87 protein-coding genes and 7 pseudogenes (1 of these 94 running past the window's edge) are annotated in these 115,343 nt (G+C 61.2%); 46 read left to right on the top strand and 48 right to left on the bottom strand.

The window, feature by feature from the left end; genetic code table 11:
• Window positions 1–927 carry the 5' portion of an NAD-dependent succinate-semialdehyde dehydrogenase gene (locus E5E96_RS00475; protein WP_171281317.1) on the bottom strand. It extends 537 nt beyond the left edge of the window, so only the first 927 of its 1,464 coding nucleotides appear in the window; the start codon lies at window positions 925–927; its stop codon lies beyond the left edge, outside the window.
• A gap of 310 nt (window positions 928–1,237) precedes the next feature.
• Here E5E96_RS00475 and puuR point away from each other — a divergent pair, with 310 nt between their 5' ends.
• Window positions 1,238–1,849 (top strand): HTH-type transcriptional regulator PuuR, encoded by a 612-nt coding sequence (gene puuR, locus E5E96_RS00470; protein WP_011706798.1) that lies wholly within the window; start codon window positions 1,238–1,240, stop codon window positions 1,847–1,849.
• Between the two features lie 51 nt (window positions 1,850–1,900).
• Window positions 1,901–3,178: an FAD-binding oxidoreductase gene (locus E5E96_RS00465; RefSeq protein WP_171281316.1), complete on the top strand. Its 1,278-nt coding sequence runs from the start codon at window positions 1,901–1,903 to the stop codon at window positions 3,176–3,178.
• Between the two features lie 95 nt (window positions 3,179–3,273).
• Here E5E96_RS00465 and E5E96_RS00460 read toward each other — a convergent pair whose 3' ends face one another.
• Together E5E96_RS00460 and E5E96_RS00455 are read right to left on the bottom strand one after the other, a co-directional pair.
• Window positions 3,274–3,753: a hypothetical protein gene (locus E5E96_RS00460; protein WP_045789332.1), complete on the bottom strand. Its 480-nt coding sequence runs from the start codon at window positions 3,751–3,753 to the stop codon at window positions 3,274–3,276.
• Window positions 3,750–4,454: a winged helix-turn-helix domain-containing protein gene (locus tag E5E96_RS00455; protein WP_171281315.1), complete on the bottom strand. Its 705-nt coding sequence runs from the start codon at window positions 4,452–4,454 to the stop codon at window positions 3,750–3,752. Before E5E96_RS00455 ends, E5E96_RS00460 begins: the two co-directional genes overlap by 4 nt.
• Before the next feature lie 957 nt (window positions 4,455–5,411).
• On the opposite strand from E5E96_RS00455, the gene E5E96_RS00450 reads away from it, so the two are divergent.
• A complete protein-coding gene (locus E5E96_RS00450) occupies window positions 5,412–5,753 on the top strand; it encodes a DUF805 domain-containing protein (protein WP_011706795.1) in 342 nt (113 codons plus the stop codon).
• A gap of 69 nt (window positions 5,754–5,822) precedes the next feature.
• Here E5E96_RS00450 and E5E96_RS00445 read toward each other — a convergent pair whose 3' ends face one another.
• Complete coding sequence (locus E5E96_RS00445) at window positions 5,823–6,323, bottom strand: SRPBCC domain-containing protein (RefSeq protein ID WP_011706794.1); 501 nt, start codon at window positions 6,321–6,323, stop codon at window positions 5,823–5,825.
• 186 nt (window positions 6,324–6,509) lie between these two features.
• Between E5E96_RS00445 and E5E96_RS00440 the strand changes: the two genes are divergently transcribed.
• Together E5E96_RS00440 and E5E96_RS00435 are read left to right on the top strand one after the other, a co-directional pair.
• Window positions 6,510–6,932 (top strand): GNAT family N-acetyltransferase, encoded by a 423-nt coding sequence (locus E5E96_RS00440; protein WP_171281314.1) that lies wholly within the window; start codon window positions 6,510–6,512, stop codon window positions 6,930–6,932.
• A 416-nt stretch (window positions 6,933–7,348) separates the two neighbouring features.
• Window positions 7,349–7,759, top strand: a complete 411-nt coding sequence (locus E5E96_RS00435; protein WP_017410727.1) for an H-NS family nucleoid-associated regulatory protein — start codon at window positions 7,349–7,351, stop codon at window positions 7,757–7,759.
• A gap of 579 nt (window positions 7,760–8,338) precedes the next feature.
• Here the strand turns inward: E5E96_RS00435 and E5E96_RS00425 are convergent.
• From E5E96_RS00425 to nadK, 9 genes and pseudogenes are all read right to left on the bottom strand, one after another.
• Window positions 8,339–9,445: a 3-deoxy-7-phosphoheptulonate synthase gene (locus E5E96_RS00425; RefSeq protein ID WP_171281312.1), complete on the bottom strand. Its 1,107-nt coding sequence runs from the start codon at window positions 9,443–9,445 to the stop codon at window positions 8,339–8,341.
• Window positions 9,446–9,704: 259 nt separating this feature from the next.
• On the bottom strand, window positions 9,705–10,511 hold the full coding sequence (locus tag E5E96_RS00420; protein WP_042065747.1) for a siderophore-interacting protein: 807 nt from the start codon (window positions 10,509–10,511) through the stop codon (window positions 9,705–9,707).
• Window positions 10,512–10,683: 172 nt separating this feature from the next.
• The gene (locus E5E96_RS00415) at window positions 10,684–12,057 is read right to left on the bottom strand and encodes an efflux transporter outer membrane subunit (protein ID WP_171281311.1); all 1,374 of its coding nucleotides are present in this window, start codon (window positions 12,055–12,057) and stop codon (window positions 10,684–10,686) included.
• Entirely contained in the window at window positions 12,054–13,997 is a 1,944-nt protein-coding gene (locus tag E5E96_RS00410; protein ID WP_171281310.1) for a MacB family efflux pump subunit, read from the bottom strand. Before E5E96_RS00410 ends, E5E96_RS00415 begins: the two co-directional genes overlap by 4 nt.
• On the bottom strand, window positions 13,994–15,157 hold the full coding sequence (gene macA, locus E5E96_RS00405; RefSeq protein WP_171281309.1) for a macrolide transporter subunit MacA: 1,164 nt from the start codon (window positions 15,155–15,157) through the stop codon (window positions 13,994–13,996). The genes E5E96_RS00410 and macA overlap by 4 nt, the downstream gene beginning before the upstream one ends.
• 215 nt (window positions 15,158–15,372) lie before the next feature.
• Window positions 15,373–15,813 (bottom strand): universal stress protein, encoded by a 441-nt coding sequence (locus E5E96_RS00400; protein WP_171281308.1) that lies wholly within the window; start codon window positions 15,811–15,813, stop codon window positions 15,373–15,375.
• 361 nt (window positions 15,814–16,174) lie between these two features.
• Window positions 16,175–17,068, bottom strand: a complete 894-nt coding sequence (locus E5E96_RS00395; protein WP_043121541.1) for a DHHA2 domain-containing protein — start codon at window positions 17,066–17,068, stop codon at window positions 16,175–16,177.
• Between the two features lie 590 nt (window positions 17,069–17,658).
• Window positions 17,659–19,322 (bottom strand): annotated as a pseudogene (gene recN / locus E5E96_RS00390) (DNA repair protein RecN).
• 111 nt (window positions 19,323–19,433) lie between these two features.
• Entirely contained in the window at window positions 19,434–20,318 is an 885-nt protein-coding gene (nadK, locus tag E5E96_RS00385) for an NAD(+) kinase (protein ID WP_005303013.1), read from the bottom strand.
• Window positions 20,319–20,587: 269 nt separating this feature from the next.
• Here nadK and grpE point away from each other — a divergent pair, with 269 nt between their 5' ends.
• The 3 genes from grpE to dnaJ all read left to right on the top strand — a co-directional run bounded on the left by grpE (window position 20,588) and on the right by dnaJ (window position 24,651).
• Complete coding sequence (gene grpE / locus E5E96_RS00380) at window positions 20,588–21,163, top strand: nucleotide exchange factor GrpE (RefSeq protein ID WP_011706782.1); 576 nt, start codon at window positions 20,588–20,590, stop codon at window positions 21,161–21,163.
• A gap of 303 nt (window positions 21,164–21,466) precedes the next feature.
• Window positions 21,467–23,395, top strand: a complete 1,929-nt coding sequence (dnaK, locus tag E5E96_RS00375) for a molecular chaperone DnaK (protein ID WP_011706781.1) — start codon at window positions 21,467–21,469, stop codon at window positions 23,393–23,395.
• Between the two features lie 113 nt (window positions 23,396–23,508).
• Window positions 23,509–24,651, top strand: coding sequence for a molecular chaperone DnaJ (gene dnaJ, locus E5E96_RS00370; protein ID WP_011706780.1), 1,143 nt, complete (start codon window positions 23,509–23,511; stop codon window positions 24,649–24,651).
• A gap of 62 nt (window positions 24,652–24,713) precedes the next feature.
• Here the strand turns inward: dnaJ and E5E96_RS00365 are convergent, their stop codons facing one another.
• The 3 genes from E5E96_RS00365 to E5E96_RS00355 form a co-directional block, all read right to left on the bottom strand.
• Window positions 24,714–25,442 (bottom strand): MgtC/SapB family protein, encoded by a 729-nt coding sequence (locus E5E96_RS00365; protein WP_024945078.1) that lies wholly within the window; start codon window positions 25,440–25,442, stop codon window positions 24,714–24,716.
• A 204-nt stretch (window positions 25,443–25,646) separates the two neighbouring features.
• Complete coding sequence (locus E5E96_RS00360) at window positions 25,647–26,021, bottom strand: hypothetical protein (protein ID WP_171281307.1); 375 nt, start codon at window positions 26,019–26,021, stop codon at window positions 25,647–25,649.
• Window positions 26,022–26,437: 416 nt separating this feature from the next.
• Complete coding sequence (locus E5E96_RS00355) at window positions 26,438–26,623, bottom strand: DUF2892 domain-containing protein (RefSeq protein WP_171281306.1); 186 nt, start codon at window positions 26,621–26,623, stop codon at window positions 26,438–26,440.
• Between the two features lie 88 nt (window positions 26,624–26,711).
• Between E5E96_RS00355 and E5E96_RS00350 the strand changes: the two genes are divergently transcribed.
• From E5E96_RS00350 to E5E96_RS00330, 5 genes and pseudogenes are all read left to right on the top strand, one after another.
• On the top strand, window positions 26,712–27,029 hold the full coding sequence (locus E5E96_RS00350) for a helix-turn-helix transcriptional regulator (RefSeq protein WP_011706771.1): 318 nt from the start codon (window positions 26,712–26,714) through the stop codon (window positions 27,027–27,029).
• Window positions 27,026–27,439 (top strand): YeeE/YedE family protein, encoded by a 414-nt coding sequence (locus E5E96_RS00345; protein WP_171281305.1) that lies wholly within the window; start codon window positions 27,026–27,028, stop codon window positions 27,437–27,439. The genes E5E96_RS00350 and E5E96_RS00345 overlap by 4 nt, the downstream gene beginning before the upstream one ends.
• 13 nt (window positions 27,440–27,452) lie before the next feature.
• Window positions 27,453–27,899: a YeeE/YedE family protein gene (locus tag E5E96_RS00340; protein WP_171281304.1), complete on the top strand. Its 447-nt coding sequence runs from the start codon at window positions 27,453–27,455 to the stop codon at window positions 27,897–27,899.
• Between the two features lie 36 nt (window positions 27,900–27,935).
• On the top strand, window positions 27,936–28,973 hold the full coding sequence (locus E5E96_RS00335) for an efflux RND transporter periplasmic adaptor subunit (RefSeq protein WP_171281303.1): 1,038 nt from the start codon (window positions 27,936–27,938) through the stop codon (window positions 28,971–28,973).
• Window positions 28,966–32,162, top strand: a pseudogene (locus E5E96_RS00330) (efflux RND transporter permease subunit). The gene E5E96_RS00335 and the pseudogene E5E96_RS00330 overlap by 8 nt, the downstream one beginning before the upstream one ends.
• A gap of 52 nt (window positions 32,163–32,214) precedes the next feature.
• On the opposite strand, the gene E5E96_RS00325 reads toward E5E96_RS00330, so the two are convergent.
• The gene (locus tag E5E96_RS00325; protein ID WP_171281302.1) at window positions 32,215–34,644 is read right to left on the bottom strand and encodes a diguanylate cyclase; all 2,430 of its coding nucleotides are present in this window, start codon (window positions 34,642–34,644) and stop codon (window positions 32,215–32,217) included.
• Between the two features lie 445 nt (window positions 34,645–35,089).
• Between E5E96_RS00325 and E5E96_RS00320 the strand changes: the two genes are divergently transcribed.
• The 3 genes and pseudogenes from E5E96_RS00320 (at window position 35,090) to E5E96_RS00310 (ending at window position 39,004) form a co-directional block, all read left to right on the top strand.
• Window positions 35,090–36,106: a lipoate--protein ligase A gene (locus tag E5E96_RS00320; protein ID WP_171281301.1), complete on the top strand. Its 1,017-nt coding sequence runs from the start codon at window positions 35,090–35,092 to the stop codon at window positions 36,104–36,106.
• 188 nt (window positions 36,107–36,294) lie between these two features.
• Window positions 36,295–37,988 (top strand): annotated as a pseudogene (locus E5E96_RS00315) (aspartate aminotransferase family protein).
• 227 nt (window positions 37,989–38,215) lie between these two features.
• Entirely contained in the window at window positions 38,216–39,004 is a 789-nt protein-coding gene (locus E5E96_RS00310; RefSeq protein WP_171281300.1) for a hypothetical protein, read from the top strand.
• 103 nt (window positions 39,005–39,107) lie between these two features.
• Here the strand turns inward: E5E96_RS00310 and E5E96_RS00305 are convergent, their stop codons facing one another.
• From E5E96_RS00305 to E5E96_RS00265, 9 genes and pseudogenes are all read right to left on the bottom strand, one after another.
• Complete coding sequence (locus E5E96_RS00305; RefSeq protein WP_171281299.1) at window positions 39,108–39,470, bottom strand: copper-binding protein; 363 nt, start codon at window positions 39,468–39,470, stop codon at window positions 39,108–39,110.
• A gap of 58 nt (window positions 39,471–39,528) precedes the next feature.
• On the bottom strand, window positions 39,529–42,657 hold the full coding sequence (locus E5E96_RS00300) for an efflux RND transporter permease subunit (protein WP_171281298.1): 3,129 nt from the start codon (window positions 42,655–42,657) through the stop codon (window positions 39,529–39,531).
• Window positions 42,658–42,730: 73 nt separating this feature from the next.
• Window positions 42,731–44,248, bottom strand: a complete 1,518-nt coding sequence (locus E5E96_RS00295) for an efflux RND transporter periplasmic adaptor subunit (protein ID WP_171281297.1) — start codon at window positions 44,246–44,248, stop codon at window positions 42,731–42,733.
• A 283-nt stretch (window positions 44,249–44,531) separates the two neighbouring features.
• Window positions 44,532–44,969: a hypothetical protein gene (locus tag E5E96_RS00290; protein ID WP_171281296.1), complete on the bottom strand. Its 438-nt coding sequence runs from the start codon at window positions 44,967–44,969 to the stop codon at window positions 44,532–44,534.
• A 182-nt stretch (window positions 44,970–45,151) separates the two neighbouring features.
• Window positions 45,152–48,279: pseudogene (locus tag E5E96_RS00285) on the bottom strand (efflux RND transporter permease subunit).
• Window positions 48,280–48,288: 9 nt separating this feature from the next.
• Complete coding sequence (locus E5E96_RS00280) at window positions 48,289–49,488, bottom strand: efflux RND transporter periplasmic adaptor subunit (RefSeq protein ID WP_011706757.1); 1,200 nt, start codon at window positions 49,486–49,488, stop codon at window positions 48,289–48,291.
• Between the two features lie 338 nt (window positions 49,489–49,826).
• Window positions 49,827–50,633: an exodeoxyribonuclease III gene (xthA, locus tag E5E96_RS00275; protein ID WP_171281295.1), complete on the bottom strand. Its 807-nt coding sequence runs from the start codon at window positions 50,631–50,633 to the stop codon at window positions 49,827–49,829.
• Window positions 50,634–50,744: 111 nt separating this feature from the next.
• The gene (locus E5E96_RS00270; RefSeq protein WP_171281294.1) at window positions 50,745–51,707 is read right to left on the bottom strand and encodes an ion channel; all 963 of its coding nucleotides are present in this window, start codon (window positions 51,705–51,707) and stop codon (window positions 50,745–50,747) included.
• A gap of 54 nt (window positions 51,708–51,761) precedes the next feature.
• Entirely contained in the window at window positions 51,762–53,408 is a 1,647-nt protein-coding gene (locus E5E96_RS00265; RefSeq protein ID WP_024945060.1) for a tetratricopeptide repeat-containing response regulator, read from the bottom strand.
• A gap of 325 nt (window positions 53,409–53,733) precedes the next feature.
• Between E5E96_RS00265 and E5E96_RS00260 the strand changes: the two are divergent.
• A pseudogene (locus E5E96_RS00260) lies at window positions 53,734–54,938 on the top strand (MDR family MFS transporter).
• A 153-nt stretch (window positions 54,939–55,091) separates the two neighbouring features.
• Here the strand turns inward: E5E96_RS00260 and E5E96_RS00255 are convergent.
• Window positions 55,092–56,132, bottom strand: coding sequence for an FAD:protein FMN transferase (locus E5E96_RS00255; RefSeq protein WP_171281293.1), 1,041 nt, complete (start codon window positions 56,130–56,132; stop codon window positions 55,092–55,094).
• Between the two features lie 329 nt (window positions 56,133–56,461).
• Here E5E96_RS00255 and azu point away from each other — a divergent pair, with 329 nt between their 5' ends.
• Entirely contained in the window at window positions 56,462–56,902 is a 441-nt protein-coding gene (gene azu, locus E5E96_RS00250) for an azurin (protein ID WP_016351438.1), read from the top strand.
• Between the two features lie 191 nt (window positions 56,903–57,093).
• Window positions 57,094–57,297 (top strand): hypothetical protein, encoded by a 204-nt coding sequence (locus E5E96_RS00245; RefSeq protein WP_124252375.1) that lies wholly within the window; start codon window positions 57,094–57,096, stop codon window positions 57,295–57,297.
• 25 nt (window positions 57,298–57,322) lie between these two features.
• Here the strand turns inward: E5E96_RS00245 and E5E96_RS00240 are convergent, their stop codons facing one another.
• On the bottom strand, window positions 57,323–57,880 hold the full coding sequence (locus E5E96_RS00240) for a HutD family protein (RefSeq protein ID WP_024945057.1): 558 nt from the start codon (window positions 57,878–57,880) through the stop codon (window positions 57,323–57,325).
• Between the two features lie 282 nt (window positions 57,881–58,162).
• Here E5E96_RS00240 and E5E96_RS00235 point away from each other — a divergent pair, with 282 nt between their 5' ends.
• Entirely contained in the window at window positions 58,163–59,131 is a 969-nt protein-coding gene (locus tag E5E96_RS00235; RefSeq protein WP_016351435.1) for a nucleoside hydrolase, read from the top strand.
• A 122-nt stretch (window positions 59,132–59,253) separates the two neighbouring features.
• A complete protein-coding gene (locus tag E5E96_RS00230) occupies window positions 59,254–59,589 on the top strand; it encodes a DUF3634 family protein (RefSeq protein WP_017410690.1) in 336 nt (111 codons plus the stop codon).
• Window positions 59,590–59,651: 62 nt separating this feature from the next.
• On the opposite strand, the gene E5E96_RS00225 is transcribed toward E5E96_RS00230, so the two are convergent.
• A complete protein-coding gene (locus E5E96_RS00225; RefSeq protein WP_171281292.1) occupies window positions 59,652–60,851 on the bottom strand; it encodes a cytochrome c in 1,200 nt (399 codons plus the stop codon).
• A complete protein-coding gene (locus E5E96_RS00220; protein WP_171281291.1) occupies window positions 60,848–62,773 on the bottom strand; it encodes an FAD/NAD(P)-binding protein in 1,926 nt (641 codons plus the stop codon). The genes E5E96_RS00225 and E5E96_RS00220 overlap by 4 nt, the downstream gene beginning before the upstream one ends.
• 608 nt (window positions 62,774–63,381) lie before the next feature.
• Here E5E96_RS00220 and cyoA point away from each other — a divergent pair.
• The 6 genes from cyoA to E5E96_RS00190 all read left to right on the top strand — a co-directional run bounded on the left by cyoA (window position 63,382) and on the right by E5E96_RS00190 (window position 69,832).
• Window positions 63,382–64,452 carry a cytochrome o ubiquinol oxidase subunit II gene (cyoA, locus tag E5E96_RS00215; RefSeq protein WP_171281290.1) on the top strand — a complete coding sequence of 357 codons (1,071 nt, stop codon included), beginning with the start codon at window positions 63,382–63,384 and terminating at the stop codon, window positions 64,450–64,452.
• Complete coding sequence (gene cyoB / locus E5E96_RS00210; RefSeq protein WP_016351430.1) at window positions 64,452–66,428, top strand: cytochrome o ubiquinol oxidase subunit I; 1,977 nt, start codon at window positions 64,452–64,454, stop codon at window positions 66,426–66,428. The genes cyoA and cyoB overlap by 1 nt, the downstream gene beginning before the upstream one ends.
• Before the next feature lie 4 nt (window positions 66,429–66,432).
• A complete protein-coding gene (locus tag E5E96_RS00205) occupies window positions 66,433–67,044 on the top strand; it encodes a cytochrome o ubiquinol oxidase subunit III (protein WP_016351429.1) in 612 nt (203 codons plus the stop codon).
• Window positions 67,044–67,373, top strand: coding sequence for a cytochrome o ubiquinol oxidase subunit IV (locus tag E5E96_RS00200; RefSeq protein ID WP_005302933.1), 330 nt, complete (start codon window positions 67,044–67,046; stop codon window positions 67,371–67,373). The genes E5E96_RS00205 and E5E96_RS00200 overlap by 1 nt, the downstream gene beginning before the upstream one ends.
• Window positions 67,374–67,384: 11 nt before the next feature.
• On the top strand, window positions 67,385–68,281 hold the full coding sequence (gene cyoE / locus E5E96_RS00195) for a heme o synthase (RefSeq protein ID WP_005302932.1): 897 nt from the start codon (window positions 67,385–67,387) through the stop codon (window positions 68,279–68,281).
• Between the two features lie 189 nt (window positions 68,282–68,470).
• On the top strand, window positions 68,471–69,832 hold the full coding sequence (locus tag E5E96_RS00190; RefSeq protein ID WP_065016959.1) for an MFS transporter: 1,362 nt from the start codon (window positions 68,471–68,473) through the stop codon (window positions 69,830–69,832).
• Window positions 69,833–69,920: 88 nt separating this feature from the next.
• Here the strand turns inward: E5E96_RS00190 and E5E96_RS00185 are convergent, their stop codons facing one another.
• A complete protein-coding gene (locus tag E5E96_RS00185; RefSeq protein ID WP_171281289.1) occupies window positions 69,921–71,603 on the bottom strand; it encodes an alpha/beta hydrolase in 1,683 nt (560 codons plus the stop codon).
• A gap of 76 nt (window positions 71,604–71,679) precedes the next feature.
• Between E5E96_RS00185 and E5E96_RS00180 the strand changes: the two genes are divergently transcribed.
• Together E5E96_RS00180 and E5E96_RS00175 are read left to right on the top strand one after the other, a co-directional pair.
• Window positions 71,680–71,892: a hypothetical protein gene (locus E5E96_RS00180; RefSeq protein ID WP_253264689.1), complete on the top strand. Its 213-nt coding sequence runs from the start codon at window positions 71,680–71,682 to the stop codon at window positions 71,890–71,892.
• A 130-nt stretch (window positions 71,893–72,022) separates the two neighbouring features.
• Entirely contained in the window at window positions 72,023–72,379 is a 357-nt protein-coding gene (locus E5E96_RS00175) for a DUF805 domain-containing protein (protein WP_065476693.1), read from the top strand.
• 56 nt (window positions 72,380–72,435) lie between these two features.
• On the opposite strand, the gene E5E96_RS00170 is transcribed toward E5E96_RS00175, so the two are convergent.
• Window positions 72,436–73,539, bottom strand: a complete 1,104-nt coding sequence (locus E5E96_RS00170) for a YdcF family protein (protein WP_171281288.1) — start codon at window positions 73,537–73,539, stop codon at window positions 72,436–72,438.
• 206 nt (window positions 73,540–73,745) lie between these two features.
• Window positions 73,746–81,164, bottom strand: coding sequence for a retention module-containing protein (locus E5E96_RS00165; protein ID WP_171281287.1), 7,419 nt, complete (start codon window positions 81,162–81,164; stop codon window positions 73,746–73,748).
• Window positions 81,165–82,218: 1,054 nt separating this feature from the next.
• Here E5E96_RS00165 and E5E96_RS00160 point away from each other — a divergent pair.
• Window positions 82,219–83,430, top strand: a complete 1,212-nt coding sequence (locus tag E5E96_RS00160; protein WP_171281286.1) for a NupC/NupG family nucleoside CNT transporter — start codon at window positions 82,219–82,221, stop codon at window positions 83,428–83,430.
• Between the two features lie 182 nt (window positions 83,431–83,612).
• Complete coding sequence (locus E5E96_RS00155; protein ID WP_016351391.1) at window positions 83,613–84,056, top strand: inhibitor of vertebrate lysozyme family protein; 444 nt, start codon at window positions 83,613–83,615, stop codon at window positions 84,054–84,056.
• 69 nt (window positions 84,057–84,125) lie between these two features.
• Here the strand turns inward: E5E96_RS00155 and E5E96_RS00150 are convergent, their stop codons facing one another.
• Window positions 84,126–84,668 carry a beta/gamma crystallin-related protein gene (locus E5E96_RS00150; protein WP_171281285.1) on the bottom strand — a complete coding sequence of 181 codons (543 nt, stop codon included), beginning with the start codon at window positions 84,666–84,668 and terminating at the stop codon, window positions 84,126–84,128.
• 197 nt (window positions 84,669–84,865) lie between these two features.
• The gene (locus tag E5E96_RS00145; protein WP_005302916.1) at window positions 84,866–85,108 is read right to left on the bottom strand and encodes a DUF3297 family protein; all 243 of its coding nucleotides are present in this window, start codon (window positions 85,106–85,108) and stop codon (window positions 84,866–84,868) included.
• A gap of 141 nt (window positions 85,109–85,249) precedes the next feature.
• Between E5E96_RS00145 and E5E96_RS00140 the strand changes: the two genes are divergently transcribed.
• Window positions 85,250–85,792, top strand: coding sequence for a metal-dependent hydrolase (locus E5E96_RS00140; protein ID WP_171281284.1), 543 nt, complete (start codon window positions 85,250–85,252; stop codon window positions 85,790–85,792).
• On the opposite strand, the gene E5E96_RS00135 is transcribed toward E5E96_RS00140, so the two are convergent.
• The 10 genes from E5E96_RS00135 to E5E96_RS00090 all read right to left on the bottom strand — a co-directional run bounded on the left by E5E96_RS00135 (window position 85,779) and on the right by E5E96_RS00090 (window position 96,543).
• The gene (locus E5E96_RS00135; RefSeq protein ID WP_253264688.1) at window positions 85,779–86,174 is read right to left on the bottom strand and encodes a hypothetical protein; all 396 of its coding nucleotides are present in this window, start codon (window positions 86,172–86,174) and stop codon (window positions 85,779–85,781) included. The two genes, E5E96_RS00140 and E5E96_RS00135, sit on opposite strands and share 14 nt — an antisense overlap.
• A 218-nt stretch (window positions 86,175–86,392) precedes the next feature.
• Entirely contained in the window at window positions 86,393–86,899 is a 507-nt protein-coding gene (locus E5E96_RS00130) for a hypothetical protein (protein WP_171281283.1), read from the bottom strand.
• Between the two features lie 19 nt (window positions 86,900–86,918).
• Complete coding sequence (locus E5E96_RS22445) at window positions 86,919–87,623, bottom strand: potassium channel family protein (protein WP_041203154.1); 705 nt, start codon at window positions 87,621–87,623, stop codon at window positions 86,919–86,921.
• A gap of 243 nt (window positions 87,624–87,866) precedes the next feature.
• Entirely contained in the window at window positions 87,867–89,051 is a 1,185-nt protein-coding gene (locus tag E5E96_RS00120; protein ID WP_253264722.1) for an RES family NAD+ phosphorylase, read from the bottom strand.
• A gap of 668 nt (window positions 89,052–89,719) precedes the next feature.
• A complete protein-coding gene (gene trpA, locus E5E96_RS00115; RefSeq protein WP_005350211.1) occupies window positions 89,720–90,526 on the bottom strand; it encodes a tryptophan synthase subunit alpha in 807 nt (268 codons plus the stop codon).
• Entirely contained in the window at window positions 90,523–91,716 is a 1,194-nt protein-coding gene (gene trpB, locus E5E96_RS00110; protein ID WP_017410364.1) for a tryptophan synthase subunit beta, read from the bottom strand. Before trpB ends, trpA begins: the two co-directional genes overlap by 4 nt.
• Window positions 91,717–91,796: 80 nt before the next feature.
• The gene (trpCF, locus tag E5E96_RS00105) at window positions 91,797–93,293 is read right to left on the bottom strand and encodes a bifunctional indole-3-glycerol-phosphate synthase TrpC/phosphoribosylanthranilate isomerase TrpF (protein ID WP_171281281.1); all 1,497 of its coding nucleotides are present in this window, start codon (window positions 93,291–93,293) and stop codon (window positions 91,797–91,799) included.
• Window positions 93,293–94,306 (bottom strand): anthranilate phosphoribosyltransferase, encoded by a 1,014-nt coding sequence (gene trpD, locus E5E96_RS00100; RefSeq protein WP_024944101.1) that lies wholly within the window; start codon window positions 94,304–94,306, stop codon window positions 93,293–93,295. The genes trpCF and trpD overlap by 1 nt, the downstream gene beginning before the upstream one ends.
• 10 nt (window positions 94,307–94,316) lie before the next feature.
• Complete coding sequence (locus E5E96_RS00095; RefSeq protein WP_016351382.1) at window positions 94,317–94,916, bottom strand: aminodeoxychorismate/anthranilate synthase component II; 600 nt, start codon at window positions 94,914–94,916, stop codon at window positions 94,317–94,319.
• Window positions 94,909–96,543: an anthranilate synthase component 1 gene (locus E5E96_RS00090; protein ID WP_171281280.1), complete on the bottom strand. Its 1,635-nt coding sequence runs from the start codon at window positions 96,541–96,543 to the stop codon at window positions 94,909–94,911. The genes E5E96_RS00095 and E5E96_RS00090 overlap by 8 nt, the downstream gene beginning before the upstream one ends.
• A gap of 437 nt (window positions 96,544–96,980) precedes the next feature.
• Here E5E96_RS00090 and E5E96_RS00085 point away from each other — a divergent pair, with 437 nt between their 5' ends.
• The 7 genes from E5E96_RS00085 (at window position 96,981) to E5E96_RS00055 (ending at window position 102,593) form a co-directional block, all read left to right on the top strand.
• Complete coding sequence (locus E5E96_RS00085) at window positions 96,981–97,862, top strand: PHP domain-containing protein (protein ID WP_171281279.1); 882 nt, start codon at window positions 96,981–96,983, stop codon at window positions 97,860–97,862.
• A 102-nt stretch (window positions 97,863–97,964) separates the two neighbouring features.
• Complete coding sequence (locus E5E96_RS00080; RefSeq protein WP_016351379.1) at window positions 97,965–98,585, top strand: L-threonylcarbamoyladenylate synthase; 621 nt, start codon at window positions 97,965–97,967, stop codon at window positions 98,583–98,585.
• Entirely contained in the window at window positions 98,578–99,489 is a 912-nt protein-coding gene (locus E5E96_RS00075) for a ScpA family protein (protein ID WP_171281278.1), read from the top strand. Before E5E96_RS00080 ends, E5E96_RS00075 begins: the two co-directional genes overlap by 8 nt.
• Before the next feature lie 35 nt (window positions 99,490–99,524).
• Window positions 99,525–100,121: an SMC-Scp complex subunit ScpB gene (scpB, locus tag E5E96_RS00070; RefSeq protein WP_016351377.1), complete on the top strand. Its 597-nt coding sequence runs from the start codon at window positions 99,525–99,527 to the stop codon at window positions 100,119–100,121.
• Complete coding sequence (gene rluB, locus E5E96_RS00065; RefSeq protein WP_011706718.1) at window positions 100,114–101,037, top strand: 23S rRNA pseudouridine(2605) synthase RluB; 924 nt, start codon at window positions 100,114–100,116, stop codon at window positions 101,035–101,037. Before scpB ends, rluB begins: the two co-directional genes overlap by 8 nt.
• Before the next feature lie 200 nt (window positions 101,038–101,237).
• On the top strand, window positions 101,238–102,110 hold the full coding sequence (tesB, locus tag E5E96_RS00060; RefSeq protein WP_011706717.1) for an acyl-CoA thioesterase II: 873 nt from the start codon (window positions 101,238–101,240) through the stop codon (window positions 102,108–102,110).
• A gap of 114 nt (window positions 102,111–102,224) precedes the next feature.
• The gene (locus E5E96_RS00055; protein WP_171281277.1) at window positions 102,225–102,593 is read left to right on the top strand and encodes a glyoxalase superfamily protein; all 369 of its coding nucleotides are present in this window, start codon (window positions 102,225–102,227) and stop codon (window positions 102,591–102,593) included.
• A gap of 48 nt (window positions 102,594–102,641) precedes the next feature.
• Here E5E96_RS00055 and E5E96_RS00050 read toward each other — a convergent pair whose 3' ends face one another.
• From E5E96_RS00050 to E5E96_RS00040, 3 genes are all read right to left on the bottom strand, one after another.
• Window positions 102,642–103,820, bottom strand: a complete 1,179-nt coding sequence (locus E5E96_RS00050) for a dicarboxylate/amino acid:cation symporter (protein ID WP_043121647.1) — start codon at window positions 103,818–103,820, stop codon at window positions 102,642–102,644.
• Window positions 103,821–104,015: 195 nt separating this feature from the next.
• Window positions 104,016–104,609 carry a bifunctional 2-polyprenyl-6-hydroxyphenol methylase/3-demethylubiquinol 3-O-methyltransferase UbiG gene (locus E5E96_RS00045; RefSeq protein ID WP_171281276.1) on the bottom strand — a complete coding sequence of 198 codons (594 nt, stop codon included), beginning with the start codon at window positions 104,607–104,609 and terminating at the stop codon, window positions 104,016–104,018.
• A 150-nt stretch (window positions 104,610–104,759) separates the two neighbouring features.
• A complete protein-coding gene (locus E5E96_RS00040) occupies window positions 104,760–105,401 on the bottom strand; it encodes a TetR family transcriptional regulator (protein WP_171281275.1) in 642 nt (213 codons plus the stop codon).
• A 143-nt stretch (window positions 105,402–105,544) separates the two neighbouring features.
• Between E5E96_RS00040 and E5E96_RS00035 the strand changes: the two genes are divergently transcribed.
• The 7 genes and pseudogenes from E5E96_RS00035 (at window position 105,545) to E5E96_RS00005 (ending at window position 115,343) form a co-directional block, all read left to right on the top strand.
• Window positions 105,545–106,738 carry an efflux RND transporter periplasmic adaptor subunit gene (locus tag E5E96_RS00035; RefSeq protein WP_029299706.1) on the top strand — a complete coding sequence of 398 codons (1,194 nt, stop codon included), beginning with the start codon at window positions 105,545–105,547 and terminating at the stop codon, window positions 106,736–106,738.
• Between the two features lie 17 nt (window positions 106,739–106,755).
• Window positions 106,756–109,903 (top strand): annotated as a pseudogene (locus E5E96_RS00030) (efflux RND transporter permease subunit).
• Window positions 109,896–111,311: an efflux transporter outer membrane subunit gene (locus E5E96_RS00025; RefSeq protein WP_171281274.1), complete on the top strand. Its 1,416-nt coding sequence runs from the start codon at window positions 109,896–109,898 to the stop codon at window positions 111,309–111,311. The pseudogene E5E96_RS00030 and the gene E5E96_RS00025 overlap by 8 nt, the downstream one beginning before the upstream one ends.
• 691 nt (window positions 111,312–112,002) lie before the next feature.
• Window positions 112,003–113,088: a dTDP-glucose 4,6-dehydratase gene (gene rfbB / locus E5E96_RS00020; RefSeq protein ID WP_171281273.1), complete on the top strand. Its 1,086-nt coding sequence runs from the start codon at window positions 112,003–112,005 to the stop codon at window positions 113,086–113,088.
• A complete protein-coding gene (rfbA, locus tag E5E96_RS00015) occupies window positions 113,088–113,951 on the top strand; it encodes a glucose-1-phosphate thymidylyltransferase RfbA (protein ID WP_017410381.1) in 864 nt (287 codons plus the stop codon). The genes rfbB and rfbA overlap by 1 nt, the downstream gene beginning before the upstream one ends.
• An 11-nt stretch (window positions 113,952–113,962) precedes the next feature.
• Window positions 113,963–114,513 (top strand): annotated as a pseudogene (gene rfbC / locus E5E96_RS00010) (dTDP-4-dehydrorhamnose 3,5-epimerase).
• A 2-nt stretch (window positions 114,514–114,515) separates the two neighbouring features.
• Entirely contained in the window at window positions 114,516–115,343 is an 828-nt protein-coding gene (locus E5E96_RS00005; protein ID WP_171281272.1) for an NAD(P)-dependent oxidoreductase, read from the top strand.

Below are 115,343 nucleotides of genomic sequence, written 5' to 3'. Positions count from 1 at the left end.
GGCGAAGGCGTCGTAGATGCCGGCTTGCACCAGGATACGGTTGGCGCAGACGCAGGTCTGGCCGGCGTTGCGGTATTTGGAGGCGAGCGCGCCGGCGATGGCGGAGTCGAGATCGGCGTCGTCAAACACGATGAAGGGGGCGTTGCCGCCAAGCTCCAGCGACAGCTTCTTCATGGTGTCGGCGCACTGGCGCATCAACAGCTTGCCGATGCGGGTGGAGCCGGTGAAGGAGAGCTTGCGCACCGTCTTGTTGTTGCACAGCTCGTTGCCCACCGCCGCAGCCTGATGGCTGGTGACGATGTTGATGACCCCGGCCGGGATGCCCGCCTGCTCTGCCAGCGCCGCCAGCGCCAGCGCGCACAGCGGCGTCTCGGCGGCTGGCTTGATGACGATGGTGCAACCGGCGGCCAGCGCCGGGCCAGCCTTGCGGGTGATCATGGCGATGGGGAAGTTCCAGGGGGTGATGGCGGCGACCACCCCGACCGGCTGCTTGATGGTGGCCAGCCGGCGATCGCTGGAGAAACCCGGAATGGTGCGGCCGTAGGCGCGTTTGCCCTCTTCCGCGAACCACTGGATGAAGCTGGCGCCATAGGCCACTTCCCCCTTGGCCTCGGCCAGCGGCTTGCCCTGCTCGCAGGTCATGATGCGGGCCAGCTCCTCCTGGTTGGCCATGATGAGCTCGAACCAGGCGTAGAGCCGGTTGCTGCGCTCCTTGGCGGTGAGCGCGGCCCAGCCGGGCTGGGCTGCGTGGGCGGCGGCGATGGCGCGGCGGGTGTCGCCTTCGTCCATGTCGGGCACTTGGGTAATGACCTGACCGGTGGCCGGGTTGTGCACCTCGAACCGGTGTCCGCCGCCGGCTTCACACCAGCGGCCATCTATATAGGCAAGGGATTTGATCAGGGAGAGTGCAGGTTGTGATGCTGACATAGATAGCAAGCCTCGATTGTGGGTCAGGGGGCCGGCTCATCCTGTGCCGCCACCGTATAGAATAATAAGCACAGGAAGACCATAAATTGAGCTGAAATGTTTTTCAAGTGTTAAATATATTTGAGTAAACTGTGTCTCGCATGCTAGAAATGGAGCTGTTGGAGCGATTTTACCGGTTTTTGCGGTGCAGGGTGTGCAAAATAATGAACGGTATGCACTGTGCAGGATAACAAACAGGCCGGTTGGATTGACTCGCTATTTTAACCGGGTGCCCAGCTGGCACCTGACAGGCACACAGGGAGGTGGCCGAATGCAGCAACCACAGGGCGAGACGCGCTGGCAGTCCATGACCGACAACCCCATGACGGACAAGGGCGTGGCGCAGAGCATGGGCGAGCGTCTGGCGGCGACCCGCCGGCGGCTCGGGCTCTCCCAGCGACGGGTCGCCGAGCTGAGCGGGCTGACCCATGGCGCCATCTGCATGATAGAGCAGGACAAGGTGAGCCCCTCGGTGGCCTCTTTGCAAAAACTGCTCAGTGTCTATGAGCTGCCGCTGTCGCGCTTCTTCGCGGAAGAGGAGGGCGGTACGCCGAGCGTGGTGATCAAGGCCGAGCAGCTGATCGAGCTGGGCAGCCAGGGGGTCTCGATGAAGCTGGTGCACAACGGCAACAACCGCCGCCAGCTCGGCTTCATGCTGGAGACTTACGCCCCCGGTACCGACACCGGCGGCCAGGTCACGCATCTGGGGGAGGAGGTGGGCACCGTGCTGGAGGGATCTGTGATCCTGACGGTGGCGGGCCAGGCCTATCCACTCAGCGCCGGGGACAGCTACGTGATCGACACGGGCGAGCCCCACAGTTTCAGCAATCCGTCGGGGCAGGTCTGCCGCATCGTCAGCGCCCACACCCCGGCCAACTTCTAGTGCCGAGACATCGTCTCGTTTGGGAAAAGAACCGGTAAGGAAACAGGGATCATGACCGAACATGTAAACAGTTACTACGCAGCCAGTGCCAACAAACACGCGCCCTATCCGACGTTGACCGAACAGCTGGAGTGCGACGTCTGTGTCATCGGGGCGGGTTATACCGGCCTCTCCAGCGCGCTGCACCTGGTGGAAAATGGCTATTCGGTGGTGGTGCTGGAGGCGGCCCGGGTGGGCTTTGGCGCCAGCGGTCGCAACGGCGGCCAGATCGTCAACTCCTACAGCCGTGACATCGACACCATAGAAGCGAACTGCCCGCCGGATCAGGCCAGGCTGCTCGGTTCCATGCTGTTTGAGGGGGGCCAAATCATCCGCGAGCGGATCAAGCGCTACAACATCCAGTGCGATCTGCAGGAGGGCGGTGTCTTTGCCGCCGAGACCGAGAAGCAGCTGCATGAGCTCAAGGCGCAGCAGGCGCGCTGGGAGAAGTGGGGCAATGACAAGCTGGAGCTGCTCGATGCCGATGGCGTGCGCGAGGTGGTGGCGAGCGATCGCTACGTCGGCGCCCTGCTCGACAAGAGCGGCGGCCACATCCACCCCCTCAACCTGGCGCTGGGGGAGGCGGAGGCCATCCGCTTGCAGGGGGGCAAGATCTTTGAGCAGTCTGCCGTCATCAGCATCACCCCGGGCACGCCTGCGCTGGTCAAGACCGCCAAGGGGGCAGTGAAGGCGCGCTTCGTGGTGGTGGCCGGCAACGCCTATCTCGGCAATCTGGTGCCTGAGCTCGCCGGCAAGAGCATGCCCTGCGGCACCCAGGTGATCGCCACCGAGGTGTTGGGGGAGGAGCGGGCCCGCTCGCTGCTGCCGCAAAACTACTGTCTGGAGGATTGCAACTACCTGCTCGACTACTACCGTACCTCCGGTGATCACCGGCTGATCTATGGCGGTGGCGTGGTCTATGGGGCGCGGGATCCGGCGGACATCGAGCGGCTGATCATCCCCAAGATGCTGAAAACCTTCCCGCAGCTGGCGGACGTCAAGGTGGAGTACACCTGGACCGGCAACTTCCTGCTCACCCTGTCGCGCTTGCCGCAGTTTGGCCGTATCGGCTCCAACATCTACTACATGCAGGGCTATAGCGGCCATGGCGTCACCTGTACCCATCTGGCGGGCAAGCTGCTCTCCGAGGTGCTGAGCGGTCAGGCGGAGCGTTTCGATGCCTTTGCCAAGCTGCCGCACTACCCCTTCCCGGGTGGCCGTCTGTTCCGGATCCCTTTCACCGCCGCCGGCGCCGCCTGGTATACCCTGCGCGATCGACTGGGGGTGTGATTGCCAGGCAGTCCATAGCAACAACAAGGCCACCCCTGGGTGGCCTTGTTGTTTTGCGGCTAAGTTGCCTGTGAGCACAGGCTGCGAGTCAGTGGTTACTGCGCCCGTAGCGGGGTGGCCGGCCAGAACCTGTGGTAGAAGTCGAGCCAGCCCTCGAAGTGGCCCTGCAATAGCTCGGGGTGGGGCGAGTGCTGGAAGATGGCGATCTGCTCTGGCGTGATCATCTGCCAACCGTAGTTGAGGGGCATGCTGAAGGTGCCCTCCACCTGATTGATGTCACTCAGCGCCGATTGCTTGTCGGGCCGCTCGATGAGGGTGCGATCCGTCACCAGAAAGATGAGCTGGTTGCCGAGCACCGCCTGATAGGCGCTCACCATCCACTTCGCCTTGGTGTAACGGTCGCGTTCGATGACGGTGAACTTCCCCGCCCGGCAGACGGCGTAGTAATCCGCCTCCTTGGAGGAGAGGTGCATCTCGTAGTTGCAGCCCAGGCTGTTGATGAGCACCAGGCCCGCCAGCACCATGCCGGTGGCGCTGAGCCCGAAGAGCAGGCGGATCAGAGCGGCGCGTCTCATGGCTTCTTCTCCTCGAATTTGGCCTGATCTTCCCCGACCATCAGCCAGATCTCGCCGGCAGCCGGAGTGGGCAGATGGGATGCCGCTTTCTGGGTTCGGCAGAGTGTGCCCTGACCGACCGGTTCGCAGCGCACCGAGACCCAGGTCGCGCTCAGGTAGAGACCGGTGAGCAGCAGCAAGGCGAGAAACAGCCCCATCACCCCGAGTAGCAGCCGTTGTTGCCAGCGTGGCAAAGGGATGGGCACGGCATCCCGGGAAGCGGCAGCGGGCACGGCGGCGACAGGCTCGCCCGTCCCCGGCAACGGCGCTGGGTCGGCAGCAGGTTCGCTCAGGGAGGGTGTGCTGGCTGTGGGGATGACCTGCATGGCGGCGGGCGACAACATCAACAGATAGCCCTGGCGGGGCAAGGTGCGGATCACCGCCTCCTGCTCCGGGGTATCCAGATAGCGGCGCAAGTTGGCAATGGCCACGGGCAGGGAGCTGGCGCTCACCGGTCGTCCGTCCCAACCGATGGCGAGCAGGGTCTCCTTGCTGTGCAGGCTGCCGGCATGGGTCAGGAAGAAGTGCAGCAGTCGCGCCTCCGCGGCAGACACGCGCACGCTGGTTGGGTTCCCATCCTGGGAGCGGGTCAGGGTGAGCTGTTTCGAATCCAGAACAAAGCGACCGAAGGCATGCAGGTGAGGGGCGTGATCCGGATCCATGGCGCGGTGATCGTCTCGCAGATGATGTTGCTTATTAATAGGTAGAGAGTGAAATCTGACGGGGGCGCCACCCCTTGTCAAGGGATAGATGGGAGTCGCAGAGGCTGGCTCCCCACGAGTGTGATAGGCAGGGGGCGGGCACCGGATGAACAGCTGCTCGCTCCGTGGCAGGATGGTGCCGCGTAACGGGCGACATGCATGCAGAACAAGGCGCCAGCACCACTGAAGCGACACGCGAAGAAGGTGCCAGACGGTAAAAGAGGCGTGTTTGCCATGCTCGCTTTGCCAACAATCGACCAGCTGAAATACATATTCAGCCAGTGTGGCAGTAGTTTCAGTTTCTCGTTCACCATTTAATTCATTGCGATTGAATGCACTGTTGTCGTCATCATTTATTTTATTTTTATGATAATGGTCAGAGTAATAGTCGAGGGCGCCGGCAGCCCCGAATCAGTGGCGCCAACAAGAGCATTATGACTCTTTATATTCTGGCAGCTGGTGCTGGGAAGGCTTGATGAGATCATCAATACCAAATGTGTACGCATATTTAAATCCTGTGAGCCAGGAGGGGTTATAACCTGATGTTGTGGCCTGCAGAGTAACTGCCCGGTCCAGTCGAACGCCAACGAAAGATCATTGTTAAAAACTATTAAAGTGCATAAAATCAATAAGTTATAAACATGTTGTTCCATTGCAGCACCAAGTCTGGCGGTGCTGCCGTGTCAGGCGTTGCTGGCCAGCCGGCTGAGGGCAGTGGAGGGCTGGTGCAGTATTGGTAACCAGTGTGCAATGCGAGGTTGCCCGTTAATAGTTTTTAATAATGTTTATTGTATTGCCGGATAGCAGCTCATCAATATATTTTCAAGTGACTCGTTTTGACTCGAATATTGAACAATAACGGCAAGAGAAGATTACCCTTCAACCCATCAGCTATCTGGCAATGCCAAGAGGTAAATTATGAACTGGTATTTCAATGCGTTTAAAAACTATTTCAATTTCAGCGGGCGGGCATCCCGCCAGGAATATTTCATGTTCCTGCTGATCAATACCGTGATATGTGTTGCCCTGTCGCTGGCGTTCAACGCCCCTGAGCAGCTCAATTATCCCTTGGGTGTATATGGCTTGCTGACGCTGATCCCGACCGTGGCGCTGGGGGTGCGCCGCTTGCACGACACCAATCGCACCGGCTGGTATCTGCTGGTGGGGGCCATTCCGGTGTTGGGTTTCCTGATCCTGCTCTTCTTCAAGCTGCAAAAAGGCTCGACTCTGCCCAACCGCTACGGTGCCGCCCTGCTGTGAGCCCGTCTGCACCGACCTTGCATAAAGAAGAACACCGCCAGCTGGCGGTGTTCTTCTTTATATGGGCTCTTATTGAGCCAGGGATTTCAGTTGCTGCTTGTCCGGCGGGTTGTTCCAGTCGATGGGGCCGTGGGTGAAGCGGTATTGCAGGCGGGGCAGGCTGGTTTCCAGCCACTCTTCGCGAAAATAGGCGTAGCCCTGATCCCAGTCCGGGTCGTTGGCCCAGCCGGTTTGCAGGAAGTAGAGCCGGGTGCCCTGGCCTTCCGGCACGAACCGCAGGCTGACCTGGGTCTTCTGCAGGCGGATGTGGGGCAGGGAGGGCGGGAAATTCCAGCTGAAGCTGAGCAGGTCGTGGGGCATGACGGCCATCACCCGGCAACCTTCGCTGCCACGTTCACCCAGCGGGGCATCGGGTCTGAAATAGATTTCGAAGGGACCATTCGGTTCGGGCACCATCAGGCACTCCGGCGCCAGAAAACTGCGCAGGCCACTCTCAGTTGTCCAGGCGCGCCAGACATCGTCGATATGGGCCGGAACAAAGATGTTGCCTTCTATCTGCTTGTTATCCATAAATCAGCGAGCCTCAAACCATCCATACATGGGACTCAGGCAGTATAGTCCCATGGCTTATGAAATGGACAGAGGTGTGTCACACCCCTGCCATCGCCGAGAGACTATTATGCCCGTGCGATTTGACATGGTGCCTGTGTTCCATCGAGAGTGGGGTCAGGCAGTCACAATGACAAGGACGCTTTGATGATCAGAGTCATGCAAGAGACGGATATTCCCCAGCTGGCGCAGCTGTTTCTTAAAGGGCGGCGGCAGACGTTTCACTGGGTCGATCCCGCTCATTTTAGGCTGGAAGATTTTGACGAGCAGACCCGGGGCGAGCAGATCTGGGTAGCCGAGCAGGGGGGAGCGCCTTGCGGGTTTGTCTCCATCTGGGGAGATGAAAGCTTCGTTCACCACCTGTATGTCTCGGCCGACTGGCATGGGCAGGGGGTGGGGCGGGCCCTGCTGAGTCACGGGTTGGCCTCTTTTCAAAAGCCCGTCTCGCTCAAGGTGGCGACCCACAACACGGCGGCGCTGGCCTTTTATCATCGACTGGGGTGGCAGAATACGGCAGAAACCGGCCACTGCGAGATCACCGGCCCCTGGCGGCGGTTGATCCTGGAATAGGGCGTCAGTGCCCTGCGACTGATCAGATCATGGTTGCAGAGCTGCATTGCCGGCAGTAACGAGCGGACGCTGCCGGTAATATATAGTGTCAATCGTCTACCTTGAGTCTCATGTGGGTGAGTCAGGTTTTAACAACTGTGGCCAATTGTAAAAATAGCGGTCGCAACTGTGATGGAAAATATAACGAGGCACATCTGCGCTATTTGCCATACCCGGTATGGGGAATTGCATGGCAAAAGATGAGCTGGTGTGACGTAATGGGTAATGGCTGAATAAAGTCAGCGGTATATTCAGCCGCACTTTTTTGTTAAGAAAGTGACAGCGGCTATAAAATCATTATGTTGTCATCAAACAGCCGTGCTATTCTCAAGCTGTGTTATCCCTGTGACAAACAAAAATAATTCTGTGAGGAAGTAATGAACGAGTTTCTGAAAGTTCTGCTGAACATTCGCAGCCTGCGCGCTGCCATCCGTGAATTGCCGTTTGAACAGCTGCAAGAAGCAAAAGAAAAGTTCGAGCTGGTATATAACGAGCGTGCCGAGTCTGTTGAACAAGAGCGTGCCGAACAGGAAGAGCGTCAGCGCAAGCTGAGCGAGTTCACTGAAATGCTGCAGCAGGCCGGTATCGATCCCCGTGAGCTGCTGAACAGCGCCGCCGCCCCGGCTGCCGCTGCTGGTGCGACCAAGAGCAAGCGCGCCCCGCGTCCTGCCAAGTACAAGTACCAGGAAGATGGCCAGGAGAAAACCTGGACCGGTCAGGGCCGCATGCCGAAAGCCATTGCCGAACAAGTGGCACTGGGCAAGGATCTGAATGATTTCCTGATCTGATCCACGGGATCAGTCATGAATGATGCCGCCCATGAGGCGGCATTATTATTTGTGCTCATCAAAAATATCTTCTGTCAATTCCCCAACTGCCCTGATACGACCTTGCTGTGTCGCATTCAGATCGGTGCTCTGCACGTCAATTGGTCGCCCCATGATGGAATGATTAATTGGAAATGGTCGTACCGATGGCTCCCTGTGCACGCTTTTGTTGTCACGTGATTATCGAAATGTCAGCCATATCTGGACTCATATAGCCCGTCAGGTATTAGTGGCTGGCGATGCGGCAATGGAAAAAGCATTAAGTCAGTCGTAGGGCGTGTCTCTTTTTGCTCCATAACCCGCCGGATTTTACTGCGTGGTTATCCACCCTGACCGGGGGAGACTGCTGGTCTGCGGCCTGCAGTGGGTAATACCTGAGCCAACATATTATTAATTCCAGCCGGATCCGAATGTCAGCGTACTTTGCATGGAAAAAGAGTGAGCTGGTCATTTAATCGGTAGACCAGAGCGGTCGACAGGGCAGGAATATCGGCAAAATAATAAGGCTCCCGTTGTGAGAGCCTTATTGCTGATGGTCGTTCAACTTGCCAGCTGGGCATGCCAGCGGGCGATGTCCGGTTGTGCCCGACCAGGATGCTGGCGCCGTGTCTCGACGGCCTCTGCCAGCATGGCGAGCAGGGTCTGGGTATCGTCCCAGCACAGGCAGGCATCGGTAACCGACTGGCCATACACCAGCTCGGCCAGTGGCGCCGGTTTCTGGCTGCCCCCCTGCAGGAAGCTCTCGACCATGACGGCGGCGATGGCGTCGCTGCCTTCCCCCAGCTGGCGGCAGAGCTCTCCTGCCACCCGGATCTGGTTCTTGTGCAGTTTCTGGCTGTTGCCGTGGCTGCAATCCACCATCAACCGGGGCGTGAGCCCCTGCCGTGCCAGTCGCTCGGCCGCCTCTTCCACGTCGCTCTGGTGATAATTGGGGCGGGTGCCGCCACGCAAGATGATGTGGCCGGCCGGGTTGCCCTCACTCTTGATCACCACCATGCCGCCCTGGCTGCCGGGGGCGGTAAACAGGTGGGACGCTTCGCTGGCCTGGATGGCATCGATGGCCACCCGGATGTTGCCATCGGTACCATTCTTGAAACCGATGGGGCAAGGCAGGGCTGAGGCCAGCTGCCGGTGCACTTGTGACTCCGTGGTCCGGGCGCCGATCGCCCCCCAGCTGATGAGATCGGCCAGGTAGAGGAAGCTGGTGGTATCGAGAAACTCGGTGGCGGTGGCCAGCCCCAGTCGGTTGATGTCGAGCAGCAGCTGGCGTGCCAGCTGCAGGCCATGACCTATGTCGTTGCTGCCGTCCAGATGGGGATCGAACACCAGCCCCTTCCAGCCCACCGTGGTGCGGGGCTTCTCGAAATAGGTGCGCATCACGATCTGCAGCCGATCCCGATAGTCGTGGGCCAGCACCGCCAGCCGCCGGGCGTAATCGAGGGCGGCGAGGGGATCGTGAATGGAGCAGGGACCGATGACCACCAGCAGGCGATCGTCTTCCCCGCTCAGGATCTTGCGAACCTGCTGACGGTGCTGATCGATCCGGGTTGCCAGGTCGGCGGGACAGGGGTGAAGTGCCAACAGGTCGGCAGGAGTGGGGAGAGCCTCCACCGCGAAGGCGCGCATTACCGAGTTCAAGACTGCCATCTGGATTACCTTGCTGTGCAAATGGAGTGAATGACGTGCACTCCACACCGGGACCCGGGCGAGGGAGCTGCAATGGGGCGTCATCACCTGTTATTATTGAGAGTGATTATCATTATCTTGTTGTCGGCCACAAATGCAAGCACAACCGAGCGGCATACCAGAATGGGGGGGAGAACAGGCGGGTGGCATTGCACCAATGGCAATCGAGCCCATGGCCGGCAGACCATGAGCTTGATATTTCAGGGGGAAATCAGCTGATTCAGCTGTCCATCACGTCGTGACGCGCGTGGTGATAGGCCTCTTCATCCTTACCGTGGCGCCAGTAAGGCACGGCGTAGACCCGGGTGCGATCCACCTCGAGCGTGCGCCGCACGTGGCGGCGCATGGGGACCACCAATCCCTCTTCTCCGCCGAACCAGAAGTAGCTCTGTTGCTCTTCCAGCGGCAGGGCGGTGAAGTACTCCACCAGCGGCGCCGTCTCTTCGGGGGAGCCGACAAACCAGCGCAGGGTTACCCCGGCGGGCAGCGACAGATCCTGCACATCTTCCTGATAGGGCACCAGCAGGGCGATGTGGCCGCGGGCATCGGCGGGCATCACCTCGGCCATGGCGCTGATGGCGGGCAGGGCGGTGAGATCCCCCACCATGTAGTAGTGGCTGGCAGGCTGCAGCATGGGGTCCGGACCACCGGGGCCCGAGATGGCCAGCAGGTCGCCTGGCTTGACCTCGTTGGCAAAGCGGCTGGCAGGGCCGCCATCGCCGTGCAGGGCGAAGTCGATATCCAGCTCCAGCGCCTCGCGGCGAAATGCGCGAATGGTGAAGGTACGCATGATGGGGCGCTGGCTCGGATCTTCCCAGCGCGGCCCCTGCGGGGTGGGGGTGGGCAGTACGGCGTGGGCCTGGCCCGGCTGGGGCAGCATGATCTTGATATGGGCGCCGCCACAGGTGAAGGGGTAGTCAGCGAGCTCCGGGCTGGTCAGGCAGATCCGGCGCAGGTGCGGGCTCACATCCTGAATGTGCTTGACCGTGAGCAGACGGGGACGATTGACCGGGGCGGACTGGGACATGGGTATACTCCTGACTGATAATGGCGCCCATTCTTCATTAAATGAAAATTATTATCAATTGCTTTGTGTGCCAGCGGTCAGACCCTGGTCGAGGGGACAAGGCACACAAGGGGAAAGAATAAGGGAGAGGCCTGATGCCCTTGCGCGGTGCGAGGGCATCAGGCAAGGCGGGTCAGCTGCGATCGCTCCCCCCCAGCGCCTTGTAGATCCTGGCCATGGTGTTGAGCTGCTCCTTCTGCTGGCCGAGCAGGGCGAGCTCGGCATCCCACAACCGGTTCTGCTCATCCAGCCAGGGCTGTACCCCGGTGGCACCAGCCTGGTAGCGGGCTCTGGCCAGCCGCTCCGCCTCCTTGGCAAAGTCCAGCTGCTCAGCCAGGTAGCTCAGGCGCTGCTCGCCGTGGTGGCGGGCGGCCAGACCATCTTCCACCTCCACCAGTGCGCTGTAGAGCTGCTTGCGAAACTCCGCTTCGGCTATCTGGTAATCGAGCCTGGAGCCCGCGATGGCGAGCCGGGTCTTGTTGTACTCGAGGAAGGGCAGCGCCAGCGTGGCGCCCAGGGTACCCACCGGGTTTTGCAGCACCTGGGTCAGGGTGTCCGAGCTGCTGCTGGCCCCGCCGGTCAGGCTCAGGGTGGGGTAGAAACCTGTGCGGATCTCGTCCCCCTTCGCCAGGGTCTTGCGCAGGCGCAGCTCGGCGGCGCGCACGTCGGGGCGCCACGCCAGCACATCGGCCGGAATGCCGACCGCCAGCGTGGGGATGGGGGCCGTCGGCAGCGCCTTGGGTTCGAACGCCAGCGGGCCGCTACTGCGGCCGAGCAACAGCCGCAGGGCATTGCGGGCCTGCTCCTGCTGCATCAGGAGCGAGCTGAGCTCCGCCTGCTTGCCGGCTTTTTGCTGGCTGGCCTGCACCAGGTCGAGCCGGGTCACGGCGCCGGCCCGGTACTTGGCCTGGGTCAGCTGCTCGGCACGCTCATAGTTGGCGAGCTGCTGCTGGCCGAGGGTGATGGCCGAGCCGAGATAGGCCAGTTGCCAGTACTGCTCCAGCGCCTTGCCGATCAGCATCAGGCGGGTGGCCGCCAGATCCTGGGCGGAGGCCTCGGCCTCCCAGCTCGCCTGATCCCGCACCGAGGCGAGCCGGCCCCACAGATCCACCTCGTAGCCGAGGGTCAGGGAGGGACCCATGCTGCCGCTGGCCTTGCCGCTGTTCAGGTCCTTGGTGCCATTGCCGCTGATGCCGGCATTGACCGAGGGGGTCAGGTTGGTATCGGCCAGATCGGCGCCGAGCAGGGCACTGCGCAGACGCAGGCCGGCTACCTGCATGTCCGGGTTGGCGGCCAGCACGGCCTCGATCAGCCGATCCAGCTCGGGGTCGTGGAAGCCTTGCCACCAGGGGCCGGCCTGCTGTTGGGTGAGGCCGTCGTCCGGCTGTTGCCAGTGGTCGGCCAGCGCCAGATCCTGCCGCTGATAGCTGCTCTGCTGGCTGCAGGCACTGAGACCGAGTGCCAGGGTGAGGCAGAGCCCCAGTTTGGATAAGTGGTACATCGTCATTCCCTCGCCAGCGCCTCGACCGGGTCGAGCCGGGCAGCATTGCGGGCGGGCAGATAGCCAAACAGGATCCCGATGAGCGAGGAACAGCCAAACGCCATCAGGATGGAAAAGAGCGAGAAGTGCATCTGGATGCTCTCCACGAACAGGGAGAAGAGCAGGCCGATGAAGAGGGAGACGCCGACCCCGAGCATGCCGCCCAGCAGGCTCACCATCACCGCCTCGATCAGAAACTGCTGCAGTATGTCCGACTGGCGGGCACCGACCGCGATGCGGATGCCGATCTCGCGGGTACGCTCCACCACCGACACCAGCATGATGTTCATCACCCCGACACCGCCGACGATAAGGGAGATCACCGCGATGGCGGAGACCAGCAGCGTCATGGTGGCGGTGGTCTTCTCCACCGACTTGATGATGCTGTCGCTGCTGAAGGTGAAGAAGTCCTTCACCCCGTGGCGCTGGGTCAGCAGCTCGATGGCGGCCTGTTCGGCCAGCGCCGGTTGCACCCCGTCCTTGACCCGGATGGTGAGCTGGCTGAAGTGGTTCTGGGAGATGAGACGGCTCATCACGGCGCTGTAGGGCAGCCAGACGTTCACCGACTGGCTGCTGCGGCCAAATCCGGTCTCCTCTTCCACCACGCCGATGATGCGCACCGGCAGGGTGCCGACCAGCACCACCTGACCGACGGGATCCTGCTTGCCGAGCAGGCTCTCGATGGTCTTGCCGTCCACCACCGCCACCGCCGCCCGGTTCTGGATGTCGCGCTCGTCGAACAACCGGCCGTTGGTGAGCTTCATCCCCTTGACCCGGAAGAAGTCGTTGCCGACCCCCACTATGCTGCCGCTGCTGGTCTTGTTGCGATAACGCAGCTGGCCGGGGGCGGCTATCTGGGGACTGGCCCCTTCCAGGTAGGGCTGACCGAGCAGGGCGTCGAGATCCCGCTTGTTGAGGGTCTGGATGCTGGCTGCCTTCTCGTCCCCCCAATCCTTGCCGGGGAAGATGTCGATGGTGTTGGTGCCCATGGCGTTGATCTGATCGATCACCTTGGCGCGGGCCCCCTGGCCGAGCGCCACCACGCTCACCACGGCGGCGATGCCGATGATGATGCCAAGCATGGTGAGGAAGGTGCGCATGCGGTGGGCCAGCATGGCATGCAGCGCCATGCGCGCCGCTTCCCGGTAGCGATCCCAGTCGTGGCCTGCCCCTTCCTTGCCGGCAGGGGCGGCGGTCGGGGTCACGGGGACGGCCGCCGGCTTGCGGCCGCTGTCCTCCTGCACCCGGCCATCTTTCAGGGTGATGATCCGGTCGGCGTGGCTGGCCACCTCCATGTCGTGGGTCACCAGTATGATGGTGTGGCCCTGGGCGTGGAGCTCCTTGAGAATGGCCATCACTTCCTTGCCGCTCTGGCTGTCGAGGGCCCCGGTCGGTTCGTCCGCCAGGATCACCTCGCCGCCGTTGGCCAGCGCCCGGGCGATACTGACCCGCTGCTGCTGGCCGCCGGAGAGCTGGCTCGGGGTGTGATGACTGCGATCGCTGAGCCCCAGTCGCGTGAGCAGCGCCTGGGAGCGGGCCTGGCGCTCGGCCCGTGGCATACCGGCATAGACGGCCGGGATCTCCACGTTGGCGGCGGCATTGAGGTGCGGCAGCAGGTGGTAGCGCTGAAAGATGAAGCCGAAGTGGTGGCAGCGCAGCCGGGCGAGGGAGAGGGCATCCAGGGTCGCGGTATCCTGGCCGCGGAACAGGTACTGGCCGCTGCTCGGCCGATCGAGGCAGCCCAGCAGGTTCATCAGGGTCGATTTGCCGGAGCCGGAGGCGCCGACGATGGCGATCATCTCCCCCGCCTCGATGGTGAGGTCGAGCGGATGGAGTACGGTCACTTCCTGCTCCCCGCTCTGATAGCGGCGCTCGATCCCCTTGAGCTGGATCAGCGGCTCGCTCACAACATGATCTCCATGTCATTGTTGCTGGCCGGCTTGCCCTGGCCCAGGGTGACCTTCTCCTGCTCGTTCAGGCCGCTGACCACTTCGATCTTGATGTCGTCCTTCATGCCGGTCTTGATGCGGCGGGTCTCCTTCTGATCGTCCTCCTTGAGCAGGGTGACCTCGTACTCGTTCTCCCCGAGCTTCTTGCCAAGGGCGGTCTGCGGAATGGTCAGCACCTGCTTGCGTTCGCCGAGCACTATGGTGACCTGGGTGGTCATGGCGACCCGCAGGGTGTGATCCGGGTTTGGCACATCGAACAGGGCGTAGTAGTAGACGGCGGCGTTGCTGGTGGCCGTGGTGCTGGTGGCCTGCTCGTTGATGTTGGTGGGAGCCAGCTCGACGGTGCGCAGGGTGCCGTGGTAGCGGGTATCCGGGTCTCCCATCAGGGTGAAGTAGACCGGCATGCCGGCCTTGACCCGGGTGACGTCCGCTTCCGAGATCTGCGCCTTGACCGTCATGGTCTCCAGGTTGGCGAGCTTGAGCAGGGTCGGCACCGTCTGGCTGGCAGCCAGAGTCTGGCCCTGACGGGTCACAATGCTGACGACGGTGCCATCCATGGGGGCCTGAATGCGGTTGTAGCCGAGCTCGGTCTTGGTGCGCTCCACCTTGATCTGGGCATTCTCGACCTCGGCCTGGGCGCTCTGCAGCTCGGCTTTGGTCACGGCCAGCAGGGCTTCGGCGCTCTCCAGATCGGCGCGCGAGCTCGCTTCCTGCCTGAACATCTGCTGCTGACGGCGCCAGCTCAGCTCATTCTGCTTGAGCTGGGCCTGCTTGATCTTGAGCTGGGCGCGGCGGCTGGCGAGATCCGCCTCGGCAGTTTTGAGGTTGTTCTGGGCGATCAGCGGGTCGATTTCGGCCAGCAAATCCCCCTGCTTGACCTTCTGGCCCGCCTCCACCGCGAGATAGGTGACCTGGCCGGAGACCTGGGCACCGACGTCCACCTGCTCGATGGCCTGCAGTACCCCGCTGGCCAGCACGGTCTGCTCCACGTCCTGACGGGTCACCTGGGCGGTCAGCACCGGCTCGGGCGCCTTGCTCGGCCAGATCAGCCAGCCGATGGCGAGCAGGGAGACGAGGGCGAGCAGGGCAATTTTTCTCTGCTGGGGAGTTATGTTCATGTTTCACCTGAAAGAAGCGAACGAAGGCGTGCAAGGGCAATATCCTGCAGCAAACGAGGCTTAAAAAACAGCGATGAATATGTAAGGAAACATGTAGATAGCCTTGTCATTAGGCCGGGGCAATGAGGAAGGCAAGCAGGGGATGGCGGGGTAAAAAGGACCCCGCAAGAGAGGTGGCAACAGGGTGCCCACCTCGCGGGTGGGCACCCCGGTCATCAACCGACGGCTTTGAGCTGCTCGCTGTAGGGCTCGTGGCAGATCTGGATGTCGATCGGCAGTTTGTAGATGAGCAGGCGGGCCAGGGAGCCTTCCATCCAGTGGTGGCGGCTGCCGACCAGCAGCAGATCGGTCGGATGGGCGGCCAGCCAGCGTTTCAGGTCGGGCACCACGTCGTCGACCACCAGACACTGATAATCCACCGGGTGCTGCAGGGTGGTGATGAGTTCGCTGATGATGGCCTTGGCATCCAGCGTGCCCTGGGCGCTGCGCTCCTCTTCCGACAGCGACAGGCTCTTGCGGCGCATCTTGCTGCTGTGGGTCAGGTGCAACAGGGTCAGCTCGCTCCCCATGGCTTGTGCCAATTGACTCGCTTTGGCCAGCGTCTCCTGCTCGTAATCCTTGCCTTCCAGCAACAGCACAATATTGGTTGAGGTCATAAGCAGTTCTCCCTTGGCATGGCGCGGGTCACCCGGGACAAACGGCCTGTCCCATACCACTGTGTGCCCGCTATGTGTCGCATAGCACGAACCTGGCTCTCTGTGCGGCAGGTGTCACCTCGTGTCGGTGATGCATCGCCAGGCCATGTTCGTTTACATCATCATAACAGACTGAGTTGAATGGAAAATGAAGGAAAACCGGGTTTTGGCGGGAAAATGGGGGACGAGGCGGTAAAAGTGTGAGCAAAGCATGAGTTGCCTGGCCGGGAAGCGCCATGAATAGGCCGGTGAGGCAGAGGGTGAAGGGGACTGAAAAGAGGAGTGGGCGGCGAGCCGGCAGAGGCCGGCTCGCCGCCTGGGGTCAGATCTGCTCGCCGGAGAGATAGCGGGTCAGCCAGGGCAGCCCCTCTTTCTTGCGGCTGACGGCGCCAACCAGATGCGTCGGCTGCTCGGGCAGAATGCCGTTGCTGGCGAAGTAGAGCTGGCTGCCCCCTTTGGCCAGGTCGGTCAGCATCAACACATAGGCATCCAGCTCATCCTGCATCAGTCGCGCTTGCATGGCTTGTTCCAGCTCGGCCTGGCGGCTGTGTAGCTGGGCGGGATCCATCACGCAGATCTGGCTGACATAGAGCTGATAGCCGGCGATCTGGTAGGCCTTCTCGTCGGCGGCAAGCAGCTCGGTCATGGGGGCGTCACCGAGCTGAGTGCGGCGTTCCAGCAGGGTCTGGGCAAAGGGCTCCAGCGCCAGATCGGCCAGCGGCAGCAGGGCATGGACGGCGGCGCGGTCGCGGGCCGTGGTGGTGGGCGAGGTGAGGCTGAAGGTATCGCTGATGATGGCCCCCAGCAGCAGGCGAGCCTGGGCGCGGGAGAGGGTGTCATAGCCCATCAGCTCCAGCAGCACGGTGGCGCTGCACCCGACGGCCCGGATCCAGGCATCGAGCGGGCCCCGGGTGATGAGGGTACCGATGCGATGGTGATCGATGAGACCCTGCACGTCCGCCTCGGCCAGCCCTTCGGGGCCCTGCTCCAGCTCGCTGAAATCCACCAGGAACACCTCCTTGTTGGCCACGCTGCCCTGCAGCAGAGGCGGGGCGGCAACGCCGGCAGTTTCCAGAATGAAGCGGGTCTCGGCGATGGGCTCACCGAGGGCATAGGCCTGGGCCGCCCGACCCTGCCGAGTGAGCCAGTCGGCGGCAACCAGAGCGGTACAGATACTGTCGCTGTCGGGATTCTTGTGACCAAACACGTGGAGCATGGTGCCATTCCTGCGGTTGATGACGTACCTGAGGCAAGATCAGGTATGCGGGGCAAATGGGAAAACAGGGGCTGGCCCCCGCTCTGGTTTCACTCTATGCGCCGTCCCCGCTCATGGCAACCGGCGCAGGCCGCTCTGCTGCGGGCGAAATCCTGTGGTCAAAGGGGCGCCCACTCCTGCTGCTGAATCGTCTGGGGGCAGGACAGGGAGACAGACCAGGGTAGCAGATTAGGGCTGGGAGGGAGGCAAGACCGGACAGGGAGACAAGCGGAAGGAGATAGCCGCGTGGTAAGCGCCGGTGGGCTCGTCCATGGCCGCAAGGTTCACGCCGCAGGAGTTGGAGAGGAGACGCGGGCAAGCAAAGAGATAAGGCCGTGGCTCGGGTTGGTTAGCGACAAGGATGCACCAACCCCAGCCCGACCAGGCAGGCCGTGACCATGCAAACCGCCGGGGGGGACCCTTCAGGATGCGGCAACGGCGGCATGGTGATGATGCTCCAGTAGCCGCAAACCGCCGTCACCAGCAGGCGAGGTTACGTGGGGCACCTGATGCTCACCGTGGACCCCGCATGCAGATGGCTGACCTGTATCTCAGCAGGCCAGCAGTTCGCGGGCGTTGGCCAGGGTATTGTCGGTGATCTGATCCCCCCCAGCAGGCGGGCCAGCTCGTTGAGACGGGCCCCTTGATCCAGCGCCTGCATCTGGGTTTCCGTGGTCTTGCCGTCGGTGTGCTTGCTGACCACCATGTGCTGATGGCCCTTGCCAGCGACTTGTGGCAGGTGGGTGACCACCATCACCTGGGTGGATTCACCCAGCTGGCGCAGCAGGCGCCCCACCACGGCGGCGGTCGGGCCGCTGATGCCCACGTCTACTTCGTCGAAGATCAGGGTGGGGGTGGAGACCTTGCGGGCGCTGATGACCACGATGGCCAGGCTGATGCGCGACAGTTCACCGCCGGAGGCTACCTTGCCGAGCGGCTGGATCGGCTGACCAGGGTTGGTGGTGACCATGAACTCCACCCGATCGATGCCAAGGGGCGAGAGGCTGCTCTGGGCATCGGGGCGTACCTCGATGGCGAAGCGGCCATCCGGCATCGCCAGTTCGTGCATGCTGGCGCTCACCTTGGCGCCAAGCTCCTCGGCGTAGCGCTGGCGACTCTGGCTCAGGGCCTCGGCGGCTTGCACAAAGGCCAGGCGGGCCTCGGCCAATTCGTCTTCCATCCCCTCCAGGCGCTCCTCGTCGGAGTGGAGGCGGGCGAGATCCGAGGCCAGCTCCTGGTGGTGCAGAGCCAGCTCGGCCGGTTTGACGTGGTGCTTGCGGGCCAGATTGATGGCCTTGGAGAGGCGGGCCTCCAGCTCGTTGAAACGCTCGGGATCCAGCTCCAGCCGGTCCAGATAATTGCGCAGTTCGCTGTGGCTCTCCTGTACCCCGATCAGCGCCTCGTTGAGCATGCCGAGCACGTCGCCAAGCCGGCTATCCATGGCGACCAAGCTCTCGGCCCGATCAACGACGGTCTGCAGCAGGCCGGCGATGGTGGTCTCCTCGTTGTCATAGAGCAGGTCGAGACAGGCGCCGCACTCCTGCATCAGCTCGGTGCCGTTGGCCAGCCGCTGGTGCTCCTCTTCAATCTCTTCAAACTCCCCCGGTTGCAGGGCGAACTCGTCCAGCTCCTGCACCTGATATTCGATGAGCTGGCGACGGGCCTCCCGCTGCTGCTGCTCGGCCTTGAGCCGGTTGAGTTCGTTCTGCAGCTGGCGCCACTGCTGGTAGTGGCGACGCACCTCATCGAGCAGCAGATGGTGGCCGGCGTAGCCATCGAGCAGGGCGAGCTGGTAGTCGGGTTTGAGCAACATCTGGTGGGCATGCTGACCATGGACGTTGACCAGCAGCTGGCCCAGGTTTTTGAGCTGGGTGAGGGGGACGGGCACGCCGTTGATGTAGCTGCGCGAGCGCCCCTCGGCGGAGATGACCCGCCGCACGATGCACTCCCCTTCGTTTTCCAGCTCGTTGGTGGCGAGCCAGGCGCGGGCGGCCGGGTTGCCGTCCAGCAGGAAGCGGGCGCTGACCTCGCTCTTGTCGCTGTCCGGTCGTACCATGCCGGCCTCGGCCCGTTCCCCCAGGCACAGGCCCAGGGCGTCGATGGCGATGGATTTACCGGCCCCGGTCTCACCCGTGATGCAGGTCATACCCGGTTGCAGATCGAGTTCGAGAAACTTGACGATGGCGAAGTTGTTGACGGTCAGCTGGGTCAGCATGGTCTCATCCTGTATGGGCCAACATTACTGTGTATGCATCCAGTATATACTGGTTTTCCATACAGTAAAGAGTCGACCCGCAACAGGATGCGCAGGAACGTCAAGCGTGGGTCAGAACAGCTTGCTGCCCCAGCCGAGCTTGTTGCGCAGCACGTGGAAGTAGCTGTAGTCGAGCGGATGCACCAGATGCAGCTTGTGGCTGCTCTTCTTGATGAGGATCTCGTCCCCCGGGTGGACCGCCAGGGTCACCTGACCGTCGCAGCTCACCTGCATGGCGTCGTCCTGATTGTCCGGTGAGACCAGCAGCCGTACTTCGCTGTCGGCGTCCAGCACGATGGGGCGGCTGCTCAGGGTGTGCGGGAACATGGGCACCAGCGTGATGGCATTGAGCTTGGGGGTGAGGATGGCGCCCCCCGCCGACAATGAGTAGGCGGTGGAGCCGGTGGGGGTGGCCACTATGATGCCGTCCGAGCGCTGGCTGTACATGAAGCTGCCATCGATGTAGACCTCGAACTCGATCATGTGGGCAATCTTGCCCGGGTGCAGCACCGCCTCGTTGACCGCCAGATTGTTGGACTTGCGCTCGCCGTGGCGATAGACCGCCGCCTCCAGCAGGAAGCGGTGCTCGCTCTTGTAGTGGCCGCACAGCACCTGCTCCAGCGGCAGCAGGTAATCCTGCGGCGAGAGATCGGTCAGAAAACCGAGGTTGCCCCGGTTCACCCCAATCACCGCCACGTCGAAGCGCGACAGCACCCGCGCGGCCCCCAGCATGTTGCCGTCACCACCGACCACGATGGCGAGATCCGCCTGCTGGCCCAGCTGCACCAGGTCCATCACGTTCTCGTCCATGATGCCGAGGGCATGGGCCACCCGGCTCTCCACCAGTACCCGAAAACCGCGGGTGGTCAGGTATTGATGCAGGCCGGTCAGGGTCTGGTTGGCCCCTTCGTGGTGGGGTTTGCCAATCAGGGCGATGGTTTTGAACGGAGAATCCATAGTCTGTCGGGTCTGGGATGAGTATTGGGGGGAGTATACCGCGCTTTGGGGGGGATTTGTCTGCCACCGGCTGGTCCGGCCGCAGCGAATGCGGGGAAAAAGCCCCAAATTGCCCGCCGCTGCACGCTCTTGGCGATAATGGCGCCTTTTTCCCCTTGAAAGCCGGGGATCCATCCCCATAATAGCGCCAACATAGTCGGCCCATTGCCGTCCGGTCGCTCAACCGGGTGGTCGGGCCCTCAATAAGTAACCCCGGAATTGGAGATGTCATGAACCACGAAGAACAAAAGGTTGAAGCGATGGAGCAAGTGGAAGCCCAGCCAGTCGAGCCGACCGATGTAGACAGTGAAGTGACAGCCGAGCAGGCCCGCATTGCCGAGCTTGAGGCACAACTGGATGCTGCCCAGCAAGCCTCCCTCGAGGAGCGCGAGCGTGCCATTCGTGCCGTCGCCGAGATGGAAAACCTGCGTCGCCGTGCGGCCCAGGACGTGGAGAAGGCCCACAAGTTCGCGCTGGAGAAGTTTGCCGCCGAGCTGCTGCCGGTACTGGACAACCTGGAGCGTGCCATCGAGCTGGCCGACAAGGAAAACGAGGCGCTCAAGCCGATGATCGAAGGGGTCGAGCTGACCCTCAAATCCATGCAGAGCTCGGTCGGCAAGTTCGGCCTCAATCCGCTGGACCCGCTCAATCAGCCGTTCGACCCCAATGCCCATCAGGCGATGAGCATGATCGAGAACGCCGAGCTTGCCCCCAACACCGTCATTGCGGTGATGCAGAAGGGTTACGAGCTCAACGGCCGCGTCATTCGTCCGGCCATGGTGATGGTTTCCAAGGCCCCGGCCTGAGCCCCATCGCTGTGCTGAGCCCGCCGCTCGGCGGGCTTTTTATTGGCAAGTGCCCCGGCCGCGTGGTCGCCGGGGGCACAGATAACCGGTCTTCATCCTGCCAATGGCAATGAATGAAGGCAGGTTTTTTCAGGGCGGGGCTTGAAGCGGCGGCTTGCGACCCCATATAGGGTGCAAGGCCACGGCGGCACAAAAAATTTGATGCCGGGAGCTTGAAAGCCAGATTGGCAGCCCCCACCTAGCCGTTAACGCATTAAGGCGAGCCCCTCGCCAGTTTATTCAAAGTATTTGGAGATTCGTCAAATGGGTAAAATCATCGGTATTGACCTGGGTACTACCAACTCCTGCGTCGCTATTCTGGATGGCGACCATGCTCGCGTGATCGAGAACGCGGAAGGTGACCGTACTACTCCGTCCATCATTGCCTATGCCGATGACGGCGAAATCCTGGTTGGTCAGCCGGCCAAGCGCCAAGCCATCACCAACCCGAAGAACACGCTGTTCGCTATCAAGCGTCTGATCGGCCGTCGTTTCGAAGATGACGAAGTACAGCGCGATCTGGAGATCATGCCGTACGCCATCGCCAAGGCCGACAACGGTGACGCCTGGGTAGAAGTCAAAGGCAAGAAAATGGCACCGCCGCAGATCTCTGCCGAAGTGCTCAAAAAAATGAAGAAGACCGCCGAAGATTATCTGGGCGAGCCGGTGACCGAAGCGGTCATCACAGTGCCGGCCTACTTCAACGATGCCCAGCGTCAGGCTACCAAGGATGCCGGTCGCATCGCCGGTCTGGATGTAAAACGCATCATCAACGAACCGACTGCCGCGGCTTTCGCCTACGGCGTGAACAAGGTTAAGGGCGAGCGCAAGGTTGCCGTGTATGACCTGGGTGGCGGTACTTTCGACATCTCCATCATCGAGATCGACGAAGTCGAAGGCGAGACCACCTTCGAAGTACTGGCGACCAACGGTAACACCCACCTGGGTGGTGAAGACTTCGACAACCGCGTCATCAACTACCTGGTTGAAGAGTTCAAGCGCGAGCAGGGCATCGACCTGCGCAAGGATCAACTGGCCCTGCAACGTCTGAAAGACGCAGCCGAAAAAGCCAAGATCGAGCTCTCTTCCGCTCAGCAGACCGACGTGAACCTGCCGTACATCACTGCAGATGCCACCGGTCCGAAGCACATGAACATCAAGGTGACCCGCGCCAAGCTGGAATCCCTGGTGGAAGACATGGTGAAAGACTCCTTGGAGCCGGTCCGTGTCGCCCTGAAAGACTCCGGTCTGGCCGTTGGCGAGATCGACGACGTCATCCTGGTAGGCGGTCAGACCCGCATGCCGATGGTGCAGAAGGCCGTTGCCGACTTCTTCGGCAAAGAGCCGCGCAAAGACGTCAACCCGGACGAAGCCGTGGCCATGGGTGCTGCCATCCAGGGTGCCGTACTGTCTGGTGACAAGACCGACGTACTGCTGCTGGACGTGACCCCGCTCTCCCTGGGTATCGAAACCATGGGCAGCGTGATGACTGCGTTGATCGAGAAGAACACCACCATCCCGACCAAGAAGTCCCAGGTGTTCTCCACTGCCGAAGACAACCAGTCTGCCGTGACCATTCACGTGCTGCAGGGTGAGCGCAAGCGCGCCAGCGACAACAAGTCTCTGGGCCAGTTCAACCTGGAAGGCATCCGTCCGGCACCGCGTGGTCTGCCGCAGATCGAAGTGACCTTCGACATCGACGCCAACGGCATCCTGCACGTCTCCGCCAAAGACAAGGAGACCAACAAGGAGCAGAAGATCACCATCCAGGCCTCCTCTGGTCTGTCTGATGACGAGATCGAACGCATGGTACGCGAAGCCGAAGCCAACGCGGCCGAGGACAAGAAGTTCGAAGAGCTGGTGCAGACCCGCAACCAGGCTGATGGTCTGGTCCACTCCGTTCGCAAGCAGATCACCGAAGCCGGTGAAGCCCTGCCTGCCGACGACAAGACCAAGATCGAAGCTGCGCTGAGCGAGCTGGAAAGCGCCATCAAGGGTGACGACAAGGCTGCCATCGAAGCCAAACAGCAGGCTCTGCTGGAAGCGTCCCAGAAGCTGATGGAAATTGCCCAGCAGCAGGCTCAGGCACAAGGTGCCGCCGGTGCTGATGCCGGTCAGTCCTCTTCTTCCGCCAAGGCTGACGACGACGTGGTCGACGCCGAGTTCGAAGAAGTGAAAGACGACAAGAAGTAAGCCCGACCCAGATGGGCGAAGCAGGCTTCGCCCATCGGCTTAGTCAATGAATTTACGGGCGTTGGGTGACCAACGCCCGTCTGCGTAACTGCTGATATAGCAACAGGATAAGTATGTCGAAGCGCGATTTCTACGAAGTGCTCGGGGTATCCAAGGATGCCGACGAACGCGAGATCAAGAAGGCGTACAAGCGTCTGGCCATGAAGTATCACCCTGACCGCAACCAGGGCGATGCCGGGGCCGAAGAGAAGTTCAAAGAGGTCAAGGAAGCCTACGAGATCCTGACCGATGCCAATCTGCGTGCCCGCTATGACCAGTACGGTCACGCCGGCGTAGATCAGAGCCAGGGTGGCGGTGGCCACGGCGGCTTTGGCGGCGGCGCCGATTTCGGCGACATCTTCGGCGACGTGTTTGGCGATATTTTTGGTGGCAGCCGTGGTGGCGGCCGTCGTGGCCCGGCCCGTGGCTCCGACCTGCGCTACACCATGGAGCTGACGCTGGAAGAGGCGGTACGCGGGGTCTCCAAGGAGATCAAGGTGCCGACCCTGGTCCACTGTGAAGTCTGTAACGGCTCCGGTGCCCACACCGGCAGCTCGGCCCAGACCTGCCCGACCTGCCACGGCTCCGGCCAGGTGCAGATGCGTCAGGGCTTCTTCGCGGTGCAGCAGGCCTGTCCTCACTGCCACGGTCGCGGCAAGATCATCAAGGATCCGTGCCGCAAGTGCCATGGCGAGGGGCGCTACCAGAAGACCAAGACCCTGTCGGTCAAGATCCCGGCTGGCGTCGACACTGGCGATCGCATCCGTCTCTCCGGCGAAGGGGAAGCGGGGGAAGCCGGTGCACCGGCGGGCGATCTGTACGTACAGGTACACGTCAAGGAGCACGAAATCTTCGTGCGTGACGGCAACAACCTCTACTGCGAAGTGCCCATCAGCTTTACCGCGGCAGCCCTGGGTGGCGAGATCGAAGTGCCGACCCTGGATGGCCGGGTCAAGCTCAAGGTCACCCCGGAAACCCAAACCGGCAAGATGTTCCGCATGCGGGGCAAGGGCGTGAAGTCCGTGCGCTCCGGCCAGGTGGGGGATCTGATGTGCAAGGTGGTGGTGGAGACCCCGGTCAAGCTGACCGAGTCCCAGAAAGAGCTGCTGCGCCAGCTGGACGAGTCCTTCAGCGGCGCCGCCGCCAAGACCCACAAGCCGAAATCGGAAGGCTTCTTCGAAGGGGTGAAACGCTTCTTCGACGATCTGACCAGCTGATTTTCGCGACCCAGATAAAAAGAGCCGGCCCTGCGCCGGCTCTTTTTTTTGGTTTTTTTCTGTTAATCCGTAGTACTGGCGCGCCAGAACACCTGCTTGATGTGGGGGTGGATGCCGAGCTTCACCATCAGGGCGTCGAGCTCGTCTCCATCGATGGAGGTGGCCAGCAGCACTGCCGAAATTTCCAGATCCCGTTCGCCGAAGGGCTCGATGTCGAGCTCGCTCAACGGGTAGTTGGCCTGCTCCAGCATCTCTTCCAGCCAGTGCAGTACCTCCTTCTGGTACTCGCGCTGGGTGAGGGCTGTCACCCGGTAGGTTACCTCGGTGTCGGTGTTGTCCACCGGGCGGCGGTTGATCTGGTTGACCAGCGGGCGCAGCAGGGTGTTGGCGGCCAGCACGAACAGGGCGCCGAGGATCGCCTCCATGGCCAGTCCGGCCCCGCTGGCAGCGCCAACTGCCGCCACGCCCCACAGAGTGGCCGCGGTGTTGATGCCGCGGATGTTGCCGGATTCACGCATGATGACGCCGGCGCCGAGAAAGCCGATACCGGAGACGATGTAGGCCACCACGTGTACCACCCCATAGGTGCCGCCGTGCAGGTCATAGATGCGCTGGGCCAGGTTGACGAACAGGGCCGCGCCCACCGCCACCAGCACGTTGGTGCGCAGGCCCGCGGTGCGCTGGCGGTACTGGCGCTCCAGCCCCACCAGGCTGCCCAGCACGAAGGCCAGCAGCAGGCTGGCCAGGGTGTCGAGCAGAGAGATCATGTCGAATTGCTGCCACATTCTCATGGCGTACTCCTTCTGTTGCAGATGGCCTTTCTGAAGGCGGGCGAGGGGACGGTACCCCCGCCAACGGCCCCGTGCGTGCAGGCCATGAGTTGACGAGAAAAAACGCACTAGGCGCCCGACCCGTCCATCTAGGATGGCGGGCAGGGCGGTGAAACGGATTGAAAGGGGCCAGCATGGCTGGCCCCGGATATCAGTCGTGCACGATCAATTGAGCACGAGTTCGGGGTCGCGGCGGGGATGCAGCTCCCAGCGAACCGGGTGATGTACCCCCACCTGATGCACGAACTGCACCAGATAGCGACGCTGGGGTGGGGTGCAGTGCAGGTTGAGCACCAGCTCCCGCCCGCCGCTGCGACCGGGTCGCAGGGACTGCAGGGGTTGCAGGCCCGCCGGTTGCAGGGTGTGGTTCACCAGATCCAGCACCTGCTCCATGTCGGCCCGATCCTCGCAACGGATCTGCAGCCGGTAGTGGTGCTGGCGTCGTTTGCCGCGCAGCCAGAGCGGCAGCAAGCCGCGGCCCAGTCTGCTCAGCAGGGGGTGAGTCCGGTTGGATACGGGCAGAGTTGAAATAAAACGCATAGCAGCCTCCTTGTGGGAAGCAGAAACTATGCAGGCAAGGTGTCATGGCAAAGCCAGGTCACCTGACGTCAAGTGTAAAAAAGAGAAGAGGGGAGTGGATTTCCGCTTCTCGCAGGGCTGCGAGCATGCGGCAGAAGAAGACCTGCGGCTAGCTCGCGACCCGGGTACCGACGACGAGGGTCGGTCTACAACTGTCACTTGATGAGTTGCCCACTGATGGTCTCCGCTGTTGATTGACGGCCTGATGGTACTCATCCAGAGCGGTGAGGTAAAGCCTCATCACCCTTTCAGCAACATTTAGATACAAGTTTGTCAATAATCGGGGCCGGCTGGCTACCGCCAGGACGATGAAAGTGCGGTGAGCACCCTCACTGCCCTCGTTCCACCTTCTGCTCTCCCCCTCATTGCCCATCACGCTATTTCAGCCCCAGCAGTTTGAGGAGCATTGCGGCCGGACAGAAGCCGGTGAAGGCGCTCTGGATCAGATTGACCCCGACAAAGACGCTCAGCCAGACAAAACCCGGATGAACCCAGGTGGTAAGGATCAGCGAGAGCAGCAACATGCAGCCCGCGACGACTCTGACTCCGTTATCTACCGTCATGACCTTCTCCTTAGTTAATTTAGATATTGCTAATTTAGTGTCGCTTTATACAATAGAACCAAATATCAGCAATTGCTAATTTACTCCCATGAGCCAATTCGACGAGATGAACAGACACGCGACAGCTGCCGCCTCCCTGCTCAAGGCGCTGGCTCATCCCGAGCGGCTGCTGGTGCTCTGCCAGCTGGTGGAGGGGGAGAAGGGGGTCGGGGAGTTGCTGGCTCACAGCCAGCTCGGCCAGTCGGCCTTCTCCCAGCAACTGTCGGTATTGAAGCGCCAGGGCCTTATCCGCTCGCGCAAGGTCTCCCAGCAGATCTACTACTCGCTGGTGAGCGAGGCGGCCGTCGATGTGCTGGCGGCGCTGCAAACCCATTTTTGTCACTCAGAAAATAAGGAATCTCGATGATGGAAAGCCAATGGCTGCTCTCTCTGGGCGGCGGCATGCTGGTGGGGCTCGCGGCCCTGATCCTGATGCTGTTCAACGGCCGGGTGGCCGGGATCAGCGGCATTCTGGCCGGTGCGCTGCAACACAGGGCACCCTGGCGGCTGCTCTTCTTGCTGGGACTGGGGGCGGGGGCCTGGCTGGCGCTGAGCCTGGGGTGGGTCAGCATGCCCGCATTCAGCACCCTGCCCGGTTGGCCACTGGTGCTGCTGGCCGGGCTGCTGGTCGGCATCGGCACCCGCCTTGGCAATGGTTGCACCAGCGGCCACGGCATCTGCGGCATGGGGCGGCTTTCAGTGCGATCCACCGTCGCCACTCTCACCTTCATGGCGGCTGGGTTCATCACCGTCTTTCTCACCCACCACGTTTTATAACAGGTTGATCATCATGGCATTGTTGACAAGTTTGTTTGCGGGTCTGCTGTTTGGTCTGGGTCTTGCCATCTCTGGCATGATAGATCCGGCCCGGGTCATCGGGTTTCTCGACCTGGCGGGTCACTGGGATCCCAGCCTGGCGTTCGTGATGGGCGGGGCACTGTTGGCGTTCATGCCGGGTTACTTCCTGCTGGTCAAACCGCTCAAGCGCAGCCTGCTGGGGGAACCCATGGCCAGCGTGCCGGCTCCCAAACTGGATCGCCGCCTCGTCGGGGGCTCTGCCTTGTTCGGCATTGGCTGGGGGTTGGCGGGGATCTGCCCGGGGCCTGCCTTGAGTCTCATTTCCAGCGGCCAGCCCATGATAATGTTGTTTATAGCGGCCATGGTGGCCGGGATTTTGCTTGTTGATCGGGTTTGGGTGAAGGTGCGGGAGAAGCGCTGCCACCCCCGCTCGGCCTGAACGGATTGCCCCTGGTGTCGGGGAAGGAGGAATATCATGGAACAGATCCGCTTGCTGGGGGCCACTATGCTGGCCGTGGTCTCCGTTCTTGTCTCTCCGATAACATCGTCTGCAGAGGTGAATGGTGATGCAACCCTGACCCTTGCCCCTCTTCAGGTGACCGACTGGCTCACCCTGGATGGCACCGTCAGTGCCATCCATCAGGGGACGGTAGCGGCCCAGACCAGCGGTCGGGTCTCCCGCATGCTGGTGGATGTGAACGATGAGGTGGTGGCCGGGCAACCCCTGCTGGAGATCAGCGGCAAGGAGCAGTTTGCCGCTGTCACGGGGGCCCAGGCGCGACTGGCGCGGGCACAGGCCCAGCAGGTGGAGGCAGAGCGCCAGCTTGCCCGCTTTCAGGCGCTGATCGCCAAAGGGGTGATCACCCGCGCCCAGCTCGACAGTGCCCAGGCGACTGACCGGGCCGCCCGCGCCGAGGTGAACGCCGCCGATGCTGCCCTCACTCAGGCCCGCGAGGCCTACGGCTATACCCGCATTCTGGCCCCTTACGCCGGAGTGGTGACCAAGCGGCTGGTGGAGCTGGGGGAGACGGTGGCTCCCGGCACGCCGCTGCTCTCCGGTTTCTCTCTTGATGCGCTGCGGGTGGAAGTAGAGCTGCCCCAATCTGCGCTCGCCCTCGCCAGTCAGCCTGCGGATGTGCAGGTGCTGCTGCCGGACGGCAACACCGTTACCCCCCTCAAACTGACCCGCTTCAACTATGCCGACAGCCAGAGCCACGCCTTCAGGCTGCGCCTCGACCTGCCGCCGCAAACTGCGGGGGTATTGCCCGGCATGTGGCTCAAGGTGCAGCTCAAGCAGGGCGAGCGCCAGCAGTTGCAGGTACCGGAGCAGGCCCTGCTCAGGCAGGGTGAGTTCAGCGGTCTCTACCTCAAACAGGGGGATGGCTGGGCGCTGACGCCGGTGCGGGTGGGTCACTGTCAGGGGGCGCAGTGCGACATTCTGGCGGGCGTCCAGAGTGGCGATCAGGTAGCGGCGGATGGCTGGGCTCGCCAGCAGGCGGTGGCCCATGAGTAACGATGTTGACGGCAATAAAGGGAAGCTGGGGCCAGCTGGCCGACTGGCGGCGCTGTTTCAGGGCTCGGCCATCACCCCGCTGCTGGCGCTGGTGGGGCTCTTGCTCGGTCTGTTTGCGGTGCTGGTGACCCCCAAGGAGGAGGAGCCGCAGATCGATGTCACCTTCGCCGATGTCTATATCCCCTTCCCGGGCGCCACGCCGGCAGAGGTGGAGTATCTCGTCACCACCCCTGCCGAGCAGGTGGTCTCCCAGATCAAGGGGGTCGATACCCTCTACTCGTTCTCTCGCCCTGATGGTGCCCTGCTGGTAGTGGTGTTCAAGGTGGGGGTGAGTCGCGAACAGGCCATCGTCGATCTCAACAACCAGCTCGACTCCAACCGCGACTGGCTGCCACAGGGGATCGGGGTCGGTCAGCCACTGGTGAAGCCCCGGGGGATCGACGATGTCCCCATCGTCAGTCTCACCTTATGGAGCAAAGAGTGGCAAAAACAGCTAGGTGCCGCCGAGCTGACCCGGGTTGCCCACGAGCTGGAGACCGAACTCAAGCGACTGCCCGGTACCCGCGATATCTACAGCCTGGGAGGCCAGCGTGCCGTGCTGCGGGTGATGCCGGATCCGGCGGCTCTCAGCGCCCACGGCATCAGCTGGGGCGAGCTGAACCAGCGGCTTGCCGCCGCCAATCAGGTGGGCAGCGAGCAGGCCGTGGTGCAGGACAACCGGGAGATCAAGGTGCAGGTGGGGCAGTTTCTGCAAAGTGAACAAGAAGCCCGCGAGCTGGTGGTGGGGCTGCACGACGGCAAGCCGGTCTATCTGGGAGATTTGGCCAGGGTCTCTCTGGGTCAGGAGACCCCGACCAAGCGCAGCTGGATGGGGCAGGGGGATCGCAGTTATCCGGCGGTGACGCTGGCCATCGGCAAGCAGCCGGGCCAGAACGCGGTCGAGGTGGCCAAGCGGGTGGAAGCGCGGGTCGAGAGCCTCAAGAATCGACTCATCCCTGCTGGCGTCGAGGTGACGGTGACCCGTGACTACGGCGTCACCGCCGAGACCAAATCCAACACCCTGATCGGCAAGCTGATTTTTGCTACCACGGCGGTGGTGGTGCTGGTGCTGGTGAGCATGGGCTGGCGCGAGGCGCTGGTGGTGGGCGTTGCCATCGTCATCACCCTGGCGCTGACCCTCTTTGCCAGCTGGGCCTGGGGCTTTACCCTCAACCGGGTGTCGCTGTTCGCGCTGATCTTCTCCATCGGGATCTTGGTGGATGACGCCATCGTGGTGGTGGAGAACATCCACCGCCATCGCGGCCTGGGCAAGGGGCACTCAAGGAGCTTATTCCGGGGGCGGTGGATGAAGTGGGGGGGCCAACCATACTGGCGACCCTGACTGTCATCGCGGCCCTGCTGCCGATGGCCTTTGTCAGCGGTCTGATGGGCCCTTACATGAGCCCCATCCCCATCAATGCCAGCATGGGGATGCTGATCTCCCTGCTGGTGGCCTTTATCTTCTCCCCCTGGCTGGCGAGCCACCTGCTCAAGAGCGAGGGACATGTCGCCCACGGTGAGGCCAGGGCCGGCCTCTTCCAGCGGCTGATGACCCCTTTCCTGATGGGCGCTGGTGCCAGCAGGGCCAGGAGCAAGCTCTGGCTGGCCATCCTGTTGCTGGTCGCGGGCGCGGCCGCCATGCCCATGGTGCAGTGGGTGGTGCTCAAGATGCTCCCCTTCGACAACAAGTCGGAATTCCAGCTGGTGCTCGACATGCCGGAGGGGGCGACCCTGGAGCAGACCGAGCGCACCCTGCTGGCGGTCGGGAGGGAGCTTGCCAGGGTGCCGGAGGTGAAGGATTACCAGATCTACGCCGGCACCGCGGCCCCCATCAACTTCAACGGCCTGGTGCGTCACTACTTTATTCGCAGCGGCGCCAACGTGGGGGATATTCAGGTCAATCTGGTAGACAAGCATGAGCGCCATCGCAGCAGCCACCAGATTGCCCAGTCGGTGCGGGCACCACTGCAGGCCATCGCCAGCGCGGCGGGGGGCAACCTGAAAGTCGTCGAGGTGCCGCCCGGCCCGCCGGTCTGGTCACCCATCGTCGCGGAAGTGTATGGCCCGACTCAGGCCACTCGCGAAGCGGCTGCGCGCGCCGTACAGGCCCGTTTTGTGGCCACGCCGGATCTGGTGGACGTGGATATCTATCTGACCGACCCGCAGCCCAAGTGGCGGCTGGTGGTGGATCGCAGCAAGGCGGCCCTGCTCGGGGTCGATCTCGGCGACCTTGTGAGCACCCTCAATGGCGGGGTGGGTTATCAGGATGCCAGCTGGCTGCAGGGGAATGGAGCCAAGTATCCGGTGCCGATCCGCATCGAACTGGCCCCCGGTGACAAGCGGGATCTGGCCGGCGTGCTGGCCCTCAAGGTGCGCAGCCAGAGCGGCCAGCTGGTGCGGGTATCCGAGTTGGTGAGCCGCCGCGATGAGGTGGCCCCCAGCTATATCATGCACAAGAACATGCAGCCCATGGTGATGGTGGTGGCCGACATGGGCGGCCACACCGACAGCCCGCTCTACGGCATGTTTAGCGCTGGCGCCGATATCGACCTGCCCCAATATTACGTGCAGCAGCCCGACAAGCTGGGAGAGGTGGCGCTGTTGTGGGACGGGGAGTGGAAGATAACCTACGAGACCTTCCGCGACATGGGGATTGCCTACGGGGTGGGGATGATCCTCATCTACCTGCTGGTGGTGGCCCAGTTCCGCTCCTATCTGGTGCCGCTCATCATCATGGCGCCCATTCCGCTCACCCTCATCGGGGTGATGCCGGGCCACGCCCTGCTGGGGGCCCAGTTTACCGCCACCTCGATGATCGGGATGATCGCCCTGGCCGGGATCATAGTGCGCAACAGCATCCTGCTGGTGGACTTTATCGAACAGCAGCGGGCGAGTGGCGTGGCGTTCGAGCAGGCGGTGATTGCGGCGGCGCAGGTGCGGGCCAAACCCATCCTGCTGACGGCGCTGGCGGCGATGATCGGGGCCCTGTTCATCCTCGATGATCCCATCTTCAACGGGCTGGCCATCAGCCTGATCTTCGGGATCCTGGTCTCCACCCTGCTCACCCTGGTGGTGATCCCGCTGCTCTACTACAGCCTGATGTCGCGCCGTGAAGTCGCGATCACGGCAAACGAGCCGGACGCACAATGACAGAAGGGCCATCTCGGTGGCCCTTCTCGTTTCACACGTTCAGGTGGCTGGGTCAGCGTCCTTTCATCAGCGGGAAGTAGCGCCGGTCGGCCTGGCTCATGTGGCCGACAACCAGCTCCTGAATGATGAAGTTGAGCAACTCGTCGTTGCCCAGGGTGCCCGCTCTGGCGGCGGTCATCAGCTGGCTGGCTTTTTGCAGCAACAGCTGGTGGTCTTGCTGGTGGCTGGCCAGCTCCGGATAGCCGAGTTCGGCCAGCATCTGCTCTTCAAAGGCGAAGTGGTGGCGGGCCACGTCGAACAGACTCTCCATGCACTCCAGGAACAGGGCCGGGTGTTCCTGGTGATCCTTCATGTGTTCCAGCAGCCGGTTGGTCAACACGAACAGCTGACGATGTTCGGCATCGATGCGGGGATGGCCGCATTCGTGGCTGCTCTGCCACACCAGCGAGCCCTGCTCCGGATCCAGCCCGGCGGTGAACAGACAGACCCGGCCCCGCCCTCTGCCCTTGGCCTGATACATGGCCTGATCGGCGTGGTGCATCAGGGTCTTGGGGTCGGTGCCGTGCTCCGGATAGAGCGCCACCCCTATGCTGCTGGAGATGCGCAGCTCCTGCTCCTCGTCGATGCGAAACGGATGGCGCAGGCTCTGGTGCAGATGGTCGGCCACCGCCAGCGCCTCGTCCCCGGTGTCGGGCAGCAGGATCACGAATTCGTCTCCTCCCAGCCGTGCCACCAGATCCCGCTCCCGCACGCAGTGGCGCATCCGTTCGGCCACCATGTTGAGCAGCACGTCGCCGGTCTCGTGGCCGAAGGTGTCGTTGATCGGCTTGAAGTGGTCGAGATCGATGAACAGCAGGGCCAGCTGCGCTTCGCCCTCCATGGCTTCCTTCAACCGCTGCTGCAGCAGTCGGCGGTTGGGCAGGTTGGTGAGGGGATCGTAGAAGGCGAGCCGGCGCATCATCTCCTCGCGGGCGGCCCGCTCGGTGATGTCACGGGTCACCCCCAGGATCGCCTCCGGTTCCCCCTGCTCGTTGCCATGCAGGGTGGTGACCGTTTCGGTGGCCACCAGATGTCCCTCTTTGTGACGCAGCTGGGTACGAATGACGCAGCGGGTCTGCTCGTGGTCGCCGCGTTGCCAGGCGGCGAGGGAACCGCTCAGCTCGGCGCGCAGCTGCTTTCTGGATGTCTCCGGAATAAGCTGCCTGATGGGGAGGGTCAGCACGTCGATCGCCTCGTAACCGCTGAGCGGCAGGATGGCCGGGCTGACGTAGCGAAAGCGCAGGGTGGCGGTGTCCATGGTCCAGATGACGTCGGCGCTGTTCTCCGCCACGAAGCGGTAGTGCTGCTCGCTCTGGGCCAGCTCGCGGGTGAGCCGCTGGCGGTCGCGCGCCTCCTGGCGCAGGCGCAGGTAGAGGTAGCAGAAGATGCCGAGCAGGGTCAGCAGGGAGAAGGTCACCAGCATGGCCACCGCCACGCTCTTGTCGAGCAGTTGGCGCTGCTGGCGGATCCGCTCCCGATCCGGGTTGTAGAGGAAGTGCTCGAGGTCTGGCAGGGCCGAGAGCAGGCCGGCCTCGAGGTAGCTTCTGGCGATCTGCTGCCAGCGCTCCGGCTGCATGTAACCGGGCTCGACCAGATCTGGCTGCATCAGCTCCCGGGTGGCACTGGCTTCGAACTCCAGTTGCTCGCGGCCATAACCGCTCGGGTACTGCTCCATGATCCAGTTGATCATTTCGGCCGGATTTTCCATGGCGTAGCGCCACCCCTTGAGGCTCGCCTGCTGAAAGGCATAGACCCGCTCCGGCCGGTTGTTCAGCTCGCGTTCCGAGGTGAACAGGTTGTCACCGTAGAAATCGAAGTCGATGCTGCGGGGGGAGAACACCCGGTAGGGGATCCCTATCCTGGCCAGATAGAAGGGCTCGGTGGTGCTGTAGGCACTGATGGCGTCCACCTGGCCGGCGAGCAGCGCCTTCAGCCCCTGTTCATAAGGCAGCTTGCTCCAGCTGCCCGGCGGGGCATGGCGATTGAGGTAGATCTGCAGCTCCTGGGAACCGGGCTCCAGCATCAGCCGTTTGCCCGCCAGATCCGCCGGTTGGCGAATGTCGGGCCGCTCCAGGGTGAGCAGCACCAGCGGGGAATGCTGCAGCATGGAGGCCAGCACCACGACCTGCTGGCCACTGGCGCGCGCCAGCAGCAGATCGCTGCCGCTGACCCCGTACTGGGCATTGCCCGACATCACCTCGTTGACCACATTGGTGCCGGTGACGGCGGGTCGCAAGGTGACATCCAGCCCGGCATCTCGATAGAAGCCTCTGGCCTGGGCCGCGTAATAACCGGCAAACTGGAACTGATGTTGCCAGGGCAGTTGCACCACTATCTTGTCCACCGCCTTGGATGGCAGGGAGAAAAGGGTGCAAAACATCGCTGAACCAAGCATGGGCAGATACCGGAGCAGGCGATGAAGGGAGGAATTTACGACACTCATACTCATTCCTCTCGGGAGACGGGGGTCAGTCCTAGAGTCAAACAATTCCTTGTTGCCCGCAAGGGGGCGAAAGGGCGCTGGAATGGGGGATGCGTAACAGAAAAAAAGATTTCTGTGTCACTCATCACATTTGGCTTTCCTGCTCGGTATTTTTGGCAATTATGCGAATAATTACGGAGCCATATGACCAATAAAAACGGTCGCATTTTAATCGTATTTGCCAGCCGTTTACCTCAATATCAGTGAGTGATTACTTAATTTTCAGCGCAATGCGTCAGCCTGTGTCGCCGTATCAACGGATACATTTATGTTGCTGTCAGATTGTGTCGATCTTTCATTTATTGCGTTATCAGTCAGTAACGAGCCGAAACAGGCAGAAGGGGGCCGGATCCTGTCGACCCCCGGTGTTATGATAGCGACTCTTCCATCCCGATGAGGCCTTCTCATGTCCCGATTGCGTCTGTTGCTGTCCGACTCTCACGACCCCCTGTTCAACCTGGCGGTGGAGGAGTGCATCTTCCGTCAGATGGATCCGAACCAGCGGGTGCTGTTCCTGTGGCGCAACGCCAATACCGTGGTGATCGGCCGGGCCCAGAACCCCTGGAAGGAGTGCAACACCCGCCGCATGGAGGAGGACGGGGTGACGCTCGCCAGGCGCAGCAGCGGCGGCGGCGCCGTGTTTCACGACCTTGGCAACAGCTGCTTCACCTTCATGGCGGGCAAGCCGGAGTATGACAAGAGCATCTCCACCGCCATCGTGCTGGACGCGCTCAAGCGGCTCGGGGTCGAGGCCTTTGCCTCCGGGCGCAACGATCTGCTGGTGGCGACTCAGGACGGTGAGCGCAAGGTGTCGGGCTCGGCCTATCGGGAGACCCATGATCGCGGTTTTCACCACGGCACCCTGCTGCTGGACGCCGACCTCGGCCGGCTCGCCAACTACCTCAATCCCGACCCCAAGAAGCTGGCGGCCAAGGGCATCAGCTCGGTGCGCAGCCGGGTGGCCAACCTCTGCGAGCTGCTGCCGGGCATCGATCACCAACAGGTGAGCGAGGCGCTGCAGGAGGCCTTCTTCAGCCATTACGGCGAGCGGGTGCAGCCCGAGCATATCTCCCCTGAGCAGATGCCCGATCTGCCGGGCTTTGCCGACACCTTCGCCCGCCAGCGCAGCTGGGAGTGGAACTTCGGCCATGCGCCTGCGTTCAGCCATCAGCTGGACGAGCGCTTCGGCTGGGGCGGGGTGGAGCTGCATTTTGACGTGGAGAAGGGGGTGATCGGGCGGGCGCAGATCTTCAGCGACAGCCTGGATCCGGCGCCGCTCGATGCGCTGGCCGCGCGGCTGCCCGGCACGGCCTACCGCGCCGATGCCCTCGACGACCTGCTGCGCCAGTGGCGCAGCGAGTTTATGGCCCGGGAGAGCGAGCTGGAGGAGCTCTCTCGCTGGTTGCTGGCGGCGCTGCGCTGACGTTTTTCTCGCCGATGGGGCGGGTGGATCACAAAATCAAAAGAGGCGCCCGAAAGGCGCCTTTTTGCCAGCCACCGTCCGCCCTCATGCATGACAAAAAGTAGGGGAGGCCATTAGATATTGTCGCTGTTTCAAACGGCGACCCGGGGGTATAAGGACTGCACATTTGCTGTACTAATGGTATAAAAATGAGTGACTTGGTCTATTTGAAAGATGAAGGCGTCAACGCCATCCACCCCGAATTCGAACATCGTTTTGCCACAGTCAAAGCCAACTTCTTCTCGCGCAACCCCGATCTCTGGCCGGTCTTCCGTGAACCCGGTTTTGCCACCCTCAACGAGTTTCGCGCCCGTGGCCTGGCCCCGGCGGCGCGGCTCAATGCCTGGCCCGATGGCCGCGCCCGCCTCGCCGACTTGTGCGAGACCATGCCGGTGCCAGCCACCATGCGTACCCCGGGCGAGCCCATGGCCGAGCTGCTGTTTGCCGGCGCGTTGTCCAAAGACTGGGAGAACCCCTCCAGCGTCGAGAACGTCATCACCATGTCGGCGGATCCCGCCATTTACGGCGCCCAGATGGGCATTCTGGCCAACCCCAACCTGGTCTACTCCGAATATGCCGGGGTGGCCGAGGAGCTGGAGAAGAAGGTGGTGCGCCAGATAGCACTGCTGGCAGGTTACGATCCGGCCCGCGCCACCGGCATCTTCACCCAGGGGGGACCTTTTGTAACCTCTACGGCTACCTGCTCGGCATCCGCAAGAGCCTGCCACAGGCCAAGCACAAGGGGCTCGGTCACTATCAGGACTACCGCATCATCAACTCCCAGGGCGGTCACTACTCCAACATCACCAACCTCTCCCTGCTCGGGGTCGACATCGAGAACAAGACCATCCGCATCCAGGTTGGCGAGAACAACGATATCGATCTCGACCACCTGGAGCGTACCCTGACCGCCTGCTTTGCTCTCAAGCACGTGGTGCCCACCATCATGCTCACCATGGGCACCACCGACACCTTCGGGGTGGACCAGGTGAAACCCGTGGTCGAGCTGCGGGATCGCCTCTGCGAGCGGTTCGAGGTGGCGGTCAAGCCTCACATCCACGTCGACGCCGCCATCGGCTGGTCGATGATCTTCTTCCTGGACTACGACTTTGCCGCCAACCCGCTCGCCATCAACAGCGCCACCCTGGCGGGGATCGAGCGCAACGTGAGCCGCTTCGCCGAGCTCAAATACGCCGACTCCTTCACCGTCGACTTCCAGAAGTGGGGCTATGTGCCCTACACCTCCAGCCTGGTGATGATCAAGGAGCAGGATGATCTCAAGGCGATGGAGAACGACCCGGAGAACTTCTCCTACTTTGAGCGGGACATTCAGGGCCAGACCCACCTGCAGTCCACCATCGAGTGCTCCCGCGGGGCGAGTGGCCTGTTCGGTGCCTATGCGGCGCTCAACTACCTGGGGGTGGAGGGCTATCGCACCGTGCTGGCCCACTGCCTGCAAAACGCCAACTACTTCCGCTTCCGGCTAAGCCAACTCGGCAACGTCAAGCTGGTGGCCCAAGAGAACCAGGGGCCGAGCGTGGGCTTCAAGATCTACAACCCCGAGTGGGTGCAGGACCCCGACGCCGAGTTCGCCTTCGAGCTGGCGCGCAGCCCGGATGCAGCCTACAAGGCGCGCTTGCAGCGCAACACCGACTACCACCGCAGCCTGTTTACCGGGCGCGGCAAGGTGGGGCTCTACACCAACTGGGTGGAGGCCATCGCTCACTCCGATTATGACGCCCGCGGCAAGTACTCCTACATTGCCGGGGAGAAGGCGGTCTTCATGAACCCGGCCTGCGGCCGCGAACAGATCGACGCCTTTATCGACCATATCCGCGGTTGATGGTGCAGCAGTAAGAGGGCGCAGGCGGGTTTCCTCCTGCGCCCTGCTTTTTTATACGCCAAGCAATTGAATCAAAAGGGCTTGCTTGCGAATGGCCCGGGAAGTGTGAGGCGCTGCACGTTCCTCCCCTCTGTCTCCCTTTCTGACTTTTATCCCTCTGTTTTTTCCGTACGGTATGGACTCCAACGGGTTGATTTTCAGCCGTGGACATCAACAAAGGAGTCGTTATGGACAAGCACAGACGCAGAGTCACCCTGGGGCTGTTGAGTACCCCCCTGGTCGCTACCCTCGCCGGCTGCAACAGCAGCAATGACAGCCAGGGGAGTGCGGCGGATTTTCGCACCACCCTGACCGACCGGCTGAGCGCCGAGCTGCACGACGAGCAGACGGCCCGCCAGCTGGCCCCCTTCATCGAGGAGGCCTGCTTCAACATGACCCCGTCCCGGGTCGCCATCGACCAGGCCCACTGCGTCATCGCCTTTGCCTTTGGCAATCGCCCCAACGCCTCGGGCAACCCGAATGAACTGGCCGAGCCCGGCCCCATGAACGAGGCGCTGGCCGCCTGCTGCGCGGCCCTCTATCGGCAAAAGCCGGTGCCCATGTACGTGCAGTGGGAGATCGCCCGCTTCCTCGACTCGACCCGCTATCCCGATATCCCGGCCCGGGATGTCATCTCCATCGAGCCTTACTGGGATGATGAGGGCAAGCTGGTCTACCTCAGCACGGACGGGGTGGTGGAGGCCATCGTCAGGGATTATGCCGGCGGAGAGGCCGCCGCCCTCGGCACGGCGGCCGTCATCGGTCACCGTGACCATGTCAAACGCTGCATCATCACCTGCCGTGCCCGCAAAGTGGCGAGCCATGCCCCGGAGGGGATCGAACTGCCCGTCTGGTATGACGAGCAATCCGATCAACCCTGGACCCGTCGCCGCGACCTCTATGTATTGCAGGACATGTCTGTTCAGCTGCTCGGGATAGCTCAGGCGAATATCGCTCAGGCTTATCCGAACGGCTGAGGAGGCCGCTCGGCAGATAGTGCAGTAGCGGATGGTGCAGTAGATGGCGCAGTAAAAGAAAACGGCGGGATGATCCCGCCGTCTTTTATTGCAATGACTCCGCTTACTGTTTCTGGATGGCGGTCACGGTGAGCTTGCCGGCCGGGTTCTCGGCGTGAAAAAGCACCGCATCCCCCACCTTCAGATCCTGGAGCAGGGCCGGATCGGCCACCCGAAAGACCATGGTCATCGCCGGCATCTTGAGGTTGTCGATCGCCTCGTGCTTGATGCCGACCTTGCCGTTGGCCGCGTCGATGCGGCTGATGACCCCCTGGGTCATCGCCATCTCGCCCATCTCGTTCATGCCTTCCATCTGGCTCATCTGGCCCATGTCGTGGCCGGCATGGTTCATCATCTCCTCGGCCTGCAGGCTGGTGTGGGTGGCAAGGCCAAGCAGCAGGGTCAGGGTCAGCGTCTTGTAGTTCATGGTGTTTCCTCGTCGTTGATTCAGATTCTTGGTTGTCAAAAAGGGCGCTGCCACCGGGTTAGCCGGCGGGTTGGTGCTCGGTCGCGCCCAGGTGCCGGCTGCGCCACAGGTAGTAGGCGGCGGGCAGCACCAGCAGGGTCAGCACCAGCGCGCTCACCATGCCGCCAATCATGGGGGCGGCGATGCGCTGCATCACCTCGGAGCCGGTGCCGTGGCTCCACATGATGGGCAACAGGCCGGCGATGATGGTCACCACCGTCATCATCTTGGGGCGCAGGCGCAGGGCGGCCCCGTGGATCACCGCTCGGTGCAGCCCCGCCTGGTCCGGCTTGCCGCTGGCCACGAGGTCATCCCAGGCGTGGTTGAGGTAGACCAGCATCAGGACGCCGGTCTCCACCGCCACCCCCGCCAGGGCAATAAAGCCAACACCTACGGCGACTGACAGGTTGAAGTCCAGCAACCAGAGGGTCCAGATCCCGCCCACCACCGCCAGCGGCAAGGTGGTGAGAATGAGCAGCACCTCCTGGAAGCGGCGAAACGCCAGATAGAGCAGCAGCACGATAATGGCGACCGTGAGCGGCACCACGTAGGCGAGGCGCGCCTTGGCCCGCTCCATGTATTCGAATTGACCGGACCAGGTGAGGGCGTAGCCCGCCGGCAGCACCAGCTGCTTGTCCACCTCGGCCTTGGCCTCTGCCACAAAAGAGCCGATGTCGCGGCCGCGAATGTCGACGTAGACCCAGCCGTTGAGGCGCGCGTTTTCACTGCGCAGCATGGGCGCCTCGTCGCTGATGTAGACCCGCGCCACGTCCGCCAGCGCGATGCGGGCGCCGCTCGGGGTCACCAGCGGCAGCAGCTCGAGGCTGGCCACCGAGTCGCGATAGCTCTGGGGGTAGCGCAGGTTGATGGGGTAGCGCTCGCGCCCCTCGATGGTCTGGCCCACCTCCATGCCGCCCACCGCGGTGGCGAGCACCGCCTGCACGTCGGCAATGTTGAGGCCGTAACGGGCCGCCTTGAGTCGGTCGATGTCCACCTTCACATAGCGGCCACCGGCCACCCGCTCGGCGTAGACCGATGAGGCGCCCTCCACCTTGCCGACGATCTGTTCCAGCTGTTGGCCGAGCTGCTGGATCACCTTGAGATCCGGCCCCGCTATCTTGATGCCGACCGGGGTCTTGATGCCGGTGGCCAGCATGTCGATGCGGGTCTTGATGGGGGGCACCCAGGCGTTGGTGAGGCCGGGGAAGCGGATAAGGGAATCCAGCTCTTCTTTCAGCTTCTCCGGGGTCATGCCGGGGCGCCACTGATCGCGGGGTTTGAGCTGGATGCTGGTCTCCATCATCACCAGATCGGCGGGGTCGGTGGCCGATTCGGCGCGCCCCGCCTTGCCGAACACGTTTTGCACCTCGGGCACGGTGCGAATGAGCTTGTCGGTCTGTTGCAAAATCTCCCGCGCCTTGCCCACCGAGATATTGGCCGCGGTGGTGGGCATGTACATGATGTCCCCCTCGTCCAGCGGCGGAATGAACTCGGAGCCCAGATACTTGAGCGGCCAGAAGCCCGCCACCGTCACCACGGCGGCGATGGCCAGGGTAGTTTTCGGACGAGCCAGCACGGCCTTGAGCAGCGGCACATAGCCCTGGCTTAGCCAGCGGTTGAGGGGGTTGGCCTGCTCCGCCAGCACCTTGCCACGGATGAAGTAGCCCATGATCACCGGCACCAGCGTGATGGCGAGCCCGGCCGCCGCCGCCATGGCGTAGGTCTTGGTATAGGCGAGCGGGTGGAACATCCGCCCCTCCTGCGCCTCCAGCGCAAATACCGGCAGGAAGCTGATGGTGATGATCAGCAGGGAGAAGAAGATGGCGGGGCCCACCTCGATGCTCGCCTCGGTGATGATGCGCCAGCGGTTCTTGTCGGTGAGCGCCTCCCGCTCCATGTGCTTGTGGACGTTCTCGATCATCACGATGGCGCCATCCACCATGGCGCCGATGGCGATGGCGATACCGCCCAGCGACATGATGTTGGCGTTGATCCCCTGCAGGTGCATCACGATAAAGGCGGTCAGGATGGCGATGGGCAAGGAGATAACCACCACCAGTGACGAGCGCAGGTGGAACAGGAAGGCGAGGCAGACCAGCACCACCACCGCGAACTCCTCCACCAGCTTGCCGGAGAGGTTGTCGATGGCGCGCTGGATAAGGTCGGATCGGTCGTAGACGGTGACCACCTCGACCCCCTCTGGCAGGCTGCTTTTCAGCTCCGCCAGCCGCGCCTTGACCCCGTCGATGGTGTGCTGGGCATTCTCGCCGTAGCGCATGACGATGATGCCGCCCACCACTTCCCCTTCACCGTTGAGCTCGGCCAGGCCGCGCCGGCTCTGGGGGCCGGTGACCACATCCGCCACGTCACCCAGCAGCAGCGGGGCGCCGCGCACAGTGGTACCGAGCGGGATCTGCTTCAGATCCTCCACGCTTTTGAGGTAGCCGTTGGAGCGCACCATGTACTCCGCTTCCGCCATCTCGATGACGGAGGCACCGGTCTCCTGATTGCCCTGCTTGATGGCTGTCTCGATAAGGGAGAGCGGGATGCCGTAGGCGCGCAGCTTGTCCGGATCGACCCGCACCTGATACTGGCGCACCATGCCGCCAACGGTGGCAACCTCGGAGACCCCCTCCACCGTCTGCAACTCGTACTTGAGGAACCAGTTTTGCAGTGAGGTGAGCTGGCTGAGGTCATGCTTGCCGGTTCTGTCCACCAGCGCGTACTGGTAGACCCAGCCCACCCCGGTGGCATCGGGGCCGAGCTGGGGACGGGCGGAGGCGGGCAGGTTGGGCGCAACCTGGCTCAAATACTCCAGCACCCGGGCGCGGGCCCAGTAGAGGTCGGTGTTGTCGTCAAACAGCACGTAGACGAAGGAGTCGCCGAAGAAGGAGTAGCCGCGCACCGTGGTGGCGCCCGGCACCGCCAGCATGGCGGTGGTGAGCGGGTAGGTCACTTGATCCTCCACCACCTGCGGTGCCTGGCCCGGATAGGCCGTCTTGATGATCACCTGGACGTCGGAGAGATCCGGCAGGGCGTCCACCGGGGTCTGTTTGACCGACCAGAGCCCCCAGGCGGTGAGCATGACAGTGAGCAGCAGCACCAGAAAGCGGTTGCCCACGGACCAGCGAATAATCGAGGGGATCATGATTGGACTCCTTGCTCATTTGGTGCAGAGAGCCGAGAGCGGTTGCCTGTCAGGCAACAAATGATGGCAGGGATCATGACTTGGCTCCCATATCGTGCTGGCTATGGTCCATGCCTTCCATCTTGTCCATCTCATCTGCCGCAGGCTTGGTGGCATCGCCGCTTGCTGGCGCTTGCTCCTGATGGATGGTGGTGATGCGGTACTCATCCCCCTCCTGCATCACCTGCAGATGGAGGGTTTGCCCCTCGGCCAGCTTGCTCATATCGACCCCGTCGGCGACGGTGAACTCCATCTCCATGGCGGGCCACTGCCACTCGGGGATGGGCTGGTGGGAGACCATCAGGGTGCGACTGGCCAGATCGATGCTTTCAACTTCGCCCTGGGTCCACACCTGGGCAGGGCGCACCGCCGTCATGCGCTGGAAGTCCGAATCGATGGCCGATTCGGAGTCGAGTAGAAACTGGGCCGAGCTGACGATGTTATCCCCAGCCTCTACCCCTGCCTTGATGGCGACCTTGTCGCCAAACTGGGGGCCCAGGGTGACGGCCACCGACTTGAAGCTGCCATCCCCCAGCGCCAGCACCAGCCGATCCTGACTGCCGGTGCGGATCACCGCTTCGCTCGGTACCACCAGCCGGGGTTCGCCTTGCCCGGTGCGAATGCTCACCTTGGCGAACATATTGGGTTTCAGGAACTCGTCCGGGTTGGCGAAGCGCAGCCGCACCTTGAGGGTGCGGGTGGCGGCATCCAGGGTCGGGTAGAGGTAATCGACCCGGCCCTGCCAGCTGCGGCCGGGGGCGTAGTCCAGGGTCATGGTGACCGGATCGCCCACCTTCAGCTGGGCCGCCTGGCGCTCGAACACCTCGGCGCTCACCCACACCTGCTTGAGGGTACTGATGTTGAAGAGCGCCGCGGCAGGCTCCACATACTGGCCTTCGCGCACCTTCAGCTCGGAGACATAGCCGCTGCTGGGGGCATAGATGCGCACCGTCTCCTGCACCTGGCGGCTGCGCTTGAGGGCCGCTATCTGATCGGCCGGCACCTGCAGGGACTTGAGCTTGCCCTCGGCGGCGCGCAGCAGCAGGGGGTTGGCGGTGTTGAGCGCGAGCAGATACTCGTGCTGGGCGTTGACGAGATCCGGGGCATAGAGCTCGTAGATCAGGCTCCCCTTGCTCACCTGCTGCCCCTCGCTCTTGATGGCGAGGGTGCGGATCCAGCCTGCCATGCGGGCGTTGACCGCCTCCAGCCGGTCCTCGTCATAACCGACGTAGCCCACCGTCTCGATCTGCTGGTGGATGGGGAGCTTCTCTACCTTGGCGAGCCGCACCCCCAGGTTCTGCTGGATCTCGGGGCTGATGGTGACTGTGCCCGGCGAGCCGCCCTGTTTTTCCTCATAGACGGGGATGAAGTCCATCCCCATGTTGTCCTTGGCGGGGCCATCGCGCTTGTCGCGCGGATCCATGGGGTTGACCCAGTAGAGCGGCGTCTTCTCTTTGGCTGCAGTGCCAGTTGTGGTCTGTTTGGCGGCCCAGTAGCCGCCACCGGCGCCGAGGGCCAGCAGCAGGGCGGACATCAACAGTGTCTTGTTCATGACAAGCCTCCGGCGCGCGGGAGGCGAAGGGAGGGCGGGCACGGCCGCGCGCAGGCAGACCGGGTAACGGGGGTGGATGACATGGTATCTCTTCTCTTCTGTCAGGCCGCCGGTGTGGTGGTGTGCGCGGGCAGGGCATCACCACGAGGCGGCAAACGGGGCGCAGCTGTGTCAGCGCGCACGGCTCCCTGCGAGCGGGCCGGTTTGGCCAGGGCGCAGGGTCAGGCAAGGCGGCAGAAAACGGGCAAGCCGAGGCTTGCTGTTGCCGCGAGAGAAGATCTTTCTAGTGGCGCAGCACCGACAACATCAGGTGTCGGCGCGGCCAGGAGGGAGGGTGGGTGCCGCGGGATCGCAGGAAGGGATCCCGCAACCAGTTGTCCAGCACGTTGCTTGCCGTCCCGAGGGGCAGCAGCAACAGCGGCAGAGCGAGCAGGGTCAGCAGGGCGGCCAGCAGCGGCAGGCCGGGAGTGCCGGTCGAGGTGAGCCCGCCGTGCATCTGGCACTCCTGGCTGGCGGCATCTTGGGCTCCCGCATCCGGGCTGGCCCCGTGGCAGGAGAGCCCCTGCATGGCGCTGTCGCTCATGGCCTGATTGCCGTGAGTCATGGCGGCGTTGAGGGCATCCACCCCGTGCCAGCCGATGCAGAGGGTGAGATTGCAGACGAGCATCAGCCCCAGCAACAGCCGGGCAATGCGTTCGATGGGCAATCTCGCTACGAGCATGGGGAAAATCCTGACAATGACTGGGGGCACTGTAAACCTTACCTTGAGAGCAAGGTCAAGGTATGTGGGCAACGGGATGGCGGCTGCGTGATCCCGCTCGCGGCTCGGGCCCGGATGCTGGGTGTTGGCCCGCCTGGCGGATAAAAAAAAGCCCCCGTATGGCGGGGGCTGTGACACACGACTTACGACTTGGGTTGCGCCGTCTTGCCGCCGGCGCGCTCCGAGCGCCGCATGATGAGGCGGAAGAACAGCGGGATGAAGAAGATGGCGATGAAGGTCGCCGCCAGCATGCCGCCGATGACCGGCCAGCCGAGGGCATGACGGCTCGCCGCCCCGGCGCCGCTGGAGGTGACCAGCGGCACACAGCCGAGGATGAAGGCGAGCGAGGTCATGACGATGGGGCGAAAACGCAGCCGCGCCGCCTCCAGTGCCGACTCGATGAGGCTCATTCCCTCTTCGTGCTTCATCACCGCGAACTCCACGATCAGGATGGCGTTCTTGGCCGCCAGCCCGACGAGGGTCACCAGTCCTATCTGGAAGTAGACGTTGTTGGTCAGACCCACCAGCCAGGTGGCCAGCAGGGCGCCGAACAGGGCGAACGGGACGGCGGTGATCACCGCAAACGGCAGGCTCCAGCGTTCGTATTGGGCCGCCAGGATGAGGAAGATCATCACGATGCCGAAGCCGAACGCGGTGCCCGCACTGCCGGCGGCCGCCTTCTCCTGATAGGCGGAGCCGGTCCACTCCAGCTTGGCGTCGTTGCCGAGGGACTCGTCGGCCACGGCTTCCAGCGCGGCGATGGCCTGGCCGGAGCTGTAGCCCGGCGCCGGCTGCGCCATGATCTTGGCCGCCTGGAAGATGTTGAAGCGCTCCACCAGTTCGGGGCCGGTGGCATCACGCACCGTCACCAGGCTGCTGAGCGGGATCATCTCCCCCTTGTCGGAGCGCACATAGACGTTGCGGATGTCGCTCTTCTTGGCGCGGTAGTCCGCCTCGGACTGCAACTGCACCCGATAGGTGCGGCCGAACTGGTTGAAGTCGTTGACATAGACCTGGCCGAAGGTGGCCTGCATGGTGTCGAACACGGCGTTGATGGGCAGCCCCAGCGCCTTGGCCTTCTCGCGATCCAGGTCGAGATAGACCTGGGGTACGTTGGCGCGATAGGTGCTGGTCACGCTGGCGAACTCGGGGCGCTGCTTGGCCGCCTCGAGGAAGCGCTGCACCTCGGCCGAGAAGGCCTGGGCATTGCCGGTGCTGCGGTTTTGCAGGTAGGCCTCCAGCCCGCCGGTGGTGGACATGCCGGTGATGGGGGCGGGTTGAAGGAGGCGACGAAGCCGTCCGCCAGCCCCATCAGGCTCATGCCCTGGAAGGTCTTGGCCAGGGAGAAGGAGTCCTGCCCGGCACCTTGCCGCTCGCTCCAGTCCTTGAGGGTGATGAAGCTGATACCGCTGTTGCTGATGATGGCGTTGGAGAGGATGTCAAAGCCCGAGAAGGTGATGACGTCCTTCACGTTGGGGTTGGCCATCGCCATCTGGTCGAAGTCGTTCGCCACCGCCTGGGTGCGGGTGAGGGAGGCCGCATCCGGCAGCATGACGGCGGAGAGCAGGTAGCCCTGATCTTCGTTCGGCACCAGCTCGCCCGGCACCTTCATCAGCAGGCCGTAGATGGAGACCAGGATGAAGGCGATGATGGTGAACGCCACCCCGACCCGGCGGTTGAGGAAGGCGACCCCGCGCACGTAACGGCGGGTGAGGCCATCGAAGGCGTTGTTGAACCAGACGAAGAAGCGAGCCGGCTTGTGGTGGCCCTCTTTGAGCAACACGGCGCAGAGGGCCGGCGACAGGGTCAGCGCCACCAGACCGGAGATGGCCACCGACACCGCCACCGTGATGGCGAACTGCTTGTACATGACCCCGGTCATGCCGCCCATGAAGGCGACCGGCAGGAACACGGCGCAGAGCACCAGCACGATGGCGACCACCGGGCCGGAGACCTCCTGCATGGCGAGGATGGCCGCCTCTTTGGGCGAGCACTTCTTCTCCTGCATGATCCGCTCGACGTTCTCCAGCACCACGATGGCGTCATCCACCACGATACCGATGGCGAGCACCATGCCGAACAGGGTCAGCAGGTTGATGGAGAAACCCAGCACCAGCATGCCGGCGAAGGTCCCGATGAGCGATACCGGCACCGCGATACAGGGGATCAGGGTGGCGCGGAAGTTCTGCAGGAACAGATAGACTACCACGAACACCAGCACGATCGCCTCGAACAGGGTGTGTACCACCTCTTCGATGGAGATCTTCACGAACTCGGTGGTGTCGTAGGGGATCTGGTATTCGATGTCCTGCGGGAAGCGCTCCTTGAGGCGCAGCATGGTGGCGTGCACCTGATCGGCCACCGCCACGGCGTTGGCGCCCGGTTGCAGATAGGTGGCGATACCGATGGCCGGCTTGCCGTTGGCCTTGGCCAGCAGGTCGTAGTCCTTGCCGCCGAGCTCGACCCTGGCCACGTCCTTGACCCGGATCTTCGAGCCGTCCGGCATGGAGCGGATGATGATGTTCTGGAACTCGCGTACATCCTCCAGCCGTCCCTTGGTCTGCACCGTGTAGGTGAAGTCGATGGGGGCCGTGGTGGGCTGGGCGCCGATCTTGCCGGCCGCAAACTGGGTGTTCTGCTCGCGGATGGCGCCGATCACGTCGCTCGGGGTGAGCTCGAGCTGGGCCAGCCGATCCGGTCTGAGCCAGATGCGCATGGCGTAGTCGGTGCCGCCGAACAGGGTGGTATCGCCGACCCCGGGAATCCGCTTGAGCTCGTCGATGATGTTGAGCAGGGCGTAGTTCGACAGGTAGGTGGTATCGAAGGTGCCGTCAGGCGATTGCAGGGTGACCACCTGCAGGATCGAGGTCGATTTCTTCTTGACCGTCACCCCCTGCTTCTTCACCTCTTCCGGCAGCTGGGCCATGGCGGCCGAGACCCGGTTGTTGACGTTGATGGTGGCCTGATCCGGATCGGTGCCGATCTCGAAGTAGACGTTGAGGTTCATCTGGCCGTTGGAGGCCGACCCCGACTGCATGTAGAGCATCCGCTCCACGCCGTTGATCTGCTGTTCGAGCGGTGCAGCCACGGTCTGGGAGATCACCTCGGGGGTGGCGCCCGGATAGAAGGCGGTCACCGACACCACCGGCGGGGTGATCTGCGGGTACTGCTCGATGGGGAGCGATCGCATCGCCGCCAACCCGCCCAGCACTATGATGATCGAAATCACGCTGGCGAAGATGGGGCGTTCGATGAAGAACTTGGAAAACATACGAACTCCTTACTTGGCCGCGTTCTGGCCGACCATCTTGGTGGTGATCGCCTTCATCTCTTCGGCAGAGACGGGCTTGACCACGGCGCCGGGACGGGCCTTCATCAGCCCCTCGACGATGTAGCGCTCACCGGGCTCGAGGCCGCTGTCGATCAGCACGCCGCTGTCGACCACGGAACCCAGCTTGACCGGGCGGGGCACCACCTTGTTCTCTTTGTCCACCACCATCACCATGCGGTCGGCCTGGGACTGGACGATGGCGCGCGGCGGCACCAGGATGGCATTTTTGCGGGTGCCCAGATCGATGGTCATGCGCACGAACTGGCCCGGCAGCAGCACGCCGTCCTTGTTGTCGAAGATGGCGCGGGCCCGGATGGTGCCGGTCTGCGGGTCGACCCGGCTGTCGGAGAAGTTGAGCTTGCCCGCCTCGGGATAGACGGAGCCGTCCGCCAGCCGGATGTGGGTGCGCCAGTTGGTGGCATCCTTGGCCTCAATCAATCCCTTTTTCACCGAGTTCTCGAAGTTGAGGCGATCCTGCTCCGAGTAGGAGAAGTTGACGTAGAGGGGATCGAACTGGGTGATGGTGGTGAGCAGGCCATTTTCGCCACTGGTGGAGATGAGGCTGCCCTCGGACTGGGAGCTCTTGCTCGCCATGCCGTTGATGGGGGCGGTGACCTGGGTGTAGCTGAGGTTGAGTTCGGCCTCTTTCACCTTGGCCTGGGCGGCCTGATGGCTGGCGATGGCCGCCTCGTAGTTGGCGATGGTGTCGTCATAGTCCTTGCGGCTCACCACCTGGCGCTTGAACAGCGGGATGATGCGATCCCGGTCGGCGCGGGCCTTGTTGAGGCGGGCCTGCTCCTGGGCCAGGGTGCCCTTGGCCTGTTCCAGCGCCACCTTGTAGGGCTCGGGGTCGATCAGGAACAGCGCCTGACCGGCGGTGACCGGCTGTCCCTCGATGTAGGTGCGCTTGAGCAGGATACCGCTCACCCGGGAACGCACGTCAATTTCGCGAAAACCGGCGGTCTCGCCCACCATCTCGGTGGTCATCGGCACGTCGGTCAGCTTGACCTCGGCCACCACCACGGGCACGGGCGGCAGTGCCTGGGCTCCGGTGGCCGGCTCATCACCACAGGCGGTCAGTGCGCTGGCCAGTGCCAGGGCGATACAGCCGCGCTTGAACATCTCTTCCCTGACGTATTGCACCTTCATCATCACACTCCTGTGGGATGGTGCGCGATTGCCGCGCCCAGCCTTTTTCTTCATGAACATGGTTAACTGCATGGTTACAAATTTAACTCATTGGATTACTGACAGTTTTCTAATGATAGAGCACGAATATTGAACCCAGGCTGCTCGACACTGAAAGTTGTCGGTGTCGATCGCGCCGTGGCGGAGGGGGCCGCGACAATTTGTGTCAGTCTGGCAGACCCTGCATCGTGACCTTGCTGGGGAGCAGGAGACCCGGAGGGAATTATAAGAAGGAAAAAGCGGGGGAAGTGGGGGCTTGGTCACAGAGGGGGCTTCAAATGCCCCCTCTGTTGTCGTTATCAGGCGAAGCAGGCCCAGATGGGGGCGTGATCCGAAGGCTTGTCGATGCCGCGCAGCTCGTAGTCGATGCCGGTCTCGGTCACGGTGTCCTTGAGGGCGTCGGAAGCCATGATGAGGTCGATGCGCAGGCCCCGGTTCTCGTCAAAGCCCCTGGAGCGGTAGTCAAACCAGGAGAAGCGCTCGCACTCGGTGGGGTTAGCGGCGCGGAAGGTGTCGGTCAGGCCGAATCCTTTCAGGCGCTCCATCCATTCGCGCTCGATGGGCAGGAAGGAGCACTTGCCATCCCGCAGCCAGCGCTTGCGGTTCGCTTCGCCGATGCCGATGTCGAGATCGGTGGGGGAGATATTCATATCCCCGATCAGCACCAGCTGATCGCCCGGGGTGTGGTGGGTCTCCAGATAGTGCTGCAGATCCTCGTAGAACTTCTGCTTGGCCGGGAACTTGGTCTCGTGATCCTGGCTTTCACCCTGCGGGAAGTAGCCGTTCATCACCTTGATGAGGGAGTCGTCTTCGCGCTCGAAGGTGGCCATGATCATCCGGCGCTGGGCCTCTTCATCGTCGGTGGGGAAGCCTTTCTCCACCTTGACCGGCTTCTGCTTGCTCATGATGGCCACCCCGTAGTGGGCCTTCTGGCCGTGAAACTCTACGTGATAGCCCATGGCCTCCACGTCGGCCAGCGGGAAGGCCTCGTCGTGTACTTTGATCTCCTGCAGGCCGATCACATCCGGCTGATGCTTGTCGATGATGGCTTGCAGCTGGTGCAGGCGGGCGCGCAGGCCATTGATATTGAAAGAGATGATCTTCATGTCCGGGATGCTCATGTCATTTTTATAAGTGGCTATTGGACTAGGAATCCGCCGTGGATGCAAGTGAAGGCGAGGGGCCACATCCGGGGCGGTCCGCCCGCCACAGCGGGCTCAGCGGGTCATCTTCTTGACGAACACCACCACAAACAGCGCCAGCGTGAAGCTGCCGGTGAAGGCCTCGAAGGCGGCGAAGAGCCTTGAGAGGCCGATGGGGGTGAAGTCGCCATAACCCAGGGTGGTGAAGGTCACCACGCTGTAGTAGAGGCACTCCAGCAGAAAGATGGCGTTCTGCTCAACAGGAGCGCCGGGCCGGTAGATGAGGTGGTTGCCGTTGAAGCTCAGGCCAAAGAAGAAGTAGAAGATGCTGCAGATGAAGATGAGCAGCAGAGAGAAGAGTACCACCCGCATGGGGGCCTCGCCGTAGCCGCAGAACAGATCGACGATCCAGGAGGTGAAGCGCTGGGTCGACCAGAACGGCAGCTGCAGCCTACGCATGGTGAGCTCCTGCTGGATGTAGCGGCCGGACATGGTGAAGATGCCCTGCGCTTCCGAGGCCTTGCGCAGATCGCGATAGGTCTCTTCGGCCTCCTTCAGCCAGATGCGGGCCTGCACCGGGTCGCGCTCCTTGCGGCCGCGCCGCTCCTGCATCAGCCGCTTGCCGGTATCCAGGTTGTCGAGGCGGGTGTTGTGCCAGCGAATGCCGAGCAGGTTGACGTCGTCGAAGGTGGCGCAGTGCAGGTTCGCTTCGCTGAGATCCGCCTTCATCAGGCTGCCGCCCTTGATGCGAATGCCGTAGAGGTGGGCCCCCTGCAGATTGGCACGGTAGAGGTTGCACTGCTCCAGCAGGAACCCCTGCGGGGCCCCTTTTTTCACCAGGTTGAGGCCCGCCAGATTGGCGCGGGCCAGCTGCAAGCCGTGGCACAGCCCACCCTGCTGGATGTAATGCTCCAGCTCGCGGGCGGTGTGGGGATCCTGATGATTGGCATGGGGATCGTGCCAGCGGCACAGATCATGGTCTCCCGCCTCTTCGCTGCAGTGGCGACCGTCCGCCACCAGATATCGACACATGGCCATCGCCACTCTCCTCCCTTTGCCGAGTCAGTATCAGCATAGGCGAGCGGGCCCTGGTCAGCTGAGCTGGGTAAACTCCTGACGCAGCTTGCGAAAACGATCCTGCTGGGCCGGATTGAGGGGGATGCCGTCCAGCACCTCCAGGGTCTCCTTGCACTCGGCGCCAAACTCCGGGCTCTTGCGGTTTTTCTGCATCAGCTGCAGCAGCACCTGGATCTTGTTGAGGGCGGCGCCGGTATTGGCCGGGGCCCGGCGCAGCGCTTCGCGAAAGTGGCCGAGCGCCTGCTCCAGCTCGCCGCTCTGATAGGCCTTGATGCCCAGTTCGTTGAGCTGCTGATAGCGCTGGCGACGCTCAAGCACTGTCTTGTCGTCGCGGGTGGCCTGGATGCAGGTGGTGAGCAGCCGATCCTCGTCTTCGGCCAGCAGCGCTTGCAGGCTCTCGGCATATTCGAATTCGCCGAGCTGATAGAGGGCGAGGATGGTCTCGCCCAGCAGGCTGGGGGGCATGGTGGCCGGCTGATCGAGCCAGTTCTGGTTGGCGCGGTAGAGCATCTTCTTGCCCTTGAGCAGCTCGCCGAGGGCGATCTGCACCCGGGCCTGGCAGATCTGCTCGAACACCGGGTAGTTGAACTCCGACATCATCAGCGAATCGCGGATGCGCGACAGGGCCGAGTTGACCTGCTTTTGCAGGTTGGCGATGTGGTAGATGTCGTTGCTGTTGAGAGCGTAGAGGGTCAGCGACTGGATATAGGCCCCCAGGTAGTGGGGGGTGCGATGAATGGAGTTGCGCGACAGGTCGATGAGGGAGAGCAGCACGTCCTTGGCCTGGGCGTAGTCGTGGCGCAGCAGGCACACCTCCGCCAGCCGGCGGGAGAGCTGCACCGACTGGGGTGAGATGTCGACCGCCCGCTTGAGCTCCTGCTGGGCCTGTTCGTCATTGCCGAGCGCGAGCTGGGACTCTGCCAGCCAGAGATGGGCCTCCACCATCAGCGGGGTGTTCTTGAGGGTGGCCTGCAGGTGGCTCACCGCCTCTTCGTTCAGCCCCAGGGTGTGGCACGCCTTGCCCAGCGTCAGCCGGGCCCAGCTGTTCTCCTGACCGGCCAGCAGCTGGCGCATCAGGCTGCGGGCCTCCTTGGCCTGGCCCAGCTTGAGCTGGGTGTCGGCCTGCAGACAGCGACAGAAGTTGGCAAAGCGCGGCACCGCGTCGGCCCGCTCGGCGCAGGCGGCGAGCAGGGTGGGCAAGTCCTCTTTGGCAAGGGCGCTGAACACGCTCTCCAGCGCCTGACGGCGGGCGAGGGCGCGTTTGAGGCGAAACGAAAACTGCTCCTGGGAGAAGGGCTTCATCAGGTATTCGTCGGGCTCGGCCTCCAGCGCGCTCAGCACCATGGCGCGGGAGCTGTCGCCGCTCACCATGATCACCACGCTCTGGGGCGGAATGAGCTTCTGATCCCGCAGGCTCTCCAGCAGCTGGCGGCCGTTCTCGCCGACCCCCAGCTCGTAATCGAGCAGGTAGATGTCAAAGGTCTCTTTCTGGCAGCGCCGTCTCGCCTCTTCGGCCGAGTTGGCATAGGTGATGCGGCTGATGCCGATGTTGATCAGCATCGCCTTCATCATCACCTGAAAGGAGCGCTGTTCGTTGACCAGCAGGATGCGCTTCGGTTTGGGTGGGGCTTTTTTCTCTGGTTCGGATTCCGGTGTCTGCATCTGTCTGGTCAGGGCGCTACGGGCGGATAACAGAAGTGTGCCACCAAAGCGCGCAGACAGGCAATTGAACATGGGGCGCCGCCGCGGTTTTTCCGCCAAGCCCCGCCATTCATGGCTTCTGCCGGACCAAATAGGAGGTGAACTGGGGGAGGGTAGGTGGCGAACTCCTGCCTGACCGGGACGGTGAAGCCGCCCACCGACCGACGCTGAGATCGCCCCTTCGGGCGGTTTTTTTCAGGGCGGGGATTGTGCGCTCAGGTGTCTTTTGATACCACTGAATGCTTTCCCCTGCGGATCAGCTGCCATTGCGCGACAAGGAGTTCCCATGCGCCTGCCCCCCTTTCCACCGCTGGTCTGGATCGTGATCCTGGGCACCTTCATGGTGCGCACCAGTTTCTTCATGGTCTGGCCCTTTCTCTCGATCCTGCTCTACCGGGAGTATGATCTCTCGGCGTCCGGCATCGGGATGCTGCTGGGCGGCGCGGCCGTGCTCTCCTGCCTCATCGGCTTCTACGTCGGCTGGCTCTCCGACCGGCTTGGCCGGCGCACCATACTGCTGCTCGGCTGCGTCCTGTCGTGCGGCGCCTACCTGCTGCTCGGGTTTGGCCACTCCCTCTGGCTCATCGCCCTCGGGGTGTTTGGCTCTGGTCTCTCCTACGCCTTCATCGACACGCCGGGCAAGGCGCTGATGGGGGATCTGCTGCCCGAGAAGGCGCAGCGGGAGCTGGCTCAACACCTGCGCTACTTCCTGCTCAACGTGGGGGCGGGGGTGGGACCGCTCATCGGCGTCATGGTGGGGCTCGGTGCGCGCCAGGAGACCTTCGTGGTGACGGCCGCCAGCTATGGCCTGCTCGGCATCGCCTTCCTGCTCGGTTTTCGCCGCGAGTGCGCTGGCCGGCCGGATGCGGGCCTCACCCTGGGGGCCATGCTGAGGGTGGTGGGGCGGGATCGGGCCTTCATGCTGTTCATCCTCGCCAACCTGCTGATGATGCTGGTCTACGCCCAGGTGGAATCGCCGCTGATCCAGTATCTGACCCGCGCCGGCGCCCCCGAGGTGGAGACCCTGGTGGCCCTGCTGGTGGCCACCAATGCGCTGACCATCATCACCCTGCAGTTTCCGCTGCTGCATCTGACCCGGTGCTGGCGGGTGAGCCTGCGGCTGCAGTTCTCCATCCTGCTGATGGCGTCCGCCCAGGTGTTGTTCGCCCTGTCTAGCCCGGCCCTGCTGTGGCCCTGGCTGGTAGCGGTGTTCTTGCTGAGCGTGGGGGAGGCGGTGCTGTTCCCGCTCTTCAACGTGCTGATCGACGAGATGGCGCCGGCCCACCTCAAGGGGAGCTACTTCGGTGCCAGCGCGCTGGCCGGGCTTGGCTGGGCGCTCTCGCCCCTGGTGGGGGCTGGCTGTTGCAGGTGTGGGGCGGCCCGGCCCTGTTCGCCGTGATGACCGCTATTTGCGTGCTGGTGTTTCTTCTCTACGGGGCGGGCAACCGGGTGGCGCGCCCGTCAGCCGACTCGGCCGGCTGCGGGGAGTAGCCTGAAAGTATCCGGTCGGTGGTCACTGGCCTGATGCCAAGCCGCCGGTGGCCCCGGCGCCTCGGCGCACTCCCATCGACTAGTGCCGACGTGAAGACAAGGAGGCCCCGCAGTGCGGGGCCTCTTTATGGCTGTTGAGTTATGGCGGCTGATTTATGGCTGTTTGGCCACCAGATAGGGGGTGAACTGGGGGGTATGGCTGGCGGCGAAGCCCTGCTCGGTCTTGACGATGAGATAGACCGCGAGACCGTGCGCCTTGGCAAAGGCCATCGCCTGCTCCGGCCCCATCACCATGAGGGCGGTGTCGAGGGCGTCGGCCTCGAGCGCGGTCGGGGTGATGACGCTGGCGGAGACCAGCTTGTGGCTGATGGGCTGGCCGGTGGCGGGGTCGATGATGTGGGAGTAGCGCTTGCCGTCGAGCTCGTAGTAGTTGCGATAGCTGCCGGCGGTGCTGAGGGCCATGCCGTTGGGGATCACCACGTCCGAGAAGGCGCCGGGCTGGTCGGACGGCTCGACGATGGCCACCCGCCAGGGCTTGCCCTTGGCGTTGTTGCCCTTGCTGCGCACGGCGCCGGCCACCTCGATGAGATAGTTGTGCACCCCTTTTTGCTCCAGCAGGCTGGCAATTTCGTCAGAGGCGGCTCCCTCGCCCAGGGTGGAGAGATCGAGGTAGAGGTCGGGGATGCGCTTGCCGAGCAGGAAGTGATCCCCCTCGGGCACCAATGTCAGCCGGTCGATGCCCACCTTGTGGCGGGCATTGGCAATCTGCTCGGCGCTGGGCCGTTTGACGGGCCGCTTGTCCGGCCCGAATCCCCACAGGTTGACCAGCGGGCCCACGGTGACGTCGAGCTTGCCTGCGGTGAGATGGCCGGCGTCGATGCCCTGCTGCACGATGTTGGCCATGGTAGCGGGAATGGCCATGGGAGGCTGGCCGCTGCCCTGATTGAAGCGGGAGATGAGGGAGTTCGGGTCGTAGGTGGAGATCTCGTGATTCATCCGTACCAGCAGGGCATCGACCTCTTGCTGCAGTGCCGGCTCGCCGCCCGGGAAGGGGTCGCTCAGGGTCACCGCGTAAAAGGTGCCCATGGTCTTGCCCTGAATGCGGGTCTGGGTCGGGGCCGGCTGACAGGCGGTCAGCATCAGCAGCAGGGTCAACAACAGGCCACGGTGGGCCGGGTGAGCAAGAAGCGACATGACGGATCTCTTTGGCTGAAACGGATGGCACGGGATGCAAGCGTGCCGGGGTCGCCAGCTTAGCCAAGGGGGCGACGGCGGGCGAGCCGCGGCTGGACAAAAGTGCGGGGGATAATTAAACAAAGAGTGGTTAGTGGGTGGCGTGGCCGGTTCGTCCAGACAAAAAATGGGGGGAATCTGGTGACCTGACCCGCAGCTTTGCGCTAAAGACATAGCCGAATGACGACAGTTGAGTAGAATAAGGTCGATTTTGACAGCATGTTTGCCAGCCATGGTGCGAGCCCGCAGGCAATTGTGTTGCCATCTATTGCCAATCAAAGGAGAGGATGATGAAAAAGGCGATTACCCTGCTGTTTCTGAGCACCCTGGCGGCCCCGGCTCTGGCCGATGAGTGCGCGTTGGTCATCGAAGGCAATGATGCCATGCAGTACAACCTCAAGGAGATGAGCGTCCCGGCCACCTGCAAAGAGGTCACCGTGACCCTGAACCATACCGGCAAGATGCCGGTGACCGCCATGGGTCACAACTGGGCGCTGGCCAACACCGCCGACTATCAGGCCGTGGCCACCGCGGGCATGAGCGCCGGTGCCGACAACAACTACCTGCCCAAGGATGACCCGCGCGTACTGGCTCACACCAAACTGGTGGGCGGCGGCGAGAGCACCAGCGTCACCTTCAAGACCGACGGCCTGGCCGGCAAAGATCTCACCTTCTTCTGCTCCTTCCCCGGCCACTTCGCCATGATGAAGGGCACCTTCAAGGTCGGCTAAACACCGCTTGTCGACCCAGAAGCCGGGCACTGCCCGGCTTTTTTGTGGTCGCTTGCGGCGTGAGTTGGATGCCTGTGATGGCTCTATCGCACGCCGTTTTATGATCCGGCGCCAGGTGAGCGGGGGAGTGAGCAGGTAAAATAGGCGCCTTTCGGGCCTGCTGGGCCCGCTCGAGAGGAACCAAGGTCGTCATGAAAGCCATGAAATGGGTGATCAGCTGTTGCCTGCTGCTGGTGTGCGCCATCGCGCTGGCAGCGGAGCCGCCGGTCAAGAAGAGCAGAAACGGCATCTGTCATCCCCAGGGCGGCACCTATTACAGCCGCACCAAGCACTACACCCCCTACGACTCCATGCAGGCCTGTCTCGACAGCGGCGGACGGGCGCCCAAACGCTGACCGGTGTCAGGCCTGCACCTGCCGCCTATTTGGGCTGCAGGGTAAAAAAGGCGATGGCGCTCTTCTTCTGGCAGTCGAAGTGGATGCTCTGCTCGCCGCTGATCAGCAGGGTCTCGTTGACCGCCATGGGGTGGCCCGCCGCCGTGAGCTGGCCGCTCAACAGGTAACAGAGATAGGTCTTGTCCGCTTCCAGGGTGAGGGTGAGCGGGAAGGGCAGATTGAGCACCCGCACGTTGGCGCTGAGGCGGGCCGGATCATAGATGAGCCCCAGATCCGTCACCTCTTTTTTCAGCAGTTCGCAGTGGGTGTCGTCATCCCCGCTGAAGTGGGCCGCCTCGAAGGTGGCGTAGGGGTGGCCGTTGAGCACGAAGCCGGCCCCGCTGATGGGCAGCAGGATGCGCTGATAGCCGGGAAATTTCGAGAAGGGGCCGGCCCCCTTGATGGGCGCCGAGCTCAGCCGGTAGGCAAAATCGAGCTTGTCGAGGCTGGTGCCGGCAGGGGAGATGAGGATCTGGGCTGTGGTGCCCTGCTTGTTCTTCCAGGGCATCTTCAGCTGGTCGGACTCTTTTATCAGGGTGATCAATGGCGCCTCGGCAGGTGGTGAGCGGGGTGAATCGTGTGGCCAGTGATACCACCCAACCCGCCGCTCCACAAGGTTGCCGCCGTCGCCGGCCATCCGCTTGCCCACTATTTCGCCGATGCCACCCGCTTCGCCCCTCCTGGTCCCCTGCCGCGTCGTCAGCCCTGTATGAAATGCCGCCACTTGGGCAAGGCGGACAAGGGCAAAGCCTCAGGCTGTGATCCCGGCGCTGTTAAAGCGGCGGCGGCTCGCTACACTGGCTGCTCTGTTGCCCAAGGAGGCCCCATGACTCACAAGATCATTCTGGATACCGATCCCGGTATCGATGACGCCATGGCAATTCTGTTTGCCGAAGCCCATCCCGCCATCGAGCTGCTCGCCATCACCACCGTATTTGGCAACGCCACCATCGAGAACGGTACCCGCAACGCCCTCTGGCTCAAGCAGCAATACGGCATGAAGGCGGACGTGGCGCAGGGGGCGGCCGCCCCGCTGCGGCGCGAGCCGGTGGGCCCGACCACCGTGGTGCACGGGCCGAGCGGGTTTGGGGATGTGACGGCGGGGGAAGTGACCCTGGCGCCGGATCCCCGGCCGGCCTGGCAGTATATCGTCGAGGCAGTGAAGGCCGCCCCCGGCGAGATCACCCTGGTTACCATAGGCCCGCTCACCAACCTGGCGCTGGCGCTGCAAGAGGCCCCCGAGATCACCGGCCTGGTGAAGCAGGTGGTGGTTATGGGGGGCGCCTTTGGCGTCAACGGCCATCGCGGCAACGTGACTCCCTATGCCGAGGCCAACATCCACGACGATCCGGATGCTGCCGATCGGGTGTTCACCGCCGACTGGCCGGTGGTGATCATCGGGCTGGACGTGACCCAGCAGAGTTTCTTCAGCAGCGCTTATCTGGATGCGCTGCGCGACGACGCGGGCGAGCCGGGGCGCTTCCTGTGGGATGTCAGCCGCTTCTATCTGCGCTTCTACTCGGAGCGGATCGGGCTCGACGGCTGCCACGTGCACGACCCGTCCGCCATCGCCTACGTGATCGATCCGACCCTGTTCACTCTGCGCGAGGGGCCGGTGCGGGTCATCAACGAGGGGCCCGCCATCGGTCACACCCTGCAGAAATTTGACGGCAAGTCCCACCCCCACGACGGCTGGGCCGATTATCGTGCCCAGCAGGTCGGGGTGGCGGTGCGGGATCAGGCGCTGCTGGCGCTCTATCGGGAGACGCTGGTGGCCTGGGGCCGCAGCCGCTAGGGGCGCTTGGCGAGCAGGGGGGCCTGCGGCCGGGCTTGAGGCGCGGCTGTGATCCGTGCCAAACAATCGGGGGCCAGTTGCGGCTTATACTGTCCGCAACCGTGTGAAGAAGGAGAAACAGGATGGCCTGGTTGTCGTTGCTGGTGGCGATCGCCCTCATCTGGTGGTTGATGAAGCTGGGGCGTGGCGCCCTGTTCGAGATCCGGCTTGCGCCAGGCAAGGTGCAGGTCAAGCGGGGCAAGGTGTCGCCGGCGTTCATCGAGCAGGCCAGGCAGATCCTGCGCCACGAGACGGTGCGCGGGCGCATCCTGGGTCAGCGCGATGGCGATGGGGTCAAGCTGGTCTTCTCCCGCTCCATTCCCGAGCCGGTGGCCCAGCGCTTTCGCAACATCTTCCCCTATGGCGATTACCGGCTGGGGGCGGTGCCGCTCTCCGGCTCCAAACCGCGCAAGGGGTGAGTCGTCACTCACATAGCAAACGGGCCTCCACTGGAGGCCCGTTTCGTTATGGTCGGCGCGAGTTATTGGTGCAGGGCGCGCTGGGCCTTGACCGTCTCCGGTTTGATGGCCACCCCTTCATTGCCCCAGGAGGCACGCAGGGTGTTGACCAGCTCGGCGATCTGCTGATCGTTGAGGGTCCAGCCATAGCCCGGCATGTGGTAGCCGATGTTGCCCTGGGTGACCGGGGTCTCGGCGCCGTGCAGCAGCACGTTGAGCAGGCTGCTCGGGTCCTCGGCCAGCACGGTCTGGTTGCCCACCAGCGAGGGGATGACGTGGTCATTGCCCTGGCCGTTGACCCCGTGGCAGGTGGAGCAGTACATGGCGTAGTCCGCCTTGCCGCCGGCGCTGGCGTAGGCCCGGTTGCCCTTGCTGGCCGCGGCGTCGTCACCGAGTTCGGTCAGGTAGGTGGCGATGCTGGCCAGGTCCGCGTCGCTGAAGTACTGGCTGCTGTGCGTGATCACTTCCGCCATGGGGCCGCTGACGGCCTGATGCTGGCTGCGGCCGGTTTTCAGCAGGTCGATCAGCGCCTGCTTGTCGTAGCGGGTGCCGCGAATGTTGGGGGCATACCAGCCATCCAGGGTGGCGCCGCTCAGATAGAGGGGATCTGCCTCGGTCAGGGCTTTTTCCTGCATGCCGAGCCCGCGCGGGGTGTGGCAGCTGCCGCAGTGACCCGCCCCCTGCACCAGATAGGCGCCGCGATTCCACGCCTCGCTCTTGCCGGCTACCGGGGTAAAGCGACTGTCATCGTGATAGACCCAGTTCCAGCCGTTGAGCGGCCAGCGCATGTTGAGCGGCCAGGGGATGTCGCTCTCCTTGTTGGCAACTGCTTGCGGCTGCACATCCTGCATCAGGTAGTGGTAGAGGGCGGTGAGATCCTCATCGCTCATCTTGGCGTAGGCGGTGTAGGGCATGGCCGGGTAGAGGGGATCGCCGCTGCGGGTGATCCCTTCACGCATCACCTTGAGGAACTCGGGCAGGCTGTAGTTGCCGATGCCGTGGGTCTTGTCGGGGGTGATGTTGGTGGCAAACACGGTGCCGATGGGGGTGGGGAAGCCCTTGCCGCCGGCGAGCGGCTTGCTCGCCTCGCTGGTATGGCAGGCGGCACAGTCCCCCAGCTTGGCCACGTATTCGCCGGCCGACATGGCAGGCGCGGCCTGCAGGGTGAAGGCGGGCAGGGCCAGCAGCACGGCGCTGGCTGTCAGGGTCAGGGAACGGATCATTTGGCACCTCCCTTGTGCATGGCAACCAGCTCGTTGACGGCGCGCCAGGCCTGATCGATGGCGGAGTGGGCGTAGGGGCTCCAGTCCGAGTCGGAGTTGGCGATGGTGATGTTGCCGACCGGCTGGCGGCCCAGCTCGATCCACTTGTCGCACTGCTCCTCGTCATCGAACAGGGTGTTGGTGATGTAGGAGTAGCCGTGGGACCAGCGGTTGACCGTGATGGCGAGGATATCCTGCTCATGGTTGAAACCGGCGCCGCCCAGCATCCCCTGCAACTGTTCGCGGATCATCTGCTCGTGCTGCTCGAACGGCATGCCGAGGATCATGGCGCGCCCCTTGCGGGACTGCTCGCGGGCCGAGAGGCCGCTGCCTGGCAGGGTCGGCACGTAGACCATGTGCAGGCACATGGGCTGATCCGGGTTCTTGGGATGCTCGTAGCCGCCGAGGTTGACCGGGTAGTCGAGCTTGACCCGGCTGTAGGGGGCGGCGGGGGAGTAGACCTCGTGCACCCCCAGCTTGACGAAGGATTGCCAGTTCTTGATCACCACCTTGGTGTAGACCAGCGGCGCCTTGACGTTCTGGCGCAGTGCCTCCTTCTGGGGCTCCGCCATTTCGGGCACCATGTAGGGGATCATCATGTTGTAGCCAGCCATGATGGACTGTTTGGCCCGCACCCGGTGCAGTTTCCCCTCCTTGATGTAAGTGACGTCCACTCCCTGTTTGCCATCTTTGAGCGACACGTTTTTGGCCTGCAGCGCCGTGCTGCCGAGGCGCAACTGCACCTTGTGTTCAGGCAGGTCGAGCTTGCTGTAGTCAAACTTGGCCAGCACCACGTCCTGCATGGTGTGGCCGGGGGCCACCTGCGGGATGAGCTTGCGCACCATCAAGCGGGTCAGGCCGGCGTTGCCGTCCGGGAAGTGGAAGATGTAGGGATCGTCCAGCTCCGCCTGCTCCTCGGCATCGAGTGGGGTCAGGTTCATGCCGCCAAAACCGGGCAGGGCGCACAGGCGTGCATCGGCGCAGGCGGTGGCATCGATGCCGACCGCCTGGAAGTCGTTGGTGCGTTGCTGGAAGTAGGTGATGGCCCGCTCGCTCAGGCCCACCTTGTCGCGCAGGAAGGTGGTGTAGCTGTTGCGGGTCATCCAGAGGTCTTTTTCCGCCTGGGTCATGCCGCTCAGGTAGTCGGTCTTCTCCTCGTGCAGCGCCAGCAGGGCCGCCTTGTCGCTCTCATCGAGCGGGAAGTCGCCGATAAACTCTGCCAGCGGCCGGCCGTTCAGGCGATCGCGCGGGATGTCGTCGGCCACGTTGTGGCCAGGGTCGCCGCTCACCACCTTGTTGACGCCAAAGTGCTTCTCGTCGAAGTAGACGCCGCGGCTCAGGCCCAGATCCGGGTAGAAGGTCTGCTGGAAGCCTTTGGCCAGCTCGTCGATGTTGACCTCGAGTGCCTTGAGCAGCCCCAGTGCCACCGGACTGTAGACAGAGCGCGGCGATTGCAGGGATTCGCTGCCACCGTAACCCAGCCGCAGGCCGTCCGGGGTGGTGAACTCGTTGCGCTTGGCATGGCCACCGAAGTCGTCGTGGTTGTCGAGCAGCAGGATCTTTTTGTCCGCGCCGAGCAGTTGCTGATAGAAGCAGGCCGCCGCCAGACCGCTGATGCCGGCGCCGACGATCACCAGATCGTATTCGCCCTCGAGGGGAATGTTGGCGAAGTCATACTGTTTGCCGTCGCGGGCGATGCTGTGGGCCGGTTCGAAGGAGCCAGGGTGGTTGCCGCGCAGCCCGGTGAGGGCGGGCGGGTAGACCAGCGTTTTTTCAGCCAGTGCCGTGCCGCCTTCGGCCGCTTGCAGCAGCTTGATGGGGGCAACCCCGGCCGCAATGGTGATGGCGACGCCGTTGAGAAAGTCTCTGCGTGTGATGCTCATGGCAATCCCTGTGTATGAAGAGTCGAGTGAGAAATGGGACAAGGTTGAATTCGTGACTGGCGAGTAACGAAGGGGCGCAACCTACCGCCATATCCGGATGGAGTCCATGGGTTTGATAATAACTTATTAAACAAAATGATGGACCCTGTGATCGACCAGGTCGCATGAGATGCATGTGGCGTGCATGTTTGCGGGTAAAGCCGTACCAACCTCATGGAATTAATTGAAATTTAATTTGATTAATTATGGTTAATTTCGAGTCCTGTTATTGTTCGGCCCTGAGCGGCCAAATGTGCACGGATTTCAGCCCGGAATTTCGTCGGCTAGCCACAAAGGGGTGTCATTTGTCCTTGTTAAGTAAAGGGTTAAATCATGGGGTGTCTGTTTAATAAACAGATACAGGGTGAAATGGCACCAGCTGGCGATGAAAGGGGGTCGAGGTGGTTTTGATAATTTTCATGACGTCAAGGCATTAACATGCAACACACAGAAATCGCAATCCACACACAAGTGAAAGATTAATTTTTCATGTTGTTCACATCCCCCCGGGTGAAATAGAATGCTGCGTTTTTCTTACAACTTTAGCCCTGCGAAGATGAGGACATTGCATGAGACCTTTTGATGTAAAGAGGGGCTTGGGCGCTTTGCTGTTGCTCGCGACTGCCGGCTTGCTGAGCGGCTGCGACATGGCTCTGATGAGCCCCAAGGGACAAGTTGGTCTGGAGCAGAAGTCACTGATACTGACCGCACTCGGCTTGATGCTGATTGTGGTGGTGCCGGTGATTGTGATGGCGGTGGCGTTCGCTTACAAATACCGAGCGTCCAACACCAAGGCCACCTATGCACCGGACTGGGCCCACTCCAACAAGATTGAAGCGGTCGTCTGGACCGTACCCGTCATTATTGTCGCCATCCTGGCGGTGATCACCTGGAAAACCTCCCATTCTCTGGATCCCTACAAACCGTTGGAATCCGAGGTGAAACCGATCCAGGTCGATGTCATCTCCCTTGACTGGAAATGGTTGTTTGTCTATCCGGAACTGGGCATCGCCTCGGTCAACGAGCTGGCATTCCCGGTCAACACCCCGGTCAATTTCCGGGTGACGTCTGACACCGTGATGAACTCCTTCTTCATTCCCCAGCTGGGCGGCCAGATCTACGCCATGGCGGGCATGCAGACCAAGCTGCACCTGATCGCCAACGAGACAGGCCAGTACAAGGGTATCTCGGGCGGCTACAGCGGCGCCGGTTTCTCAGGCATGAAGTTCAACGCCATCGCGACGCAGGATCAAGCCGGTTTCGACGCCTGGGTTGCCAAGGTGAAGGCCTCCTCCAAGGCGCTCAACACCATGGATGAGTTCAATGCCCTGGCCAAGAAGAGCGAAAACCACCCGGTGGAGTATTTCGCCAGCGCCGATCCCAAGCTGTTCGTCAACATCATCAACAAGTTCATGGGCGACATGAAGCACGGCGAGCACGCCGCCATGCAACACGGCGAAAAGCAGGCCGCGATGTCCCATGACGAGTCCATGAGCCACGAGGGGATGGAGCATGATGCCTCCATGAACCACGCAGGCATGGCGCACGGCGATGCCATGCACCATGAGGCCCAGGGCGAGCAGATGGACCACGCCGGCCACATGCCGGCCGACAAGACTGTGAAAGCGGGTACTAACTGATGTTTGGAAAATTAACACTCGACGCTATTCCGTACCATGAACCCATCATCATGGTCACGATAGCCGGTATCATTCTGGGGGGCCTGGCCGTCGCCGGGCTCATCACCTATTTCGGCAAGTGGCAATATCTGTGGAAAGAGTGGCTCACCTCGGTGGACCACAAACGCCTCGGTATCATGTATCTCATCCTCGGCATGGTCATGCTGCTGCGCGGCTTTGCCGATGCAGTGATGATGCGTACCCAGCAGGTCATGGCCTCGGCTGGCGGCGAGGGCATACTGCCACCGCACCACTACGACCAGATCTTCACCGCCCACGGCGTCATCATGATCTTCTTCGTGGCCATGCCGCTGGTGATCGGCCTGATGAACATCGTGGTGCCGCTGCAGATCGGTGCCCGTGACGTCGCCTTCCCCTTCCTGAACAACCTGAGCTTCTGGTTCACCGCCGCGGCCGTGGTGCTGATCAACGTCTCCCTCGGGGTCGGTGAATTCGCCCAGACCGGCTGGCTGGCCTATCCGCCCTTGTCGGGGCTGGAGTTCAGTCCCGGGGTCGGGGTCGATTACTGGATCTGGAGTCTGCAGATCTCGGGTCTGGGAACCCTGCTGACCGGCGTGAACTTCTTCGCCACCATCATCAAGATGCGCGCGCCTGGCATGACCATGATGCGCCTGCCGGTGTTCACCTGGACCGCCCTGTGCGCCAACGTGCTGATCATCGCCTCCTTCCCGATCCTGACTGTCACCATCGCCCTGCTCACCGCAGACCGCTACCTGGGTACCCATTTCTTTACCAATGACATGGGTGGCAACATGATGATGTACATCAACCTGATCTGGGCCTGGGGTCATCCCGAGGTGTACATCCTGGTACTGCCGGTCTTCGGGATCTTCTCCGAAGTGGTGGCCACCTTCTGCAAGAAGAAGCTGTTCGGTTACACCTCGCTGGTGTGGGCGACCATCGCCATTACCGTGCTCTCCTTCATCGTCTGGCTGCACCACTTCTTTACCATGGGGTCGGGCGCCAACGTGAATGCCTTCTTCGGCATCACCACCATGATCATCTCCATTCCGACCGGGGTGAAGATCTTCAACTGGCTGTTCACCATGTACCGCGGTCGCATCGAGTTCACCTCGCCCATGCTGTGGACCGTCGGTTTCATCATCACCTTCACCGTGGGTGGCATGACCGGGGTACTGCTCTCCGTGCCGGCCGCCAACTTCGTGCTGCACAACAGCCTGTTCCTGATCGCCCACTTCCACAACGTCATCATCGGCGGCGTGGTGTTCGGCTGCTTCGCCGGTATCACCTACTGGTTCCCGAAAGCGTTCGGCTTCAAGCTGGATGACGTCTGGGGCAAGCGTGCCTTCTGGTGCTGGATCACCGGCTTCTTCGTCGCCTTCATGCCGCTCTACGTACTGGGCTTCATGGGCATGACCCGTCGCGTCAGCCAGAACATCGATCCCGAGTTCCACGGCTGGCTGGTGGTGGCTGCCTGCGGCGCCGGCCTGATTGCGCTGGGCGTACTGTGCCAGGTGATCCAGATCGTGGTCAGTATCCGCGACCGCGAGAAGAACCGCGACCTGACCGGCGATCCCTGGGGCGGTCGTACCCTGGAGTGGTCCACTTCCTCGCCGCCCCCCTTCTACAACTTCGCCATCGAGCCGAAGATCAAGGGACTGGATGCGTTCTGGGAAGCCAAGCAGGACGGTTCCGCTTATCAGCAGCCCAAGCACTATGACCCGATCCACATGCCGAAAAACTCCGGTGCCGGCGTCATCATCGCCGCCTTCAGCGTGGTGTTCGGCTTTGCCATGATCTGGCACATCTGGTGGATGGCCATCGCCGGCTTCGTCGGCATGATCGCCACCTGGATCATCCACAGCTTCAACGACGACGTGGACTACTACGTGCAGGTTGACGAGATCGAGCGGATCGAGCGTCAGCATTTTGAAAATATCAACAAGGTGGCTTAATTCCATGGCGACTGACGTTCTACATCACACCCAGGGTGCCCATGAGGATGGGCACCACGATGCCGGTGCTAACAAGGTATTCGGCTTCTGGATCTACCTGATGAGTGACTGCATCCTGTTCGCGACCCTGTTCGCGACCTATGCGGTCCTGGTCAACGGCACTGCCGGCGGTCCGAGCGGCAAGGACATCTTCGAACTGCCGTTCGTGTTTGCCGAAACCATGCTGCTGCTGCTGAGCTCCATCACCTTCGGCTTCGGCATGCTGGCCATGAACAAGAACAAGGTAGCGGCGGTCAACACCTGGCTGTTCATCACCTTCCTGTTCGGCGCCGGCTTCATCGCGATGGAGATCTATGAATTCCATCACCTGATTGCCGAGGGCTACGGTCCGGATCGCAGCGGCTTCCTCTCTGCCTTCTTCACCCTGGTGGGCACCCACGGTATCCACGTGACCAGCGGTCTTGTCTGGATCATCGTGATGATGGTGCTGGTCGCCAAGAAGGGGCTGACCGATCGCAACCGTACCCGTCTGATGTGCCTGAGCCTGTTCTGGCACTTCCTCGACGTGGTGTGGATCTGCGTCTTCACCGTGGTCTATCTGATGGGGGTCATGTAATGAGTCATTCCGTTGACAATCACGGCGCCAGCCACGGCAGCGCCAAGAGCTACCTGATCGGCTTCGTGCTGTCCCTGATCCTGACCGCTGTGCCGTTCTGGATGGTGATGGACGGCTCCGCCTCCCACACCACTGTGCTGGCCACCGTGGTCGGCATGGCGGTGGTGCAGATCTTCGTGCACCTGGTCTACTTCCTGCATATGAACACCTCGTCCGAGGAGCGCTGGAACCTGGTGGCACTGATCTTTACCGTGCTCATCATCGCCATCGTGGTCGTGGGTTCCCTGTGGATCATGTACAACCTCAACATCAACATGATGGTTCACTGAGCAGGTTGGCAATGATGATGAAGCAATACCTGCAAGTGACCAAGCCGGGCATCATCTTCGGTAACCTCATCTCGGTTATCGGAGGGTTCCTGCTGGCCTCCAAGGGGAGCCTGGATGTGCCCCTGTTCATTCTGACCATGGCTGGTGTATCACTGGTGGTCGCCTCCGGTTGTGTGTTCAACAACTACATCGACCGGGACATCGACTGCATCATGGAGCGCACCAAGAACCGTGCTCTGGTGAAGGGTCTGATCGCCCCCGGCGTATCGCTCTGGTACGCCACCGCGCTCGGCATTGCGGGCATTGCACTGCTCTACTTTGCGGCCAATCCGTTGGCCGCCTTGCTGGCGGTGCTGGGCTTCATTGTCTATGTGGGGGTCTACAGCCTCTACATGAAGCGTCACTCGGTCTATGGCACCCTGGTCGGCAGCCTCTCCGGCGCCGCGCCGCCGGTCATCGGCTACTGCGCGGTGAGCGGTCAGTTCGACTCGGGGGCGCTGATCCTGCTGGCGATCTTCAGCCTGTGGCAGATGCCGCACTCCTATGCGATCGCCATCTTCCGCTTCAAGGATTACCAGGCGGCCAACATCCCGGTGCTGCCGGTGGTGAAGGGGATCCCGGTGGCCAAGCTCCACATCACCCTCTACATCCTGGCCTTCATGGTACCGACCCTGATGCTGTTCCTCGGCGGTTACGCCGGTTACAAGTATCTGGTGGTGGCCACCGCGGTCAGCGTCTGGTGGCTGGGGATGGCGCTGTCTGGCTACAAGGCGGCGGTGGATGACTCCCTCTGGGCGCGCAAGCTGTTCATGTTCTCCATCGTTACCATCACTTGCCTCAGCGTGATGATGTCGGTGGACTTCCAGCCGGAGGCCGAGCCTGCGGTGCTGGTGAGCATGCTGCCCTGAGTGGCCTGCCTGTCATGCTCCGTGTTGTGATGCGACGCGGGAAAATCAGTCGAATCCAGAGCCGGGAACCTTCCCGGCTCTGTTATTATGGGGCCGCCCCGTCGGGCACTTTTCCCCTCTGTCGGGTGTGGCATGGCGCGTGTCGGCCACCCCTTGAGTCTTCCTTTTCCCTGACCTATCGAGGCCATCATGAACGATTTCACCATGACGAGGGGCGAGCGCCGTGCCACCTGGGCGCTCGGCTCCGTCTTCTCGTTGCGCATGCTCGGCATGTTTATGGTGCTGCCGGTGCTGACCACCTACGGCATGTCGCTGGCGGGGGCCTCCGAGGCGCTCATCGGCCTGGCCATCGGCATCTATGGCATGACCCAGGCGCTGTTCCAGATCCCGTTCGGCCTGCTCTCCGACAAGGTGGGCCGCAAGCCCCTCATCGTCGGCGGCCTGCTGATGTTTGCCCTCGGCAGCGTGATCGCGGCGCTGACCCACTCCATCTGGGGCGTGATCCTCGGCCGTGCCTTGCAGGGGAGCGGTGCCATCTCGGCTGCTGTGATGGCGCTCTTGTCGGATCTCACCCGCGAGCAGAACCGCACCAAGGCGATGGCCTTCATCGGGGTGAGCTTTGGCATCACCTTCGCCATCGCCATGGTGACCGGCCCCCTTATCACCCATGCGCTGGGGCTCTCCGGCCTGTTCTGGCTGATCGCCCTGCTGGCGCTGGCAGGCATCGCCGTCACCCTCTGGCTGGTGCCGACCCCGAGCGGCCACCTGCTCAACCGCGAGTCCGGCATGGTGAAGGGGGGGATGCGCACCGTGCTGACCAACCCGCGCCTGCTCAAGCTCAACTTCGGTATCCTCTGCGTGCACACCCTGCTGATGTCGAGCTTCGTGGCGCTGCCGCCGCTGCTGGAGCGCGCCGGCTTGCCCCGCGACAGCCAGTGGCAGGCCTATCTGGTCACCATGCTGATCGCCTTTGTCAGCGTGGTGCCGTTCATCATCTATGCCGAGAAGCGCAGAAAGATGAAGCGGGTGTTCCAGATCTGTGTGCTGGTGATGCTCGTCGCCGAGCTGGTGCTCTGGCAAAGCGGCCTGCAGCTGTGGGGCCTGCTCGCCGGCTTGCAGATCTTCTTCATCGGTTTCAACGTGATGGAGGCGCTGCTGCCCTCTCTTATCAGCAAGGAGTCGCCCCCCGGCTACAAGGGCACCGCCATGGGGATCTACTCCACCAGCCAGTTCATCGGGGTGGCCATCGGTGGCAGCCTCGGCGGCCTGCTCTACAGCCTGGGTGGCGGCGCCCTGGTGTTTGGCGGCTGCGCCGCGCTGGCTCTGGTCTGGCTCGGGGTCAGCCTGACCATGGCCGAGCCCCCCTATGTGAGCAGCCTGCGCATCGTGTTGCCGGAAGGAGTGGAGGCCGACGCTGCGCTCGAGCAGAAGATCCGCGCCTGTGAGGGGGTGAGCGACGTGCTGCTGGCCGCTGCGGAGCGCTCCGTCTATGTGAAGGTGGACAGCAAGCGCCTGAGCCGGCGCGACCTGGAGTCGCTGGTCGCCGCCTGAGGGCGCCTGCCTGCATGAAAAAGCCCGCCAATTCGGCGGGCTTTTTGTTGGGCTGTGCTCAGCGGGACTGTGTTCAGTAGGGGCGAGCTCAGTCAGCCAGGCAGCGCTGCTCGGCGGGCAGGCTCGCGGCATCCCCCAACAGCAGGGTGCTGAGGGCCGCCTGGGCGCAGCGGGAGCTGTTCAGTTGGCCATGCTGGTTGCTCTGCGCCACCTGCACCATTCGCGCGGCGCTGCCAAAGGCGGCCTGCATCTGGCGAGCACCGGTGAAGGGGGTATTGGGATCGTACTCGGCGCCGAGCACCAGGGCCCTGGCATCATCCGGCAGTTTTATCTCGCCGGCGCCATAGCTGGCGATGGGCTGGCGCGGATAAGGCCAGTCGGCGCAGGTGTTGAAGCTGTTGGCCAGCAGCAGGGCGCCGGCCCCCTGGAAGGCGGCATCTTCCGGGTCCAGTATCTGCCAGCCATAGGGCTCGCTGTTGTCGGTGCAGTGGATGGCGCTGAAGAAGGGCATCTCCAGCAGCGTTGAATAGGGGTTTTCGTCGGCCTGCTCCTTGGCGAGGCGGGCCAGCAGGGGGCCTACATCGTCCTGCTGCCAGAAGGCGAGCTGATCGTCGCGCTGGCTGCCGCTGATGGCATCGCTCATCACCGCTTCCCAGCGGTCGCGGTCGAGCAGATTGCCCTGGTTGTCCACATAGCGGCCGTTGTCACGAACCTGCTGGGTCACCGCCATGCTGCGCTGCAGCGCCTGGTCGCCGAAGCGCCAGGCCAGGATGCGATTGGCATTCTCGGCATCACCGCGGAAGATGGCGGGATAGCGGCTCTCGGCGGGGGACATTGGCGAGTCGACCACCAGATTGGCCACGTGGCTCGGGTAGCGGGCGGCATAGAGGGCGGCCAGGCGAGTGCCGTAGGAGAAGGTGATGGGGGTGATCCGCTCGCGCCCCAGGTGCTGGCGCAGGCGCTCCATGTCCTCGACCACGGCCCGCGAGCCCAGGTGCGGTGCATGCAGCCGCAACGGCTCGTCACAGCGCGCCAATAGGGCCGCGCTGAAGGCCTTGCCCTGATCCGCCCCGCTCTGGAGCGCCGGCAGGGCGCCCTTGTCCCGGCTGGCGAACAGCTGGGCGAGCTGCGCCGGGCTCATGTCTGGCCGCACGCCTTGCTTGTCGGTCAGCAGGCAGCTGCGCAGTTCGTGGCCGAGGGCGCTGTAACCGGCCCCGCGGGGATCCAGGGTGACGATGTCGTAGTGCTCAAGGATGGCAGGGTTGGCGCTGCGCAGCAGGTCGAGCAGAAGGCCGAGATCCGGGGTGGCCGAGGTGGGGCCGCCCGGGTTGTAGAACAGGGTGCCGCGATAGTCGCCAGTGGCGCGATAGTGTAGATAGAAGACATCCAGGGTGTCGCCCTTGACCGTGCGGGTCTCCTGTTTGACATGGGGGCGGACGGGCTTGTCCGGCCAGGAGGAGAAGCGGGGGTTGTTGTCGGCGAAGAGGGAACTGTCGGCGCGTGCCGCGGAGCGCTTCTCCCACTTGGTCTCCTTGATCTGGACCCACTCCTTGTCGTAATCGAGCGGCACCGTCAGGTAGTGACAACTGACCTGACTGGCGGGAATGGCGATGCCGTCCTCCTGCCAGCCCTGGCGCAGCTGTTGGCAGACCTGGCCGGCGTCATAGCCGGCACGAATATGGCGGGCCTGGAAGGGCTCCTCTTTCTTTTCCAGATTGCAGCCTGCCAGCAATGCCGGTGCCAGCAGGGTCATGAGCAGCGTGTATTTCATAGTCTATTTCCATTTATCTAGCCTGAACCCCGAAATAGTACGGGGAGGGGCCGACCGGATGGCAGCCGGAAGTTGTATGGAAATATTGCAAGGTGTGTCGATTTACATATTTCTGGTGATATTTGGTGGCCTCATTGATCTATTTGAAAATAATGACCGGCAACGCGCACCGTTATTTTATGCGGGATCAATAACGGCGGCGCGACCGGTCGGCACAAGGGCTGGTCCTGGCGTTATATTGGGTGAAAATCTTGTCCAAGATGGCGATGCTGTTTTCTCACCCTTGTAACGTGTTGATCATGCAAGAACAAAAGTTGATTGAAAGGTAGCTTTTTCTGGACTCTATTGAGTTCTCGTGATAGCGTGCCACGGCCATGAAATGGCATAAACATAACAATAGATAAATTTGGGTTAATACAATGCAATGGTATCTTTCTGCTCTTAAAAAATATGCAGTACTGCGCGGGCGAGCTCGACGTAAAGAGTACTGGATGTTCAGCCTGTTCAACTTTTTGGTCGCTTGCATCATTGGCGTGGCGTGTGTCTTGTCTACTAGCCCAGAAGTTGGCGTATCAGTTCTCTGTATTTATTTATTATTGGTTGCCTTCCCTGGTTTTGCGGTGACGGTACGCCGGTTGCACGATATCGATCGTAGTGGCTGGTGGATCCTCATCTCTTGTATTCCTGTGGTGGGCCCCTTTATTTTGCTCTACTTCAGTTTCTGCGCAGGGACTACGGGAGAGAACCGTTTTGGTGAAGATCCCAAAGCAATATAAGCATTAGCGACAGAATAAAAAAACCGCCATTCGGCGGTTTTTTTATTAGACATGACTCAACGCTCCAGCAGGGGGGCGGAGCGGTAGCTCCAGAGCCCGTAGGTGCGCAGGGCATCCCGGTAGATGCCGAGCAGCTCGCTGTCGCTCACCTTGGCAAGCTCGGAGAGTGGCTTGTCGGGGTAGCTGACGCTGTCTATCCGGATCCCGGCCGGCCCACTCTGCCAGCAGGCGATCTCCAGCAATGTCTGGCCCCGGCGCACATGGCTGGCGGAGCTCACCAGGGTGGCGTACTCGATCTGGTGGCGGGCGAGGGCATAGCCGCTGTAGAGGGCATTCTCCACCGTGCTGGTGGCGTAGTTCTCCTCGATGATGCGGGAGCGGTCTATCCCCTTTTTCACCAGCCAGTCGGCCATCAGCTTGCCCTCGGTCTGACGGTGCTGGGGCACGCCGCCGGTCAGGATGATGAGGGCTGCCGGATTGGTCTTGGCCAGCGCCCGGGTGGTTTCCAGCCGGCCCAGCAGGATGTCGTGCATGGAGCCGTCGGGATTGAGGGCATAGCCCAGGGTGACGATGGCCCGGTTGCCCGGCTTGGGTGAGCGCTCCCCCTGCTCCTTGAGCGGGGTGGCGATGACGCGCTCGACCGTGTCGAAGATGCGTTGCAGATCGGCTGCCCGGCCGGGATTGAGGGTCGCCAGCTTGCTCTGATACCCCTTGGCGGCAGCCTCGTTGTGCTTGAAGGTCTGCCAGGTAGCGAGGTAGGTCAGCAGGTCGATGTCATCGGGCGCGGTGCTGAGGGCCTGCTCGAACAGGCCGATGGCCTTGTCCACGTTGCCGTTGTATATCTGGGCGTTGGCCGCCGAGATGAGCAGGTCGGTGCGATAGGGCTCGAGCTGGTAGGCCTGCAGCAGCAGTTCGGTCACCTGCTCCATGTTGCTCGGCATCTTGGCTGTGAAGCCGGCGGTGGAGATGCGGGCGGGGGATTTGAAGATCTGCCAGGCATCTGCCAGCAGCTGATCCACCACCTGGCGCTTGCTGATGTACTGGTCGTAATTCTGCTCCTTTTGCAGGGAGCGTACCGGGGCAGCCCAGGCATTGCTGGAGACACACACTGGCAGCGCCAACAGGCTGGCCAGCGTCAGAGAGAGTAGAGTCTGCTTCATATAGGTTGGCTCGCAGTTGAATTTGGTCAGGAGAAGATGCCTCGTCGATCGTGGGGGAAATGGAAGAGAGAAATATTACTCTGGATCAGGGTCTTAAACTGTGAGCAGCTAATGGTTTCGCAGGGAACGAGTGGGATCCTAATGAAGGGCGCATCGGGATAAAAAAGCCCCCAACGGTTGGGTTGGGGGCTGGGCTTGAGGGGTTACTAGATAAATTGCTGTTGTGACAACAACTCATCAAATACCGGGTTTGACATGGTATGACTGAGCAAGTCAGGGCCATTGGCATCCGGCAGAGCTGACACGGTCAGCACTTCAGGGACACTGCCAGCGGAGTGTTGAGTGGCTGGCACGACCTGGGTGAGCAGGCTGCCCATCTCATCATGTCCAAGTAGATCGCTGATGGCTATCCCGGTCGTTGTCGGGCTCTCCATATGATTGACAGAGGCCGCCGGCTGGCTGACAGGCAGCTCTATGAGCGCATCTTGCGCCTCTGTACCGAGCAAGGGAACAGAGTGAGCAAAGGCGGCAGATTTCTCCTCCGTACCCTGAGTCAAGGGTGATGCGCTGATTCCCCCTTGCAGATCGGTGACCTTGATAACCAGAGAGGTGTCAGCGGTATCGCCATCCCCATCGCGCAGGGTAAGAAGGAACTTGTCCTCTCCATCGCCATGCACATCTTTGGCCTGATAGTCGTACTGGCCGGTTTCAAAGTTCAGCGCCAGTTTGCCATTGGCGGTATCCAGGGTCAGCTTGCTGCCATCGGCTATCTTGATGTCGGTATCGTTGTTGTGGGCGAAGATGCCGTTTTTCTGCTGATCGTAGAAGTAGGTGTGGCCATCATGGGCCAGGCTATCGACCCACTCGCCCTCGATCGATGGGCCGGTGAGATCCCCGTGCAACTGGCCTGGTACCGACTCGGTGAGGGTGCTGATGAGGTCGGCATCCTTTTCCACCTTGATGGCGGTACCATCATGACCCGCCATAGGGGTCAGATACTCCAGCGAGGAGCTCTGACCGATGGCGAGCATATTGACGTTGTCAAAAGGGTTGCCATGCTGATTCAGAATGTGCTCCATGGACTCGCCAAGGATCAGCAACTGCTCGGCCTTGGTCGGTTCAACCCGGCCAGTGAGCAGATCCTGATAGTGCTGCTCCCCACCCACCTCATCCGGGCTGATGCCCTTCATCAAGCGATCGCGGAACATCTCTGACTGGTCTTTATTGTTCAACCAGTAGCCAAAGTCCGAGGGGGCGCCATCGGAGAGGAAGTAGAACTGCTTGTTGCTCCCCGCCATGGCCTGTTGATCCTGTCTATCAGACAGAATGGCATCAAGCTGGTTGAGTGCCTGAGCGTAGGGGGTCCAGCCTGCCGGGCTCAGCTTGCTGAAGAACTGCTGGATTTCGGCCTGGGAGTGCAGCCAGCCTGAGATCTGACCATCCGGATAACCTGCATGGGTGGCAATCTTGAACTGCACATCTCCCAGCTTGTCGTACTGCTCGAACATCGCTTTGATGGCTTGTTGCGAGAGTGACCATCGGGTGGCCCACTGGCCATTTGCGTCCTTGACATAGTCATTCATGGAACCGGACATATCCAGTGCAATGATGACGGAGTTGGATTGTGGCGCCATGTCCCCGGTGGTGAGGGTCAGGTGTGCAGGGGCTGGAGCGCTGTCGATCACATCGATCACCAGTTCTCCCTTGGTGTGCTGGTTGCCAATCTTGATGTCGAGCTCGAACGGCAGGGAGAGGGTGTCCTTGCCGGCGGTGCCATGATCGAGCGGGCGGAACAGATCCAGCTGATAAGTGCCGCTCTGCGGGTTCAGCTGCGCCGTCAGCACGTTGACCTTTTGGCCTGCCTCCATGATAAAGCCGGTCAGGGTCAGACCATCACTGCTCACCTCGTAGCTCAGCGGCTTGCCAGCGCTGCTTGCTGCAGTGCCTGGCTGCTGAGTGGCAAACTGGTAGTCGTGGGGCGTAGCACCCTGAGCGCCCGGCAGAGGGCCTTCGCTGTGTGCGTATGCACCGCCAGCCAGTCCATCCTCTTGCACTGTTACATGCAGTGGCGCCGGAGCAGCTTGTGTCTCACCGATCAGGGTGATGGTGACGCTGGCGTGATCGGTGGCACCGTGAGTGTCGCGAATGACGTAGTCAAACTTGATCTCTTTGGCTTCGCCCGCAGCCAAATCCCGTTCAACTTCAGGCAACGTCAGCAGGTATTTGGCGGCATCAAACTGCAGCTTGCCATTGACCTGGGTGACATAGTCTGGGTAACTACCCGGCACGATGGTGATGGCATCGCCGTTGGGATCCGAGTCATTGCTCAACACATCGAGGGAGAGTACGCCGGTCTCATTGGTCTGATAGGCCTTATCGAAGCGGGTCAGTTCTGCGGTGACTTGGGTGATAAAGTACTCGGAACCTTTCGGATCGACGATGCCATCCTTGTAGCCAATGGCTGACATTTCGATGGTGTCAAAGTAGCGGCCACCGGCATCGATCTGCACATCCTGTCGACCGCCAGAGGTGCCTTCGAAGATACCGGTCGCAACCAGCTCGCCCTTGTAGAAGGCTTTCCAGACACCCCGCTCGATACCCGGTTCCCAACTGCCATGTGCTATGTCGCTCCACAAGTTCTTGACCTGGATGGTGGCATGGTTGGCAACCTGCCCCTGCTGGAAGGTGAAGCGCATGGCTTCGCTCTGATCCGCGCTGTCGAGGTAGCCGAGCTGCCCGGCCTGAACCGTGTCTGCACCTGGTTGCTCGATTCCGGATTTCACCCCGAAGCGATGGTCGCCATCGCCGGTGTAATCGGATTTCTCGGCATCGGCCACTTTCTGTCCGGTCTTGGCATCTATGACATAGTAATCGACCTTGATATCGCCGCTTGTATCCCAGTTCTGTCCATCGAGAGTGACTGTCTTGTTGTTGGCCAGACCATCGTCCTGTGCAACGGGCGCTTCATTGGTGCCGGTGATGGCGACGGTGACGGTGTGCTGGGCAGAGCCGTCAGCACTGTTAACCACGAAGGTTTCGCTGGGCAGAGACTCACCCTCTTTGAGGGCCTGCACTTGCGGGTCGTTGTTGTCGAGCTCGTAGGTCCAGTTGCCATCGGTATCGATGGAGAAGGTGCCATGGGCGCCTTTGATCTGGGTCTGGGGTTGGAACACGGCTTCGCCGTGGTCGATATCGGTGGCGACCAGCTTGCCGCCGGTGGTAAGGGTCACGTCCTCTTTGACGGCGCCTTGGTCGGCACCCGGGGTGGCAACGCTGATGGTGGCGGTGTCGTTGGTGCCGGTGATGGCGACAGTGACGGTATGCTGGGCAGAGCCGTCAGCACTGTTGACCACAAAGGTTTCGCTCGGCAGCGACTCGCCTTCTTTGAGGGCCTGCACTTGCGGGTCGTTGTTGTCGAGCTCGTAGGTCCAGTTGCCATCCTTGTCGATGGAGAAGGTGCCGTGGGCGCCTTTGACTTGGGTTTGGGGCTGGAACACGGCTTCGCCGTGGTCGACATCGGTGGCGACCAGCTTGCCGCCGGTGGTAAGGGTCACGTCCTCTTTGACGGCGCCCTGGTCGGCTCCCGGGGTGGCAACACCGATGGTGGCGGTGTCGTTGGTGCCGGTGATAGCGACGGTGACGGTGTGCTGGGCGGAGCCGTCAGCACTGTTGACCACAAAGGTTTCGCTCGGCAGCGACTCACCTTCTTTGAGGGCCTGCACTTGCGGGTCGTTGTTGTCGAGCTCGTAGGTCCAGTTGCCATCCTTGTCGATGGAGAAGGTGCCATGGGCGCCTTTGACCTGGGTTTGGGGCTGGAACACGGCTTCGCCGTGGTCGATATCGGTGGCGACCAGCTTGCCGCCGGTGGTAAGGGTCACGTCCTCTTTGACGGCGCCCTGGTCGGCACCCGGGGTGGCGACGGAGATGGTGGCGGTGTCGTTGGTGCCGGTGATAGCGACGGTGACGGTGTGCTGGGCAGAGCCGTCAGCACTGTTGACCACAAAGGTTTCGCTGGGCAGAGACTCGCCTTCTTTGAGGGCCTGTACCAGCGGGTCGTTGTTGTTGAGCTCGTAGGTCCAGTTGCCATCCTTGTCGATGGAGAAGGTGCCATGGGCGCCTTTGATCTGGGTCTGAGGCTGGAACACGGCTTCGCCGTGGTCGACATCGGTGGCGACCAGCTTGCCGCCGGTGGTAAGGGTCACGTCCTCTTTGACGGCGCCCTGGTCGGCACCCGGGGTGGCGACGGAGATGGTGGCGGTGTCGTTGGTGCCGGTGATAGCGACGGTGACGGTGTGCTGGGCAGAGCCGTCAGCACTGTTGACCACAAAGGCTTCGCTGGGCAGAGACTCACCCTCTTTGAGGGCCTGCACTTGCGGGTCGTTGTTGTCGAGCTCGTAGGTCCAGTTGCCATCCTTGTCGATGGAGAAGGTGCCATGGGCGCCTTTGACCTGGGTTTGGGGCTGGAACACGGCTTCGCCGTGGTCGATATCGGTGGCGACCAGCTTGCCGCCGGTGGTAAGGGTCACGTCCTCTTTGACGGCGCCCTGGTCGGCTCCCGGGGTGGCAACACCGATGGTGGCGGTGTCGTTGGTGCCGGTGATAGCGACGGTGACGGTGTGCTGGGCGGAGCCGTCAGCACTGTTGACCACAAAGGTTTCGCTCGGCAGCGACTCACCTTCTTTGAGGGCCTGCACTTGCGGGTCGTTGTTGTCGAGCTCGTAGGTCCAGTTGCCATCCTTGTCGATGGAGAAGGTGCCATGGGCGCCTTTGACCTGGGTTTGGGGCTGGAACACGGCTTCGCCGTGGTCGATATCGGTGGCGACCAGCTTGCCGCCGGTGGTAAGGGTCACGTCCTCTTTGACGGCGCCCTGGTCGGCACCCGGGGTGGCGACGGAGATGGTGGCGGTGTCGTTGGTGCCGGTGATAGCGACGGTGACGGTGTGCTGGGCAGAGCCGTCAGCACTGTTGACCACAAAGGTTTCGCTGGGCAGAGACTCGCCTTCTTTGAGGGCCTGTACCAGCGGGTCGTTGTTGTTGAGCTCATAGGTCCAGTTGCCATCCTTGTCGATGGAGAAGGTGCCGTGGGCGCCTTTGACCTGGGTTTGGGGCTGGAACACGGCTTCGCCGTGGTCGATATCGGTGGCGACCAGCTTGCCGCCGGTGGTAAGGGTCACGTCCTCTTTGACGGCGCCCTGGTCGGCTCCCGGGGTGGCAACACCGATGGTGGCGGTGTCGTTGGTGCCGGTGATAGCGACGGTGACGGTGTGCTGGGCGGAGCCGTCAGCACTGTTGACCACAAAGGTTTCGCTCGGCAGCGACTCACCTTCTTTGAGGGCCTGCACTTGCGGGTCGTTGTTGTCGAGCTCGTAGGTCCAGTTGCCATCCTTGTCGATGGAGAAGGTGCCATGGGCGCCTTTGACCTGGGTTTGGGGCTGGAACACGGCTTCGCCGTGGTCGATATCGGTGGCGACCAGCTTGCCGCCGGTGGTAAGGGTCACGTCCTCTTTGACGGCGCCCTGGTCGGCACCCGGGGTGGCGACGGAGATGGTGGCGGTGTCGTTGGTGCCGGTGATAGCGACGGTGACGGTGTGCTGGGCAGAGCCGTCAGCACTGTTGACCACAAAGGTTTCGCTCGGCAGCGACTCACCCTCTTTGAGGGCCTGCACTTGCGGGTCGTTGTTGTCGAGCTCGTAGGTCCAGTTGCCATCGGTATCGATGGAGAAGGTGCCATGGGCGCCTTTGATCTGGGTCTGGGGTTGGAACACGGCTTCGCCGTGGTCGATATCGGTGGCGACCAGCTTGCCGCCGGTGGTAAGGGTCACGTCCTCTTTGACGGCGCCTTGGTCGGCACCCGGGGTGGCAACGCTGATGGTGGCGGTGTCGTTGGTGCCGGTGATGGCGACAGTGACGGTATGCTGGGCAGAGCCGTCAGCACTGTTGACCACAAAGGTTTCGCTCGGCAGCGACTCGCCTTCTTTGAGGGCCTGCACTTGCGGGTCGTTGTTGTCGAGCTCGTAGGTCCAGTTGCCATCCTTGTCGATGGAGAAGGTGCCGTGGGCGCCTTTGACTTGGGTTTGGGGCTGGAACACGGCTTCGCCGTGGTCGACATCGGTGGCGACCAGCTTGCCGCCGGTGGTAAGGGTCACGTCCTCTTTGACGGCGCCCTGGTCGGCTCCCGGGGTGGCAACACCGATGGTGGCGGTGTCGTTGGTGCCGGTGATAGCGACGGTGACGGTGTGCTGGGCGGAGCCGTCAGCACTGTTGACCACAAAGGTTTCGCTCGGCAGCGACTCACCTTCTTTGAGGGCCTGCACTTGCGGGTCGTTGTTGTCGAGCTCGTAGGTCCAGTTGCCATCCTTGTCGATGGAGAAGGTGCCATGGGCGCCTTTGACCTGGGTTTGGGGCTGGAACACGGCTTCGCCGTGGTCGATATCGGTGGCGACCAGCTTGCCGCCGGTGGTAAGGGTCACGTCCTCTTTGACGGCGCCCTGGTCGGCACCCGGGGTGGCGACGGAGATGGTGGCGGTGTCGTTGGTGCCGGTGATAGCGACGGTGACGGTGTGCTGGGCAGAGCCGTCAGCACTGTTGACCACAAAGGTTTCGCTGGGCAGAGACTCGCCTTCTTTGAGGGCCTGTACCAGCGGGTCGTTGTTGTTGAGCTCGTAGGTCCAGTTGCCATCCTTGTCGATGGAGAAGGTGCCATGGGCGCCTTTGATCTGGGTCTGAGGCTGGAACACGGCTTCGCCGTGGTCGATATCGGTGGCGACCAGCTTGCCGCCGGTGGTAAGGGTCACGTCCTCTTTGACGGCGCCCTGGTCGGCTCCCGGGGTGGCAACACCGATGGTGGCGGTGTCGTTGGTGCCGGTGATGGTGATGGTCACTGTGGCCGGGGCACTCTGGTTGCCACTCGGATCGGTTGCAACATAGGTAAAGGAGACTTGGCGCGTCTCACCCTCTCGTAGGGATTGAAACTCGGGGGAGGGAATATATTGGTAACTGCCATCGGCATTGAGGGTCAGTTGACCGCTCTGTACGCTGCTGACCAGGGTGTAACCCTGAGGATTAATGCCGTCGCTATCGGGATCCTGCGCTATGGGAACCTGCGCGAACAGGGTCGGCGTGTCTTCAGAAATGATCTGTTGCTGATCAAAAGCAACCGGTGGATGCTCTATCATGCCTACGATTTCGTCACCCGATAGCGCATCCTGGTGCTGTGGGTCACGGCTGCTATGGGTTGTATCAAAACCCGCTTCGGAAATGGTCGCCTTGGCGGTACGTTCGGTGACAATGACACCCGCATTACCGGAGCCCGCTATGCCTCCTGCGCTAGCACCGCCGCTGGCGGTTGCTTGGGCGATTTCGGTCGGATCCTGCCCATCCTGAATTGCTTGCTGGATGGCTGCCAGCTCTTGCTCAACTGTCGGGGAGATTTCACTCCCGGCGGAGGGGATGGTTTCGTCGGGAATCGGGTTATTTGCACTCGCCATGGCTGGCGGTGTCAGTTCTACATCCGAAGGGGATACCAGTAGCACACCCTTAGGAAGTATATCACCGACATTAACGGCTTTGAGTGAGCCATCTTTTAAAACGATCCAGCACTCTCCTTGAGCCTTAGTGAGTTCCATAGCTTGATCGAGCAGGATTTTGTGCATGTTGCGTGTGTTCCTAATAGTCTGAACTGATAAATTTAAAAAACTGTCTGTGCCGTCCAGGGTAGAGGAGAGTGTATTGAATCCTCAGGTGGCTTTTTTATGGTATGTTTTCATTAACCCAAGCCCTGACTGAGTTTTTGTATGAGTATGATTTTATTGTAATTATTCTTTTTGCAGTCAGGGTTCAAGTATTTTTCTGTGCCATCTCTAGCACCGGAAAGGTATACATATGCAGGGTGCTCATTGTATGAGCAAATTTCTATTTTTTGATGAGAATAAAGAAATTTTAAGGTGTTTAATTGAAAAACGTTTTCATCTTGCTGGTGACGCGATAATAGCTGGAAGCAATGCATTGAAATATCAGTTTTATAGGTTGTTTTTATAAGAAACGGCGTTTTTTGGCGGGTGGTGGATGACAGTTTTCTGCCTGTTATGTGAAACGAAACCGATGATTTCGACTATTTATATCCTTGTTTTTAACACGTGCGAGAAAATAAGTACTTGTCACTGATAGGGAGCTGGTTGATGGTCTGAATAAGTAATCGGCTATGTGCATTTTAATACTGTATGTAGAGGGGGCGGTGTAGATAACACTGTGATCTGTCTCTCGAAGCAAGATCTCCTGCTGATACCTGCTGCATATTACGCTGGCCAGTAGCTCAGCCAGTTATTGCAAATCATTCCTATCTTCTATCTACGCAAACCCGGGGGATGTTGCATCCTTGAGCACACTTTCCTAAGACATAAAAAAGTTATACTTGCCAATCGTTTTACCGCTTTTTCTGTGACGGCGATCACTGTACCATCGCCGCCCGACCTGCCACCCGGCCGCAGCTCCCCCTGCGACGGCGCTGGCGTCACCCGATACTCGCCGTCACCCGGAACGTGAATGACCCCAGGATGGGACCCGCCACTAACCTGTAGGTTTGTGGTCTGCGTGTCGCGGGGTCGGCACCTCTCCCGCCCGCTCCCTGCGATGCCTGTCTGCAGACTTGCCGTATGAAACTTCTCTCTTCATAGGTGCAAGATGACGCTGTTATTGAGTCTGGTCGGTATGCTGGCCCTGATGTTTATCGCCTGGCTGGCCAGTGAAAACCGCCGTGCCATCCGCTGGCGGACCGTGCTGGGGGCCCTCGCCCTGCAAACCGGCTTTGCCGCCCTGGTGCTCTACTTCCCCCCCGGTCAAATCATGCTCGGCGCCATGAGCAACGGCGTCTCCGCCCTGCTCGGCTTTGCCGACAGCGGCATCCGCTTCGTGTTTGGCGATCTGGCCAGCAACGGCTTCATCTTCGCCGTGCGGGTGCTGCCGCTGGTGATCTTCATCAGCGCGCTGATCGCCGTGCTCTATCACTTCGGCATCATGCAGTGGGTGATCCGGGTGCTGGGGGGCGGCATTCACCGCCTGCTCGGCACCAGCCGCGCCGAATCCCTGGTGGCCACCGGCAACATCTTCCTCTCGCAGGGGGAGTCGCCGCTGCTGATCCGCCCCTTCCTCGCCGGCATGACCCGCTCCGAGCTGTTTGCGGTGATGACCTGCGGCATGGCCTCAGTGGCGGGCTCGGTGCTGGGGGGGTACGCCGGTCTGGGTGTGGATCTTAAATACCTGATTGCCGCCTCCTTTATGGCTGCGCCGGGTGGCCTCTTGATGGCGAAACTCTTGGTACCGGAGCAGCAACAGGTGCGCGAGCAGGCCGAGATCACCCTCGACAAGAGCGACTACAGCAACGCCATCGACGCCCTGGCGGGCGGCGCCATGAGCGGCATGAAGATCGCGGTGGCCATCGGCACCATCCTGCTGGCCTTTGTAAGCGTCATCACCATGATCAACGCCGGTCTCATCACGGTGGGCGAGTGGTTCGGCTGGGCCAATCTCTCCCTGCAGCAGCTGCTGGGCTATCTGTTTGCCCCGGTGGCCTGGCTCATCGGCGTGCCGGCCAGCGAGATGATGGCGGCAGGATCCTTGATTGGCCAGAAGGTGATCATGAACGAGTTCGTCGCCTACCTGGACTTTGCCAACATCAAGCAGGATCTCAGCGCCCACACCCAGATCATCATCACCTTCGCGCTGTGCGGTTTTGCCAACCTGGGCTCCATTGCGGTGCAGCTTGGCTCCATCGGCACCATGGCACCGGAGCGCCGCCACGACGTGGCGAGCCTCGGCTTCAAGGCGGTGCTGGCCGCGACCCTGGCCAACTTGATGAGCGCGACCCTGGCGGGGCTGTTCGCCTCTCTCGGCTAAGCGACCCTTGCCCCCATGTACACCCCGTCTCGCCACTGGCGCGGCGGGGTGTCGTCCATCTGGCGCCAACCACTGACGCCTCGGTACGGCCTGGGCTCGACAGGGGCGGGCACAGGCGGTAGCGTGATGGCGCGCGGCCCGTCCGCGCCCGTTCAGGCATTCATATAACAAGGAATCACACCATGACCCGTTTCTCTCGCGCATTGGCGCTCTCCCTGCTGCTGGTCGGCGCCGCGCCGGCGTTTGCCGCCGCCACCTATACCTCGGATCTGCTGCTGTCAGCGGACTTCAAGGCCCCCTGGGCCAAGGCGACCCAGGGCATCAAGAACCTGCCCAAGTGGGTGCGCAGCGGCAACGGCACCAGCTCCCCGCTCGAAGCCGTGGCCGGCACCCCTTATCAGAGCGGCTCGGTCTGCAAACCTCACGACTGCGCCAGCCACTACATGCAACTGCTGGTGGATGCCAAGGCCAAGCGGGTGTGGGGCGTGCTGATCGATCTGCCGGATAGCGATGCTGCCCGCGAAACCCCGTCTAAGTTCGCCCGCTACACCTGGCTCGGCCAGCCGGACAAGGGGATGCAGGCCGCCCTGATGAAGCAGGTTGAGGCCGACCCCAACTGGCAGTAAGCCTCGAAAAGCAAAAACCTCTGCCCAGGCAGAGGTTTTTTTATGGCGAAGAGGTGATGTGGCAGGGCGCTAGCGGCTCAGGATCCGCACCGAGCGGATGCGATTGTTGAAGTCGGTCGCCTCCTGCTCGCCGCCCTTGCGGGTGTAGTAGCCACCGCGAAAGTCGGTCTCCTCGAAGAAACGCACCACCCAGCCAGTCGGCACGGTGAAGGAGGAGATGCGGTTGGCAAAGCCGTAGTGACCGAGATCCGCAATATCCCGGTCGATGCGCAGGGACTCACCGTTCTGGTGGGAGCCGTCAAACACCAGCAGGACGCCGGCGTCGTCCCCTTCGTCCAATCGGGTTGTCAGGCAGCTCGCCTTGGCCGGTTCGCAAAACAGGCTGTTGTTGCCTTGGCCCTGCTGGCAGCGGCGGCTCACCTTCTGGCGCGCCAGCCATTCGCTGCGCCCCGCATCGGCATAGACGCTGTTGAAGGGGGTCAGGGTACAGATGTGGATACGCCCGCCACCCTGGCTCTGGCCGTTCACCACGATCTGGGGATTGATAAGGATATCGGCGCGGGCCGCTGTGCTCAGGGTCAACAGCGCCAGCAGGACAAACAGCTTGTTCATGGATGAGATCTTGCCAGTTCAAGGGGCGGCAAGGATTGCCGAGACGCAGGCCCGATGCAAGTGGGGGCGGCGCCCGCTGCGACACGCCTTGCCCGCCATCGATGTAAAGATGAAAGGCCCAAAGCAGAACACCGGCACAAGGCCGGTGTTCTGAATAGCATGGCGGCGGGCCCAGCGGGGCGCGCGGTCAAGGCGGCTTAGGCGTAGAAGGCCTCGACGGTGCCCTTGACGGTGATCAGCATGGGGTTGCCGTAGCGATCCTTGGCTTTGGGGGAGGGGATCTTCACCCAACCTTCGCTGATGCAGTACTCCTCGACATTGGTGCGCTCCTTGCCGTTCACGCGAATGCCGATCTCGTGCTGGAAGCACTCCGCCACATGGTGCGGGCTGCGCGGGTTGGCCGCCAGACGGTCGGGCAGGGCAGGTTTGTTGTCGCTCATTTTATTTACCTGAGTGTGATAAAAAGTGGGTCATTGTAGGCAATGCCCGTCATGGGCTCAAGGCTGGTGGCACGCAACTTCACCTTCACTTCACCGAGCGGGGATAAGGTAGGCTCACGTTTTCAGTTGGAGCTTCACTCTATGCCCACCATAGTCACTCACGCCGCCGTCCCTCTCTGCCTTGGGCTCGGGCTTGGCAGCCGGATTATTCCGCCGCGCCTGCTGCTGGCGGGGGTTGCCATCGCCATGCTGCCCGATGCCGACGTGCTCGCCTTTAAACTGGGGGTTGCCTACGGCCATGTCTTTGGCCACCGTGGCTTTACCCACTCTCTGCTGTTCGCCTTTGCCCTGCCCACTCTGGCCATGCTGTTTCACCGCCAATTTCGGGCCAGCGTCGCCACCGTCTGGTCGTTTCTGCTGGTCTCGCTGCTCTCCCACAGCCTGCTCGATTCGCTGACCACCGGCGGCAGGGGGGTTGGCTGGCTCTGGCCGTGGCGTGACGAACGATTTTTTGCACCCTGGCAGGTGATCCGGGTTGCCCCCTTCAAGCTGGAAGCCTATCTCACCGCCCGAGGTGAGGCGGTGATCCTCTCCGAGCTCTACTGGGTCTGGCTGCCGGGGGTTGTATTGATGCTGGTATTGATGGGATGGCGGGTGTGGTACAGGGGCCCTAGGGGATGCTGAGACTGGCGGCCAAGAGATGAAGATAGTCATAACTGTGCCACTGGGCGGCACAGAGAGCGAGCAGGGCGGAGGCCCCTAAAGCACTTTGATCCCAGTGCCGGAGCAATATCCACAGGGCATGCAGTATGCAGAGACCCAGGCGCACCAGATATATGAGGGCTAATGCCACTTCTATTAAATCCGATATACCGTAGGGATCATTTGGATTGTGATAAAGCAGGTCATAGCCAAAGGCGCGAAATCCGAGTCTTAACAGAAACAGGAAAAAGCAGATTATGGCCAGTCGTTTTGTTTTTCGGTTGCTGTTTGTCATTCCATTAGTCGCAGATGATGATAGTTCAATTATTGGATGGATTTTTACCTGCAAACTCATCGGCGTCATATATTTGCGATCCAGCAATAGATGCGAGCTCTTTAATTGTTATTAAGTTGGGGCTTTTTACAATAAAGCTGCAATACCAATCACCCTCGGTTTCTAAATGACGTTGGGACACCCATATTTTGAGAGTTGGCTATGGTAGGCCTTACTCAGAAATATGGGTGTCATGATTTTTTTGTAAGCTTAGTAATTTAATGCTCAGCTTTAGATATGGTGATGTGTCAACGCCGACTTCCTTTAGATCTCATTGTTAGGCCTTTTGTTTTGTGTTCAAACAGGAACGCAAACAATGCCATCGATGCACTGGCGATATAAATTATTGAGTAGAGTAAATGGTAACTACTAACCTCTTCTTCATGTATCTCAGCGAGGGAATCAGAATTAACGAAAAATGATTGCACTTGTGCCTTATACTTTTCCTTTTTTTCTTCCGAATCTAATGTAATGTAGTTCCACAGATATTCCAACTTTGCTTCAGTTGAACGACGTTCAAGGTCTGACTGAGTGCTTTCAACATCCTTTAAACTAGTAAGCTGAAATAAGGACGCTACAATAATTAGAAGCATGCTATAAAACTGTAGTCTTGTTGTCCACATATTATAATTCATATCTTTCACACCCTTGTTTATATTGTTAATCGCTTTGCGATGGGATGGCCAAATACAACCATAACTTTCACTATATAAAAATAAAGAAAATGCATATTTAAAGCGTTCGGTATAAAACATATATATTGTTTTTTAAGTTTCATCGATTGGATTTATACGTGTCATTTTTGTAGTTGATATTTGATGTGAAATTGGTAAGCACTAGACCAATTAATACTAAAGTGTACATAGACTGAACGATAACCAAGAGCTTAGATTTAGAATCTGTTGGCAGGATGTCACCGTAGCCAATAGTTGTTGCTGTAATGAAACTAAAATAAATTGCATCAATACTATTCGCTAGACCTTTAATCGACGCAAACCCTTCGTAGAGTACCGCAAAACCCAAACAAGTCTCGACATAGTTTATCATAACCATAAGGTAAGATCTTTTATTTGAAATCGGACTAGCATAAATATCAGATAAAAAAATAAGTCCTAAAAGGTATAGGAGTGTTTCAATTAGCAAATAACCCGTTAAAGCAAGAGTAAATGGGTTTGATTGTAACTCTAGCGAGAATATAGCTAGAGGTAAGCACAGCTTAACTACAACGTAAAACTCCGTTGCTAATTTTCTGCACAATAGTCCGCCATAACCTGAAATGTGTCTAATATATAGGCCTGGGAATACGAATGCAGAGATCACCAGTAATAACCTTAGCAACCTTTCAATTCCAAATGTTTTTTCTTTCTTTTCATTCCAAATTTTAGCAACTTTCCAGCCTTGAGATCTGATCGCAGGATGTACAAATTTCTTTTCTGAAACTAGGTCACTACAAATAAGTTTTAATAGGAATTTTTTCACTAGAATTAAGTGCCTAAGTTAATAAAAAATAGAATTACAGCCTAATGGCTAGTAAAGTATAACTCTAAAATGAAACAAAACAGTTGTAAGTATCACAGCTCATTGGAATTGGAAAGACATGAGTCTACAGCCCCTCTTAAAGAATTTATTAGCTGCGTCCTATCAATGATATTGATAACTTAATGATATTAAGTATATGAATTTATATGCTCTCATCTATTTGTTGAATAAATGACTGCAATGTCATACTTTTGTCGCTGTTGTTACAATTTCTGTCACTTGAAAAAACGCTACTTTACGATCATTGTCTAACTCCACATGATAGTCTTTTGCTTTTTTTTCGTCATCATAATCACCAAACAAAACATAATTAAATCCTTTCGGTTTCTGTGATGATTTAAATTTAATTCCATTAAAAATACCATCCTTGTAATTTCTAATGGTTTCAGATAGCACTTGTATATCTATATAGCTTACATCCGTAGGTCTAACAGGTCTTGAAATCAAATCATGTAATTTATGTAATAGATATCTATATCGGAAGAACTTAGAATTAGGATCTTCCAGAATATTGGGATCTTTAATTTTTATGTTATCTAAAAGTGTAAAGTCAAAAAAATTAAGGTCTTTTTTAGTTACAAACTCACCGATTGCAATCGTATCACTAATATAAGGACGAAGCTCTGCGATTGCAGTGTGATAGTCTCCAGCTGTATACATAAAAGATATCCCGGAGGGGCTCATACGGTTACTTCCAGCTAAATACTCTGGTGGAGCAGCAAGTTCTTTTTCAGGGGACGATTTAATAGTTTCTTTATGGGTATTATTTTGGACTATTCGCCCCCTGAATAAACTAGTTCCTTTTTTTATTTTCGTCAATGCTGAGTTGAATTCATTACTTTCTTTTTCAACATTAAACATACATGTTCCAATTATGTTTTCATAAAAATCAAGAGCCCTTTTATTAGTAAATCGACGAGTGTGCTTTACTTCTCTTGATATTTCATTCCATTCTGCAATAACACTTTTTCTGGCACTTTCAATGAATGAACTATCGATGATGCTTTTATATTTCCCTTCCGTTTTAAAATAGCTAGGTATTTCTTTGCATAATAGCAAGGTAAGTTTTTCAATTACTGTTTCATTTTCATAAGTAAATCTCTGCAATATATCTCGAAGTGAAACCAGTTCCGACATATTGTTTTCAATAAGTTTGTAATGTTTTGGGATATGCCTAGATAGTGTAAAAACAAAATCCTCTAAAAGCACTCCTCTCACATGTTTCTTCAAGCATATTAAGCAGCTCTCTTTTGTATTAAAGTCAGTGTTTTTTCTATTAAAATAAAAAGCGTTTTTATTGCAGTGTTCACAAATGGTTCCGATGCTTTCCTCAATTTCCTTTTCTCTAAGTTCATTCATAATATTCATTGTCACGAAATACCACCTGTTAAAACTTTATATCTATTGATAGAGTGAAATTTATTTTGGCAACAAATAGCAATCAGATAAATAGCATTGCTAATCCGATGAAAGATAACTCCATAAAATACCGCTTTTGGCCCCGAAGATTTATTATAAATTATGTTGTTACCAGCAAATTCTTGATGCTGAACGTATATCGCTTGATATCCCATTTTGCTCTAGAAATTTCACTGTGTAAAAACACTGATGTGGTGTTGGATATGGTAAGTACGGGCAAGGCTACCGCCCCTGAGTTCCAGCCCCCAGTCCGCTGCTTGTTAACCTGCGAGATAGCAACAATCGCTGTCATGGCGTTCTTCCGAGAGGTTGATTGTCATTTGGGTATCTTAAGGGCGATGCTGGTAGTTGAGAAGGGGGCTTTGGAGGGAATCTGTGTTGGATCAATAAATTAGTCATTGAGGCGGGCGTTGAGAGAGCAACTCATTTGGCAGGGAATGCACAATCCCCTCACCCCAGCCCTCTCCCGTAGGGAGAGGGCGTTACACGCTCATGGCTGCAAGCGGGGAGAAGCAACAAAAAGAAAGGGAGCCGGTCAGGCTCCCTTTCTCATGGTTATGGCGTGGTTATGTGAACTGATAACTCAGGGCCACAAACAGCCGACCCCATACCCGACTTTATCTATTGGTCGCGGCCTTCATCCCTTCCACAAACTCTTTCAGACGAGTGAGCATATGCTCCGGATTCTGGTGGTGGGTCTCGATGATCTTCACCACGGCGGAGCCGGAGATGGCCCCGGCGGCGCCAGCGGCAATGGCTTCACGCACCTGAGCCGGTTCGCTGATGCCAAAGCCGAGCAGGGCGGGGGGAGCGTTGAACTCGCGCAGGGTGTTGATCAATCCCTCAACCGGCATGCCGGCCTTGGTCTCGGCACCGGTCACGCCGGCACGGCTCACCAGATAGGTGTAACCATTACCCAGCTCCGCCACCTGTTTCAGGGTCTCGGCATCGCCATTGGGCGGGGCGATAAAGATGCTGTCGATACCGAACTTGTCGGCCGCCGCCTTGTAGGGGGCGCACATCTGCACCGGCACATCGGCCACCAGTACCGAATCCACACCGGCCTGCTGGCACTTCTCGTAGAAGCCGTCGATTTTGCGCACATAGACCAGGTTGGCGTAGACCAAGAGGCCAATGGGCAGCTGCGGGTACTTGGCGCGGATGCGGCCGAGCAGCTCAAAGCAGTCGTCCGGAGTGGTGTGGCTGGCAAACGCGCGTAGTGCGGCGCCCTGAATGGTGGGACCGTCCGCCACCGGATCGGAGAAGGGAATGCCGAGCTCGAGGGCATCGGCGCCCCCTGCGACCAGCGCATCGACGATGGCCAGCGACAATTCGGGGGTGGGGTCACCCAGCATCACGAACGGCACAAAGGCGCCCTGATTGGCTTCGTCCAGACGGGAGAAGAGTTGTGCGTAACGGTTCATGACAAGGTTCCTTCTTTCTCGAAAATGTCAGCCACGGTGAAGATATCTTTGTCGCCACGGCCGGAGAGGTTGACGATGAGCACCTGCTCTTTTTCCGGTTCACTGCGGGCCATCTTGAGGGCGTGGGCCAGTGCGTGGGAGGACTCCAGCGCCGGTATGATGCCTTCGGATTTGGCCAGCTCCTGGAAGGCGTCCAGCGCCTCCTTGTCGGTCACCGAGGGGTACTCGGCGCGGCCGATGGCGGCCAGGTGGGCGTGCTGCGGGCCGACGGAGGGGAAATCGAGCCCCGCCGAGACGGAGTAGGATTCCTGAATTTGGCCCTGGGTGTCCTGCATCAGGTAGGAGTGCATGCCAAAGAAGACCCCCTTGCTGCCGTGACCGAGCGGCGCACCGTGCTCGCCGCTCTCGATACCGTGACCACCCGGCTCGACGCCGATGAGGCGCACCGACGGCTCATCGATAAAGTCGGCAAACATGCCGATGGCGTTTGACCCGCCGCCGACGCAGGCGATCACCGCATCGGGCAGCCGCTCTTCCTTCTCGAAGCACTGGGCCTTGGCCTCTTCGCCGATCATCTTCTGGAACTCCCGCACGATAGTGGGGAAGGGGTGCGGGCCGGCGGCGGTACCGAGCAGGTAGTGGGCCGACTCGTAGTTGGCGGCCCAGTCGCGCAGCGCCTCGTTGCAGGCATCTTTCAGGGTGCTGGAGCCGGAGTGCACCGGAATGACGGTGGCGCCCATCAGCTTCATGCGAAAGACGTTGGGCTTCTGGCGCTCGCAATCCTTGGCACCCATGTAGACCCGGCACTTGAGGCCGAGCAGGGCGCAGGCCAGTGCGGTAGCGACGCCATGCTGACCGGCGCCGGTCTCGGCGATGATCTCTTTCTTGCCCATCCGCTTGGCCAGCAGCGCCTGACCCAGCACCTGGTTGGTCTTGTGGGCACCGCCGTGCAGCAGGTCTTCACGCTTCAGATAGAGGCGGGTCTTGGTGCCCTTGGTCAGATTGCGGGTCAGAGTGAGCGGGGTCGGGCGACCGGCATACTCGGTCAGCAGGGTCTGAAATTCGGCAATAAAGGCCGGATCATCCTTGGCATCGACGAAGGCCTTCTCCAGCTGGAGCAGGGCCGGGATGAGGATCTGGGGCACGTACATGCCGCCAAATTCACCAAAAAACGGGTTGAGCAGGGTCATGGTTTCTTCCTTATACCTTGAGTCGAAAACGGAACATCAATTACGAAACAGCGATTCAGTGGCGGTCTCACAGGGCGTGCTTACAGTTGGTGCAGGGCGGCAAACGCGGCCACCAGCTTGTGCGCATCCTTCTGGCCCGGGGCACTTTCCACCCCGGAGTTGAAATCCAGGCCGAGGCAGCCGACCTGGGCCGCCTGCAGGGCGTTGTCGGGGTTAAGGCCGCCCGCCAGCATCAGCTTGGCTTTATCGAGATGGGCCAGCAGTGCCCAGTCGAACGCCTGACCGGTGCCACCGCTCTGGCTGCCTACTTTTGTATCCAGCAGCAGGCGATCCGCCGGGTAGTCGATGGCGGGCAGCGGTTCGCCACTTGTGACTCCGACGGCCTTCCAGATCTGGCAGCCAGCCGGCAGCAGCGCGCGCAGCCCCTCGATATAGGCGGCATCTTCATCCCCGTGCAGCTGCACTGCCGCGAGGCCAAGCGCCTCCACCGTCTTGACGATGGTGGCGGGCTGGGCGTTGCGAAATACCCCCACATAGGCGAGCGGCGCGCCCGCCATCACGGCGCGGGCGGCGGGGATGTCCACATAGCGCGGGCTTTTGGCCACAAAGATAAGACCCCCAAATACCGCGCCCGCCTGATGGGCTGCAGCGGCGTCCTCGGGACGGGTCAGACCGCACACCTTGTTCTGGCCCAGAGTGAGCTTGCGCACCGCCGCTTCCAGATCCGGCTCGGCCATGAGAGATGAACCCACCAGAAAGCCCTTGGCATGGTGGCGCAGATCCGCCACCTGGGCGCGGTGGTTGATGCCGGACTCGCTGATCACCACCCGATCGCTTGGAATGTCTTTGGCCAGTTGCTTGGTGCGGGCGAGGTCGACGCTCAAATCCCGCAGGTCCCGGTTGTTGATACCGATCACCGGCGCCCCCAGCGCGATGGCGCGGGTCAGCTCCTCCTCGTTGCTCACCTCGGTGAGCACGCCAAGACCCAGCTCTTTGGCCACCGCGAACAGGGCGCGATAGCCCTCGTCGGTGAGCACCGAGAGCATCAGCAGAATGGCGTCCGCCTGATAGTGGCGAGCCAGATAGACCTGATAGGGGTCAATCATGAAATCCTTGCAGAGCACCGGCTGCTGCACACGGCTGCGCACCCGCGGCAGGAAGGCGAAATCCCCCTGAAAGAACTTCTCGTCGGTCAGCACCGAGATGGCGGTGGCGTATTTGCCATAGATGTCGGCGATGGCCTCCGGGCTGAAGTCGTTGCGGATCAAGCCCTTGGAGGGGGAGGCCTTCTTGCACTCCAGAATAAAGCGGGTGGAGCCCGCCTTGAGCGCCCCGACGAAATCCCGATCGCTTGGGGTCAGCGTGCTCTGGAAGCTCTCCAGCGGCTGGGCCAGCTTGCGGGCGGCAACCCACTCCTGTTTGGCCGCCACGATTTTGCCGAGAATGGTCTGGCTGATGGAGGCCATGTTCAGAAAAGCATGGGGGGCAATAAGGTCTGACATCTCGTTATCCTTGCGAAGCTGGTTATTGCCGGTTGGGCGTTCTGAATGACTGCTGTGCAGAGTCGTGGCTGACATCATGCCTCCTGATGGCTCAAGGTGGCCAGCCGAGCGGCGAGCTCCGCCGTCTTGCCGCTTGCCAGCACCGCCAGCACCTGGGCGGCCGCGCTCTTGAGATCCTTCGCCTTGCCCGCCATCAGCAGCAGCGGCGCCACGTTGGCGGCGATGGCTGCGTTGTGGGCCGGGGTGCCACGCCCTTCCAGAATGGCGGCGGTGATGGCGCGGTTCTCTTCCGGCTCACCGCCCTGAATGGCGCTGACCGGATAGGTCTCCAGGCCAAAGTCAGCCGGGGTTAACAGAAACTCGCGGATCTCGCCGTCACGGATCTGGGCCACCTGGGTCGGGCCGTGGATGGCAATCTCGTCAAGGCCGGCGCCGTGCACCACCATACCGGTTTTCAGCCCCAGAGCCAGCAGGGTTTCGGCGATGGGGCGTACCAGCTCGGGGGCATAGACCCCCATCAGCTGATAGGTGGGGCGAGCCGGGTTGATAAGCGGCCCCAAGACGTTAAATAGCGTCCTGGTTTTCAAGGCCTGACGCACCGGCATGGCGTGGCGCACCCCGGCGTGATACTGGGGGGCGAACAGGAAGCAGATGCCAAGCTCGTCCAGGCAGCGGCGCGCCTGCGCCGGGCTCATGTCGAGCTTGATGCCCATCTTGTCGAGCAGATCGCTCGACCCCGACTTGCTCGATACCGAGCGGTTGCCGTGCTTGGCCACTTTCAGGCCGCAGGCGGCGGCGACCAGCGCCGAGGTGGTGGAGACGTTGATGGTGTTGAGGCCATCGCCCCCGGTGCCGACGATGTCGCAGAACTCATAATCCGGACGCGGGAAGTCGCGCGCTTCCGCCAAGAGAGCCTCGGCGGCGCCGGCGATCTCCTCCGGGGTCTCCCCCTTGATCTTGAGGGCGGTCAACAGACTAGCGAGAACTATGGGATCCACTTCGCCACGTACCACCTGGCCGAAGGCGTCACGGGTACTTTCACGGCTCAGAGACTGACCCTGATAGAGGGTGTTGAGATGATGATGCATGTTGGTCTCCTTACCGCACACTGCTTTCTGGACGGGTGATATGGGCGAGCGCCTGAGTCAGCAGGCGGGCCCCTTCCGAGGTCATGATGGATTCCGGGTGGAACTGGAAGCCCAGCACCCGCTCATCCTGCTGCTCGATGGCCATGGGCATGCCCTGATAGTGGGCAATCACCGTCAGCTCTTCCGGTACATAGGTGGCGACCAGCGAGTGGTAGCGGGCCACCGGCAAGGGGCTTTGCAGCCCCGCAAAGGCGCCGTGGCCGTTGTGTTCAATCAGGGATCGCTTGCCGTGGACGATTTCGCCCGCCGCGCCGACGGTGCCGCCGTAGGCTTCACACAGGGCCTGATGGCCGAGGCAGATGCCGAGGATGGGCACCTGACCACGGGCCAGCTTGATAAGGTCAATCAGGCAACCTGCCTCGTGGGGAGCGCCCGGGCCCGGCGAGAGCACCAGTACGGCGTCTCCTTCGCAGGCAGCGATCTCGCTCATGATGCGGCTCGCCGGCAGGCTGTTGCGGTAGATCCGCACCGGATAGCCGAGGGAGCGGAACTGGTCGACGAGGTTGTAGGTAAAGGAATCGAAGTTGTCGAGCAGGAAGATGTTAGTCATGGCTCATGTCCTTATGTTGCTCCTGCTGGGCGCTCAGGGCTTGCAGGGAGGTGCCATGGCTGGCGGCGATGGCGGCCAGCACGGCGGCCGCCTTGGCGCGGGTTTCGTCCGCTTCGGCCTGGGGCTTGGAGTCATAGACCACCCCGGCACCGGCCTGCACGTGGGCCACGCCCTCTTTGACAAAGGCGGAGCGGATCACGATGCAGGTATCCATCTCGCCGGCGCCGTTGATGTAGCCGACCGCGCCGCCGTAGCTGCCGCGACGCTTGCCTTCCACCATGCGAATCAGCTCGCTGGCGCGGATCTTGGGGGCGCCGGTGAGGGTGCCCATGTTCATGCAGGCCTGATAGGCGTGCAGGGCGTCAAGGTCGGCGCGCAAGGTACCGACCACCTTGGAGACCAGATGCATCACGTGGCTGTAGCGATCCACTTTCAGCAGCTCCTTGACGTAGCGGGTACCCGGCTCCGAGATACGGGCGATGTCGTTGCGGCCCAGATCCACCAGCATCAGGTGCTCGGCCACCTCTTTCTCGTCCTGACGCAGTTCCAGCTCGATGCGGCCGTCGAGATCCCGGTTGATGCTGCCATCGGGGTTGAAGCCGCGGCGGCGGGTGCCGGCGATGGGGTACATCTCCACGTCGCGGCTGGTGGCGCAGAATTTCACCGCGCTCTCGGGGGAGGCGCCAAACAGGGTGAAACCCTCATCCTGCACGTAGAACATGTAGGGGCTGGGATTGGTCTGCTTGAGGCGGCGATAGGCGGCGATGGGGCTGGGGCAGGGCAGGGAGAAGCAGCGTGACGGCACCACCTGGAAGATGTCACCGCGGCGGATGAAGCCCTTGAGCTTCTCCACCTCGGCGCAGAACTGCTTGTCGCTCTTGTCCACGCTCATGCCGCCGGCGAGGGCCGGGGTGGCCGGTGCCTGCGCGGGGGCTTGCTGGCAGACGTGCTTGAACTGGGCGAGGCGCTCGCTCAGGCGGTGGTATCTGTCTTCCACCCGGCTCTCGTCGCTGTCACCGCCGAAGATGCAGGCGAGCAGCGCAGTGGAGCGTGCGATGTGGTCGATGGTGATCAGGGTCTCGGCCACGTAGAAGCAGTAGTCGGGGCAGTCGTTGCTCCCCTGTGGCACGTCGGGCAGATCTTCAAAGGAGGCGATGAGGTCGTAGGCGAAGCTGCCGGCCATAAACAGGGCTTCTTTGCCGAGCTGGCAATCGAGCTCCCGTTGCAGGGTGCGCAGCACGTCCAGCACGCTGATCCCCTTGAGGCGGCTGTCTTCGTCCTGTTCCCGATCGGAGGCCGGGAAGTCGAGCTGCAGCTCGCCGGCCACCAGACTCTGGGCAACGGCGGCGGGCAGGCGCTCGGCCAGCAGGCTCTGCAGCTGGGCGCCGTTGTCGTTGAGGCTGCGCACCCGCACGGTGCGGCCACGGCACTCGATGCGCAGGCAGGCGTCCACCAGCAGCAGGCTCTGTTTGCCCGCCTTGGAGTCGATCTCGACCGATTCCAGCAGCAGGTTGTTGGGGCGACCCTGGCAGAGCTCGCTGTAGAGTGCCAGCGGATCGGCCACATAGGGGGCGTTGAGGGTGAGGGTATCGAATTCACCCAGAGGAAGGCGATGGCTGGCTGTCATAGTGCGTTCCCTTGCGTGTGATGTTGTTTACCGATGTTCATGACGTTGAATTCCTTGAAAATTTAATGGGGCTGGGGTGGCTGGTTCAGGGGCGCCATCGCCAGGTCAGGTTGCTTGTCTGAATTCTCGGTTTCATCACAGGTCCATTTGCCGGATAATAAAAAAGCCCGCTGGGGTCAGCGGGCTTTTTCTTTGGGTTCTTTATTTGCTGTCAGATTTACAGGTACAGCAACGACCACACGCCCGCATGTCAGGGAGTGTGCCACCACCAGATGGTCAGGATGGAAGTCGTTTGCATGATAAAGTCCTGTAAAAAGATGTTTGCAATGAAGTGCCTACAGAAAACGATAAAGCCGCGGCCAAGTCAAGTCGCTTTTTAGCCTTCTTTCACCGAATGTGTACCCATGGTGACCTGACCACGAGAGCGGAATAATCTGATGAGATTCGATCTACACTGCCATACCACGGCCTCGGATGGCGTGCTGAGCCCAGCCGAACTGGTGCGCCGCGCCGCCGCACAAGGGGTCGAAGTGTTAGCAGTCACTGACCACGATACCCTTGCCGGGCTTGACGAGGTGCGCCGCACCATCGACGCCGAGCAACTGCCGCTGCGACTGGTGAGCGGGGTCGAGATCTCCACCGGCTGGGAGCATCACGAGATCCATATCGTGGCGCTGGGAGTGGATGAAAAAAATCCGCAGCTGGTGGCGTTTCTGGCCGGCCAGCTGGCCCGTCGTGAGGCGCGCGCCCAGAAAATAGGGCGTCGTCTGGAGAAGTGCCAGCTCCCCGGCACCTATGAAGAGGCCAAGCTGCTGGCTGGCGACGCCGCCGTGACCCGGGCCCACTTTGCCCGGGTGCTGATGGCGCGCGGGGTGGCCGATACCATGCAGAAGGTCTTCAAAAAGTACCTGAGCCGGGGCAACAAGGGCTATGCTCCGGCCGAGTGGCCCGAGATGGGCGAGGCGATCAGCGCCATTCACGCCGCTGGCGGTCTAGCGGTGTTGGCCCACCCGAGCCGTTACGACCTCACCGCCAAGTGGATCAAGCGGCTGCTGGTGGCCTTCAAGGCGGCCGGTGGCGATGCCATGGAGGTCTCGCTGCCCCAGCAGAGTCCGCAGGAGCGGGCCAATCTCGGCCAGTGGGCCAAGGAGCACGACCTCTACATCTCGGTGGGATCGGATTTTCACTTTCCCTCCAACTGGACCGAGCTGGGGCGCCACCTCTGGTTGCCCAAGGAGGGCATGCCGCTCTGGCTGGCCCATCCCGGCCACTTCGGCCTGAGCGCCGAGCAACACGCCGCCCTGCTGGCCAGCCGTTGAGAGGCGCCGGCGGACGTCAAACAGATTAAGGTAGCGTCGTGGAGCCCGGCTCCACGGCCATCAAGCGGGCAGGCATTGCCGCCCCCATTGCGAGAACGAGTCATGAGTCAGCACTTTTACGTACATCCGGAAAACCCCCAGGCCCGTCTGATCAGCCAGGCGGTACAGATCATTCAGAACGGCGGCGTCATCGTCTATCCCACCGACTCGGGCTATGCGCTGGGTTGCCAGATGGGCGACAAGGGCGCGCTGGAGCGCATCTGCCGTATCCGCCGCATCGATCCCAACCACGACTTCACCCTGGTGTGCCGCGATCTCTCCGAGATCTCCACCTATGCCAAGGTGGACAACACGGCGTTTCGCCTGATCAAGAACAACACCCCCGGCCCCTACACCTTCATCTTCAAGGCCACCAAGGAAGTACCGCGTCGCCTGATGAACGAGAAGAAGAAGACCATCGGCATTCGGGTGCCGGACAACAAGATTGCCCAGGCGCTGTTGGAAGCGCTCGGCGAGCCGCTGCTCTCCACCACATTGATCCTGCCGGAATCGGACATGGCGGAGTTCGACCCGGAGGAGATCTTCGACAAGCTGGGCAAACAGCTGGATCTGGTGGTCAACGGCGGTTATCTGGGCGAGCAGCCCACTACCGTGGTGGACTTCTCCGACGACGAGCCTGTGCTGCGCCGGCGTGGTGCCGGGGACCCGACTCCGTTTGAGTGATACTGCCGATCCTGTGCCGGTGACGACCACGCCCACGGCGGGCGAGAGGGCGGCGAGCCCGGCGGGGGAGGCCATTCCCCCCCAGGCCGTCCCGTCTCCCATCGCCCGGGTGTTGGGGCAGCCCTATCACGAGCTGCCCCAGGATTTGTTCATCCCGCCCGATGCACTGGAGGTGTTTCTCGATACCTTCGAGGGGCCGCTCGATCTGTTGCTCTACCTCATCCGGCGCCAGCAGCTCGACATCCTCAACCTGCCGATCCTGCAGATCACCGCCCAGTACATGGAGTACGTGGAGCTGATGCAGGGCCTCAATCTGGAGCTGGCGGCCGAATACCTGCTGATGGCGGCCTGGCTGGCGGAGATAAAATCCCGCCTGCTGCTGCCCAAGGCGCCGGAGCTGGAAGATGAGGAGGAGGGGGAAGACCCCCGCGTTACCCTCATTCGCCGGCTGCAGGAGTACGAGCGCTACAAGGTGGGGGCGGAGCGGGTCAACGAGTTGCCGCGGTTGGAGCGGGAGATCTTCATCGCCACCGCGCTGCCGCCGGATTTTGGCGATCTCAAACCATTGACGCCCGATGTTTCGCTGGTTGAGCTCGCCCTTTACATGCAAAGTGTGGTAAAACGCGCGACTCATTTTGAACATCACCAGATCCGCCGTGAGCAGATCCCGACTCGGGTGCGCATGGCGGAGATCCTTGCCATGCTCTCGCTGGGCCAGACCCTGCGCCTGGATCGGGTGCTGCGCGCCGAAGAGGGGCGCATGGGGGTGTTGGTGACGTTTCTGGCGCTGCTGGAGCTGTGCAAGGAGCAGCTGATCTGGATCCTGCAGGCGGAACCGCTGGGACCGATCCACTTTGCCCTGGCCGGCCAGCATGAGGAGAGCGAGCGTGGCGCTGCCCACTGAACGGTTGAAGAGGCCGATGTTGCGAGGAGCAGACCATGGCGCTGCCAGCTGAACGACTCAAGACGCTGATCGAGGCGGCACTGTTCGTCGCCGGACGCCCGCTCAGCGTCAGCGAGCTCAAGAGCAGCGTTCTGGCGGACTACCCGGTCACCAGCCGCTACGTCCAGCTGTTGCTGGCGGAGCTCAGACAGGATTACAGCGAACGGGGAGTGGAGCTCAAGGAGGTGGCCTCCGGCTGGCGCTTTCAGGCCCGCCAGGAGTACGCCGAGGAGCTCTCCAGGCTCTGGAGTGAGCGGGCCCCCCGTTATTCGCGCGCCGTGATGGAGACGCTGACGCTGATCGCCTATCGTCAGCCCATCACCCGGGCCGAGATCGAAGCCATCCGCGGGGTGGCGGTCTCGAGCCAGATAGTGAATACCCTGAAAGAACGTGGCTGGGTGCGCAGCATCGGCCACAAGGAGGTGGTGGGTCGCCCGGAGCTGCTCGCCACCACCCGAGAATTTCTGGATTATTTTAATCTGCAGAGTCTGGAGCAGCTCCCCGAGCTGGATCCCGAACTGCAACCCTCGTTGTCCACGCTGACATTGGCAGCTGCGGGCAGCGATCAACAATCAGGTAACCCCGATGAGTGAAAAACTGCAAAAAGTGTTGGCCCGCGCGGGTCACGGCTCCCGTCGTGAGATGGAGGCCCTGATCACCGCAGGTCGGGTCAGTGTGGATGGCAAGGTCGCCACACTGGGGGATCGCGTCGAAGTGAACGCCGTGATCCGGGTGGATGGACACCAGATCAAGACCCGTGCCGCAGAGGAAGTGATCTGCCGCGTACTGGCTTACCACAAGCCGGAAGGGGAGATGTGTACCCGTCACGATCCGGAAGGTCGTCCCACCGTGTTTGATCGTCTGCCCAAGATGGAAGGGGCCCGCTGGATTGCGGTCGGCCGCCTCGACGTCAACACCTCAGGTTTGCTGCTGTTCACCACCGACGGTGAGCTGGCCAACCGGCTGATGCACCCGAGCCACGAAGTGGAGCGGGAATACGCGGTGCGGGTGTTTGGCGAGATCACCGAAGCCATGCTGCAGCGCCTGCGCAAGGGCGTGCAGTTGGAAGACGGCATGGCCAAGTTCAACAAGATCAAGCCGGCCGGCGGCGAGGGTCTGAACCAGTGGTTCAACGTCACCCTGACCGAGGGGCGCAACCGTGAAGTGCGCCGTCTGTGGGAATCCCAGGAAGTGCAGGTGAGCCGCTTGATGCGCATTCGCTACGGCGACGTGCAGCTGGACCGCGGCATCCCGCGCGGTGGCTGGCAGGAACTGAAACTGCCCGAGGTGAACTACCTGCGTGGCCTGGTCAACCTGCCCAACGAGACCGAGTCCAAGGTCGATCTGCAGCAGGATGGCAAAACCAGCCGTCACAAGCAGGCCGCCCAGATCCGTCGCGCCGTCAAGCGCCACAAGGAGATGCAGGGCAAGGAGCCGCGCGCCCGCGCCACCACCGCCCGTCGCAAGCCGACCTCCTCCACCCGCAACTCGGGTACCGGCAGCAAGTAAGCGCTGCGTGGCCGCAAGGCCGTACAGCAAAAGGCCCGCCTCTTCGGCGGGCCTTTTCGTTGGCGCCTTTTGAGTTCGTTATTGTTCAAATTCACGTAAGGCTGAATTAATGGGGCCGGGCAAGTGACTGGCAGGGGCGGGGGTGGTTGCTCGGCACGGGCGGGCTTGTTAGCCTTCCCGCACTGACACAGGAGATAATAATGAGCAAGGTACTTGATGAGCTGCTGGCGTTGCTGGCGCTCGAGAAAATCGAGGAGGGCCTGTTTCGGGGCCAGAGCCAGGATCTCGGTCTGCGGGCCGTATTTGGCGGACAGGTAATGGGGCAGGCCTTGTCAGCCGCCAAGCAGACGGTGGCAAGCGATCGCCAGGTGCACAGCTTCCACTCCTACTTCCTGCGCCCCGGCGATGCCAACCGTCCCATCGTCTACGACGTGGAGAACATCCGCGACGGCCAGACCGTCTCCACCCGCCGGGTCAAGGCCATTCAGGGCGGCAAGCCCATCTTCTATCTCAACGCCTCCTTCCAGGTCGAGGCGGACGGCTTTGAACACCAGATCGCCATGCCGGCGGGGATTACGCCCCCCGAGCAGCTCAAGAGCGAGCTGGAGCTGGTGCGCCCCTACGAGCAGCAGATCCCGCCCGCCCTGCGCGACAAGATCATGTGCGAGAAGCCCATCGAAATTCGCCCGGTGACCCTGGTTGACCCGATCCGCCCCGATGTGCACGAGCCGCTGCGCCACGTCTGGTTCAAGGCCAATGGCCAGATGCCGGACGATCAGCGGGTGCACAAGTACCTGCTGGCCTATGCCTCCGACTTTCACTTCCTGTTCACCGCCCTGCAGCCCCACGGCGTGTCGTACTGGGAGCCGGACATGCAGGTGGCCACCATCGATCACTCCATGTGGTTCCACCGGGACTTCCGGCTGGACGACTGGCTGCTCTACGTGGTGGACAGCCCGAGCGCCAGCGCCGGTCGCGGCCTGGTGCGCGGCCAGTTCTTCACCCGCGACGGTGTGCTGGTGGCGAGCACGGCGCAGGAAGGGGTGATCCGCCGCCGCGGCAGTAACCCATGAGCAGGCAACATGGCCGCAGAGGGACGCCATGATGGTGTCTGACCTGCGCAGTTTTGCGCAGGTCAGACTTTGGGGCTTTACCCCCGACTACCCAAACGGCAGAGGAGAGACATCATGATCATACCCATCCTGCGCAGCTTCGATGAAGGCAAGCTGCGCGCTTTCTACCTCGATTACCTGGGATTTGTCATCGACTGGGAGCACAGGTTTGGCCCGGATATGCCGCTCTACTTGCAGGTCTCTCGGGGGGACTGGGTCATCCACCTTTCCGAGCATCACGGGGATGCCTGCCCGGGAGCGGCTCTGCGCCTTTCGACCGACAAGCTTGATGCCCTGTTTGCGGAGTGGCAGGCCAAGGGGTATCCCAACGCCAGACCCGCCATAGAGACCATGCCCTGGGGCTGCCGCGAGCTGCAGGTCCGGGATCCCTTCGGTAACCGGCTGGTGTTTACCGAGCCGTTGCCGTCGGAAGAAAACGCCTAATAAAAAAACGGGAGCCGATGGCTCCCGTTTTTTTATCTGCTTGCTCTATTAGGCCGCATCTTGCTCGGCGCTGAGCGCTGGCTCGTCGCTCTGGGCGAAACGGTCGGCCCACAGGGCGATGACGCCGTCGCCGGTGACGTTGCAGGCGGTGCCGAAGCTGTCCTGGGCCAGGTAGAGGGCGATCATCAGGGCGATGGAGGCCTCACCGAACCCCAGCATGGAGGTGAGCAGACCCAGTGCGGACATGACGCCGCCACCCGGGGCACCCGGCGCGGCGATCATGATGACGCCCAGCATCATGATGAAGGGCAGCATGGTGTCGATACCCGGAATGGCCAGATGCTCGGAGAGGAACATCACCGCGGTGGCGCAGGTCACCAGCGTGATGGTGGAGCCACACAGGTGAATGGTGGCGCACAGCGGCACGGTGAAGTTGGCGATGCCATCGCTCACGCCGTTGTTCTTGCTGGCCTGCAGGGCGACCGGGATGGTGGCGGCGCTGGACATGGTGCCCAGCGCGGTGAAGTAGGCCGGCAGCATGTTCTTGATGAGCTGGGCCGGGGAGCGGCCCAGGGCCAGGCCGGTGCCGACGAACAGCACGGAGAGCCAGAGCCAGTGCATGACGATGGCCATTACCAGTACCACGCCGAAGGTCTTCAGGGTGGCGAATACGGTGCCTTCCACCGTCATCTCGACGAAGACGCCGGCGATGTAGAAGGGCAGCAGCGGGATGATCACCTTGGCCAGCAGGCGGTCGATGATGTCACGGCCCTGATCGGCGACCCGGCGCAGATCGGTGGCCTGGGTGGCGCTGATGCCGATGCCGAACACGAAGGCGGCGGCCAGCGCCGACATCACCCCGAACAGTGGCGGGATCTCCAGGTTGATGTAGGAGGCGAGCTTGATGGCGCTCTCGGCGGTGGGCTCGGCGGCGGTGGTCAGGCGCGGGATCAGGTTGCTGGCCACGGTAAAGGCGAACAGGCCCGCCAGTATGGTGGAGCAGTAGGAGAGGGCGACCGTTTTGCCCAGCAGCTTGCCGGAGTTCTTCGGCAGGCTGGCGATGCCGCTCATGATGAAAAACAGGATGATGAGCGGAATGGTGAAGGTGATCAGCTGACCTATGACTGTCTTGGCCGTAAACAGCACGCGTGCGACCCATTCCGGGGCGTAGAGACCGAGCAAGAGACCGGCGAGGATGCCGGCAACCAGTTTGAGGACAAGTTTCATAAGTAAATCCAGGTGTTAGTGTCTGATTTTTTATTTAATTTTGATTTTAATGCCGCTTTTTAACACAAAATCCGCATCATGTCTGTCGTACGTGCGTTAATGTCGAGTTAAATATTGTTAAATGTGATCATGGTGGTGATAGCCACTGGCGAGATGAGTGCGAGGCGCGGTGGGTGATTAATTTGGCGCGCCCTTTCAGGCGCGGATCAGCAGGGCGTGCAGCCAGCGGCCATCCGCCTGCTCGCTCTCCCAGCACTGCTGCAGTTGCAGCGCGAGCGGGGCGATGAGCCGGCGCAGGCCGCCCTCATCGAGCCGGGTCTGGCAGAGGTGCACCTTGGCTGAGGGATCAGCAGGTGTGCTGCTGGTGGCAGCGAGCTGGCCACTGGGGTGGGGAAAGGCGCAATAGAGCGGCCCGGTAGGCTTGAGCAGGCCGGCCAGATGGGCCAGTGCGTCGCTGAGCTCGTCTGGCGTGATAGCGGGCAAGGCACCGCGCGCCCAAATGCCGTCATAGGGCACCACGCTGCGCAGCTGCTCGACGCGGCAGACCCGCACCGGCTGGCCGCTGCGCCGCGAGGCGATCCTGGCTTGTGCCAGGCGGGCATCGAAGGCCGTCACCACCAGCCCCTGCTGGCGAAAGAAACAGAGATCGTCGCCTTCGCCGCAGCCCGCCTCCAGCAGGTGGGCGCCCGTTGGCAGCAGCGCCAGAAACGATTGGCGCGCCGCTGACCATGGGTCGGCTGAGGGCGTGGCAACGGAGACTGGAGGGCAAGAGGAGGATGAACGGGACATGGCGGGCACCTTTGCTCTGGGGCGCAACTCAATTTCGGGGGCGTGACTATAGCAAACTTGAGCCAATTTGGCGCCGGGGCGCCAAAGGGATGGAAGGAGATGGAAGGGTGTGAGGCCGGGCAAGGGCCGCCAGTGTTCGGCCTTGCTGGCTCAAGGGCGACGGGCGGCCGGGCCGGTTGGCTGGGCGATCAGGGCGAACAGGCTGTCTAGCAGGAAGTCGGCCTCCTGGCGCAGATCGATGCGCTCCGGAAAGTGCAGCCAGTTGATGATGTAGCCATCCAGGGTGCAGTGCAGCAGGGTGGCGGCCCGCTGCAGATCCAGCCCCTGCGGCAGCTGGCCGAGGCGCACCGCATTGGCCAGGGTAGCTTCCAGATCCCGGAAGAAGTTGTTTGACTGGCTGCGCATGTGTTCGCGCAACGAGATGGCTTCCCCCTCCAACGACTCCAGGTTGAACATGATGGTGAACATCTGCTGATGGGCGGGCTCGGTGCTTATCTTGATGATCACCCCCTTGAGGAAGGTACGCAGCTTGCCGAGGGGGTCGGGCTCCAGCTCGGAGACGCAGGCATCGAGCTGGTGGGAGAGGGGTTGGCACAGCTCCTCCCAGAGGGAGACGAACAGCTCTTCCTTGTTCTTGAAATGCCAGTAAATGGCGCCCCGGGTCAGCTCGGCGGCCCTGGCGATGTCGGTCAGGCTGGTCTTGGCCAGGCCGTGTGAGCAGAACAGATCCAGGGCCGTACTCATGATGTGGCAGCGGGTCTGCTGCGCCTCTTCTTTGGTTCTTCTGGCCATCTCTGCGCGCACCTTGTAAAAGTAAAAAAAGTCACTTACATACATTTATGAATGTATGTATATTGCCTCATCTTTCCGATTTTACCAACCGGGTCCTATAAACCCTGTGGTTATTCATTGATAGACAGAGGCTCAGGTTCTCCATGCATAAACATATTCTCGCACGTTCAGTCGGCCTTGCGCTGCTGGCGAGCGGTCTGCTGACCGCTTGCGGCGAACAGGGCAGTGCCCAGCAGGGGCCCGGTGCGATGCCGCCGGCCGCGGTGGATGTCGTCACCCTGCACACGGCGCCGCTGCAGCTCACCACCGAGCTGACCGGGCGCAGCGCCCCGCTGCGGGTCGCCGAGGTGCGCCCCCAGGTGAGCGGCATCATTCTCAAGCGTCTCTTTACCGAGGGCAGTGACGTCAAGGCCGGCCAGCTGCTGTACCAGATCGACCCCGCCGTCTATCAGGCTGCGGTGGCCAGTGCCAAGGCCAACCTGGCCAAGGCGCAGGCCAACGAGCAGAGCGCCCGCCTCAAGGCCAAGCGCTATGCCGAGCTGGTGAAGGTGAAGGCCATCAGCAGCCAGGAGTATGACGACGCCGATGCGGCCTGGAAGCAGCAGCTTGCCGAAATCGGTGCCGCCAAGGCGGCGCTGCAGACCGCCAACATCAATCTGGCCTACACCCGCATCACGGCGCCCATCAGCGGTCGCATCGGCAAGTCTGCGGTGACCGAGGGTGCCCTGGTGACGGCCCAGCAGGCCGACAGCCTCACCTCCATCCAGCAGCTCGATCCCATGTATGTGGACGTGCGCCAGTCCACCGCCGATCTGCTGCGCCTCAAGCGCCAGGTGGCGGCCGGCAAGCTGACCCAGGACGAGCAGAAAGGCGCCCGGGTGAGCTTCCAGCTGGAAGATGGCTCCACCTACGGCGAAGAGGGCTCGCTGCAGTTCTCCGACGTGACCGTGGATGAGACCACCGGCATGGTGACCCTGCGGGTGATCGTCCCCAACCCTCATCAGCTGCTGCTGCCAGGCATGTTCATGCGTGCCACCCTGCAGGAGGGCGAGCGCGCCGAAGGGCTGTTGGTGCCGCAGACTGCGGTGACCCGTACCCCGAAAGGCGGCGCCACCGTGATGGTGGTGACGGCGGACAACAAGGTGGAGCTGCGTGAAGTGCAGCTGGGCCGCATCGTCGGCAGTGACTGGGTGGTGGAATCCGGTCTCAAGGCGGGCGAACGGGTGATCGTCGCCGGCCTGCAAAAGGTAAAACCCGGGGTTGTCGTGGCACCTGCTGAACAGAGTGCCGCTGCGCAGTCTGCCCAGGCGCCGGCCAATGCCCCGGCCAACAAGTAGGATGGAGTAGTCGCCTCATGGCACGATTTTTCATAGACAGACCCATTTTCGCCTGGGTGATCGCCCTGGTGATCATGCTGGCGGGGAGCCTGGCCATCATCAAGCTGCCGGTCGCCCAGTACCCGAGCATTGCGCCGCCGGCGGTGGGCATTTCCGCCAGCTACCCGGGGGCTTCCGCCAAGACGGTGGAAGACTCGGTGACTCAGATCATCGAGCAGAACATGACCGGACTGGATCACCTGCTCTACATGTCCTCCCAGTCGGACTCCTCCGGCCGGGTATCGGTCACACTTACCTTCCAGCCGGGGACCGACCCCGACATCGCCCAGGTGCAGGTGCAGAACAAGCTGCAGCAAGCCATGTCGCTGTTGCCGCAAGAGGTGCAGCAGCAGGGGATCCGGGTCCAGAAGACCTCCAGCAGCTTCCTGATGGTGGCCGCCTTCATCTCCAAAGATGGCGCCATGACCAACGATGACCTGGCCGACTACGTGGTGGCCAACATCAAGGAGCCGCTCAGTCGTCTGGACGGGGTAGGGGACATCACCCTGTTCGGCAGCCAGTACTCCATGCGGGTCTGGCTCGATCCGAACAAGCTCAACCGGGTGCAGATGACCCCGGGTGACGTACAGGCCGCCATCAAGGCGCAGAATACCCAGGTGGCCTTCGGCAAGCTGGGGGGCACCCCGGCGGTGAGCGATCAGCAGTTTACCGCCACCATCATGGGGCAGACCCGGCTCTCCACCGTGGAGGAGTTCAACGACATCCTGCTGCGGGTGAACCAGGACGGCTCCAAGGTGCGGCTCAAAGACGTGGCCCGGGTCGAACTGGCCGGTGAAAGCTACGATGCCGAGGCGCTCTACAACGGTCAGTCCACCGCGGCGGTCGCCATCAAGCTGGCGACCGGTGCCAACGCGCTGGATACCGCCGAGAAGGTGCGTGGCAAGCTGAATGAGCTCTCCACCTACTTCCCGGCCAACATGGAGATTGTCTACCCGTACGACACCACACCGTTCGTGAAGATCTCCATCGAGGAGGTGGTACAGACCCTGGTGGAGGCGATCTTCCTGGTGTTCTGCGTGATGTATCTGTTCCTGCAGAACTTCCGCGCCACCCTGATCCCGACCATCGCGGTGCCCGTGGTGCTGCTGGGAACCTTCGGTGTCATGTCGGCGTTCGGCTTCTCCATCAACACCCTGACCATGTTCGGTCTGGTGCTGGCCATCGGCCTGTTGGTGGATGACGCCATCGTGGTGGTGGAGAACGTGGAGCGCCTGATGAGCGAGGAGGATCTCTCTCCGCTCGAGGCGACCCGCAAGTCCATGACCCAGATCACCGGTGCCCTGGTGGGGATCGCCCTGGTGCTCTCGGCGGTGTTCGTGCCGATGGCCTTCTTCGGCGGTTCGACCGGTGCCATCTATCGCCAGTTCTCGCTCACCATCGTCTCGGCCATGGTGCTGTCGGTGCTGGTAGCGCTGATCCTGACCCCAGCCCTGTGCGCCACCCTGCTCAAGCCCATCAAGCATGGCGAGTTCGGTGCCAAGCGCGGTTTCTTCGGCTGGTTCAACCGGGCCTTCGACGCCAGCGCCAACCGCTACCAGAGCGGCGTGCGCAAGGTGGTCAAGCAAGGGGTGCGCTACGGCATCATCTACGCCGCCATGCTGGCGGTACTGGCCATCCTGTTCATGCGCATGCCCACCTCCTTCCTGCCGGAAGAGGATCAGGGGTCATCATGTCCATGGTGCAACTGCCGGTCGGAGCGACCAAGCAGCGCACCGAGGTGGTGCTGGCCGACATGCGCGACTACTTCATGAAAAACGAGAAGGACAATGTCGACTCCGTGCTGACGGTGGCGGGCTTCAGCTTCGCCGGTAGCGGTCAGAACAGCGGCATGGCGTTCATCAAGCTGAAAGACTGGAAGGAGCGCAACACGCCCGATCGCAGCGCCAATGCCATCATCGGCCGTGCCATGGGCTACCTGTTCAGCATCAAGGAAGCCCAGGTGTTCGCCTTCAACCTGCCTCCGATCCCGGAACTGGGAACGGCGACCGGTTTTGACTTCTTCCTGCAGGATCGGGCCGGCGTGGGCCACGACAAGCTGATGGCGGCGCGCAACCAGCTGCTCGGCATGGCGGCGCAGGATCCCAACCTGGTACGAGTGCGCCCGAACGGGATGGAAGATACCCCCCAGCTCGACATCAAGATCGACTACGAGAAGGCGTTGGCGCAGGGGCTCTCCATCAGCGACATCAACAGCACGCTCTCCAGTGCCTGGGGCTCTGCCTATGTGAACGACTTCGTCGACAGAGGCCGGGTCAAGAAGGTCTATCTGCAGGCGGATGCCCCCTTTCGGATGAACCCGGAGGATCTCAAGCTTTGGTACGTGCGCAACAGCGCCGGTCAGATGGTGCCCTTCTCCGCCTTTGCCAGCACCGACTGGAGCTTCGGCTCGCCACGGCTGGAGCGTTACAACGGCGTGCCGGCGATGGAGATCGTCGGGGAAGCAGCGCCGGGCAAGAGTACCGGTGACGCCATGGCCGCCATCGAGCAGATGGTGAAGCAACTGCCGGAAGGCATCGGCATCGAGTGGACCGGTCTCTCCTATCAGGAGCGGCAGGCGGGCTCTCAGGCGCCGGCCCTGTACGCCATCTCCCTGCTGGTGGTGTTCCTCTGTCTGGCCGCCCTCTACGAGAGCTGGAGCATTCCGTTCTCGGTGATGCTGGTGGTGCCGCTCGGGGTGCTGGGGGCCATTGTGGCCGCCACCCTGCGCGGGCTGGAGAACGACGTCTACTTCCAGGTGGGCCTGCTCACCACCATCGGTTTGTCAGCCAAGAACGCGATCCTCATCGTCGAGTTCGCCAAGGAGCTCTATGACAGGGGCATGGGGCTGAGCGAAGCCGTGGTGGAGGCGGCGCGCCTGCGTCTGCGTCCGATCCTGATGACCTCGCTCGCCTTCATCCTCGGCGTATTGCCGCTGGTGATCAGTACCGGGGCCGGCGCCAGCAGCCGTAACGCCATCGGTACCGGCGTGATGGGGGGATGATCAGTGCCACCGTGCTGGCCATCTTCTTCGTGCCGCTGTTCTTCGTGCTGGTTATGCGCTATTTCACCAAGCACAGCACCAAGCAGGCGCGTCTGGCCCATGCCGAGGAGATCAAACATGACTAAGACCCTGATCGCCCTGAGCGTGACGCTGCTGCTGGGGGGCTGTTCCATGGCCCCCGATTACCAGCGCCCGGCGCTGCCGCAAGGTGCCACCTGGCAGAACAACCAGGCAGGGGAGGCGGCAGTCTCCCCCTGGCGCCAGCAGTTTCTGGATCCCGCCCTGCAGCAGTTGATCGCCACGGCTCTTGAGAACAACCGGGATCTGCGCATCGCGGCCCTCAACGTGGAGGCCTACGAGGCCAGATACCGGATCCAGCGGGCGGCCCAGCTGCCGACCCTGGCGGCCAATGGCTCGGGTACCCGTCAGCAGGGATCAGACGATCTCAGCAGCACGGGGCAGGGCACCATCAGCAGCCAGTACGGCGCCAACATCGGCATCACCTCCTATGAGCTGGACCTGTTCGGCCGGATCCAGAGCCTCAAAGATCAGGCACTGGAAAACTATCTGGCGCAGGTGGAGACCCAGCGCAGCACCCAGATCGCGCTGATCGCCTCGGTGGCCAACGCCTATCTCACCCTGCTGGCGGATCAGGAGTTGCTCGCGCTGAGCGAGGCGACCCTGGTGACCGAGCAGGAGAGCTATGGACTGACCGAGCACAAGTACCGGCTGGGGGCCGCCTCCGAAATGGAGCTGGCCCAGGGCCGTACCGCGCTGGAAAGCGCCAAGGTGAGCCTGGCCCAGTATCAACGGCAGGTGAAGCAGGATCGCAACGGCCTGGCGCTGCTGCTTGGGACCGGCGTCCCCGCGCTGATGACCCAGCCGGCAACCCTGGCCGAGGTGCAGCTGGCGGGCATCCCGGTGGGTGCTCCATCCAGTCTGCTGCAACAGCGCCCGGACATCCTGGCGGCCGAGCACAGCCTGAAGGCGGCCAATGCCAATATCGGCGCCGCCCGTGCGGCCTTCTTCCCGACCATTTCGCTGACCGCGACGGCGGGCACCGCCAGCAACCAGTTGAGCGGACTGTTTGACGGCGGCACCGGCACCTGGACCTTCATGCCGCAGATCAACCTGCCGATTTTTGACGGCGGCAAGCGCATCGCGGATCTGGACGTGGCCGAGGTGAGCACCAGGCAGGCGGTGGCGAGCTATGAGAAGAGCATCCAGACCGCATTCAAGGAAGTAGCGGATACGCTCGGCGCCCAGGCTGACTACCAGCAGCAACTGCAGGCGCAGCAGGCACTGGTGGAAGCAAACCAGACCTACTTCAAGCTGGCGGAAGTGCGCTACGAGAAGGGGGTGGACAGCTATCTCACCCGGCTTGATGCCCAGCGTTCGCTGTTCAGTGCCAAGCAGGGGCTGATCAGTACCCGTCTGGCGCAGCTGAGCAACCAGGTTGCGCTCTACAAGGCCGTCGGCGGCGGCTGGCAAGCCACCGATACCGAGGGTGACAAGGGCGAGCGTCAGCAGTAGGCACACTCATACCTTCCATCAGCAGGTCAATACGGGGCGAACCATCGGGTTCGCCCCGTTTCTTTTGAGCAAAAACATATACATATGAAACCTGAGTGACATAATACGTCGTTCGGGTAATGGGCACTGTATCAACAGAGGGGAGCAAGTGGGGGAGGAGTGATACCATGCCTTGCCTGCTATCCGCTGTTGCCCCTTGTCATGGCGTCTCACTGAGCGTTGCTCAACAGAGTGTCAATCGGCCTCTTTTGTCATGGTAAAACAACATGTTTTTTACAGGGGCCGAGCCTGGAGAATTAATGAACAAGCAGCAGATCTACCACGGCGAATGCGGTTGTTTTGGCTGTTCAAGCCACTAGGAAAGACGCTAGAATCCACATTTTGCCATTGAGGGGCATGGAACTTTCTTCGTTGTTCCTTGTCAGGCGGTCAGCATCTCTCGTACAGACCAACATTTTGTCATCATGGACGGTGACAGGACTATCCCAAGCTGGAGGGCATCATGGCCAGCAACGCACACAATCCGGTTAAAGCAGCAATCTGGGGGCTGTAACTCAGGGGCGGTAGCTATTGTCTTTTTCTTGGTTGGTGCCAGAAATTTGCCGCTTGAGCGAGCGTTTCCACTGCCATGAACTATTCGTAACAGGTTCAAGAAAGAACCAAATTTCTATTAATTTTCAAGAGCATACCTATGAAAATTCTTGTCACTGGTGGCGCTGGCTTTATCGGCTCGGCGGTTGTTCGTCATATCATCCGGGATACCAACGACTCAGTTATCAACCTCGACAAACTCACCTATGCGGGCAATCTGGAATCCTTGGCCAGTGTCGCAAACAGTGAACGTTATGCCTTTGAACAGGTGGATATCTGCAACCGCGCCGAGCTGGATCGAGTGTTTGCCCTGCACCAGCCAGATGCCGTGATGCACCTGGCCGCCGAGAGCCATGTTGACCGCTCCATCACCGGCCCCGCCGACTTCATCGAGACCAACATCGTCGGCACCTACATGCTGCTGGAAGCGGCTCGCGCCTACTGGAACGGCCTGGATGAGGTACGCAAGGCGGCCTTCCGCTTCCACCATATCTCCACTGACGAGGTGTATGGCGACCTGCCCCATCCGGATGAAGTGGCCCCCGGTGTGGCACTGCCGCTCTTCACCGAAACCACCCCCTATGCGCCCAGCAGCCCCTATTCTGCCTCCAAGGCTTCCAGTGACCATCTGGTGCGCGCCTGGCGTCGTACTTACGGCCTGCCGACCATCGTCACCAACTGCTCCAACAACTACGGTCCTTATCACTTCCCCGAGAAGCTGATCCCGCTGGTGATCCTCAACGCGCTGGATGGCAAACCGCTGCCGGTGTATGGCAAGGGTGACCAGATCCGTGACTGGCTCTATGTGGAAGATCACGCCCGCGCGCTTTATACCGTGGTTACCACAGGTGCCATCGGCGAGACCTACAACATCGGCGGTCATAACGAGAAACAGAATCTGGAAGTCGTGCATACCATCTGCGATCTGCTGGATGAAATGGTGCCCAAGGCCGGCTCCTACCGCGATCAAATCACCTATGTGGCCGACCGCCCTGGCCATGACCGCCGTTATGCCATTGATGCCAGCAAGATGAGCGCCGAGCTCGCCTGGCAACCGCAAGAAACCTTTGAATCCGGTATCCGCAAGACAGTGCAGTGGTATCTGGATAACCAGCAGTGGGTCAACAACGTGAAGAGTGGATCCTATCAGTCCTGGATCGATCAGCAGTACGGGGAGAAGAAGTAATGAAAGGTATTATTCTGGCAGGTGGTTCAGGCTCTCGTCTTCACCCCATCACGCGTGGCATTTCCAAGCAACTGCTGCCGATTTATGACAAGCCGATGATTTACTATCCCCTCTCGGTGCTCATGTTGGCAGGTATCAAGGATATTTTGATCATCACGACGCCCGAGGATTCGGAAAGTTTCCAGCGCCTGCTTGGCAACGGTGAGCAGTTCGGCATCAATCTGCAATACACGGTTCAACCGTCACCGGACGGACTGGCCCAGGCCTTTATTCTGGGTGAGGAGTTCATCGGCCAGGACAGCGTCTGCTTGGTGCTTGGCGACAATATCTTTTTTGGTCAGGCCTTCGGCAAGCAGTTGCAAAAGGCGATAGCCAATCAGGAAGGGGCCACCGTCTTTGGTTACAAGGTTATGGATCCCGAGCGTTTTGGCGTCGTTGAATTCGATGAAGAATTCCGTGCCAAGTCCATTGAGGAAAAACCGGTAAAACCGAAATCGAACTGGGCTGTCACCGGTTTGTACTTCTATGACAACTCCGTCATCGAGATCGCCAAGAGCATCAAGCCGTCTGAGCGTGGTGAGCTCGAAATCACCAGCGTCAACCAGGCATATCTGGATCGTGGCCAGCTGAAGGTAGAACAGCTGGGCCGTGGCTTCGCATGGCTTGATACCGGTACCCATGACTCTCTGATTGAAGCTTCTCAGTTCGTGCAAACCGTTGAAAAGCGTCAGGGATTCAAGATCGCATGTCTTGAAGAGATTGCGCTTAACAATGGCTGGTTGAACCGTGACCAAATCAAGGCTATTGGCAGCAGCATGGTGAAAACTGGTTATGGCAAGTATTTGTTGAGTCTGATCAAATAAGAGATATCGACATGAATGTAATCAAAACAAAAATTGCAGACCTGCTGATTATTGAGCCGAAAGTGTTTGGCGATGAGCGCGGTTTCTTTTATGAAACTTACCAGGAAGTGCGTTACAAGGCCGCCGGAATCACGGCGGATTTTGTCCAGGACAACCGCTCGCGTTCTACACAAAATGTACTGCGTGGTCTGCATTTCCAGAAAACCAAGCCACAGGGAAAACTGGTCACTGTGACCCAGGGTCGTGTATTTGATGTTGCTGTTGATTTAAGGCCAGCTCTCCTACCTTTGGTCAGCATGAATCTGTCTTGCTGACAGGAGAAAACAAGGTTCAGTTTTACATTCCGCCTGGATTTGCCCATGGTTTCTGCGTACTGAGTGAAACGGCCGATTTCCAATACAAATGTACCGATTACTATGACCCGACCGATGAAAGCGGGTTGCTGTGGAATGATCCCGCGCTGGGGATAGAGTGGCCGTTGACGGCGCCACTGTTGTCACCGAAAGACAGTGTGCAACCCACGCTGGCCCAGATCCGTGACAACCTGGTGAATGGGTGGTGAGCATGAAACGTTACACAGTGTTTGGCGGGCGGGGCTTTATCGGCAGCGAGATCGTCAGCATGCTGGAAGCTGCTGGCCAGAATGTCTGGGTGCCGCCGCGCGATGATGAAAGTGTATTCGACACCGATCTGGGGACTGTGATCTACAGTGCGGGACAGGGTGACTGCAAGAATGCTCCGCTGGGGGTGTTTGATGCCAATTGTCGTTTGCTGGCCGATCTGCTGGCACGAGGCAAGTTTGAGCGTCTCCTTTATGTCTCTTCCACCCGTGTATACATGAACCAGGACTCGGCGGCAGAAGGAGATGACCTGAAAGTATGTTCCGATGATCAGCGCCGGTTGTTCAACCTGACCAAGCTGGTATCAGAAGAACTGTGCCTGAAAAGTGGGCGCGATATCACTATTGTCAGACCAAGCAATGTCTATGGTGTTGCTCTGCACAGTCCGCTCTTCCTGCCGGCGATCACCCGTAATGCAATCAATCACGGCAAGGTCGATATGTATATTGACCAGGATTATGCAAAAGATTACGTTTCGGTCACGGATGTTGCCCGCGCCTGTATAACCTTGGCCACTCATCCTGAGAGTGTGGGACAAATCATCAATATCGCTGCGGGATATAATATTACGGCTAAGCAAATAGCGGATGTCTTACATAAATTCACAGAATGTGAAATCGTGTGGCATAAGATTGCTTTCCCGAATGAAAACTTCCCTCAGACAGCAATCACTAAGATCATGTCTTTCATCCCTGATTATCAACCAAGGAATGTACTCGAAGACATTGAGCTGATGATAGCAGAATTTAAAACTCATTTGGCTGCACACTGA

This window comes from Aeromonas sp. 1805, from assembly GCF_013085525.1.
Taxonomy (GTDB): Bacteria; Pseudomonadota; Gammaproteobacteria; order Enterobacterales; family Aeromonadaceae; genus Aeromonas; species Aeromonas hydrophila.
Note: the sequence above shows the minus strand (reverse complement) of the source record. Positions and strands in the feature narration are given on the sequence as shown.

Coding starts and splice junctions, on each gene's coding strand:
- dnaJ (WP_011706780.1), top strand. CDS start 23,509: ATGTCGAAGCGCGATTTCTACGAAGTGCTCGGGGTATCCAAGGATGCC.
- E5E96_RS00365 (WP_024945078.1), bottom strand. CDS start 25,442: ATGAGAATGTGGCAGCAATTCGACATGATCTCTCTGCTCGACACCCTG.
- E5E96_RS00345 (WP_171281305.1), top strand. CDS start 27,026: ATGATGGAAAGCCAATGGCTGCTCTCTCTGGGCGGCGGCATGCTGGTG.
- E5E96_RS00160 (WP_171281286.1), top strand. CDS start 82,219: ATGACGCTGTTATTGAGTCTGGTCGGTATGCTGGCCCTGATGTTTATC.
- E5E96_RS00130 (WP_171281283.1), bottom strand. CDS start 86,899: ATGTTTTATACCGAACGCTTTAAATATGCATTTTCTTTATTTTTATAT.
- E5E96_RS00310 (WP_171281300.1), top strand. CDS start 38,216: ATGGACAAGCACAGACGCAGAGTCACCCTGGGGCTGTTGAGTACCCCC.
- cyoB (WP_016351430.1), top strand. CDS start 64,452: ATGTTTGGAAAATTAACACTCGACGCTATTCCGTACCATGAACCCATC.
- trpCF (WP_171281281.1), bottom strand. CDS start 93,293: ATGTCAGCCACGACTCTGCACAGCAGTCATTCAGAACGCCCAACCGGC.
- E5E96_RS00095 (WP_016351382.1), bottom strand. CDS start 94,916: ATGACTAACATCTTCCTGCTCGACAACTTCGATTCCTTTACCTACAAC.
- trpB (WP_017410364.1), bottom strand. CDS start 91,716: ATGACCCTGCTCAACCCGTTTTTTGGTGAATTTGGCGGCATGTACGTG.
- E5E96_RS00050 (WP_043121647.1), bottom strand. CDS start 103,820: ATGAAACTTGTCCTCAAACTGGTTGCCGGCATCCTCGCCGGTCTCTTG.
- E5E96_RS00155 (WP_016351391.1), top strand. CDS start 83,613: ATGACCCGTTTCTCTCGCGCATTGGCGCTCTCCCTGCTGCTGGTCGGC.
- cyoE (WP_005302932.1), top strand. CDS start 67,385: ATGATGATGAAGCAATACCTGCAAGTGACCAAGCCGGGCATCATCTTC.
- E5E96_RS00170 (WP_171281288.1), bottom strand. CDS start 73,539: ATGAAGCAGACTCTACTCTCTCTGACGCTGGCCAGCCTGTTGGCGCTG.
- E5E96_RS00425 (WP_171281312.1), bottom strand. CDS start 9,445: ATGGCAGTCTTGAACTCGGTAATGCGCGCCTTCGCGGTGGAGGCTCTC.
- trpA (WP_005350211.1), bottom strand. CDS start 90,526: ATGAACCGTTACGCACAACTCTTCTCCCGTCTGGACGAAGCCAATCAG.
- E5E96_RS00025 (WP_171281274.1), top strand. CDS start 109,896: ATGACTAAGACCCTGATCGCCCTGAGCGTGACGCTGCTGCTGGGGGGC.
- E5E96_RS00190 (WP_065016959.1), top strand. CDS start 68,471: ATGAACGATTTCACCATGACGAGGGGCGAGCGCCGTGCCACCTGGGCG.
- nadK (WP_005303013.1), bottom strand. CDS start 20,318: ATGGATTCTCCGTTCAAAACCATCGCCCTGATTGGCAAACCCCACCAC.
- E5E96_RS00150 (WP_171281285.1), bottom strand. CDS start 84,668: ATGAACAAGCTGTTTGTCCTGCTGGCGCTGTTGACCCTGAGCACAGCG.
- E5E96_RS00045 (WP_171281276.1), bottom strand. CDS start 104,609: ATGTCCCGTTCATCCTCCTCTTGCCCTCCAGTCTCCGTTGCCACGCCC.
- E5E96_RS00205 (WP_016351429.1), top strand. CDS start 66,433: ATGGCGACTGACGTTCTACATCACACCCAGGGTGCCCATGAGGATGGG.
- E5E96_RS00005 (WP_171281272.1), top strand. CDS start 114,516: ATGAAACGTTACACAGTGTTTGGCGGGCGGGGCTTTATCGGCAGCGAG.
- E5E96_RS00420 (WP_042065747.1), bottom strand. CDS start 10,511: ATGTCCCAGTCCGCCCCGGTCAATCGTCCCCGTCTGCTCACGGTCAAG.
- xthA (WP_171281295.1), bottom strand. CDS start 50,633: ATGAAGATCATCTCTTTCAATATCAATGGCCTGCGCGCCCGCCTGCAC.
- trpD (WP_024944101.1), bottom strand. CDS start 94,306: ATGCATCATCATCTCAACACCCTCTATCAGGGTCAGTCTCTGAGCCGT.
- E5E96_RS00465 (WP_171281316.1), top strand. CDS start 1,901: ATGACCGAACATGTAAACAGTTACTACGCAGCCAGTGCCAACAAACAC.
- E5E96_RS00440 (WP_171281314.1), top strand. CDS start 6,510: ATGATCAGAGTCATGCAAGAGACGGATATTCCCCAGCTGGCGCAGCTG.
- E5E96_RS00040 (WP_171281275.1), bottom strand. CDS start 105,401: ATGGCCAGAAGAACCAAAGAAGAGGCGCAGCAGACCCGCTGCCACATC.
- macA (WP_171281309.1), bottom strand. CDS start 15,157: ATGAACATAACTCCCCAGCAGAGAAAAATTGCCCTGCTCGCCCTCGTC.
- E5E96_RS00055 (WP_171281277.1), top strand. CDS start 102,225: ATGATCATACCCATCCTGCGCAGCTTCGATGAAGGCAAGCTGCGCGCT.
- E5E96_RS00460 (WP_045789332.1), bottom strand. CDS start 3,753: ATGAGACGCGCCGCTCTGATCCGCCTGCTCTTCGGGCTCAGCGCCACC.
- E5E96_RS00235 (WP_016351435.1), top strand. CDS start 58,163: ATGACTCACAAGATCATTCTGGATACCGATCCCGGTATCGATGACGCC.
- E5E96_RS00290 (WP_171281296.1), bottom strand. CDS start 44,969: ATGCTCGTAGCGAGATTGCCCATCGAACGCATTGCCCGGCTGTTGCTG.
- E5E96_RS00335 (WP_171281303.1), top strand. CDS start 27,936: ATGGAACAGATCCGCTTGCTGGGGGCCACTATGCTGGCCGTGGTCTCC.
- E5E96_RS00200 (WP_005302933.1), top strand. CDS start 67,044: ATGAGTCATTCCGTTGACAATCACGGCGCCAGCCACGGCAGCGCCAAG.
- E5E96_RS00350 (WP_011706771.1), top strand. CDS start 26,712: ATGAGCCAATTCGACGAGATGAACAGACACGCGACAGCTGCCGCCTCC.
- rfbA (WP_017410381.1), top strand. CDS start 113,088: ATGAAAGGTATTATTCTGGCAGGTGGTTCAGGCTCTCGTCTTCACCCC.
- E5E96_RS00395 (WP_043121541.1), bottom strand. CDS start 17,068: ATGCTCCACGTGTTTGGTCACAAGAATCCCGACAGCGACAGTATCTGT.
- grpE (WP_011706782.1), top strand. CDS start 20,588: ATGAACCACGAAGAACAAAAGGTTGAAGCGATGGAGCAAGTGGAAGCC.
- rluB (WP_011706718.1), top strand. CDS start 100,114: ATGAGTGAAAAACTGCAAAAAGTGTTGGCCCGCGCGGGTCACGGCTCC.
- E5E96_RS00220 (WP_171281291.1), bottom strand. CDS start 62,773: ATGAGCATCACACGCAGAGACTTTCTCAACGGCGTCGCCATCACCATT.
- E5E96_RS00455 (WP_171281315.1), bottom strand. CDS start 4,454: ATGGATCCGGATCACGCCCCTCACCTGCATGCCTTCGGTCGCTTTGTT.
- cyoA (WP_171281290.1), top strand. CDS start 63,382: ATGAGACCTTTTGATGTAAAGAGGGGCTTGGGCGCTTTGCTGTTGCTC.
- E5E96_RS00320 (WP_171281301.1), top strand. CDS start 35,090: ATGTCCCGATTGCGTCTGTTGCTGTCCGACTCTCACGACCCCCTGTTC.
- E5E96_RS00255 (WP_171281293.1), bottom strand. CDS start 56,132: ATGTCGCTTCTTGCTCACCCGGCCCACCGTGGCCTGTTGTTGACCCTG.
- puuR (WP_011706798.1), top strand. CDS start 1,238: ATGCAGCAACCACAGGGCGAGACGCGCTGGCAGTCCATGACCGACAAC.
- E5E96_RS00165 (WP_171281287.1), bottom strand. CDS start 81,164: ATGGAACTCACTAAGGCTCAAGGAGAGTGCTGGATCGTTTTAAAAGAT.
- E5E96_RS00245 (WP_124252375.1), top strand. CDS start 57,094: ATGAAAGCCATGAAATGGGTGATCAGCTGTTGCCTGCTGCTGGTGTGC.
- E5E96_RS00080 (WP_016351379.1), top strand. CDS start 97,965: ATGAGTCAGCACTTTTACGTACATCCGGAAAACCCCCAGGCCCGTCTG.
- E5E96_RS00270 (WP_171281294.1), bottom strand. CDS start 51,707: ATGGCCATGTGTCGATATCTGGTGGCGGACGGTCGCCACTGCAGCGAA.
- E5E96_RS00230 (WP_017410690.1), top strand. CDS start 59,254: ATGGCCTGGTTGTCGTTGCTGGTGGCGATCGCCCTCATCTGGTGGTTG.
- E5E96_RS00300 (WP_171281298.1), bottom strand. CDS start 42,657: ATGATCCCCTCGATTATTCGCTGGTCCGTGGGCAACCGCTTTCTGGTG.
- E5E96_RS00140 (WP_171281284.1), top strand. CDS start 85,250: ATGCCCACCATAGTCACTCACGCCGCCGTCCCTCTCTGCCTTGGGCTC.
- E5E96_RS00325 (WP_171281302.1), bottom strand. CDS start 34,644: ATGAGTGTCGTAAATTCCTCCCTTCATCGCCTGCTCCGGTATCTGCCC.
- E5E96_RS00135 (WP_253264688.1), bottom strand. CDS start 86,174: ATGACGCCGATGAGTTTGCAGGTAAAAATCCATCCAATAATTGAACTA.
- E5E96_RS00085 (WP_171281279.1), top strand. CDS start 96,981: ATGAGATTCGATCTACACTGCCATACCACGGCCTCGGATGGCGTGCTG.
- E5E96_RS00120 (WP_253264722.1), bottom strand. CDS start 89,051: ATGAATATTATGAATGAACTTAGAGAAAAGGAAATTGAGGAAAGCATC.
- rfbB (WP_171281273.1), top strand. CDS start 112,003: ATGAAAATTCTTGTCACTGGTGGCGCTGGCTTTATCGGCTCGGCGGTT.
- dnaK (WP_011706781.1), top strand. CDS start 21,467: ATGGGTAAAATCATCGGTATTGACCTGGGTACTACCAACTCCTGCGTC.
- E5E96_RS00090 (WP_171281280.1), bottom strand. CDS start 96,543: ATGACAGCCAGCCATCGCCTTCCTCTGGGTGAATTCGATACCCTCACC.
- E5E96_RS00435 (WP_017410727.1), top strand. CDS start 7,349: ATGAACGAGTTTCTGAAAGTTCTGCTGAACATTCGCAGCCTGCGCGCT.
- E5E96_RS00225 (WP_171281292.1), bottom strand. CDS start 60,851: ATGATCCGTTCCCTGACCCTGACAGCCAGCGCCGTGCTGCTGGCCCTG.
- E5E96_RS00185 (WP_171281289.1), bottom strand. CDS start 71,603: ATGAAATACACGCTGCTCATGACCCTGCTGGCACCGGCATTGCTGGCA.
- E5E96_RS00400 (WP_171281308.1), bottom strand. CDS start 15,813: ATGACCTCAACCAATATTGTGCTGTTGCTGGAAGGCAAGGATTACGAG.
- E5E96_RS00445 (WP_011706794.1), bottom strand. CDS start 6,323: ATGGATAACAAGCAGATAGAAGGCAACATCTTTGTTCCGGCCCATATC.
- E5E96_RS00145 (WP_005302916.1), bottom strand. CDS start 85,108: ATGAGCGACAACAAACCTGCCCTGCCCGACCGTCTGGCGGCCAACCCG.
- E5E96_RS00305 (WP_171281299.1), bottom strand. CDS start 39,470: ATGAACTACAAGACGCTGACCCTGACCCTGCTGCTTGGCCTTGCCACC.
- tesB (WP_011706717.1), top strand. CDS start 101,238: ATGAGCAAGGTACTTGATGAGCTGCTGGCGTTGCTGGCGCTCGAGAAA.
- E5E96_RS00360 (WP_171281307.1), bottom strand. CDS start 26,021: ATGCGTTTTATTTCAACTCTGCCCGTATCCAACCGGACTCACCCCCTG.
- E5E96_RS00280 (WP_011706757.1), bottom strand. CDS start 49,488: ATGAAGGTGCAATACGTCAGGGAAGAGATGTTCAAGCGCGGCTGTATC.
- E5E96_RS00295 (WP_171281297.1), bottom strand. CDS start 44,248: ATGAACAAGACACTGTTGATGTCCGCCCTGCTGCTGGCCCTCGGCGCC.
- E5E96_RS00265 (WP_024945060.1), bottom strand. CDS start 53,408: ATGCAGACACCGGAATCCGAACCAGAGAAAAAAGCCCCACCCAAACCG.
- E5E96_RS00355 (WP_171281306.1), bottom strand. CDS start 26,623: ATGACGGTAGATAACGGAGTCAGAGTCGTCGCGGGCTGCATGTTGCTG.
- E5E96_RS00450 (WP_011706795.1), top strand. CDS start 5,412: ATGAACTGGTATTTCAATGCGTTTAAAAACTATTTCAATTTCAGCGGG.
- E5E96_RS00415 (WP_171281311.1), bottom strand. CDS start 12,057: ATGACGATGTACCACTTATCCAAACTGGGGCTCTGCCTCACCCTGGCA.
- E5E96_RS00175 (WP_065476693.1), top strand. CDS start 72,023: ATGCAATGGTATCTTTCTGCTCTTAAAAAATATGCAGTACTGCGCGGG.
- E5E96_RS00035 (WP_029299706.1), top strand. CDS start 105,545: ATGCATAAACATATTCTCGCACGTTCAGTCGGCCTTGCGCTGCTGGCG.
- E5E96_RS00180 (WP_253264689.1), top strand. CDS start 71,680: ATGGAAATATTGCAAGGTGTGTCGATTTACATATTTCTGGTGATATTT.
- E5E96_RS00340 (WP_171281304.1), top strand. CDS start 27,453: ATGGCATTGTTGACAAGTTTGTTTGCGGGTCTGCTGTTTGGTCTGGGT.
- azu (WP_016351438.1), top strand. CDS start 56,462: ATGAAAAAGGCGATTACCCTGCTGTTTCTGAGCACCCTGGCGGCCCCG.
- scpB (WP_016351377.1), top strand. CDS start 99,525: ATGGCGCTGCCAGCTGAACGACTCAAGACGCTGATCGAGGCGGCACTG.